Raw genomic sequence first — 115,343 nt, 5'->3', positions numbered from 1 at the left:
TGCTGTTTTGGCAACGGTCTCCAGAAAAATCTTAACAGCTATGTTTCCTTTGGAGGCCGAATATTTGAAAGAGCTAGAAGAGCAACATTTGGAAAGCTTAATTTTAGCAGGAGAGAATGTCCCTAGCGATCTGGACGCAGGGAAAAAGATTGGTGAAGAAATCGCCAGCATTGCATTGTCAAGAGCTGCAAATGACAGGATGAAATATGCGCAGTCTCCTAAAGCAGTCTCGGATTCTTTAAGAAAAGCAGCTTTTGAAAGGTTTGGCTGGCAGTGGGAAAATCTGGAAAGCCCTGCTCGTCCTGTTGGATTGACGCCTCTTTTTGGCAAGGTGAAAATGTGGAATGTTCAAAATGTAGAAGACACCAGACCACCACTTCCACCGACTCCAGGATCAGAAGCGTTTGAAAAGGATGTTAGGATTTTGAAGGATTATGCTGAAAATGTAACCCACGAGCGTAGGAGAATAGCTAACTTTTGGCAAGATGGATTAGGGACATATACTCCTCCTGGGCACTGGAACGATATCGCAGGAGAATATATCCTAAAATATAAGTTAAACTCGATCCGCACAGCACGCGCTTTTGCCTACATGAATATGGCAATTATGGATGGAGGAATCAGCTGCTGGGATACAAAATATTACTATTACTACCCGCGACCTATTCAGATGATTAAGGATTTCGAGACCATTGCGGGTACACCTAATTTTCCAAGTTATACATCTGGACATTCAGTATTCTCTGCTGCAGCCGCGGAAGTATTGACTTATTTATTCCCCAGCGAAGGAAATATTTTCCAAGAATGGGCTGAAGAAGCAGCTATTTCAAGAGTATACGGAGGCATTCATTGGACCTTCGATGCTACTGCAGGAACTGCTCAAGGAAGAAATGTAGCCCAGTACACCATTGACGTGGCCAAAACTGACGGTGCCGATAATTAACAATTAGAAAATAAACTCATGAAAATATATATCAAAATACTTCTCGCTACTGTCGTATTGACTTTAGCCTATTTCAATTCCTATTCTCAAGGTTGCGTAGCCATCAGACAGTTTTCAGGCCTTGGCAATGCTGTCGGTCAAGGAAACATGCTCAATAAAGGAGAATGGAATGTAAGCGCCAATTACCGCTATTTTAAATCATTTAGACATTTTCGAGGCACTGAGCAGGAGCACAATCGCTTGACAGATCACACCGAAGTGATCAATAAACAACATGGTCTGGATATCAATATCAGCTATGCTTTCACCGAACGGCTTTATGGCATCGTTTCACTCCCAATGCAGTACAACGAAAGAAGCTCGCTCTATGAACATAATAGGACAGAAAGGCACACATCGTATTCCAAAGGTTTCGGCGACATGAGAATCGGTGCGGGATACTGGTTGCTTTCCGGTGAAAAAGCCAAAAAAGGAAATACAGCAATCGGACTTGGGATCAAATTCCCAACTGGCGATTATGCAGCGACAAGTACGTTCTATAAAGGAGATGAGGCTACACCTACTGAATTGACTGTCGATCAATCCATTCAATTAGGTGATGGTGGGACTGGTCTAATCGTGGATTTTCAGGGACTTTGGAATATTGGCAGTACTAACTTCTGGTATTACGATGGTTTTTATATGTTCAATCCTAAAGAAACAAATGGAACTCCTACAAATAGGAGCAGACCTAATGAAGCAATCATGAGTGTGCCGGATCAGTTTGCTGTCAGAACTGGTGTATTCCATTCCTTTGAAAAAATCCATGGACTTGGAGCATCTTTAGGAGGACGAATTGAAGGTATTCCTGTGCATGACGCCTTTGGTGGAAGTGAAGGTTTTAGAAGACCTGGCTATATTATTTCAGTAGAGCCTGGAGTTAGTTATATGCGTGGTAATGTGACAGGAACGCTGAACGTTCCGATTGCTTTATTCAGAAATAGAACTCAAAGTGTGACGGACATTGAGAATTCAACTCCGGACAATGTTGTTCATGGAGATGCTGCATTTGCAGACTATCTAATCAATTTCACAGTTGCTTTAAGAATTCCTAAGAAAGCAAAAGACGTTTTTAATTCACTTTAAATAGAATAAGTCAAAGAGCTTTTGCGGGTTCTTTGACTTCTTTTTTCAAACTTTTTGTAGCCAAAACCATTAAGGAAATGGCTAATACAAACAGCAGCGCAGCGATGATGGAGAGTACATAAACTTCATCTTTAAAGTTTTTCCAAGCAAAAAGACCTAAGGAAGAAAGTGTAACCGTAAACATGAAAAACATAGGGATGGTCACAAAAAGTGCATTGATATTTTTCTTAATCAGCCAAACAGCTATGGTCAACAACGCAAGAGCAGCAAGAAGTTGATTTGCAGAGCCGAAAATCGGCCAAAGTGTAGTGAACTCTCCAGACAATAATAATAGTATCGAGAAAAGGACCACAATACCTGTAGATACATACCTGTTTTTTGCCAAATACTGACCTGCTGCCTGGGGCACATCTTCGAAGTATTCCTGCAAAGTAAATCGTGCCAATCTAGTACAAGTATCCAGTGTAGTCAATGCAAATGCGGAAACGGTAAGTGCTACAAATCCCACAGCGAATTCTTCAGAAATTCCCAACGAGGCTATCATGCCTCCGAGTCCCGTGGAAAATAGTGCCACTGGACCTTCGCCGGAAAGGCGGGATATATACTCTGATCTGGACAAAATCACAACCGCACCCACAGAAATAATAGCCAAGAAAGACTCAATTAACATTCCTCCAAATCCTACCAACTTCGCATCAGACTCCCTATCCAATTGCTTGGAAGTAGTGCCTGAAGCTACAAGCGAGTGAAAACCACTAATTGCTCCACAGGCAATGGTTACAAAAAGAACAGGGAAAATATATCCGAGATTTTCATCGGTAACATGGATCTCATTACTCATTTCGATAGCAGGATTGGCAATAAAGACACCAAGCACTGCGGCGATAATTAATCCATAAAGTAAGAAGCTATTGAGGTAATCGCGTGGCTGAAGCAGCATGCCTACAGGAGTCACTGAAGCAAGAAAAGCATACGCCAAAAGCGCTAAAACCCAGATTTTATAGTCTAAAGCAAATGGAAGTTTCATTCCCAAAAACACAAAGAAATACATCAAGATCACACCTATTATAGTAATGACTATAAAGGCGGTCTTTCGCTCACCCACCATTTTATTAACTATTCCGAAAACAACGGCTAGTAAAATAAAAAGAATAGATGCCGAAGCTACACCTGGATTGGTAACGAAAGTCTTAGCAATAATATCCGCAAAAACGCCTATTACAAGAATTAGTGTAGAAAAACTAAAGATAACGAAGAGTTGCTTACCCTTCATTCCAATTTGATTTCGGATGATTACACCGATTGATTTGCCGTCAGTTTTCAGCGAAGTGGCCATGCTTCCTAAATCATGCACAGCGCCGAAGAAAATTCCACCAACCAAAATCCAAATCACCGCAGGAATCCAACCAAAAGTCACTGCAATGATCGGCCCTACAATTGGGCCCGCACCGGCAATAGAAGCAAAATGATGTCCCAAGACCACGATTGGCTTACTTGGTTCATAATCCACTCCGTCCCTATGTGTATGAGATGGAGCTGGATTTTTGTCATTTAATCCAAATTTTCGGTATACGTACCTCCCATAAACCTTATAAGCTAAAAATAATATTAAAGCGGAAATGAGGAGAAGAACGGCAAGATTCATGTGATGTTATTTGGGTAATTGTATGTTTATCAACGAAAAACATACTCATTAGTATTTGAAATCAAAATAAGTTAAATATTAATCATTCAAAAAGCGATTTTAAATAAACACATGTGACCTATTTAAAATTGATTTGTCAGTCGATTGCAGACTTGGTTTTATTTAATGGATTTAACGACTAAATTTGTAACCTTTGATTCGTCAAAAACAACCTAAAAACTCAATATGGCTTGGTTTAAAAGAACTGACAAAGGCATCAAAACATCTACAGCTGAAAAGAAAGATGCACCTGATGGCCTTTGGTTTAAGACCCCAAACGGAAATATCATTCATACCAGAGAGCTAAAAAACAACGCTTATGTATGCCCAGATGATGATTTTCATGTAAAAATTGGTTCGAAGGAATATTTCGAAATTCTTTTTGACAACAATAAATTCAAGGAGCTTGATGCCAACATGACATCGGGTGATCCTTTGAAATTTGTGGATACCAAACCCTACCTTTCCCGCATAGAAGCTACGATCAAGAAAACAGAGTTGAATGACGCTGTGAGATCTGCTGTGGGTAAAATGAATGGATTGGACATCGTCATTGCATGTATGGATTTTAATTTCATTGGCGGATCCATGGGGTCTGTAGTAGGTGAAAAAATTGCCAGAGCAATAGATCATTCTCTGAAAAACAAAATCCCTTTCTTGATGATTTCCAAGTCTGGCGGTGCACGAATGATGGAAGCTGGATTTTCTTTGATGCAAATGGCCAAAACATCTGCTAAGCTTGCCTTGTTAGATCAAGCAGGGATTCCTTACATTTCTATGCTCACGGATCCGACTACAGGCGGAGTAACTGCATCTTATGCAATGTTGGGTGATTTTAACATCGCCGAACCTGAAGCATTGATTGGGTTTGCTGGTCCAAGAGTGATTCGTGAGACGATAGGTAAAGATTTGCCTAAAGGATTCCAAAGTTCCGAGTTCGTTTTGGAGCATGGATTTCTTGATTTTATCGTAGATCGTCGTCAGTTGAAAGGCCGATTGACCACCTTGCTAAACCTTTTAAATAACTAAAAGAGTTACTTCTAAAAGGATTTGATTATTCAGGCCAAATTTGAACTGCGATTTGGTCTCTTTTAGTGATTAATAAATATATTTGTGCTCCCGTATTGGGCCAATCCATAAGAAAAATTAAACCAAAATTTCATGGGTTCAGTAATTATCACATCCATCGTAGCTTTTACAGTAATTATACTGCTACTGGTATTTATTCTCCTCTTTGCTCAGTCTAAACTGGTCAATTCAGGTGATGTCAACATTGTAATCAATGGTGACACTAGTTCCCCAATCGTGACAGCAGCTGGTACAACCCTGCTTTCTACACTTGGGGGCCAAAAAATCTTCCTTCCATCCGCATGCGGTGGTGGCGGAACTTGCGCTATGTGTAAATGTGTGGTCGAAGAAGGTGGAGGAGAGGTTCTCCCTACCGAAGTAGGTCACTTGAGCAGAGCAGAGCAGCAAAGTAACGTTCGTCTAGCCTGTCAGGTGAAGGTGAAAAATGACATGAAGATCAGAGTACCAGAAGAGATCTTTGGTATTAAGAAGTGGGAGTGTGAGGTTATCTCCAACTACAACGTTTCTACTTTCATCAAGGAATTCAAAGTGAAACTTCCTGAAGGTGAAACTCTTGAGTTTGAAGCTGGTGGATATATTCAAATTGATGTTCCAATTATCACGGTGAACTTTAAAGGAATGGATATTACTCCTCATCCTGATTTAGGTCACCCAGCAGACGTTTACCAAAGTGATTGGGATAAGTTCGGACTTTGGGATTTGACCATGAAAAATGACGAGGAGCTTTTCAGAGCTTACTCCATGGCTAATCACCCAGCTGAAGGTAACATTGTGATGCTTACTATACGTATTGCAACTCCACCTTGGGACAGAGCGAACAACAAATGGATGGATGTGAATCCTGGCGTTTGTTCTTCGTATGTATTCTCTAGAGTTCCTGGTGATAAGGTCACTATTTCTGGTCCTTACGGAGAATTCCATATCAATCCAACACAACGTGAGATGATATACATCGGTGGTGGTGCAGGTATGGCTCCATTGAGAGCGCAGATTTTCCACCTTTTCCATACTGAGAAGACTAGCAGAAAAGTATCTTACTGGTACGGTGGTAGATCTAAGAAAGAGCTTTTCTATGTTCCTCAATTTAGAGATATAGAGAAAGACTTCCCGAACTTCCAATTTAACATCGGTCTATCTGAGCCTCTTCCAGAAGACAATTGGAAAATTAAGAAAACTCCGGAAGATGAAGGCGACGGTTACGTAGGTTTCATCCACCAAGTACTATATGATAATTATCTGAAGAATCACCCTGAGCCAGATGAGGTAGAATACTACCTATGTGGACCTCCTTTGATGAACTCAGCAGTATTGAAGTTGCTAGATGATCTGGGAATTCCTCAGGAAAACATCCGATTTGATGACTTCGGAGGTTAATCAAAAACAAAAGATCCCGCTTCTGCGGGATTTTTTATTTAAGAGCCTTTTTTGATTATTTTTACTTTAGACTATCACCCTTTATGAATATCCAATCTTATTTTGACCCAGTAGCCGAATACCTTTGGCAGAAAAAATATCAAAACAATTCATTTTTTAAACAAATCCACTTTTTCGGAGAGGAATTTCCGGACCTCAAAGGAGTACAAATTGCTTTGGTTGGGATCAAAGAAAATCGCGGACTTGCCAAAATTGAAAGTGCTGATAGAGGGAGTAGTGAGATTCGGGAGAAGCTGTATGAATTGAAAAAAGGATTTGGAGCTTACAGAGTAGCTGATCTGGGAGATTTGATTTCTGGAGAGAAATTAAGTGACACCTATCAAAGAATGCAGGAAGTAGGAGACTACCTAATGAAGCATCAGATTCTACCAATCTACTTTGGAGGTTCGCACGATTTGGATTATGGGCAGTATTTATCCTACCAGAGAATGAAAAAGCTGGTTAGTCTATTAACTGTGGATGCCAAATTGGACATGGAAGAAGATGGACCTCTAGCAGATCAGCATACACAGGAAATCATTCTCCACCAGCCTAATTTTCTGTTTTCATCTGCTCATTTAGCGTATCAAAGTTTCTTAGTAGATCCATCTTTGATCAATGTAGTGGAAAAGCTTTATTTCGAGCATGTCCGTCTGGGCGAATTGAGAAGCGAATTCAAGGAAGTAGAACCTTTGATCCGAAATGCTGATTTATTGAGTTTTGACTTGTGTGCAATCCAGTCCGCCGATGCTCCGGGAGCTGTAAATGCTGAGCCATTTGGTTTGACAGCAGAGGAAGCTTGCCAGATTTGCTGGTTTGCTGGGACAAATGAGAAGTTGAGTTCAATCGGAATTTATGGCTACGAACCGTATTATGATGATGCTGCAAACAAGACTGCCAAAGTAGTTTCGGTGATGATTTGGTATTTTCTGGAAGGGTTTTATTCCCGTAAGGACAGCCTTTCATTCAAAAGCAGTGATTATACTAAATACACGGTTTCTTTGGATACAAAGCCAAGTACCTTGGTTTTCTATAAAAGTAAAAGAAGTGGAAAATGGTGGATGGAGATTCCACATAATGAAACAGAGAAGTTTGATAGAGTGAGCACCGTTCCTTGTAGCTATGCGGACTATCAGATGGCTCAAAAGGGAGAAATACCTGAGCGTTGGATCAATGCTCAAATCAAGTTGCTGTGATGAAGATCTACACCAAGCAACAATTGGCACTTCGAAATGGACAGGATAAACCTGAAATTTGGGTGGCGTTCCAAGGAGTGATTTATGATGTAAGTAGTTCTAGACTTTGGAAAAAAGGAATGCATTACGAGCATTGGGCTGGTCAGGATTTGACAGAGGAATTGCCAGACGCACCACATACGGAAAAAGTATTTGAGAAATTTCAAGCCATTGGGCAATTAGCATAAATGATTTTAATCGCAGATAGTGGATCCAGCAAAACGGACTGGAGGGTAATTTATTCTGACCGTCGAATTAGTCAGCATCGGGGAATAGGGTTTAATCCTTATTATCAAACCTCCGAAGAAATGGCTATTCAAATGAAAGATGACTTTCTGATTAATCTGGAACCTGAAATAGAAGAAATATATTTCTATGGCGCAGGTTGCTCGAGTCCTGACAGAAAAAATGAAGTATCATCAGCTTTAAGGACAGTATTTCCAAGAGCTAAAATTACGATTGATCATGATCTGGCCGCTGCTGCAAAGGCCACTTGTGGCCACCAACCTGGGATAGCTTGTATTTTAGGTACTGGTTCGAATAGTTGCGATTATGACGGGGTTCAGATCATAGATTCACGTCCTGCGCCAGGTTATATATTTGGTGACGAAGGTGGGGGAGGATATGTAGGGAGAAAGCTTTTGAAGGATTTTATAAATGATGAAATGCCAGCTGAGATCAAAAGAGAGCTCATCGATAACTTTCATCTTACAAATACGGTGATCCAAGAACATGTCTACCAGAAGCCCTTTCCTAACCGGTACATGGCCAGTTTTTGTAGGTTTATTACAGAACATAAGTCTACCCCGTATTGCTATATGCTTTATTACAATTCCTTTCAGGATTTCTTCAAGCAACATGTAGTGAAGTATGCAGATTATACGAACAAACCTGCGAATTTCGTAGGATCAATTGCTTATTACAACTCTGATATTCTTCGTAAAGCTGCTTCAGATATGCAGATCAAGGTAAATTTAATCATTGAAAGCCCTATCGCTGGCTTGACACTTTACCATCAAGAGAGCTTATGAAATCCAGCTTTAATCATACTTAATATATCAAAGTAATGCCTAAATGCATGATTCGTATAGCCTCTGAAAGCCAAATTATAAACTTATGAAAGTAACTGAAAGCACATCTCTGTATGACAATCTGGAACAGATGGATGTACTATCCCTTCTTCAGAATATTAACAAAGAAGATAAAAAAGTAGCTGAGGCAGTGGAAAAAGTAATACCCCAAATTAGTGCTTTGGTGGATGACATTGTCCCTAGAATGCAAAAGGGTGGTCGATTGATTTACATCGGTGCTGGAACTAGTGGCAGACTTGGCGTATTGGATGCTTCCGAATGTCCGCCTACCTATGGAGTGCCATTCGATATGGTATTAGGGATAATTGCTGGTGGTGATAAAGCCATTCGAAAGGCTGTTGAGAATGCAGAAGATGATCCTGAACAAGCTTGGAATGATATATTAGGATATGGATTTAATGTCAATGATACTGTGATCGGAATTGCGGCGTCTGGAACTACTCCTTATGTTATTGGTGGAGTTAAAACTGCGCGAAGCAAAGGACTTTTAACTGGGAGCATTACTTGTAATCCGGATTCTCCACTTTCAAAAGAAGTCAATTACCCGATAGAAGCAGTGGTGGGCCCGGAATTTATCACAGGAAGTACGCGAATGAAATCCGGTACGGCTCAGAAGCTTATTCTTAATATGATCTCCACCACGGTGATGATCAAGCTGGGGAAAGTGAAAGGCAATAAAATGGTGGATATGCAGCTTTCCAATACGAAGTTAGTGCAGCGTGGCACCAAAATGATCATGGAAGCTACAGGAGTAGATGAGGAGAAAGCGAAAGAGTTATTGCTCAGTGAGGGCTCTGTGCGAAAGGCCACGGAGTATTTCTACCAACAGCTGAAGAACTAGCCATCTATAATTTTTTGAAGAGATGGTTAGAAATGTCTAGATAGATCGTATCTTTGCAGCCCGATTAAGCGATTGGTTTCCAGGTGCTTAATTTTCACAATCAATCCAGCAGTGATGCTGCAATTCTATGAAAGATAATAATTCAAAAAAGCCATTTTTTGGCGAAGGGAAAAAAGATTCCAACTCTTCAAACTCAGGGCAACGAGCAGGTTATAAAGGAAAATCTGAAGGATTTAAAAAATCCAAGGATTCAGGATTTTCAAAGGAAGGCTCAGGAAAGAAGCCATTTAGCAAAAGTGAAGATGACTTTTCTGATTTCAACAAAAAGCCAAGAACAAATAAAAAATCAGGCTTCAAAACTCTAGGAGAGAAGAAATTTGGGTCTAAATCTAATTTTGGTACAAAAAAAGATCGAGGATCTGACTTCTCTGAAAAGAAAGAATTTGGGGCAGGTAAGAAGCAGTTTTTTGCAAAAAAAGAAGATTCAGAAGCTCCAAAACCTTACAATAGAGATTCTAAACCTGGTAAACCAGACAGCTCTCAAAAACCTGGAGGGCTTATTTATAAAGGCAGAGGTAAAGATCAAAAGCCAGTTTTTGCCGAAGGCAGACCGACGTACAAATCAGATAAAAAAGATTCTAAAGGTTTTGGTAAGAAGCGATTTGTAGATCAAGATACTAATGTAGATCGTCCAGATTACAACTTTGACTCCCTTCCTCAGAAAAAGAAGAAGATGGAGAGTGAAGATAATCTCATTCGTCTGAATAAGTACATTGCCAATTCCGGAATCTGTAGCCGAAGAGAAGCTGATTCATTGATTAGCCAGGGCTTGGTAACTTTGAACGGTGAGGTTTGTACTGAGCTAGGTCGGAAAGTAAAGAAGACGGATCGCGTAGTATATCAGGGGAGAAAGATCAATCCAGAAAAGCCCGTTTATGTGCTTTTGAACAAACCTAAGGACTTTATAACGACAACTGATGATCCAATGGATCGCAAGACAGTGATGAACCTCGTAGGAAATGCATGCGAAGAGCGAATTTTCCCTGTAGGTCGATTGGATAGAAATACCACAGGACTTCTTTTATTTACCAATGACGGTGAATTGGCTGCTAAGCTTTCTCATCCTTCCAATGAGATAAAAAAGATTTACCAAGTAACCTTGGATAAGCCTCTTACGAAAAAAGACGAGGAAGCGATCATTGAAGGTTTGACGCTGGAAGATGGTAAAGCTAATGTCGATGATATGCAGGTGCTTTCTTTGGATAGAACCATTCTGGGTTTGGAGATTCACATAGGAAGAAACAGAATCGTCCGTAGAATCTTTGCCCATCTCGGATATGAAGTCACTGCGCTAGATCGTGTGGTCTATGCAGGATTGGATAAAAAAGATTTGAAGCGGGGACACTATCGTTTCCTTTCTGAGCAGGAAGTGATTCGACTGAAGTTCTTTATATAAAAGTAAAAAGCTCCCGAATGGGAGCTTTTTTTATGTTTATCTCTTAAGTTGAAAGCACTATGATAGGTAACTAATTTGAAGATTGGTTATCTCTGTTTTTAAAACTTCTGAGGATAATTAGACATTCACATGTCTCTCTGCGTGATAAGATGATCTCACCAGAGGTCCTGATTCTACATATTTCAATCCTCTTGCCAATCCTTCTTCTCTATACTCGGCGAAAAGGTCAGGATGTATAAATTCAGCAACTTCGATATGCATCTTAGTTGGTTGAAGGTATTGTCCTAGTGTTAGGATATCGCAACCGTGCTCTGCTAGATCGTCCATGGCTTTGAACACTTCCTCTTTTTTCTCTCCCAAGCCTAACATGATACCGGTTTTAGTCCTTTTACCATACTCTTTGGTCAATTTAGTTTGCTCGAGAGAGCGAGCGTATTTTGCCTGAGGGCGAACTCTCCTATAGAGACTCTCCACTGTTTCCATATTATGAGAAACAACTTCCTGGCCACCAGAAATCATTCTATACAACGCATCCCAGTTTGATTTTACGTCTGGTATAAGAGTTTCAATTGTAGTGGATGGTGAAAGCTCTTTCGTCTGAATCACTGTCTGATACCAGATTTCGGCTCCCTTGTCTTTTAATTCATCACGGTTCACAGAAGTCAAAACAGCATGCTTTACGCCCATTAGCTTGATCGCTTCCGCTACTCGTCTAGGTTCGTCTGTATCATATTCCGGCGGTCTGCCAGTTGCTACAGCGCAAAATGAACACGAGCGTGTACACACATTTCCTAAAATCATAAAGGTAGCGGTACCGGCTCCCCAGCATTCGCCCATGTTTGGGCAATTGCCGCTTTCGCAGATAGTATGGAGCTTATGCTCATCTACTAGCTTACGTACTTTGGCATATTCTTTTCCTACAGGAAGTTTTACTCTAAGCCAATCTGGCTTCTTTCTTCGGGTTGCCTCTTCGGAAATGACAGGTAATTCGATCATTGGTTTCTGATTTGATACAAAGGTACGTCAGGCTAGGGCAAAACCCAAGTTGACTTATTTTCTGAACCCGTAGAAAAAAGTGAAGTATGCTGATTGGAACAACTGACGATTTTCTGTAGTGGGTATCAGAGGAATTTCTTTGGTAAAACCCTCCAGCATATATCCAAGTTCCAAACCTGTAGCATTTGAGCGAAAAACTCCAAATTCAAATGATAGTGCAGCTTTTAAATTCCCCCCAAATGCAAACTCTGATTGTCCAATACCTTCAAAAAGACGACCAGTTCCCAAGATATTAAATCTGCTTTGGTGAATTTCCGGATCATATTGCTCTCGTACTGTTTCGACCCGGTTGAGCGCATACTCTATATAATATGGAGCGATTAATCCAAAGGAAGGTCCAATAGCAGCTAAGGCAGAAACCTGAACTCCTTGGTTTGGAGCTTTTTTGAAAAGTATAATTTCTCTACCGTATTGCGGTCTGATAGAATAGAGGTAGTTAGACTTTCCAAAGATGTAGCTGTTACCCAAAACGGTATTATAACGGGTCTCTTTCGGGTTTTTTACATTGGAAAACTCCAGAGCCCAAAAACTAAACTGGGTTTCGTCAATCCGAGTACCGGCTTTAAAAGCAAAACCACCAATCAATCCCCCATTCGTGTTTTTATTTAAGCCAAACATATATTCCTTATCGTATTCGTAGTTACCCATGTCTTCTCTTTGAGCAAAAGAATCAATGGAAAAGGAAAGTAAAAGAAGAGGTAAGATGAATTTCAGCTTGTTCATTCGAGTTGGTCGAAAATATAGCCCTATTTTTGGGTATTAGTATTTTAACTGATTTTAAATTTAAGAGTTTATGCCCACTATAAAAAGTTCATATTTAGGGAATTTGAGAACAGAATCTGAGCATCTTCAATCAGGAGTACAAATCCTGACTGATGCCCCAGTTGATAATAATGGTAAAGGTGAAGCTTTCTCTCCGACAGATCTGGTATCTAGCGCTTTAGGAAGTTGCATGATCACTATCATGGGAATAGTAGCTAATCGTGATTCTGTTTCTCTGGAAGGACTAACGTGGGAGGTGACCAAAATTATGCAGGCTTCCCCTCGGAAAATTAGTGAAATCATAGTCGATTTCCATTGGGAAAATCCCATAGCTGATGCCACTATGATTCAAAAACTCAAAAATGCAGCTAAGACTTGTCCGGTTGCCTTGAGCCTTGATCCGGAGATTAAGCAAACCTTAACATTTAATTTTTAATTGAAACGCAAGAATCAACAATGCTATAGGATATGCTAAACTATTAAAAGAAGATAGTCTGACTCCTTGCTAGCATTCAAACTTAATAATCATTAGAAATAAGGTGTTCAACCATAATTTTCAATGCCATTTACGAATATAAACCTACCCAAATCATGAGCTATTTATTTGAATCTTTCAAGGACTGGAAAAGTTACTGCGAAGAAAAGAACTTAACATTGCCAGAATCTGTGATTGAGTATGAAGTTGATCAGAAAAATGGTGAAGCAAATAAGATAAAAGCTGGGCTTCTCCAAGCTTATGCTGTGATGAAGGACGCTGTCAAAACTGGTTTGGAAGAAGAAATGACTTCCAGATCCGGAATGATAAATAACGGCGCCAAAAAAGTTTTCAATAACCCTTTATCAGTTCTATCTCCAGAGTTTCAAAAGTTGATTTCAAGAGCACTAGCTGCAAAAGAGGTTAATTCCTGTATGGGTAGAGTAGTGGCTGCTCCGACTGCAGGAGCAAGTGGAATCTTACCGGGAACCTTGGTAACTCTTCAGGAAATTCATGGCATGAGTGATGAACAGATCGTGGAAGGACTCTTAGTGGGAGCCGGGATCGCGTTGATTATTGAAGAGAAAGCAAGTTTGGCCGGAGCAGTTGGCGGCTGTCAGGCAGAAACAGGTTCTGCGGCAGCAATGGCTGCTGGTGCAATCGTTTATTGTCTGGGTGGAAATACAGATCAAATTTTCAATGCAGTGGCAGTCACCATTCAATGCATGTTGGGCTTGGTCTGTGATCCTGTGGCAGGATTAGTAGAAGTTCCTTGTGTGGTACGAAATGCCAGTGCAGCGGCAATTTCTTTTAGTTCGGCTCAAATAGCTCTTTCAAATGTAAGTGGAGTGATTCCAGTAGATGAATGCGTTGAGGCAATGGGGGAAGTAGGAGCTTCTATGGAAAGCAGATATAAAGAGACTGCTATGGGGGGATTAGCTGCTACTTTGACTGGTCAGGCGATAGCCGAGCGGGTTCTTATTAAGGATATTGAAATCCTTCCTGATGAGGAGCTAGATGAATAAATTCTGAACAAATGGCACCTCTAAAATCTGATCAATACTTAAGCTTAACACTACAGCCCAAAGGCAGGCACTCCAAAACATGTGCAAATAAATGTGTCTTTTTTTGACACCAAAAGAAACCATTATCAATGTGCCTCCTATTGGAGTAAGTAAAAGAGGAGTAATAAAAGCGATGCCTATTTCTCCATATCTTTTCCAAAGGTGTACTATTTTTCTGTTCTTTTTTGAGAAAATAAGTTTGGGTTTGGAAGCAAAATTTCCCTGAAAAAGCTCTTTAATCTTTGTTCCTAAAAGGGTGAAAATCAAAACGCTGGTCATCATACCCGCTATAGTCACCAACACATTTTCCAGTACGCTATATCCTGCAGCAGAGCCTAAGACGGGACCAGCAAGAAATTTGAACCAACATAGAAAATAAATTCCCAGGAAGGTTAGAATATTTTCCATCATAGCAGAAAGTACAAATAAGCGAAGTAGCTCAACAAAAGTAGAGAACCTTCAACTTTTGAAACTCTCATCTTCGTACGCATCAACACGAATAAGAACAGCGTAATTCCAATCATCCATAAGAAATCAGAATTAATAAATTCCTGAGATACCCCAATCGGCATAATTATGGCTGTGAGCCCAATTATGGAAAGGATATTCATAATATTACTTCCAAGAATATTTCCTAGCGCCAAATCTGTACGCTTGGATAGGGCTGCTATAATTGAAGTGATTAATTCTGGCAGACTAGTGCCAATAGCTATTATAGTCACACCGATTATTCTCTCAGAAACTCCAAACTCTCTCGAGATTTTCACAGCATTTGTCACTAATAGTTCGGATCCGAAATATAGTCCCAATACTCCTCCCAGAAATAATCCGATAGCTGCAAACCAAGAATAATTCTTCACCTGCTCGATTTCCTCTTCTACTTCTGTATTATCGACTAAGTCGGATGAAGGGCTTTTGAAAAGATAGATGTTGAATCCAATGAACAGTGTAAACAGCAAGATTCCTTCCCAAAACCCGATGAGACCATTATAGCTCAAGCCATAAAAAAGTACAGATACTAGAAGAGTGACCAGATAGTCAAATCGAATGTGACTTTTCTTAATCAGGATTGGATAAAAAATGCCACTGATTCCAAGAACAAGACCAATATTGGCAATATTGGAACCGATGACATTTCCGATAGATATGTCGCTGTTTCCTTTTAAAGCTGCATTTACGCTCACTAGTAATTCCGGAGCTGAGGTACCAAAAGCCACTACAGTCATACCGATCAGTCCTGCACTCATTCCCAGCTTTACAGCCATTGCAGATGCGCCATCTACCAGAATTTTCCCTCCGTAAAGGAGAATGATCAAACCAAGAAATAATAGAAAATATGGCAGCATGTATGGATTAGAGTTTTGAACCAAATGCAAGATCCCCAGCATCACCTAGTCCTGGAACGATGTAGGATTGGTCATTTAATTTATCATCTATGGCTCCCAGCCAGAGTGAATAGGAAAAAGAGATACTGTCTTTTAGATTTTGAATACCCTCGGGTGCTGCGATCACGGCAGCAATATGAATGTGTTTTGGGGTGCCATGTAAAAGTATTGTCTGAATTGATTCTACAAGTGATTTACCGGTAGCCAACATAGGGTCAGCCAAAATAATTACTCTTCCTTCCACGCTGGGACTAGCATGATAACCGAGCTGCACTGAGATTTCACCTGATTCACTTTCATCCCGAAAAGCACCAATAAAGCCACTTTCAGCCTGATCAAAATAATTCAACATACCCGTGTAAAAAGGCAACGAAGCCCGCATTACTGAGATGATTACCGGCTGCTCAGTTTGAGTTAAAGTTGATGTGGAAGTAAGCGGGGTTTCTATTACCTCTAAGGAATATTGAAAAGATTTGGAAATTTCATAGGCCATTATTTCACCCATGCGTTCCAAATTTCTTCTAAAGCGCATTCTATCATTCTGAATACGGATGTCTCTCATTTCTCTGAGAAAGCGGTTGGCTAGAGAAGGTGTATCAGATAAAACAAACATGTTGCGAAGATAAAATAAAAACCCGGCTCTTTGGAACCGGGTCTGAAGTGTGATGTAAAAGTTTACTCTTTTCCTGCCGCTGGGCTATCTTTAGTTTTAGTGGGTTCAATTAAATCCTCTCCTTTCAAATATGTGGGAAGGTTCAAGCCAGCCATGTTAAACAGTTCATTTAGTGGTGGAACAGTCTTCATCATTCCTGAAACAAAATTAGCTGTGGAGCCATTGCCATTTTCGCCTTGGCCAGAATCCCAAACAGTAATCTTATCGATTTTGATGTTTTTCACCGCCTCCACTTGAGTTTTAACTAATTCCGGCAATTTCTCAATTAAGAGCAATTGGAACGCTTTGGTAGGGTCTCCTCCGGCAGCGCTTACTACTTCCCGATAACCTTCTGCCTGCTTTGTCAAAATTTCGTAAAGGCCTCTAGCTTCTGCATCCATTTTTGCAAAAATGGCATCTGCTTCACCTTTTGCCTGTTCCCTGATTCGTTCAGCCTCTGCTTGGGCTTCGATGATTGCTCGTTGTTTAGCTATTTCTGCAGGTATGACAATGTTCGCATTTTGAGTGGAGCGTTCTCTATCTGCTCTGGCTGTCTCAGCTTTTTGCTCAGCTAAATATGCTTCTTCCAGTGCTCTTGCACTCTGGACTTTTTCAGATGCCAATGCTATTCTTAAGGCCTCGGCTTCTTTTTCTCTTCTTTGCGCATCAGACTGCGCAATGGAAATTTTAGCTTCGTTTTCACCTTTGATTGCGATAGCGTTTGCTTCGGAGGTTTTCACACGTGTGTCCCGTTGTGCTTCTGCCTTTCCAATGCTCTCATCTTTAAGTGCTGAGGCAATACTAACTTCCCGGTCTTTATTGGTGACAGCGATTTTTACGTCACGGTCCCGATGCGTCTCAGCTATCTGAACATCTTTTTCCCTATCTGCGAGCGCCTTTCCGGTTTCTCCTATTTTTTCTTGCTCAGCTACAGATATTTTTGCCTCGTTGATCGCTTTTGCAGCAGCTTCTTTCCCTAGTGCTTCAATATATCCTGATTCATCCTTGATATCCGTTACGTTAACATTTATCAGTTTAAGGCCTATTTTTTTCAGTTCACTATCTACGTTCTTAGAAATGCTTTCCAGAAATTTATCCCGATCAGAGTTGATCTCCTCTATAGTCATAGTGGCAATCACTAAACGCAACTGACCAAAAAGTATGTCTTTCGAAAGCTCCTGAATCTGCTCGTGTGCCAAGCCCAGCAAACGTTCGGCGGCAGTATTCATCGTGTCCGTATCAGTGGAAATAGCAATTGTAAAGCGACATGGAACGTCAACACGAATGTTTTGACGGCTTAGTGCATTTGTGAGATTTGTTTCAATAGATATTGGTTTCAGGTCCAAGTAAGCATAATCCTGAATTACCGGCCAGATAAAAGCTCCTCCGCCATGAATACATCGAGCAGATGTGCCACCTGTTTTACCGTACACGACTAGAATTTTATCAGATGGGCAACGCTTGTATCGAGAGACAAGTGCCAGAATGGTTACAAAAGTGACAATCGTCGCGACGACGATGAGAATTAAAGGATCCATAAAAGAATTAGGTTAAAGCTTTTCTACGATGAGGATATTGCCACTTTCTACACGCTTAATTTTTACGGTGGCGTTTGTTTCAATTTTGTCTTGCTCGGTCATCGCGTCAATTTCCCGTACAGAACCGTTCAGGCTTACCATGATTTTTCCTTTGCCCTGCATTCTGCCAGGGATAGCAAGGTAAACATCTGCTATCTTGTCCAGTGTTTTTTCTAGGCGAAACGTATTATCTTCTCCAAGTTTTTGGATCTGCCTGATGATGAGAAAAAAGGAATATACAAAGGCAAAGCCTACAGCTAAGCTGACGAATATAAGTAAAGTGGTGTTTGAAATGATATTGTAGAAAGAAATTCCGGTCCAACTAAAACCAAGTAAGAAATTGATAAGATTTCTTAGTGAAAACATCTGGAACGGAGCATCTCCTCCGTCCAAGTCTCCATCGAAATCAGCTTCCAACCCATCCGAGCCTCCAGATCCCACAAAAGTGAGAATTGTCTGAAGCAAAAAAATCAGTGACACTGGTACGGCGATGTACCAGAAAAGTTTGAGTTGTGGATCCAGTCCATCTAAAAATTCCATGTTATTTCGAGTTATAGCCCACTTTGGCTGGCTCAAAATATCTAAAAAACTTCAATTACTATATTTTTATTTTGAAATAAATATGCTGTTTGATCTTCAATCATTGGCGACAAACCTCATAGTATGTAGCTATAATTTATAAATAGCTTAAAGTGAAAAATCCCAAGAGCATGAATCTTGGGATTTCTTATTGTTTACTCTTCGTATTGCAGAGTTTTCTCGAGCTTGCTAATGTCAAATCCCTTTTCGGCTACTCTTTCCAAAATCTGATTGTAAAGATTTTCATCCATCTTTGGATTTCGGGAGAGAATCCACAGATATTTCCGATTTGGATGGCCTACTACAGAATAAGAATAGTCTTTAGCCAGGTCTATGATCCAATATTTTCCTTTAAAAGGCCAGAAGAATTGTACATTAAGCTTGGCATTTCCAGATCCATCTTCAACAAATGCCTTAGCAGTTGACGTCTTAATTTTTCCTTTTTCTGGGAGATTGCAACTGTTAACCACCTTGATTGTACCATCTTCATTCGCGGAATAAGTAGCTTTTGTAGCAGTACATCCTTTCTGGAATGATTGTGGAAATGATGCTATTTCATACCATTCACCGGCATATTTTTCGAGATCAACATAGTGAACCGTCTCCAGCTCTTTTGCTTCTGAACTATGTGATAATAAAACTAGCCCAGCTGCCGCCAAAATGGGTATGGCTATGGCGATTTTCTCAGATTTATTAAGCGTTCTCATGATAGTTGGTTTAGTTAAATTTAAATGGAGCTGTTGCCCGATTTTTATATGCATGTGCACTTACGGCAATGAAAAGCACTATCGCTCCGAAGAGTGCTGTCCATTGCAGATTTGGGATATTGCCCCAATGCCTTATGGAAATTGCAATCAATGCCCAAACTCCCACTGAAGCAAATTCTCTCAAGTTTCTAGTGACTATCATAAATAGGTTAAGGATAACGGCTATTATGATCATGGCTATTGCCCAAGTTTCTTCAGGAATACCTCCAGTCCAGGCAGATTTAGCCAGGTAAGCGGCTACATTTGCTATCGTAGCCACAGCGATCCAACCGCTGTAGAGTGCAATTGGCCACCAAAGCCAGAAAATGATTGGGCGAGGGGCATCCCACTTTTCCATATTTGTATTAAGGATGGTGATGACCAAGCTGGCTAATATTCCTAACATTACGATGACACTGATGCCAGTATGCTCCATTAGCCACATATAGACCCATACCCCATTTCCGATATTTGCCATGATTAGATAAGGCCCGACTTGAGAAAGAAAATCTGAATCTTTCTCCAGGCTGAATGCCCGTGAAATGAAGAAAATTGCCTGAGCAAAAAGAGCCAGGAAAATCATACCCCAGATCGAAAATGCATATCCGGCTGGTGTAAATAAGTTTTCGTATTCGGCACTTAGTGAACTCATAGTATTGCCATTGAGACCTTTTGCATTGACCCAATAATTCCAAAAAATGATCGCGATAAGAACGATCATATTCAGTATAGCATAAATTTTATGTGACTTTTGCATGGATCAGTCTTCGACAGGTTTCAATTGCTGCAGCAGTGTGGGTATGAGTTCAGTCACCGTAGGATGAGTCTGTACAGATTTCATCAATTTTTTATAACTCAATTTAGCGTACATAGCAGTTAGAAATGTTCCTATGATTTCATCGCCACCTGTGCCCAAAACAGCAGCTCCGAGAATTTGATCTGAATCTGCGTCCACGATAACTTCCATCTTTCCCTGTGTTTCTCCTTTTTCTTTAGCTCGGGAAATTTCACTCATAGGCATTCTGGCAAACATTAATTTCTTTCCACTTTTCTTTGCTTGTGCCAGTGTCATACCTGCCCGTCCCAGTGGTGGGTCTATGTACAAAGCATAGTTGATAATTCTATCATCCAGCGTTCTCTTTTTTTCTCCGAATAATTGATCCTCCATGATTTCATAATCATTGTAGGAAGTATGGGTAAAAGCTCCTTTACCGTTACAGTCACCTAGAGCATATATTCCTTCGATGTTCGTTTCCAATTTGGAATTCACTTCTATGTAGCCCTTTTCATTTATTTCTAAATTGGCTTTTCCCACCTTTAAGAGGTCAGAATTTGGGATTCTACCTGTTGCGATTAGCAAATGAGATCCGCTGACTTGTTTGTCGTTATCATCTTTGTGAAAAGTAACAGTAACACCGCCAGACTTCTTGTTTTTTCCCTTCAGGCACTTTGCCCCGCAGATAATTTTTATCCCTTCATTTTCGAGAATTGCCCTGACGATTTCTGAGGTATCCTTATCTTCTTTGGAAATCAAATTAGCACCCATTTCTAAAATCGTCACTTTTGAACCTAAGCGCTTGAATATTTGTGCAAACTCCAAACCAATGTAACTTCCTCCCACGATCACCAAATGATCAGGAATTTTGTCCAATTGAAGTATTGAGCTATTGGTAAGATAGTCTACTTCCTCAAACCCCTCGGGAACTCCGGCTCTGGCACCCACATTTAAGAAAATCTTATAAGATTTTAGAATTCTCGAACCTACTTTAAGTCGGGTTTTGTCCAAGAAAGTTGCAGTGCCTCTTATCATAGAAACTTGAGGAGAATCTGCCAGCGATTTCCTTAATCCTAATCTAGACTCATTGACGAGTTTGTCTTTTCTTTTTTTGATAGCTTTTAAACTTACTTTGGGCGATTTGGGAACATCAATTCCCAGATTAGGAGCGTTTGAAATTGCCCAAGCTGCCCTTGCACTTGCTACATAAGCCTTTGTAGGAGTACAGCCTGTATTTACGCATGTCCCACCCAAGGCCCCTTTTTCTACTATTGCTACTTTCCATTTTTGCTTAGCGAGGGCTAATGCAAGAGGATTTCCAGCTTGACCAGATCCAACTATTATCGCATCAAAAGTTTCTACTCTGTCTTCTAACATGTTCAAAAAAATTTTGGTGGATGAACTTCATTTCTTTAAAAGTTACAAACAGAAAGCCAAAGAAAAAAGTAGTCTGACCAATCAAAAATCCATCGCTAAAAGTAAATAAAACTTTGAATTTAAATTCTTGAAATTACCCAATTGCGCACGTTGCTATGGAATTCATTTATTGCTTTGGTGTGGAAATAAGGATAGATAATTTTGTCTCTAAACCATGAGCCGCTGCGGTAGAATGTTTTGTGGGAAACTTCTGTTTTTCCATTCGGAAGAGAAGTGAAACGGATAAATTGGGAACCTTCAGACTTAGAGTTTTCGAGATAACAGATTCTTATCAGCTTTTTCTTTTTGTCAATTTCCATGACTTCATGGCCGACTTGGAGTTTTATGGCTCCATTAAAGACATGTAAATTCAAAATTAGAACTTGTCCTTCACCCATTCCGCCTGTGTAGACTTGACCTGGAAAAACCTCTTCACCAGTTTGTCTGGAGTACAATTGATGAAAATGAATCATTCTTCCACTCCAAGCCTTTTCAGGTGAAATATTCACATAACTATCCCAGACCGTATCGAAATCCTGGTCATAGATATAAGTCTCCAGATGCTCATGATAATTGGGGTCTGTGTCTTGATAGCAGATGGAGTTTAGCTTCGCAAAATCAAATTCTGAGTTGATGCTCTTTTCTTTGGTGGATTCTTGCATGGGTCCTTTAGGGTCGCTAGTGCGAATGGAGCTTTAAAGAAAGGGAAAGTGAAATGATTCCCCAACCTTTTGATGATAAGAGTGGGTTTTGTAGGGATGGCCAGTGAGTTGAAAAAAAGAGGAGCTTTTTATAGCTCCTCTCAAATTAAAATGCTCTCTCTTTCAAATGTTCGTCCAGATCGATTTTATCAATTCCTTTGGACATCCATTCCGGGGCTTCTGCTCCTTTTAGATGATGGTCGAAAAATTCCATCATACGCACTGAATAATCTTTTCTATTCTCAAGTTTGCCCAACCCGTGATTTTCTCCTTTGTATTGAACCAAAATAACTGGCTTTTTCAATCTTCTTAAAGCAGAGTAATACTCAATTCCCTGAGTGAAATCCACTGCGCCATCTTTATCATTGTGAAGCATCAAAAGTGGCGTAGTTACATTCTTCACATGATATACTGGACTATTTCTCTCGTATGCCTCCCAATTTTCCCAAGGCCCTCCGGTAAATCTTCCTTGTGAGGCTTCGAAGATCGACATATTTCCTCCACCGGAATTCCAGTAGATGAGATCGTACATGGAAATCATATTTGTCAGTGGAGCACCAGCTGCTGCTGCTTTAAACATATTCGTCTGGGTAATCAGGAATGCCGTCTGATAGCCACCCCATGAGTGACCATGAATACCGATGTTGTCTTCATCAATCACACCAGTTTCAATGGCAGCTTTCACTCCTGGAATCACACACCAAACCGCAGACATTCCTGGATCATCCATTGTGTAAACGATGTCTGGGATAAATACGGCAAAGCCATTACTGGTGTACACATTCGGATTCCAGCCAGTTCCGCTGTACCCAGGATTTACCCAATTGTGCCTCGTTTGGGATAGTTTTTCGTAGTAATAAACTAGGGTAGGGTATTTTTGACCCTCCACATAATTCGCTGGAAGGAAAAGTGCTCCCTGAAGCGTATCTCCTTTATCAGATACATAATCAACCAGCCTTGTTCCAGCTGACCAAGCATAATTCCCTGCATCAGGAGCGTTTTCAGTGATCTTTGTTGGAGAAGAAAGCGAAGCGTCAGTCACATAAATCTGATCTGGCTCATTGAACTTTTCTTTGTTGAAGAAGTAAACTTCAGCTAGCTCTGCTTTTTGCAAAGACCCTACGCTAGCATCTTCCCAGATTAAGACTTTTGCTCCTGGTACAAGCCCTTTTTTCGAAGGGTTAATTACAGAAATACCACTTTTTTTAGTCCACTCACCGTAGGCATGGACGTACAATGGCTTATTTAGATCTATACCTTTTTCATCTGGGTCTAGAGAAAAACGGTATTGATATCTGATCTTTTCTTGTCTTCCGTTTTGGGTTAAATTAACGGCTTTACCTTTACCATTTACAGGTACTTGCCAAATATCCCAACCGTCGTTGAGCAATACATATTGACTATCGCTACTCCAACCAAGTGACCCATTTAGAGGCTTTTTAACATTGTGATCATCTTCGACATCTACAAAGTTCACAGGCAAACTTTCCGTCAAGTTCATTTCCTCACCTGATGCAATATCATAGCTGTAAAAGTGGCCATCGTTGCCATATATCAACTTTGTGCCATCTGGGGAACTGCGAGGGTAAGAGGAATAGCCAGGTAAGTAAAAGTTGCTAAACAGCGTCTTTTTCTCACCAGTCTTTAGATCCACAATGTAGAAGTCACGATAATTCTGGCCATCCAGATTGCTTTGCAATTCATAGGACTGATTGTCAGAACCAATCGCATATTTCTGTTTATCAAGAATACTTAAATCCCGCATGGTGCTATCCTGAAGCTGAATGTGCTTTCCTGTAGCCACATCGTACATAGCGTAGAGGCTGTAGTTCTTATCCTGGTTTTCCAATACTTGTTGACGGGATTGAAGGCGGCTATCATTCCAGTGCCAAATAGTCATATCCGGTTTGTCAGCATCTTTTTCCTTTGGACTTACCTTTCCAGAGTCCAACTTCGAAAGAGCTTTCTTCAAATCAGCAATTGAGTTCATGGAGGTATCAGCCATGATTCTTTTCATAGCTTCAGACTCTGCCAGCTTCACTGAGTCTTTATCCAATTCCTTTTTTACTTCCTCTTTCTTTGCTAACACCAAGGGGTGAATGCCATAGAAAATTCTGGTCAAATCCTCTGACCACATTGGACGGCGGTTTGGGCTGATGGTATTATATTTTGAAAATCCAATCGAGTCTTTAACAGGATCATATACTGTCACTTGAGGACTGCTTAGGTTTTTTACGCCCACTAATTTTCCCTGGTCTTGCTTATACTTTTTGTCTTTGACCATTTTTAGCGCTGCAAAAGCATCGCCTTTCTCTGTCCAATTCAGGGATTTGTAAGAAGCAGCATCCGAATCAAGTACAGTGGTGCTGTTATTAGACATATTTAGCAAGTAAATACCATTGCCGGATTGGTTGGCTGCATCTACCGTATAGGCTAGGTAGTTTCCACTTATGTTGAATGAGAATTCAGCTACATTTCCCAGATTTTGGGATTTTTTGCTGTTTAGATGGTAAATCAAAAGATCTGAGCCTTTTGCGTCTCCGCCACCATCTTTGGTCAAATTCACAACCAAGTGAGTGGCAGCTTCTCCATTGAACGAGAAATTACTTACGTTTTCAAAAGTCTTCTTGTCTTCCTTATCAGTTGAACCCAGCTTCATTAAGGTAAGCTTGTCATGAAGTGGCTTTCCCTTAGATTTTTTATTGGCTTCCTTTTCCTTGAAAGTCGGGTATTCTTTAAACGCGATCCACTTGCTGTCCTCACTAAATTCAATGGAAGGGTAGGTGGTAAATCCGATTTTAAATGTCTGAGTTGAGTCTGGATCATTCACATATTGAAGTATCACTTCTCCGTCAGCTTCCAGTGCAGTCATTCCATAGGCCACCCATTTTCCGTCAGGAGATATTTTGAAGGTTCCGCTATTCATGTATTTCCAGATAGGAATATCCTTCCAAGTCATTGGTTTTGAAGCGGTATCCTGCGCAATGGATAAGCTACATGTTAGGCAAAAAAGCCAGAAAAAGGTAAAGAGTTTTTGCATAGTGAATTCTGTTTAGGGGTGTAAAATAAGTTTTTTTGAAAGAACGAGGTGGTAGAATTGATGGAATGCTTTAAAAAACTGTCCAGAAAACCAGGTATGAGTTTCTGGAAAAGCAAAAAGTCCCAAATCTTCCGATGTGAGACTTTTTGAAAATCATAATTAGGTAAATCTCAATTACGTATTTTCTTAACTGACAACTGACAACTGACAACTGACAACTGACAACTGTGTTCTATTTCTTATATACCACTTTACCTCCAACAACTGTCATAGCTACTTTAGCTTCCAAAATTTCATCCTCTGGCACTTCCATAATGTTTTTATCGAAAACAGTAAAATCAGCAACTTTACCTACTTCAATTGAACCTTTAAAATCTTCTTCGAATTCGGCGAAAGCTCCATCCAACGTGTAAGCTTTCAACGCTTGTTGGCGAGTCATCTTTTGATCTCCTTCATATCCACCTTCTGGCAATCCCTGCAAAGTCTTCCTAGTAACAGAAGCATAAAAAGAAGGAATAGGATCTACTGGTTCCACGGGAGCATCAGTTCCATTAGTGACCACCGCTCCAGATTGCATTAGTTTTTGCCAAACATACGCGCCGTCGATAATGCGCTTTTCGCCTAAGCGGTCAATTGCCCAAGGGCGATCCGAACTGAGATGAATTGCCTGCATGGCGGCAATTACACCTAACTCGCCGAATCTTGGGATGTCATCCGGATGTATATGCTGGGCATGTTCTATGCGGAATCTAAGCTTTTTGGAATCAGGATGGTTAGCAAAAGCAGCTTCATAACGATCAAGAATTTCCTGATTTGCCCGGTCGCCGATGGCATGTGAACAAACTTGGAACCCTGCTGGAATTGCTTTTTCAGAAACTTCGGAGACTACTGACATCGGTAATGTCTCATGGCCACGATGTCCCGGGCGATCGGCATAATCTTCCAACAGCCACGCTCCGCGGGATCCTAAAGCGCCATCACAATTCAATTTGATAGATCGAACCGTTAACATATGATCTGAACTATCGATCATGGGACCTTTTTTGTACCATTCATCCAAAAGCGCAGGCTGGGTACCAGTTAGCATTACATACTGACGGACGGTAAGTTTGCCTTCGTTTTTGAATTTTTGTATTAGGTCAATGACGTTTTGTCCGCTTCCAGCATCATGGAAGCTGGTGATTCCTTTTTCATTCAATTCTTTCAACGCCAAAGTCAAAGCTTGTTCAGCTCTTTCGGGAGTTTCAGCAGGTATCAGCCTCGAGACTAATCCTGCGGCTTTTTCAGCTAGAATTCCGGTGGGATTTCCGAGCTCATCTAGAATAACTTCCCCACCTTCAATTTCTCCGGGTCTTTCTCCACTAAGGTTGCTGATCCCAGCTAGCTCAAGCGCTTTGCCATTTGCAAAAGCTGCGTGTCCACTTGCATGAGAAAGGTAGACGGGATTGTCAGGAGAAACTTCGTTCAACTGATCGTTGGTCTGGAAACCTTTGACCATTTTTTCTGGCTTCTCGATCCATTTGTCCTGATGCCAGCCACGGCCGGTGATCCAGTCTCCTGGTTTGGCTTTGGCGACAGCTTCAGCCACTTTTTCGACTAGCTCGTCGTATGTTTTAACGTACATAAGATCCAGTTCCAGCTTATTATAGCCGATTCCCATCAAGTGTGCGTGGGATTCGATGATGCCAGGAGTCATGGTTTCTCCCTGAAGATCGATCACTTCTGTATTGTCAGACTTGTGCTTTTCTATTTCTTCGACTGATCCCACGGCCAGTATCATCCCGTCTTTTACGGCCACCGCTTCTGCTGTGGGTTGAGATTCATTGACTGTGTAAATGATACCGTTTGTAAAAATCAGATCGGCTGGTTCAGCCTTTTCGGGGGAGCACGAAATGAGGAATATCCCTAGGATTGCGAGTATGTAGATGTTTTTCATTGAATTGAAGTTCAATTCGAAACTACCTTATTTCAAACAATCCAAAAAGCCAATCCTGTAATTAGCGTATCCAGATTTTGCGGGATTCTCTGAATTTGCCTTCAGATTCAAGGATCAGAATATATAGTCCAGGAGTTAAAAAACTTGCTTGGATTTCCACTTCAGTGTTGGCTGGAATAGTGATCTCACTAAGTAACTCTTGTCCAAGTGAATTGATCAAAGTACCTGTGGAATTCTTATTCGTTATTACTTTGATTGGCCCATCACTTGGATTGGGGTAAACTATGATTTGATACTCGTCTTCGTTAGGATTGGATTCTGCTGTGGAAGTTAGGTAGATCAAACCCCCAGCCCGAGTCCCCAAAATCAAATCGGTGGTACCCTTGAAAGTTTCTGCAACAGTGGTAATCCAAGTATTTCTTCCCAAGCGAGTAGGGAAATAATGATCTCCGATTTGGATTAAAACTTCCGAAACGGTAGCGGATTGCATAAAGTCCTCGATTTTGCTCATTACCCCATTTTGATCTACAGCATAGAGGTCAGGATTTGTTTTTTGCACTACGGCAACACTTAGATTTCTATTGGCGGGATTGTCAGCAAATCCTAAGAAATCTGACTCCAAGAGGATTGCAGTATTATTGGAAAAATCAACAGTATACAAATCCAAGCTCCCATTTTGCGAAGCTACAAGCATGTGATCTTCATTATCGTAATAGAAGAACTGCAGATAATCTCCCCGTTGTGGTTGATATCCATCTAGTGTAATAGGCTGATATTCCAAGTTTTCTATCTCAAAAAGTAGTTGGATAGGGATGCTCCCTTGTCTTGATATTCCTGTGATCAGCTGGTGAACTCTGTTTTCTTTATCCCTGTAATAAAGTTTTTGGGCATCAACGAGTTTTAGGTTTTCAAGCGACTCATTGAAAATATCAACATAGATAAACTTTTCGCTTTCCAGAGAAAACATGGATTCTGTGGCAATAACTTCCCCGTTTTTCATCCTATTTGAAATGATTACTAAGTTGCCGTTTGCACTGGATCCAATATGAAAAGGCTTGGTATTTTCTCCCAAGTCAATCATCTGATTTTGCAAGAACTCAAAGTCAGCATTTCCCTGTGAGTCAATTTTTACGATAGAATTAGCAAAATCAATCCCGAAATTGGAGGATGCTTCACTTGTATTGAGACTGACGATTATATCTTCTTCGATTAGCTGGCCAATATGGAAAAGTGGGAATTCAGGAAAGTCCCCATAGCCAGGAAGGCTGTTCGTGAAACTGGAGAAAATAGGTTCGGAAGACGTTCCGGAATTTGGAAGGAAATAAAGGGTGCTACACTCATCACGTCCCAAGACTAGATCATCGATTCCGTCTCCATCAAAATCCTGATACAAAATAGAATGTCCCCCAGCGTGAAGGATTTTACTGTTTTCATCAGAAAGTATCCGAGAATTCAAATCTTGTCCTTCACAAGTCTTTCCGAAAGAAATATCCCCACAACCGCAAAATTCAAAATTTCCCCAGTGAGTAAGCGGAAATTCGAAGCCATCAATGTCAGCTGATTGTTTTCGCTCGACACTGGTATTTTTGTAAAACTCCATGTAATCGCCACCGGCAAAATTGAAAATCACCAAGTCCAAATCTCCGTCCCCATCCAAATCTTGAATCAGTGGAGTGTCTAGATTATTGGTTTGTATGTTGCCTGAGCCATCCAGTTTCAGGAAGTTTTGAGCAACATCCCAAGAAATCTGGCTGCCGTTGGAAGTGTTTTTATAGGCTTTTATTCCAAAAGCAGTTGAGGTAAATAGATCCTTTTTACCATCTCCATCAAAATCTGCCAGTATTAGAAATCCACTGATATTAGTTGGGAATGCATAAGTCAATTCAGGCAGGTGAAAGAATTTTTCACCCTCTTTTCGGAATACTAATAGTTGTCGGGAATTGATGTCCCAGGTAACCCATTCTTCGATTCCATCACCAGTAAGATCAATGGTTTCTATTTGAGCGGAATTGATTCCTCCTGTAAAGGGCGAGGTTAATAAAACATCATTGACTTCAACTTCAGCCTGCTTATCTATTCTAAAAATTTCCTGTGCATTTAGATGAATACTGCTAAGCAAAAAAATAAAAATACAGATTTGGCGCATAGAATGGTGATAGCTAAGACAAATTAATACGTGAGTCTCTCTTCAAAGATGTAAATGATTCCTTTATTTTGGGAATTAATTCCTTCGAAAACGATGAATATTTCCATTTTATATACCCTCTTCAAAAAAAGTACTGGAGTCAGTACGGACACCCGAAAGATCGAAAAAGGCAACATATTTTTTGCACTCAAGGGGCCAAATTTCGATGCAAATGCTTTTGCTCCGAAGGCTTTGGAAATGGGTGCTTCGGTAGTTGTGATTGATGATGTGAAGCATTTTGTGGAGGATGACGAGCGATACTTTTTGGCAGAAGACGGATTACAGATGTTGCAGAATTTGGCAAACTATCATCGCAAGCAATTAGATATTCCAATCATCGGATTGACTGGCTCAAATGGGAAAACGACTAGCAAGGAACTAATGAAGGCGGTTTTGAGCAGAAAGTTTAAAACGGCTGCAACGGTTGGGAATCTGAATAATCATATTGGAGTGCCTTTGACTTTGCTGGCTATTGATGAAGAAGATAAAATTGCGATCGTGGAAATGGGCGCAAACAAACCGGGTGATATTGCGGAGCTTTGTGAAATAGCTGAGCCAACCCACGGAGTGATTACCAATATTGGTCGTGCTCATCTCGAAGGAATGGGTGGCCCGGAAGGAGTGCTCAAGACGAAGACGGAATTGTTCCAGTTTTTGAGAGCAAATGACGGAGAGGTATTCATCAATTCTCAGGATCCAATTTTGTCCAATTTTTCGAAAAGATTTGAGAACCCAATTCTTTATCCTGCGAAAGGTGATTTCTGTGAAGTGACTTTCCATGAGGCAAATCCTTTTGTGAAGTTTTCAGTTGAAGGTTCGGAAGAGGTTTACCTTAGTTCGCTAATCGGGGCATATAATTTTGGGAATATCGCAACTGCGCTGACTGTAGGGAAGTTTTTCGGAGTTGAGATGGAAAAAGCAGTTCAAGGGATAGTGGAATATAAGCCATCGAATATGCGTTCCCAATTGATTGAGAAGCGCAGCAATTTGATCATACTTGATGCCTACAATGCTAATCCATCAAGCATGGAAGTAGCAATTCGCACGTTCGGTGAAATGACCGGTAAAAAGCATAAAATGCTAATCCTCGGCGACATGTTTGAATTGGGAGAGCATGCCGAATCTGAACATGCTCGACTAGGTGAAATCATTAGTGAATATGAAATTGAAAAGGTCTGCTTTACAGGTCAGCTGATAGTTTCAGCGTTGGGTAAGTATCCAAAAGCATTGTACTTCCCAGATCCTTTTTCATTTAGAAACTGGCTTCAGGATAGCAAATTGGAAGATTATCTAATTTTAATTAAGGGAAGCCGCGGGATGAAGTTGGAGGGATTAGTGGATTTTATTTGATGGGGTTTGAGAAGCTTAATTTTTCTTTTTCAATCATTTTGAAATCAATTTTGCCTCATTAAAGTTTACTTCAGTATCTAAACTCCGACAATTTTCAGATTTCATTAGTTACAAAAAACAAAAGAATGCGCCCTTACTTACCTTTTCTTGCTGCCCTCGCAGAACATAACTCAAAAGAATGGATGGATGCCAACAAAAATTGGTATCAGGAAACCAGAGCTGAATTTTTGGAAGATGTGGCAGTTTTGCTCAAAGGAATTGGGGAGTGGGAGCCAGAACTTTTGGTGTTCAAACCTAAGGATTGTGTCTTCAGACAAAATCGGGACATACGCTTTTCTGCCAATAAGATGCCGTACAAAACTAATTTTGGTGCCTATTTTTCTCCAAAAGGAAAGAAGTCAGAAGGTCCAGGATATTACCTTCAGATTCAACCAGACAATTCCTTTATGGCAGGGGGAATATGGATGCCTCAAGCCGAGACATTGAAAAAGATCAGAAAGGAAATCGATTATTCAGGGTCAGAATTAACCAAAATCGAAAATAATGCTGATTTCAAATCACTTTTTGGCCAGATCGAAGGTGAAAAACTCAAAACCAGCCCACGCGACTACGAGGCTGATCATGAGTTTATAGAATACTTAAGATTGAAGAGTTTTACTGTTTCTTCTAAAATCTCAGATCGGGATATTGAGTCTGGTAACTTCATCAATATCGCTCTGGATGGTTTTCAGATAATGAGACCGCTTCAGGAGTTTTTAGCTCAAGCGATCGAGGATATAGAAGATGGATCTGGAATTTTATAGAGCCTAGAGTTTGGAGTCAAGAATTAAGATCCTACTTCAAATTTCAGATCCCGAATTTTCTCTAGCGTAGCCGCTACTCCATCTTCCTTGTTGTTATAGGTAATTTCTTTTGCAACAGCCTTGACCTCCATTCGGGCATTGTCCACCGCCACTCCCCAGCCCACAGATTGAATTAGGTCGATGTCGTTGTAATTATCACCAAAAGCGACAACTGATTCCATTCCAAAATCATACGAATGCTCAAGAATTTTTCGAAGTCCAGTTGCCTTGGAAATGGCTCTGGGAGCAATTTCCAAATACGTTTCACTGGATCTATACAAATGTAAATCGAGAGCATGTTCCGAGTGCAATTCTCCAAAAAGCCAAGCCATCTCATTGGATTCTCCCATGCACATCACCTTGTGGGCACCTAAGCTATTTTTTGTCCAAAGATCCATCACTTCTTTACTTGAAAGCCAAGTATACTGAACTTTAGTATTACGAGCCTCTCGTTGGGACCAGTAATCGTCTTTTTCCTCATACCAGTTTTCACCCTGGTACAAACTCACGTGAATGTCAGTTTTTTGAGTTAAACGAAGGATTTTAGTAACTAAATCAATTGAAATGCTGACATCTTCTAGCACTTCTCCATCTGCACTGAGCACATATCCTCCGTTGTAACTAATCAAAGGTTGGGGAAATCGATTCATGTCATGAAGCAAATGACGCATAGCATCTGGCATCCTAGAACTAGCTAAAATGACAGGGAAATCCACAGGTAAGTCGGCCACCACGGATTTAAGACGAGGGGATAAATCGCGCGCCGCATTGAGTAGTGTGCCGTCAATATCGGAGCAAAAAGCTTTTATTTCCATTAATCGAAATCGGACCAGTTCACGTCTTCGGCAAAGTTGGCAAATACACCAAAGCCAATAACAGCTATAAAAATTATTATTGAAGCGAAAATAATGAGCTTCACTATCAGTTCAGCCTTGGCCCAAGTCGCTTTTTCTGGGTCGGTATTTTTGTCTGTCGCCCATACAATAAGCATGATTAGGCCGATCAGAGGTAGACGCTTTACAAGAACTGCAATAACCCACTCTCCCAGCGAGGTAGGTGGTTTTTTGTATTCGTGAGGTAATTCCATGAATAAATAGGTTTAGTTAAAAATCTTTCGTGTCAAATAGGTACTCCTGCATGGCAACGTTCTCAGGATTTGAGGGGTCTGTTTGAAGAAACTGTACTGTAATTTGTTGATAATCTTCAGCTTTTTCAAAATCTCTTAGATAAAGTTCAGCACATTTTCTAGCCAATACTTCAGGCTGATTTCCTAAAATGAGGGGATCACCGTTTTCTAATTTTAGATAAATGGTCGAAACAGTGGAGTCATTTGAAGTCGATTTGCTGAGATTAACATTCATTCCTTGGAATTTGCCAAGCATTCGGATTTCTTCAGATGGCATAAATCCCTCACCCATCATCGCTTCCATACCTTTAAATGCAAACTTCGCAATATTCTCAGGATTGCAGGAGCAAGAACTGAGACTGGCGAGAAAAAGTAGAAAGATAAAAATTTGACTTCGCATGTTGATTTCCAATTAGGAATAAGATCATGCGAATTTAAACAATCTTAAGTAGATCTTTTTGTAACGATTAAAATGGCTCGTTTATCCTCAGGCTTGGAAGGATTGTTAATATCTGGATAAGGAATGGCGTCGATTAATTTTACGGTATACTCGGATGTAGAAAACTCATCAGGGAATCCACTTGCATTTTCATTGTTGCTCAATTGCAAATCAAGATCCTTTCCATCAATAGTGACAGCGGCTTCTACGACAATCATTCCTGCCCATATGCATTGTGCTCCATCTGGGCAACGAGAGTCTTGAATATCAATAAGTGTAATGGAAATGTTTTTTGGACAGTTTCGCAACGTTTCATTGATGCCTATTTCAAACTCTTTGCCTACATCAAATCCCTCACAATCATTTTTATTATCGCATGAAAACAAAATTGAGACGGACAAGAATAGAATCAACAGGTTGCGCATTGCCATTAAATTTATACAGGTTTTTAAAGTATAGCATATACGGAGTTATTTAAGGGGTCGCTACAAAATGGCCGGCCGAATAAAGGTGAAAACACAAAAAGCTTCACATTTCTGCGAAGCTTTTAGAAGTGGAGGATAACGATCCCTATAGCTATCGGGAGAACCGATGACCTTCCCGAACGCTTTCGGGACGCTCTAATCAGAGGGGCTAGTGGATATAAAAACAAAAAAGCCTCACATTTCTGCGAAGCTTTTGAAGTGGAGGATAACGGAGTCGAACCGATGACCTCTACACTGCCAGTGTAGCGCTCTAGCCAGCTGAGCTAATCCCCCATTTATTTTAATAATTCGAACCAAAAACCTTCCCGACCTTTGTCGGGACGCTTGGTAGAGCGGCCGAAGCTAATCCCCCTTTTGGGTTTGCAAATATATACCTAGGTTTTTCCTGTGCAAAGGAAATTTTACTCGGTAGCGTAATTAATTCGGGTCATGATACTTCGGCCAAGCGTCACTTCATCAGTGAATTCTAACTCTCCCCCTACAGGTATTCCCCGTGCTATGGAACTTACCTGAATGCCTTTTTCCTTCAGCTTTTTTGCAAGGTAAAAAGAAGTTGTATCTCCTTCCATGGTTGCGCTCAGAGCTAAAATCACTTCTTTGATTGGTTCAGTTTGCGCAGCTGCTTCTACTCTCGCAAGCAAAGATTCTATTTTTAGTTCTTCCGGGCCTATACCTTGTATGGGCGAAATTACTCCGCCGAGCACATGATATTTCCCCTGAAACTGATTCGTATTCTCTATAGCAAGTACATCGCGGATATCCTCGACCACACAAAGAATGGATCCATCACGGCGGTGGCTCATGCATATACTGCATTCTTCTGCATCGGAGATGTTATGGCAGGTTTTGCAATACTGAATCTCAGTACGCATGCGGGTGATCGCCAACGCCAAAGCCTCGGTATTGGCTTCGTGCTGCTTGAGAAGGTGAAGTGCCAGTCGAAGGGCTGTTTTCTTGCCGATACCCGGAAGTCGGGAAATCTCGGTGACAGCATCTTCTATTAGTTTGGAAGGAAAATTCAATTCTGGGTAGATTTAAACGATTGCGGCTTGGATTCCGGCATCTAATATAGCTTCGCACATAGGTTTTAGCTCAGTAATGCTGCCTTTTTTTACCGCACATTTTCCTCTGTAGTGAATAGTGATTGTGCATTGTTCTGCTTGCTCCATACTGTGCTTGCAGACTCTCATCAATACCTTAATCACATGATCGAATGTGTTAAATTCGTCATTGTACACAATCAAGTCATTGGATTCAATATCTATCAAATCCTCCACCAGAACTTCTGATTCCTCGATATATGGAAGTGGGTCGTTTGAATGATTCATTTTGCAAAATTAAGAATATTGAACAACTTAGCGAACCCACTTCAATACGATTTATGAATTCCCAACTAGTCCTACTGGTAATCTGTTGCTATTTTTTACTGCTATATCTCATTTCCTACTTCACTTCCCGCAAAATTTCTGCCGATACCTTCTTCACTGGAGATCGTCAATCGCCTTGGTTTTTGGTTGCTTTTGGGATGATAGGAGCATCTCTTTCAGGAGTTACTTTCATTTCTGTTCCCGGAGAAGTCGGCAATACTAACTTCTTTTACTTCCAAGTTGTTTTAGGATATACGCTGGGATATTTCACCATTGCCAAGGTGCTGCTTCCTCTTTATTACAGATTGAATCTTGTTTCTATCTATTCTTATTTGGACGATCGGTTTGGATTTTGGTCTTATAAAACTGGAGCTTTTTTCTTTATTCTTTCCAGAACTTTGGGGTCATCCATTAGGGTTTTTCTGGTGGCTAGCGTCCTCCAACTGATCCTTTTCGATTCTTTAGGTATTCCTTTTTGGGTTTCGGTATTGATTACAGTCGGTTTGATCTGGCTTTATACCCATCGTGGTGGGATTAAAACAGTCGTTTGGACAGATACGCTTCAGACATTTTTCATGCTTGCTGCAGTGGTAGTCTGTGTAATTATGGTAGGAAATGAGTTGAACTTCGAAGGGGTTAGTGATTATTTCAAAGCTGTTTCTAATGATCCGCGATCCAAAATATTTAACTGGGACTGGAAAGCTGGTACCAATTTCTTTAAGCAATTTATCTCTGGTGCATTTATAACCATAGTGATGACAGGTCTGGATCAGGATATGATGCAAAAGAATTTGACCTGTAAAAACATAGGGGAAGCACAGAAAAACATGTTCTGGTTTACCACGATTCTAGTGTTTGTCAACTTGCTTTTCTTAGCGCTAGGTGTTTTACTTTTTCTGTATGCGGAGACTCAGGGAGTTCAGATTCCTGCCAAAACTGATGAGCTGTTCCCGCTACTTGCTACAGAATATTTTTCTCCTTTTGCCGGGATAATCTTTGTCCTAGGAATCACAGCTGCAGCTTATTCCAGTGCGGATTCTACGCTGACTGCATTGACAACGTCTTTTTGCATAGATTTTCTAGAAATCGAAAAAAGGTATCCAGCAGAAAAGCGAATTTCTGTCCGTAAGAAAGTTCACATTGCCTTCACCTTTGTGATGTTCTTAGTGATTATGGCTTTTCACTGGCTCAATAATCAGAGTGTAATTAATTCTGTCTTTGTAATCGCGGGATATACATATGGGCCTTTGCTTGGTTTGTATTCCTTTGGGCTTTTTACCAAGTGGAAAGTGAAAGATAAATTTGTGCCTTACCTAGCTGTTTTTGCTCCTGTTTTGACTTTTGCGATCGCATCCAACTCTGAGAAATTATTCTGGGGTTACAAATTCGGTTTCGAAGCGCTGATCCTAAATGGTCTGATTATGTATGCTGGGTTGTATTTGTTGCGGATTAAAAGATCATAAGGCCAACTCCACATCCGGATTCCAAAACACCTTGTCAAAATTCTGGACTTTGTCTTTTACTACTTTGACTCCTTCTTTTTCCAGCAATTCCTGCATTTCATTTGGAGTAGAAAAATGTCCTTTTCCAGTTAATAATCCCTGACTATTGACTACCCGGTGAGCAGGAACGTCTGCCATAGTGTTTGCAGCATTCATTGCATAGCCTACCATTCTGGCACCGCTTTTTATACCCAAATAATGTGCGATTGCACCATAATTGGTTACTCTTCCGCTCGGAATCAAACGAACTACTTGATATACGAGATCGAAGTAATTAGGCTTTTCGGTTTTCATATGACCAGTTGATAAGTTCTTGGTTGATTGCTTTTTTTACGCTGATTTCTGTTGCCTTTAGACCAGACTTGATGGGAAATTGATAGCGGATGATCATGCTTTCAGTTTTTCGCTCGATCACATTGAGTTGTGTTCCTTCCACAAAAACCAGGTCTGAAAATGGGGCCAAGACTTTATTGAGCTTCTGCTCTAGGTCATTCAATTGCACTTTGGAAAAGAAAGGTATTTCAGAATCGAATATTACTTGATGCGCGTTGTTCTTGGAATAATTAACCACCTCAGAGGTCAAAGCAAGTGTATTTGGGACGATAATAATTTCTCCAGTTTCACTCTTCAGCACCATATTAATAAGCGTGATATCTCGTATAAACCCAATATTTTTCCCAATCAGGATTTTATCTCCGATTTCTAACTGATCTGAAAACATCATGATCAGCCCATTCACAATATTCGTGATGTAATCCTTGGTAAGTAATGCAATAGCTGCTGCAACAATTGTAATACTGGTGAGAAATTTCAATGGTTCGACTCCGAAAAGCAGCATCAATGTCACCAAAATGACCATCACATTTAATAAGGATGAAAGTCTATCAATGCCGATCACAAAATTGGGTTGCACTTTAGATTCCTCAGTCCTCTTTAAGTAAAATTGAAGAGTGATAATTCTTGCCAGCGAGATAATTAGATTACCACTGATAAGAAAAATTAATGCACGGACCATATTCGCTAAAAGTACATAGCGCTCGAAGAAAGGTGTCAACAGCGAATTTGACTCAAAACCTACAATCAAAATGAGGAGTAAAATCAACTTTAACAGGAAGTTTCTCCTGCGTTTGTTTTCCTGATTCTTGATAATGCTTTTAAGTTGATTCATGCCTTTTTGAAAAATTAAGCCTAATTTTAACAAATATCAGAAAGAATTTTGGAGTAGTATGAGCAGAAATATCATTATCACAGGAGCAGGAGGAAATTTAGGTTCGGCAGTAGTCGAGAAGTTCAAGCGTGAAGGGTATCACATTATAGCACTATTGCATCCAGGCAAAAATCACGAGGTAGAAGAAGCTGATGACTGGTATGAAGTGGATGTAACTGATGAAAAATCTGTTGCGGGATTTATTAAAGAGTATTACCTGCAATACGGTGAAGTAGATGCATTGGCGTTTCTGGTAGGTGGATTTGCGATGGGTGGAATATCGGATACAAGTCATTCGGATTTGGAGAAGATGTTTATTCTTAATTTTTTCTCTGCTTTTCACTTAGTAAAAGGCTTTTTACCACATATGAAGAAGCAGGATAAAGGCACATTTCTTTTTGTAGGAGCAAGACCTGCCCTACAGCTGGAGGATGCGGGCAGCACTTTGGCTTATTCCTTGAGTAAGAAATTAGTGATTACCCTTGCGGAAATAGTTGGCGAGGAAACGAAAAACACGCCGATTAGATCGCATGTTTTTGTTCCAAGTATAATTGACACTCCTCCTAATCGAGAGTCTATGCCCGACGCTGATTTTAGTAAGTGGGTCCGTGCAGATGAAATTGCGGAAGCTATGCATTACGCAGTCAATACGCATGCATTGAGAAATATGACATTTAAGCTTTATGGTGAAGTTTAATTTAAGTTAATAGGTATGAAATATCTTTTAATCACATTGCTCGTAGTTATGGTTGTCCTTCCAGCTTATTCCCAGTCTGAAGAGGCAGCTGTGAAAGCTGTAATTGAAAGTCTTTTTGATGCGATGCGTGCTAAAAATGCGGACCAGATTGGGGCGGTTTTTTCCGAAAATGCAATCATGCAGACCATAGAAACCACCGGAGAAACGGGTGTAGTAAAGGCTGGATCTGTGGCAGACTTTGTGAAGGGGATCAGTAGTCTGCCTTTGGAGGCAAAGTTAGATGAAAGGATTACCGACTACCAAATCAATATAGATGGTCCAATGGCGACAGCATGGACTCCCTATGAATTTTATTTCAATGACAAATTCAGCCATTGTGGCGTGAATTCTTTTCAATTAGTTAAAATGGCCGCCGGCTGGAAAATAGTTTACATCATCGATACTCGCCGGAAAGACGGCTGCTCTTGATATTTTATGAATACGTTTAAAGAAAAAATTTACCAAACTGCCATCGCGCAGGTTAAGGAGAAAATCAACCTATTGAAAACTGAGCGCAAGGCGATCAATGATGGGATTTTGGAAGATACCAAAAGTAGCGCTGGAGATAAATTCGAAACAGGCCGAGAGACTATGTCCCGAGACCTCATGACTGTAGAGAATCAGCTCAAGCAGGCTAATTATGAATTTGATGAATTATGCAGATTCCAGGCCATTAAAGAGGCATCAGCAACCGTCCAGGAAGGAAGCCTGGTCCAGGTTGGAACAGATACTTATTTGATTTCTGTCAGCCTCGGACAATTGGTTGTGGATGGTAAGAAGTTGTTTCTACTAAGTAAAAATTCACCACTTGGTGAAATTTTGATAGGTAAGAAAAAAAATGATCAGGTCGAATTCCGGGGGAAATCAATTTTGATCAGCGAATTGGACTAATAATCTATTATTCTTTCTTTGGGACAAAACTCATCAACTCCGTTGATCCGTCGAGCAGGATGAGTTTGTCTTTGCTTATTTTCAGATCTTTTACCTTGTTCATTGCTGAAATAAACTCTTTTTCTCCGCTTCCGGGGCACATTTTTTTTGTCATCGCACCAGGATCAATTAGCAGTCCATTGCCTTCCAGCATAAAGTTTCCGGAGAAATTATTACATCCAGAAAATCCAGCAAGTTTACTATCATCAAGAAAATTTAAAGAGGGAAGTCCCCCACTAAACTGATTTAAATCCAGACTTTGTCCCATTAGAGAAGAGAGTGCCCAGGTGTTCCCGGTCAAAAGATTGAGAGGATTGATTGGTTTTGTACTGCCACAGCTTACAAATAACAGGAATATTAATCCAAACGATAGGGTTTTTAAAGCTTTCATAAAGGCAGGGATTTATTGCTCATTCAATTTAAGAAATTTGATTCCAAATTCAATTTTGTTATATAGGTAGTATAAAGGCGATTATTTTATATTTTCTGTTTTTGGGGAAATTCTTATATTATTTCTAATAGTCATTCAGTTTTTTTTGAAAATCTCCAATGGATTGTTTGGGTAATAAAAATTTTGGCAGTAAGATTGTCCTGTCAATTGTCCAGTTATGGTATTTGCAGAAAAAATCTCTTTAGACCTTGATCTACTTCCAGCTATGGATGCGAGAGCCTGCACCACTTTTTCTATGACGACATGGATTGGTACCATGATTACGGGTTAATCCCGTCAAAATTTATAAAGTACCCGCCCCCGAGGCCTTATATAGGTCTATTTTAATTTCCCAGTAATTAATTCTCAGTAAAATTTTATGAAATCGAGCATAGCCGTAGGTTCACACCACTTGTACCGAACTTCGTGCGGGAAAGGTATGGTGATTACATATGCGAGATTCCATGTGATCAATACTATCAACTTATAACACATGAAAATCATCAAGTTCGGTGGCTCATCCGTAGCGAACCCAGAAAATATACAGCGAGTTTTTTCCATCATTAAGGAAACGCTCAAAGAACATGAAACAGCCATTGTTTTTTCTGCTTTTGGAGGAGTTACGGAAAGCTTATTGAAGATAGCCCAATTGGCTAGAGAAGGAGATGAGGCATATCGCGAAGTCCTACAATCTTTGGAAGAAAAGCATCTGACCATCGTGCGTCAGCTGATCTCTGTACAGAGCCAGTCTACGGTCATGACTTTTGTGAAAGTACGGTTTAAAGAACTGGAAGATCTTTTTCATGGTATTTATCTTATCAAGGAAAATTCTGCGCGCACACTTGATTATGTGGCGAGTTTTGGAGAAAGGCTGGCTGCTTTTATCCTTGCGGAATCAATGCAGGGACATGGTCTGAAAACACAGTTTCTCGATGCTAGAGAAGTTATCCGGACCAATGATCGATTTGGTCAGGCAAAAGTTGATTTTGATATCACCAATGCTGCGATCAAAAACTATTTTGCGAAGCATGATGGAATCAAAGTCATAACTGGTTTCATCGCCTCAACAGAAAAAGGTGAAACTACAACGCTGGGTAGATCAGGCTCAGATTATACAGCAGCTATTTTTGCCGCAGCTTTGAATGCTGATTGTCTTGAAATCTGGACAGATGTTTCGGGAGTGTTGACTTCAGATCCTAAGTTGGTCTATACTGCGTTTACTATTCCTCAGCTGAGTTATAATGAGGCGATGGAGCTTTCGCATTTTGGTGCCAAGGTTATTTTCCCGGCGACCATGCAGCCAGCGATGCGAAATAGCATCCCTATTTATATTAAAAACACTTTTGAGCCTGAAAATCCAGGTACGCTGATCAACGGGGAGGTCAGCCCTGGAGCATTGATCAAAGGGATTAGCTCTATTCCAAATGTATCAATCGTGACTGTGCAAGGTGCTGGAATGCTGGATTCTGCGGTTGGGACTAGTCGGGTCTTCAAAGCTTTGGCAGAAGCAAGAGTGAATATTTTGCTGATCTCACAGGCTTCATCTGAGCATAGTATCTGTTTGGCGATCAAGACTCAAGAATCATATTTAGCGAAGGAGGCGGTTGAAAAAGAGTTTTTCTATGAAATCAAATCCGGAGAAATGGATGAGGTTATACTGCTACATGACTTGGCGACTGTAGCCGTTGTTGGCGAAAATATGAAGCATAACCCAGGTGCGTCGGGACGCATGTTCCGGGCTTTGGGTAGAAATAACATTAACGTAGGTGCAATTGCGCAGGGAAGTTCCGAGTTGAATATTTCTGCAGTGATTCCTCAGCCTGATTTGCAAAAGGCGCTGAACGCGCTGCACGAGGCATTTTTCCTTTCTGAGAATAAAGTGCTGCACGTGTTTTTAGTTGGGACAGGACTGATCGGTCAGGCTTTGATCAAGATGATTACTACCCAACAACAAAAGCTTCGAGGAGATAATGAATTGGATATTCAGATCCACGGTCTTGCGAACAGTCGGTATATGGCTTTCCATGAGGACGGGTTCGATCTTTCTAATCCATATGAATTGAGTGATTCTGATGAGAAAACTGATTTAAGCAAGTTCATCAGAACTATGGAAGAGATGAACTTCTCCAATTCTGTATTTGTGGATTGTACCGCAAGCCAAGATGTGGCAGAGCTTTATTCTCAGGTTTTAGAAGCAAAAGTTGCTATTGTCACGCCTAACAAAAAGGCCAATTCTGGCTCCATGGAGCAGTATAAAAACCTGAAAAGAATTGCTAAAAAACGCGGGGTGAAATTCCTGTATGAAACCAACGTGGCAGCAGGACTTCCTGTCATCAATACGCTACAAGATTTGATGCTGAGTGGAGATAAAGTGATTCGCATTGAAGCGGTGCTCTCTGGGTCTATGAATTATATTTTCTCCGAATTAGAAAAAGGTGATCCTTTCTCAGAAGTAGTGAAGAAAGCTAAAGAATTAGGCTTTACTGAGCCTGATCCTAGGGATGATCTGAGTGGAATGGATGTGGCTCGTAAGATCTTGATTTTAGGTCGTGAAGCAGAGCAAAATCTGGAGTTTGACTCTATCGACATTCAAAGCATGGTGCCTGAAGATTGTCAGAATTTAGGTACTGTTCCAGAGTTTTTTGAAGTGTTGAAAACACATGATAAAGACTTTGCGGAAATGCTAAAAACGGCTGAAGCAAAAGGTGAAAAACTTCGCTTTATGGCCACTTTGGAGAATGGTAAAGCCAAAGTTGGATTGAATTCGCTTCCACTTTCACATCCATTTAGTGGACTTGGAGGAAGCGATAATATGATTCTATTGACTACAGATAGATATCATGATAGACCAATGATCATCAGAGGTCCGGGTGCAGGTGCAGATGTCACTGCTGCGGGTGTATTTGCAGATGTGATTCGTATAGGTAACTACACTAGAGAATAATGCGCTCTGTTAAAGCTTTTGCCCCAGCGACTGTCGCAAATGTTTCCTGTGGATTTGACATCCTTGGATTCGCGATTGATGCGATGGGCGATACTGTGGAGCTGGTTCTGAAGGATGAGCCAGGGCTAGTTGTTGTTTCTATTGATGGAGACGGCGGGAAGCTCCCTCTTGAAGCCGAGAAAAACACCTGTGCTGTGGCTATTCAAGCCATGTTGGATGAATTGGATTCCAAAGTTGGGATGAATATATACTTGGCCAAAGGGTTGCCTTTGGGATCAGGAATGGGGTCAAGTGCGGCAAGTGCTGTTGCTGCATTAGCAGCTGCCAACAGGCTTTTGGGCGATCCTTTTGAGAAGAAAGATTTATTGCCTTTTGCGATAGCAGCGGAGAAAGTGGCTTGTGGAGCTGGGCACGCAGATAATGTTGCCCCAAGTTTATTGGGAGGCTTTGTGTTGGTCAGAGATTACCATCCGCTGGATGTGATCAAACTTCCGGTACCTAATGGTCTTTATTGCACCTTGTTGCATCCACATTATGAGCTGAAAACTGCGGATTCCAGATCTGTGCTGAGAGATCAAATTCCTATGAAGCATGCAACAATACAGTCTGGAAATGTGGCTGGGCTAATAGCAGGCTTGTATGAAAGTGATTTTCAATTGATTTCCAGATCTCTTCGGGATGTGATCGCAGAACCTTATCGAGCGGTTTTGCTTCCTGGGTTTTATGAAGTAAGAGAAGCCTTGAAGGCTGCCGGTGCTTTAGGAATGGGTATCTCAGGGTCTGGTCCTACACTTTTCGCCCTTTCTCTGGGGAAAGAAATTGCTGAAGCAGTAGGTGCAGCAGGTAAAGAAATATTTTCAAAAATTGGGTTGGATGTGGATGTGTATTTCTCAGAAATTAACACAAGAGGCGCCTACGTTATCGAAGAAAAATAAGAGCATGAAGTTTTATAGCACAAATAATTCTGCACATCAGGTAAATCTAGCTGAAGCGGTGATCAAAGGATTGGCGCCAGATCAAGGTTTATATATGCCAACGGAAATTCCTGTTTTATCAAAAGAACTTTTGCAAAAGTTTCCAGAGATGACTTTTCAGGAAATCGGATACAAGGTCATAGGAGCGTTGTTTTCTTCGGCTTTAAGTCAGGAGCAGATCAAAGAATTGGTAGATCATACTCTGACTTTCGATGCACCACTGGTGAAAGTGGAAGAAGATATCTACAGCTTGGAGCTTTTTCATGGTCCTACATTAGCATTCAAAGATTTTGGAGCTCGTTTCTGTTCCAAATTAATGAGCATGCTAATGGAAAAATCTGATCGGAAAGTCCGGTTGCTGGTAGCGACTTCAGGTGATACTGGGAGTGCTGTTGCCAATGGGTTCTTGGGTGTGGATGGTGTGGATGTGATTATCCTTTTTCCAAAAGGAAAAGTAAGTGAGCTTCAGGAAAAGCAGTTTACTACGCTAGGGCAGAACATCACTGCGCTGGAAGTTGATGGGGTATTTGACGATTGCCAGAAGATGGTGAAGCAAGCTTTTTTGGATGCAGAGTTGAATGAAAAGTTATTGCTTACTTCTGCAAATTCTATCAACGTTGCTCGTTGGATTCCACAATGTCTGTATTATTTCTATGCTTTTTCTAGACTTCCGCAAAATGGTAAAAAAGTAGCTTTTGCTGTTCCTTCTGGGAATTTTGGAAATATAGCTGCTGGAATATTAGCCCAAAGAATGGGCTTGCCTATAGATCAATTTGTAGCTGCGACGAATGTGAATAAGGTAGTTCCGGACTATTTGAACGGAGCTGATTTCCTAGCGATGCCTTCGATAGCAACAATCAGTAATAGTATGGATGTAGGTAATCCAAATAATTTCCCTCGTTTGCTGGCTCTTTATGGGAATGATGAGCAGGTGCTAAAGGAAAATGTAAAGGGATATTTTTATACCGATTCCGAAACAGTTGAAGTGATGAAGGAAGTAAAAAAGTCTGGCTATACGCTTGATCCTCATGGAGCTGTTGGGTATAAAGGCTTAAAGGATTTTATGGCTGAAAATGATGATTTCCAAGGTGTGTTTTTGGAAACGGCTCACCCGGGTAAATTCAGGGAAACTGTAGAAAAAGCATTGAACTTGAAGCTTGAGCTTCCAGAGAGATTAGCTGCTTTTATGGATGGAGAGAAGAAAGTGGAGGCTTTGGAGAATGATTTTGAAAAATTCAAGGAATACTTGGAGCAACTCTAAACTATTGGAAACATAAAAAGAGGCTCTTGATAGTATCATTCGATACTATCAAGAGCCTCTTTATAAGAAAACCTTCAACATACTGCGAGTGTTAATGCCAAAAAAGTAATTATTCCGCTTCGGTCCTCTGTCTTCCGACTTCCTGCTTACCCTCTATTTCTTCCTTTCAATAGTATAACTTACCAGCCCCTCAAGTGAGCTTTTATATTCCGATTCAGGAAAGGTTTTTAGAATATCTAATGCTTCCTGGTAAAACCTGTCCATGATGGTTTTGGCGTATTCCAGTCCACCGCTTTTCTTCACGAAATCGATTACCTGATTTACCGCTTTCTTATCTTCACTCCGATTACGGATTAAGTTGATAATTTTCTTTTTTTCCAGCCAGTCCGCCTTTTGCAAAGCAAAAATAAGAGGCAGCGTCATCTTCTTTTCTTTTATGTCAATTCCAACTGGCTTGCCGATTTCATCTTCGCCGTAATCAAAAAGATCGTCTTTGATCTGAAAAGCCATCCCAACTTTTTCGCCGAAAATTCTCATTTTCGAAATAGTCTCATCACTACTATCGGTACTTGAAGCACCGACTGCACAGCAGGAAGCCAAGAGACTAGCAGTCTTCTGACGGATGATTTCGTAATAAACTTCCTCGGTGATATCGAGTTTTCTGGCTTTGGCGATTTGGAGCAACTCACCTTCAGACATTTCTTTTACGGCATTGGAAACAATTTTCAGTAGTTTGAAATCATTGTTTTCTACACTCAAAAGCAAGCCTCGGGAAAGTAAGTAATCACCGACCAGAACAGAGATTTTGTTTTTCCAAAGTGCATTTACCGAGAAAAATCCACGACGGTAATTTGCATCATCTACCACATCGTCATGCACCAAAGTTGCAGTATGTAGTAGTTCTATCAGCGCTGCCCCTCTATGAGTGGAGTCGTTTATTCCTCCACAAACTCCTGCGGTCAAAAAAACAAACATGGGACGCATCTGTTTGCCTTTGCGCTTGACAATGTAATTTGTTATGTGGTCGAGAAGCTTGACCTTACTTTTCATAGAAGCCCGAAACTTCAGCTCAAACTGAGCCATTTCGTTCTCTATTGGTACTTGTATTTGTTTAAGGTCTAATTTCATCCTGTCTTTGATGCCGTAAAAATAATACCCTTTCGCTCATGGGCAAGGTTTTGATTGGCTAGGACTACCAATCCATTGAAAATGATATTGATTTTAATAAATTATGTATTTTGTATAAACGTATTTGAACTCGAAATCACTACGGCCATGAAAAATATTAAGATTGAAATAAAGTGGGCGGCGATCTTTGTATTTATGATGCTCGCATGGATGGTTTTAGAAAAGTCTCTAGGTTATCACGAAGAAAAAATAGGAGATCATCCCACCTTCACCAATTTTGTTGCGATTCCTGCCATTGCGATTTACATTTTTGCTTTGCTTGATAAGCGAAGGAATTTCTACCATGGTGTGATGAGCTACTATCAGGGATTTATGGCTGGATTAGTGATGACTCTTATTGTAGCGATTTTGAGCCCACTGTCACAATACATCACCAGCGAATTTATCACTCCTGAGTACTTCCCCAATGTGATTAAATACACTGTATATAAAGGCGAAATGACCCAAGAAGAAGCAGAATCGTACTTCAATATAAAAAGCTACATGCTTCAATCTGCGGTAGGAGCATTAATTATGGGTGTTGCTACATCAGCAGTGGTAGCTGTTTTGCTGAAATCAAAGTCCCGAAGATGATACTTTTCTTCACGCTGATCATTCAAAGAAGAAAGCGCTTTTCACTATCTTTGACTTGATTTTTAATTAAAACCAGCCACTTGGAGGAGAAATACATCAAACATAAGTACGAGCCGATTCACCCCAGCAAAGACGAATGGCCGGTGGTGAAACTGGCTAGAGAGCGTAAAGAGTTTGTGAAAAAGGTGGCTGATCTGTCAGAAGAACGAATTCTTAAGCTCACTGGTAACAATTCGGAAATCCTTAAGGAAGAACTTGAAACCACCCTATACCGTGAGAAGCTCAGAATCAAACAAAATCCATGGGTAGTAGATCCTGATGATGATGGCTCATTTTGGAGCGGCGTAAAATCCTCATTAGTCCAGATCAGCACGGAGACGGCGAGAAGTAAGGTTAAAAGATTTCAGGAGTATAAGTCTGTTCTCAATAGCATCACCTCCCGCTATGCCGAGGAGATTGCAAGTAATTTCAAAACCACACACTACAAATTTACACGTTCCGTAGTTACATATGGCTTTTCGCGGCTACTGAATGCTGCCCGTGTGAAAGGCTTCAAATCGATATTTAGCAATCAGTACACCCTTCAGGATAAGATACAGATCACGGGTGAAACTGATCAATTAAGGGACCTTGCTACTAAAGGAACGGTGATAATGGTGCCTACACATTTTAGCAACCTGGATAGTATTTTGATTGGATGGGTTATTTCAGTTTTGGGATTGCCACCTTTTATTTACGGAGCAGGTCTAAACCTATTTAATATTTCGATTTTTGCCTATTTCATGAATTCTCTTGGAGCGTACAAAGTGGATAGAAGGAAGAAAAACCTTATGTATCTGGAGACGCTGAAGACTTATTCTAAGGAAGCTATCCAGTTTGGTTGTCACTCCTTATTTTTTCCGGGAGGTACAAGATCCCGAAGTGGAATGATTGAATCAAAGCTCAAACTTGGGCTCCTCAGTACCGCTATCGAAGCTCAGAGGGCAAATTTTGAAAGTGGATTGAATGATATTTCTGGAAAGGTTTTTATAGTTCCCGTGACGATCAATTATCATTTTGTGCTGGAAGCACCCAGCTTAATACGTGATCATTTGAGTATTACAGGGCAGGAGCGATATTATCAGGAGAATGACGAGTTCTCGAATTCCTACAAAATCTCCAGATTTCTGATTAAGTTCTTTACCAAAGGCTCCGATATTTCCGTGTCAGTGGGCAAAGCTATGGATGTGCTGGGTAACTATGTGGATGTTGATGGTCAGAGTTTGGATAAACATGGCCGTGTGATTGACACGAGAGATTATTTTATTTCCGATGGAAAAGTTTCTGTAGACAATCAGCGGGAGGAAGAATACACCAATATGCTCGGAAAGAGGATCGTTGAAGAATTTCACAAAATAAATCGTGTATTTAATTCGCATTTGGTAGCCTTTGTAGCCTTTGAACTCATCAAGAAGCAAAATCGCAAACTGGATTTATTTGATTTGCTGAGGTTACCGGAGGAAGATATTTCTATTAATTACGAGGAATTCAAAGCTAGTTGCCAGCTTGTTTTGAATAGAATTATTGATTTGAAGTCTCAAAAACTAATCAATACAGCACCTCATCTTTCTCGACCAATGGATGAAATCATTAAGAGAGGGATAGAAAACGTAGGGATGTACCATTCCAAAAGACCGATTCTTCAGGACAAGAATGGCAGTATAGGAACGGATGATATGAGTCTGCTTTATTTTTATCACAACAGGTTAACAGGTTATGGACTCGAAAAACTCTTCTAAACCAAAATACATCGGCGTAATCGGAGTGGGAAGTTTTGGTGCAGCAATCGCCAATATCCTCGCAGCCAAAAATCCAGTGATGGTATACGCAAGAAAGCAAGAAGTAGTAGATGAGATCAATGAAAATCATACTGCCCAAGGCAAATTGCTGAGCGAAAATATAATTGCGTCCAATGATCCAAAGGAACTCTGCAAAAGATGCGATGTGCTCTTTTTTATGATATCATCATCTGGTTTTCAGGAGGTTGTAAGAACTTTCTCGCCTTTTCTTTTTCCTTATCACCTGATAATTCATGGTACTAAAGGTTTGTGCCTGAATCTCGATGCCGGAGAGACGCTCGGAACAGTAAAGAAAATAAAGCGAAGTCAAATCCTGACAATGAGTGAGGTCATTCTTCAGGAAACTGTAGCCGTACGTGTAGGATGCTTAGCTGGACCCAATCTCTCCAAAGAATTGGCGCAGGGTCAACCGGCGGCCACAGTCATTGCAAGTAAATACAATGAAGTCATCCTGGAAGGCCAGACACTATTGAGATCAGAAAAATTCCAGGTATATGGTAATTCTGATATTATCGGAGTAGAAATAAGTGGAGTACTAAAAAATATTATTGCAATAGCTGCTGGAGCTCTCGCCGGACTTGGGCTGGGAGAAAATGCTAAAGGTCTCCTGATAAGCCGCGGTATGGTAGAAATGATACACTTGGGTAATGCCCTCGGCGGAAGTATTAAATCAGTAATGGGTTTGGCGGGAATAGGTGATTTGGTCACTACTTGTAATTCCATTCACTCCCGGAATTTTACTGTTGGCTACAGGCTTGCCAAAGGTGAAACCCTCGATTCAATCCTTGCAGATATGGAGGAAGTGGCAGAAGGAATAAATACGGTAAGGATAATCAAGGCATTTTTGGAAACTGCTGATTTAAGGGCGCCGATCACTGAGAATTTGTATCGTGTACTGTTTGAAGACTTGGAAATAGAAGAAGCACTACAGTTTCTTATGAAATATCCTTTCAATGTCGATGTGGACTTTGTATAGTCTTTGTTACCGCAAAGCATCCGAAGAAATCGCAAGAAGCGCAGTAGAGTGATACAAACTCATTTTGCTTAAGACTAATTAGAAGAAAAAGTATCCCTGATTAGAAACTATCTCAACGCGATCTTAAGGATGGGTCCTGCTTTTACTTTGTTCTCCTTTTGCTTAATCTGAATTCCGGTAAATATTAATGATATTTTTATACAGTTATAAAGAAGAAAAGCCTCCTTTGATGATTCAAAAGAGGCTTTTCTAATTCTTTAAGTATTGCTTATCTAATAGGAATCAACTTCACCATTAAGCCAGTACCTTCAGTAATAGCATAAATATAACCGTCTGGGCTTTGAGATACCTGACGAACACGCCCGATATCCTGTAGCATTATTTCCTGCTGACCTGCAGATGAACCGTCCATATCTACCCGGTTGATATGCGTCTTCACTAAAGCACCGATCAATACATCTCCTTTCCAAGCTGGATATTTATCAGAAGTCACCATGGTCATTCCGGCAGTGGCAATAGATGGAACGTAATATGTCAAGGGTTGCTCCATTCCTTCTTTTTCCTGAATGTCAGAGACGGGTTTGTCGTCATAACCAATGCCCCAAGTAATCACTGGCCAGCCATAATTCTTACCTTTTTCCAGCAAATTCAACTCATCACCGCCCTGAGGACCATGTTCCGTTTCATACAATCTGTTATTTTCTTTATCAAAATAAAGACCTTGAGGATTTCTGTTTCCATAAGTCCAGATAGAAGCGACAGCTCCTTCAGTATCTACAAATGGGTTGTCCGTAGGAATTTTTCCATCGTCATGGATTCGGTGGATTTTCCCGTGGGAATTGGTCAAATCCTGAGCGTTGGTAGGTGTATCAGCACGCTCTCCGCTAGAATAGTAAAGGTATCCATCGTTGTCAAATACAATTCGACTTCCGTAGTGAGCATTACTTTTCCAAGCTGGAAGTGACTGTATGAGTTCTTCTTGATTTACTGCATTATTGCCCTCTAGTTTGAACCTTGTGATCGTAGTAGCAGATGTGCTATCTGGCATTTGTTTTCCGTAAGAAATATAGATCCAGCCGTTCTCACTAAATTTTGGATGAGCTGCTATATCCAAAAGGCCTGATTGCCCTTTTGTCCAAAATTCGGGAAGACCTTGGATTTTCTCACCAGTGAACTTATCGTCTTTGAAAATAAGGATTTCACCTTTCTTTTCAGTGACAAGCATTCTGCCATCGGATAGCCAAGTCATGCCCCAAGGATTTTCAAATTCTGTATAAAGGGTGTCTACATTGATCAACATCTGTTCTGTTTGAACAGCGTAAGTCTCATCGATAGGTTCAACTGTGACTTTTTCTTCTTTGGGAGAGCAAGAAGTTCCTAAGGCTATACCTGAAGCAATTAGTGCAATAGGTAGATATAGTTTGTTTTTTTTCATGTAATAATTATTGATTGCAACGGTTGCAAGGAATCTAGTATCTATAAAGTCAACCCTCTATGAGAGGTGTTTTCATGATGCTCGATTTCATAGCAAAGTAAATGTAAGTGCAAGATAAAGTACATCTTTTTAATCTGATACTTTATTTACATGACCTGCTTAAGAAAAAGTCTTTTCTATGGGGAAATTTATGAATGATTCTGCTTCCTTTACCATATCTGCCGAGCCTATCAAAAGTGGTGTTCTTTGGTGAAGAGAAGTAGGTTGGATTTCTAAAATTCTTTGAAATCCATCAGTAGCCATGGCTCCTGCTTGTTCTGCTAATAAGGCTAAGGCATTTGCCTCGTATAATAAGCGAAGTTTCCCAGATGGATTTTTTTTCGTAGCTGGATATAGATAAATCCCTCCTTTCAGCAAATTTCTATGAAAATCTGCCACCAGTGACCCGATGTATCTGGCCGAATATCTTCTGTCCTTACATTGATCTACGTAGGCTTTCATTCCCTCTTCCCATTCTTTTTGGGAGCCTTCATTTACTGAATAGATTTCCCCGTTTTTTGGGGCTTGTATAGCTGGATGTGAAAGGAAAAATTCTCCCAAGGATTGTTCGTACGTAAACCCATTAACTCCGCATCCAGTAGTATATACCAGCATGGTGGAGGAGCCATATAGCACATAGCCAGCAGCTACTTGCTCAGTTCCAGCTTGCATAATGTCTTCTTTTTGAATGGGGCTACCCGCGGGAGTTTTTCTGCGGTATATCGAGAATATAGTCCCGATACTAATATTCACATCAATATTTGAGCTACCATCCAATGGATCTATGGCGACCACATATTTACCGGAGCTATTTTGTAAATCAATCACAGAATCCTCCTCTTCGGAAACTATGGCACAAACTTCGCCACCCTTGCTAAGGGCACGCATAAATCTGATATTGGCAATGACATCGAGCTTCTGTTGTTCTTCGCCTTGTACATTAACTTGCCCAAAAGCTCCACCTATATTGGATAGACCGGCTCGGGTAGTTTCACGATTAACTATCTTAGCGGCAAGTGCAATGTCTCGTAGTAGCTGCGAAAGCTCTCCTGATGCAAATGGAAAATCGCTTTGTTTAAGTTTAATAAATCGGTCAAGTGTGGTGCCGACAGAATAGGCTAGTCCACTTTGATCCGGCTGATAAGGTAAAATTTTCATGTTGGAATAGTTCAATTGGTGGTTAGATTGTTTAGAAAATTAATCAAAAATTTTAATGGGAAAAATTCAAATCCATAAATTTGGTGGAGCCTCTGTTAAAGATTCCTCTGCTGTAAGAAACCTTGCTATTATTCTTCGTAATCGATTGCGAAATAATTGTGTCATTGTAGTTTCTGCCATGGGGAAAACTACGAACGAGCTCGAGACTATGCTCTCGCTTAGAATGGAAGACAAAGATTATTCAGGGAATAGTACAATATTAAAAGAGTATCATTTAGCTATTTGCAAAGAACTTTTTCCTGAGGATCATGTAATATTCCCAAAAATTGAAAACTATTTTATCCTGCTGCATCATGAATTCAATAAGCAGGTTTCAAAAGAAAATTATGATGAGTATTATGATCGGATCATAGGCTTTGGAGAACTCCTTTCTTCGCGAATTGTAATGGAGTACCTCTGTTTAGAAAATTTACTTGTGCTTTGGCAAGACGCGCGGGAGCTGATCCGAACGGATAGCGATTTTAGATTTGCTAAAATAGATTGGGAGAAGACCCGTCTGAATTGTCAGTCTCAACTAAAACCAAAACTTGATCAATTTCCTGTTCTGACCCAAGGATTTATAGGTGCTGATTCTAAAGGAAGGCCAACTACTTTGGGTAGGGAAGGTTCTGATTTTACTGCAGCGATATTGGCGGCAAGTCTTGATGCAGCCTCAGTGACTATCTGGAAAGATGTACCGGGTGTGCTCAATGCTGACCCTAAGTTGTTTGCCGATACTACACTTTTTGAAGAGCTGGATTATCAGCAAGCAGCACAAATGACGTTTTATGGCGCTTCAGTTATTCATCCCAAAACAATAAAACCGCTTGCAAACGCATCAATTCCACTTTTTGTAAAGTCATTTCTCAATCCTGATGAAGCTGGGACCAAAATCCATTCGACAGCACAATCGGTCTCTATTCCTACATTTATTTTGAAAAAAGATCAGATTTTGGTCAGCTTGAAAGTCACCGATTTTACTTTTATCGAAGAGAAGCACATTCATCAGATCTATGAAAAATTGAAGGTATTGAAGCTTCGTGTGAACATGCTGCAGACCTCAGCAATAACCATTTCCATCGTAATCGATTCGCAGTTGTTTAAATTGGAGAAGCTTCTTGAGCAACTCAATCAGGACTTTGAAATCAGATATAATGAAGGATTGGAATTATTGACAGTGCTTCATCCTGACATGGAAGCTATGCCTAGTTTACTCAACGGATATCAAGTGTTGCTGGAGCAAAGCACTAGAAATACAATTCAGGTTGTTAGGAGGAGAAATTAAAAGTTATTAGCAAAGTCCTTTGTCCAGAATAAGAGTATTTGGTTTAAAATCAATATTTTCAGGATATCTAAACTCAAACCTGACCTAAACTATGAAAACCAGAAGAGTATTTTTACAAAAAGCCAGCCTTTCCGCTATGGCTTTGACTGTTCCAACTTTAAATCCCTTTACCGCTATGGCAGATTCTATTTCTGAATTTACTCGAGACGAAAAAACTTTACGAGTTGCCATCATGGGATTAGGAAGTTATGGAACAAGAGTAGCTGAAGCTATTCAGACTTGTAAAAGAGTTAAGTTGGTTGGCGTGATCAGCGGTACTCCATCGAAAGTTGTAGCATGGCAGGAGAAATATGGTATTCCTGAGAAAAACTGCTACAACTACGAAAACTTTGATGCGATCAAAGATAATCCAGACATCGATGCGGTATATGTGATCACTCCCAATGCGCTACATAAGGATCAAGTGATCCGGGTCGCAAAGGCCGGAAAACATGCCATCTGCGAAAAACCAATGGCGGTCAACGCAGCTGATGGTCAAGCGATGGTAGATGCATGTAAAGCTGCAGGTGTACACTTGTTGATCGGGTATAGGATGCACTTCGAGCCGAATACGCTGGAAGTAATCAGAATGCGCAAAGACGGGGAGCTGGGTGACATTAGGTTTTTTCAAGGCTTGTGTGGTTTTGTAATCGGTGATCCTAACCAGTGGAGATTAGATCCCGCACTTTCAGGTGGAGGTGCTATGATGGATATTGGGATTTATGCAGTCAATGGCGCAAGATATATGGTGGGTGAAGAGCCGATCTGGGTCACTGCGCAAGAGACAAAAAGTAATCCTGAGAAATTCAAAGAAGGAATAGATGAGACCATTACCTTTCAGTTTGGCTTCCCAAGTGGGGCTACGGCTTCCTGTCTTTCTACCTATTACATGAACGATTTGGATCGTTTTTACTTAAATGGAAGTAAAGGTTGGGTGGAAATGCAACCTTCTACCGGCTACGGACCAATTAAGGGAATGACGCACAAAGGCCCGCTAAATGAGCCAATTGTGACTCATCAAACCGTTCAAATGGATGAGATGGCTGCTATAATTTTCGATGGGAAAAAACCTGAAGTCCCGGTAAATGGTGAAGAGGGAGTTAAGGATATGAAGATTATAGATACGATTTTTAAAGCAGTAAAGAGTGGTGGTAAGGAGAAACTGGATCTTTCCTGATTGGTAATTTAGTCTCGGCCTACCTTATGAATTTGGTGATTGTTCTCTCAATTCCCGGAAGGTAGGCCGTACCAAAAAGAATCAAATGCACTAAAAGGGGATATAGATTATAAATGGATATTCTATTATCAAATCCTGGTTCGAGTGGTAAAATAGATTCATAAGCTTGGTAAAATCTGGAATCAAAACCTCCGAATAAGCGACTGAAAGCAATATCCATTTCCCTGTGGCCAAAATATATTGCTGGATCGATCAGGCATGGCTGGCCATTTGAAGTAGTTAGTATGTTTCCTGACCATAAATCGCCATGTAGCAGAGATGGTTTTTCAGATGGAAAAATAGATTCAAGCTTAGGATAGATTTCCTGAAACTTTTTGAAAAATCCCAAAGTAATAAGCTTGTCAAAATAGGCTTTTCCCAGCAAGGGATCCAGACGCTGCTCAATAAAGAATTCAGTCCAGTTTTGAGTCGGACAGTTTTTTTGAGGTATAGATGCAATGTAATTGTTGTTGTTTAGCCCGAATTTCTCCTGATGAGTCAGGTGTAGATGAGCAAGACCTAATCCTAGATTTTCCCAATAATCAGCGCTATTCCTATCAGCTTGGATAAATTCAGTCAATAAAAAATTATAATCTCCGATTCTACCGTACCCATGAATTTGGGGTATTTTTAAAAAGGTTGATTTGCGGAGCGCTTCCAGACCTTCAGCTTCTCTTTGAAGTACATCCTTTTCGTGATCGAAGTTTAATTTTAGAAAGAATACACCCTTATTAGTCTCAACTCGAATGCCCTGATTGTGATTCCCTGCAGCGATCTTCGACGCATATTTTAGCTCAGTTTCAGAGCCGATTTTTTCAACAAGTATTCGTTTGTAGATCTCTTGCTGATCAGGCATAGAGATGATGTGTCGCTTTTACCTGTGCCAAAAAACTGTCAAGTGCCTGATCTAAAATCCGGTATATTTCCTCAAAACCTTCTTGCCCGCCATAGTAAGGGTCAGGAACAGGCATTCCTTTGGTTTCAGCAATAAAATCCCTCATCAAATGGATCTGTTTATCGGCAAAGCCATATCTGACTTTTAAATTATTCAGGTTCCGTAAATTATGGTCATCCATGGCCAGGATGTATTCGAAGTCCCTAAAATCGGTACGATTAACTTGTCTTCCTCTGTGATTTAACGGCAAGTTGTATTTAGCCGCACATTTTATGGTCCGCTCATCTGGTAATTCTCCAATATGGAAATCCGATGTGCCGGCACTATCACTTTTAAATTGTGTCTCCATTCCTGCCTCTTTTACCTTTTTGATAAAAATAGCTTCTGCTAAAGGTGAGCGGCAGATATTACCAAGACAAACAAATAAAACTCTAATCATATTACTTTAACTCTGGACTTGATATGCGGTTAAAAAAGACAAAGGCTATGAATGTAATTATTTTTAAGGGGGAATGCACGGCTCTGTTTGTGTTTTTTAGAGTAAATCTTAAAATTTATCAATCAGTGTATTCCGACGGAATTAGGAGTGAGTAAAACTATTTCCACTCAAATGGCTATTTTTGATAAATGAAATGGATTTACAGAATAGGAATATTTTTAGCCAGAATACTTTTACTTTTAGGTGGGCTCTTCATCCCCAAAATTAAACATTTCTCTTCTGGGAGAAAAAATCTATTCCAAAGACTTACTGATTTCAGGTCTGAGAATGTCGGTCCATTAGCATGGTTTCATGTGGCCTCGCTAGGAGAATATGAACAAGCAAGACCAGTTATAGCTGAGTTGAAGCGGGTACGTCCTGACCAATTAATTGCCGTAAGTTTTTTTAGCCCATCTGGATACGATAATGCAATCAAGAAGGATCAACTGAATGTGGATTTTATCACATATTTACCTCTTGACAGTAAAACTTTGGCGAAGAAGTTTGTGAAAAATCTGAAACCTGATGTAGCATTTTTTGTCAAATATGATCTTTGGTATCATCATATCGAGGCTATTAAATCCAGAGAGATTCCTATGGTTCTTTTTTCTGCAGCCTTTAGGCCTGACCAGATCTATTTTAAACGAAATGGGTTTTTCAGAAAAATATTATTTCAGTTCGACTATATCTTCACCCAAAATCAAAGCACACTGGAATTGCTTAAGTCAATTGACTATCAGGATGCCAACCTTACTGGTGACACCAGATTTGATAGAGTATCGGAGACGGCAAAGAATTTCAAAGAATTTCCTGAACTCGCTAAATGGATCGGAGCAAGGCAGGCAATTGTTGCTGGTTCTGTCTGGCAGGAAGATATGGATTTACTGATTCCTTTGATGAATGCGAATCCTGAATATCGATGGATAGTAGCGCCGCACGATTTAAATCCTGAACCTATGAATCGCTGGTCAGCTCAATTGTCCTTATCTGCCACTAGGTATTCTCAGTGGGACTCTGATCTTTCTCCTGAGGTGATATTTATAGATAATATTGGAATGTTAAGTTCATTGTATCAGTTTGCTAAAGTAGCCTACGTAGGAGGTGCCTTTGGGAAGGGGCTTCACAATATTTTGGAGCCTTTGGGTTTCGGGATTCCGGTGATTTTTGGCAAGGTAAAAAAGGCTGCAAAATTTCCTGAAGGAGGAGAGAGTGAGAAGTATGGATGCGGGTTTGAAGTTAGTGATGAGGAAAGTTTGAAATCAGTTTTTGCAAAACTTGAGCAACCTGAATTTTATCAGCAAAGTGCTGATTCAGCAAAAAAATGGGTACAAATGAATAGTGGTGCAGCTGACAAAATTATAGCAAAAGTGGAGGATCTAATTACAAAAGCATAAAGTCCGGAACAAATCAATTAACTAGGGTTGATTAATTATCGACAATGAGAATTGCTTTTGCAAGAATGATTATAGCCAACGATATCCTATATGACTGCTGAAAAATATATAATCCTATGAAAGGAAGAGTGATAAAGTCCACAGGAAGCTGGTATCTGGTGCAGACAGAAGGGGAAGTCATTGCTTCCAGACTGAAGGGCAAATTTAAGCAGGATGACATGAAGCTGACTAATCCTATAGCTGTGGGAGATTGGGTGGAACTAGCTAAGGAAGATAATCAGGAGACTGCCGTAATTTCAGATATTCTTCCTAGGGACAACTACGTGATCAGAAAATCAACCAGAAAGCAGCATTTCTCGCATATCATAGCCAGCAATCTAGATCAGGCAATCCTAGTCATCACCATGAAAAGCCCGAGAACTTCTTTGGGTTTTATTGACAGATTTTTAGTAAGTACAGAGAGTTTTCGGATCCCCTCAATTTTGGTAGTCAATAAGATGGATCTGCTGTCAGGGGACAACGCGGAAGATTGGATACTTGACATCCATGAAATTTACGAGCCGCTGGGCTATCCAGTAATGGAAGTTTCTGCGCTAAAGGAGGAGAATTTGAAAGAAAAATTTGACTCAGTGCTTTCAGGGAAATCTACTTTGATCTCAGGTCACTCAGGAGTAGGCAAATCTACCTTGCTCAATGCCTTGGTTCCCGATGCCGCGCAACATACCAAAGAAGTGTCAGGATTTACATCCAAAGGTGTTCATACTACAACTTTTGCGGAGCTTTTTGCTTTGGAAAATGGCGGTGATTTGATCGATACTCCGGGTATTAAAGAGTTTGGGATTTTGGATATAGATGACAATGAACTATCTCATTATTTTCCTGAAATGCGGAAATATCTGGGACAGTGTAAATACAATAATTGCAGGCACGTAAACGAACCAGGATGTGTAGTGCTCGAAAAAGTAGAAGCCGGATATATCCACCCCTACCGCTATGAGAGTTATTTGAACATTCTCAATGAAGAAGATGACTACAGATAAGCTGCTAGCTTGATTTTGAATCCAAGTAGAATTGGCCTAATTTTCATTTTTGAAAAACAACATGAGCGAAGTACTCAACCACGAACAGATAAAGAAGAAAATCACCCGGATGGCATATGAGATTTATGAAAGAAATCTTAATTCAAAAGCCGTTGTATTTGCAGGTATTTCCGGAATGGGGGAAACTCTAGCAGATCTGCTAGCTACAGAACTTAGAGCCATTTCCCCTCTTACTATCGAGCAAACAGAAATTATTTTGGATAAGGCTCACATCGCCACTGAAGAAGTCAGGCTTTCCCACGAAATAGATTTGCAGGGTAAGACCTTGATTTTAGTCGATGATGTCCTTAATACGGGAAAGACTTTGGTCTATGCCATGAAGCCATTTTTGGATGAGGAACTTTATAAAATGGAAATCGCTGTTTTAGTTAACCGCAGTCATGGATTATTTCCTATCCGGCCTGATTATACAGGTTTTGAACTTTCTACTACACTCAATGAACATATTAAAGTAGATTTCTCAGGAGATAACTACTTCGTTTATCTACATTAAAATCATGTCAGTACACTCTTCTGCAAACGTAAAAAGAATCACTACGCACATTCTCCAAGAGATGAAAGATCGTGGTGAGAAAATCTCCATGCTTACAGCCTACGATTATTCTATGGCAAAAATCGTGGATGCCGCGGGAATTGATATTATCCTGGTTGGTGATTCAGCTTCAAATGTCATGGCTGGCCATGAGACTACTTTGCCTATTACCTTGGATCAAATGATCTATCACGCTTCTTCAGTGGTAAGAGCTGTGAGCAGATCTTTTGTGGTGGTGGATATTCCTTTTGGAAGCTATCAGGGAAATAGCTCTGAGGCATTGCGATCTACAATTCGTATCATGAAAGAATCCGGTGCACATGCTGTGAAAGTCGAAGGTGGATCTGAAATCAAAGAATCCGTTGCCAGAATATTAAGTGCAGGAGTTCCAGTGATGGGGCATTTGGGCCTGACTCCGCAGTCTATTTATAAATTTGGAACTTACACTGTTCGTGCGAAAGAAGATGCTGAAGCGAACAAACTTCTAGAAGATGCGAAGCTTTTGGAAGAACTGGGTTGCTTTGCTATAGTCGTAGAGAAAATCCCTGCCGAACTTGCCAAAAAAGTAGCTGAGTCAGTTTCTATTCCAATTATAGGCATTGGTGCCGGTGGAGGGGTAGATGGGCAAGTTCTAGTGGTGCATGATATGCTGGGGATCACCCAGGAGTTCAAGCCAAGGTTTTTGCGGCAATACGCTGATTTGGAAGGAATAATGATGAATGCATTTGGCCAATACATCAAAGATGTAAAGAGTAAGGATTTTCCGAATGAGGGAGAGAGTTATTAATCTGTAAGGAAAATATTTGAATCCAAAGAAATTTATAAAGCAAAAAGACCGATGATCGTCGGTCTTTTTGCTTTATAAAAATACTTGAGTTATTGCTGCGAAAGTGCATCCTTTTCCTTAAGACGAATCATGAAGTCACTCAGCACATTCATGAAATTGATGAATGCATCGTAAGGAGAATCATAGGGACTGAAATAGGAGTGAATATCTCCATCAGAAAAGAATTTTGTACACATGTAATAAAAGTGATCCGAAGTCTGTAGGTATCTCCAATCCCGCTGAATTTCCTCATCATCAATCGTTTTGACTAGTTTCTCCAAGTCGTAAAGTCGGTCAAAAGCTTCATCTTGCAGATCATTTCCCAACCATGCTGTTAAGTCTCTTTCCTCATCTGCCCACGAAATAGGAATTGGAACATGTATTTTTCCGACCGGTGCAATTTTCGAAGCCACTTCAGAAGGAGTTGAAAACCCGAAATTTGTTTTCGAAAATACTTCTTCAGGAAGATGTTTCATGAATTCAAAAATCCCAGTCTCAGCCCACTGATGCTCCCCGAATGTCTCATAATCCATAAATAGATTGAGAGTTTCTTCTTCATTCGGAATAGCATTGATCCAGTTGATAAACTTATCTGTGGTTAATGGATAATCATTCCATGACTTATTCCCAAATCTAAAAGCAATGTCATCGCTTAGCTGAAAGTTTTTCAGCAAAATTTTCAATTTTGGTTCAATGCTATTTACATAAACATAGTTTGGGCTTTTCCACCCCAGAATATGCTTGGCTCCTTCCGTTAGCATCGCTTCGTAGCCCATCTCCGCAACCAATGCACCTATCTGATCAGAATAAATCAATTCTGTGTTTCTGAATACTTTTGGTTTATATCCGTTAAAAAGCTCTTTGATTTTAGCCTGATGCTTATACACCAGGTCTTTGAATTCATCCTTGCTTTTAAGTGAGGCTAGTGAGTGGGAAAAAGTTTCACTCATGAGTTCTACATGACCGGTAGCTACCAATTTCTGGAAACTTTCCAGTACATCAGGAGCATACACCTGCATTTGGTCCATAAATGTTCCCGAAATCGAAAAACTAACTTTAAATGCTCCATTGTACTTATTGATAAGCTCAAGCAGGAGCGCATTCATGGGCAAGTAACATTTCTGCGCCACCTTTCTCATGATACTTCGATTGGAGAAATCGTCCCAGTAGTGATGATCCTCTCCTATGTCAAAAAATCTATAAGGTTTCAGACGGTAAGGCTGATGAACCTGGAAATAAAAGCATATCGTTCTCATGGTATCTGGTGTAATGTTTTCCGGTAAACTGTGACAAGTTTTTCAGCCACATGCTCCCATTTTAATTTTTTCAATTCTTCTGTTCCCAGCTCTTTGAACATTCTGGAAATACCATCATAGTGCAGCAGCGCAAAGATTGCATCTGCCATGGAGTCAATATCCCAAAAATCGATTTTAATGGCATTGTTCAGTACTTCCGCTACGCCGGATTGTTTTGAAATAATAACAGGCGTATTATGCCTTACAGCTTCCAAAGGGGATATTCCAAATGGTTCGGAAACGGATGGCATCACATACACATCTGAAATAGCATACATGTGGTCGACATCTTCTCCTTTAAGAAATCCTGTGAAATGAAACTTGGTTCCCATTCTTAATTCAGCTACCCGATCAACCATTCGATTGAGTAAATCTCCGCTTCCAGCCATGACAAACCGGACGTTAGGGTCTCGCTCGATCACTTTTTTTGCAGCTTCCACGAAATATTCAGGACCTTTCTGAAAAGTAATTCTTCCTAAGAAAGTCACGATTTTTTCGGGCACCTTTTTCTGATAGCTGGATTTAATAATACTTGCATCGAGCACTGCATTGTGTAGCACTGTTACTTTCTCTGCAGGTATTCCATATTTTTTAATGATTATGTTTTTGGTCAATTGGCTTACTGCGACCACATGGTCGGCAGCCTCCATACCGGCTCTTTCGATGTCATAAACCACTTGGTTTACAGATTCACCTGACCGATCAAATTCAGTAGCGTGAACATGTGCAATCATGGGTTTGCCGCTTATTTCTTTTGCTGCAATTCCCGCTGGGAAGGATAGCCAATCATGGGCATGGATGATATCGTGCTCTTTGTTTTTTGCAATATTAGCAGCAACCAACGCATAGCGGGACACTTCCATCATCAGGTCTTTGCCGTATTTACCGCTGAACTGAAATTTATTTGAAAATACACTTTCATCCACATCCGTCCTGTCATGGATGGAGTAGTCAGTGTATTTCTTGAATTCATCAGGCCCCAGATAAGGTACCAAGAAACTGCTCACTTCCAGATAGGTGAGGTTTTTCCAAAACTTTTTAAATCTTTTCTCACGATAATCAATCGTGACATCACTTGCATTGACAAAGTCAGCAAGTGGTTCTTCGTCACCCCAGAGCTTTGGCACCACAAATATGATGTCTTGGTTATGATGAGCCATCCCTTTGACCAAGCCATAACACGCTGTCCCCAGACCTCCTGAAATATGTGGTGGGAATTCCCACCCAAACATTAGCACCTTCATAAAAAGTCTTTTATATCTTCTTGACCAAATCCATCATTCTAAGTAATTCAGAAACGCTCCAAGCCTGCGAAATAGCCCCTTTGGGTCGGTGAGGGGGATCTCCATCATAAATCTCTGCCACTGTGCCTACTCCATATTGGGTCATTACACCATCAAATCCTTTAACAATTTTTTGGATAAAATTAGCTCCCGATTTCCCATGAAGCTTTATATACCCTTCAACAAAATGTCCTAAAGGCCAAACCCAGACCGTCCCGTTATGATATGCTTCGTCTCTGCTGACCTGATCTCCGAAATAATATCCTTTATATGCTGGGTCATCTGGTGAAAGTGAGCGCATCCCACGTGTAGTAAGAAGTTTTGATTTTGAAGTTTCAAGTACCTGATCACATTTGTCTTCACTTAGCATAATATATGGTAAAGAAGTGGCAAAAATCATATTTGGCCGGATTGACCAATCTTTTTCTTCACCATTAATGCAATCAGCTAAGTGACCATGTTCATCAGACCAAAATTCTTTTTCAAAAGTACCTTTTATTTTCTCTGAATATTCTGCTGCTTCTGAATCTCCAGTTAATTCATGATAAAAGCAAAGGGCATTATACCAAAGTGCCTGGATTTCTACAGGGCACCCATTTCGCTGTGTGACCGGTCCATCAGGAGTCACGGCATCCATCCAGGTAAGGGCTTTTCCATCCTCTCCTCCGTAAACAAGACCATTTTCCAGAATATGGATGTTAAATTCTGTCCCATTGATATATCCATCAATAATCCCTTTCATTTTTCCGAGATATCGATCTTTGATTGTCTTGCTGTCCTTAGTATATATTACGTATTGTTGCAATGCCCAGAAATACCATAGTGGAGCATCAATTGAATTCATATTGGTAGTCACTCCGCTTCCTACGTTAGGAAAAAGAGGTCCTTTCAGATCACGGGACATTGTGTCCATGATTTCAAGGAAAGTTTTCGAATCTCCTGTTGCGAGGGTTAGACCTGGTGCAGCCACAAATGTGTCTCTGCCCCACCATCCAAACCATGGATATCCTGCAATAACCCGAGTGTCTCCATCCCGTTGTCTTATAAATTGTCCTGCTGCATTTTTAAGACAATTAATGAAATTGCTTCTAGGAATTCTTCTCGCTATTTCTTTCTCAAAGGCATTTTGACGTGTCTTCGGATCGGCTTCAGTCAGTCCTGCGGAAAAAATGACAGATTCTCCTTTTTCAATATCAAACTCAAAATAGCCTGGTACATATAGATCTTCTTGGTAATCATATCCACGTTCCCGCTCCAGAATGTATTCGACATTGTAATACCAATCCGGTGCCGGTACAAATTCCATTTTCTTGGAAACTTGCAGATAAAGTGGATCATACTCTTTATAGAGATGAAAAACAGCTCCATTTGGAGTTTTTTTATACTTCTTGTTGATGTGAGTGTTGGCTTTGGAAAGATTATGATAAGGTCTAAAAGCCAAAAAAGGTTGGATGCGAATTTTTGTAGGTGAATGAGCATCCAATAACGTGTATCGGATCATCAAACGATCTCTGTTTGTGTCCAGGATGAGTTCCTTTTGCAAAAGAACTCCACCTACGCGGTAAGTTAATTTAGGAATTGGTTCTGAATCAAAATCCTCTAGGTATTTATGTCCCCTTGGAGAATAGTTTCCCGGAAATTTACTGATCCCCAGATTGAAACTTGCACCACGTTGAATAACTGTTTCATGAACAGTAGACAGCATAACGTGACTTTGGGAGTCAATTTGTGGCTGAGGGACGACTAACAATCCATGGTATTTGCGCGTGTTGCAGCAAATAATTGAAGTGCTTGTGTAGGCACCTGAACGGTTAGATCTGATGATCTCTCGTTCAAGAGAATAGTTCAGATTAATTAGTTGTGTTTTATCGAAATGGATATAACTCATGAGGGCAAAATTCTATGTCGTTAAAAATAGAGTTTTGCACCGACAAGAAAAATCAAATGACAAAAAATAAAGGTTATGTTTCCATAACCTTTGTTTTTTACTGAAATAATTAGGAATGAATCGCTTCTTTTTGGAGTTCTTCGAAATTTCTAAGCGATTCCTCAAATTTCATTAAGTAACTTTTTGCCATGCTAATGTTGATGGGTTTTACTTGAGGAAATTTTGGCGAAGTTTTGAACAAAGTAAACATCTGAAGTTGGTTTAGTTCTGGCACGTTTTATCAAATGCTGTGCCAACACAAGCCTTTAAAATAAGAAAGCCCCTCAGCATGAGGGGCTTTTGGGTGAAAGACCGGGTTCGAACCGGCGACCTCTGGATCCACAAACCAGCGCTCTAACCAGCTGAGCTACAATCACCATTTATACATCTGGACTGGTTTCTTCCAAACGGTCTGCAAAAGTAATGATTAAGGTGAATCAGCGCAACAGGATTGTTAAAAATTTATTGAAAAATTAAGACGCATTCCATTCTTCTCTTCATGGAATGTTCCGTTTTCGTACGCCAAATGTCCAGAAACGACTGTGTGTGTGACTTTTGACTGAAATGTGTAACCTTCGAAAGGCGACCAGCCGCATTTGGATAAAATATTATCCTTTGCTACTTCCCATGGATTATTCAAGTCTACCAATACCAAATCGGCATAATATCCTTCTCTGATAAATCCTCTATCCTTGATGCTAAATAGTGTAGCTACATTGTGCGACATCTTCATGGCAATTTTCTCCAGGCTGATTTTGCCTTGGTGGTAGAAATCAAGCATCGCAACTAAGCTATGCTGGTTAAGCGGTCCTCCCGAAGGAGCTTTGGTATACACCTGCGCTTTTTCTTCCAAAGTATGCGGAGCATGATCTGTGGCTACTACATCAATGGTTCCGTCTAGCATTGCATTGAATATTGCCTCCCTATCTTTTGCTGTCTTTATGGCTGGGTTCCATTTGATAAGGTTTCCTTTAGTGGCATAATCTTCTTCAGCAAACCACATGTGGTGAATGCATGCTTCAGCAGTCACCATTTTCTCTTCAAGGGGAATTTTATTGGTAAAAAGCTCTAATTCCTTAGCTGTACTGATATGCAGAATATGAAGACGGGTTCCGTGTTTTTTTGCCATAGCTACCGCTCTGCTTGAAGCATCGTAACACGCTTCCTCGGATCTTATTTTTGGGTGAAATTTAACAGGAATATCATCTCCATAGATAGCTTTATATTCGTCCAAGTTGGCTTTAATGATGTCATCGTTTTCGCTGTGAATAGCGATAATTGCTTTACACTCCTTAAATATTCCTTCTAGGGATTCAATATTATCCACGACCATATTTCCGGTTGAAGAACCTTGGAAAATCTTTAATCCACAGACTTTTTCAAAATCCACTTTCATGATCTCATCCAAGTTGCTGTTAGTAGCTCCCATGAAGAAGGAGTAGTTCGCAAGCGAAACTTCTGAAGCTCTAGTGTATTTCTGCTCGAGCAATTCCACTGTTGTGGCTTGTGGAATAGTGTTTGGCATTTCCATATAAGAAGTGGTGCCACCTGCGACTCCAGCTTTTGCTTCGGTATAGATCTCAGCTTTGTGAGTGAGTCCTGGCTCTCTGAAGTGTACCTGATCGTCGATTAGACCTGGGAAAAGATGTTTTCCAGTCCCATCAATATGAATTTCAGCCACCTCCGAACTGAGGTCATCACCCAGCTTTGAAATTCTTCCATTTTCTACTAACACATCGCCAAGACTTATCCGGCCTTCATTGACTATATTTGCACCGGTGATCAGAATACTTTTCATCTTTACTCCTTTTAGGATTTTACTATTTCAACCAAAATTAACGAATCATGAGCAATGAGGCCTCAACTTTTGAAGCATTTAAGCTAAATCGACAGCTATTAAATGCCGTGGCGGATGCCGGATATGTTCATCCTACCCCAATTCAGGAGAAGGCCATTCCGCTAGCTCTTGCAGGACATGATGTGCTGGGTATAGCTCAGACAGGTACGGGTAAGACTGCTGCGTATGTGTTGCCGGTTCTTATGAAGGTGAAGTATGCACAAGGAGATCATGCCAGAGCTGTGATTATGGCGCCAACTCGCGAGTTGGTGATGCAGATCGAAGAAGTGGTTTTGCAAATGGCAAAATATACAGATCTGAGAATGGTAGCGCTCTATGGAGGGTTGGGTCCAAAAACTCAGATAGAAGTACTGGAAAAGGGAGTTGATATCATTGTAACTACTCCGGGAAGATTTCTGGATATATATAGAAAAGGAAAGATTCTGACCAAGGAAATCAAAACCTTCGTCCTAGACGAAGCAGATAAAATGATGGATATGGGATTTATGCCTCAGATCAGATCGATTTTGGAGGTTATTCCTCGAAAGAGACAGAACTTACTTTTCTCCGCAACTTTTGGAGAACGGATCGATCGCTTTGCAGCGGAGTTTTTGGAATTTCCGGAAGGAGTAGAAGTGACTCCTCAGGCTACTACAGCTGAGACAATTGGTCAAGTGAAATACTTTGTTCCAAATATTAAGACCAAACTTAGTCTTCTTGCTCATCTCTTTAAAAATGAAGAAATCAACAGAGCTATCATTTTTACCAGATCAAGAAGAAATGCAGAAGAGGTTTTCGCCTTTCTGAGTCATAGAAGTTATGGAGAAGTTCGCGTGATTCATGCCAATAAAGGACAGAATACAAGAATCAATTCCATTGAGGATTTTAAAGGTGGGGACGTTCGGATTTTGGTGGCGACAGATGTTGCTTCCCGAGGGCTTGATGTAACAATGGTTTCTCATGTGGTCAATTTTGATGTGCCATTGATTTATGAGGATTATGTGCATAGAATCGGGAGAACAGGCCGAGCGACGAATGAGGGCAAGGCAATCAGCTTTGTGAACCCAGCAGAAGAATATCACTTCGATAAAATCGAAGAAATCATACGCATGAAGGTGGAGGAAGCGGAAATCCCTTCTGAAGTAGACATTACGCCAACTCCCTATGAGGAAAAGCAAGCCTACGCTCGGGAGCTTGATCGCTTACTCCAGCGTGATAATCCTGATTACAAAGGAGCTTTTCACGAGAAAAAGGAGCATAAAAAACCAAATGCACACTTAGAGGCGCAGGAGAAAGAGAAAAAGCGTGGAAATAAGAACTCTAAAGCCAAGACCAATAGAAATCAGCTGAAGACTAAGCATCAAAAAAATAAAGGGAAATAGTCTATAATGGGAAAGGTTAATTTTCTCTAAAACTAATCTCCATCTGTTTGAAGTTTTATTTGCAATGATAAAATTTGAGATGTGAGATTAGTTTTATTTTTTGTTTTTGTCAGTGCATCCCTTCAGGCACAATCTTTTTTGGTTCCATACAACCACCTATTACCCGATTCAAGGAAAATCGAAATTCAAGTTGAGTTCTTAAATAATTTTGATTCGGAAAAGGAAACCGTGTTTCTCTTAGAGGATGCATTTGATGAACTTTATTTGCCTTTCTATGAATTGCTGGATTTCTCTGAGTCCAGCAATTTTGTTTTGATCAAAGGCAGAAAGGATAATGAAGAGTTAAAGAGGGGAGTGGTGCTTTCCGGAAGTCCAGATTATCAATTGGCGTACAAGCTTTACAATCAAGATCAAGTAGCCCGCGATATAGAAGTGATCCGGCAAGAACTAATCGGGGATAAGCATGTGATTTTGCTTGGGTATTCCTCGGCTGCGATGGTTTTGCAACATTATCTTTCCATATATCCTCAGAATGTTAGCAGAATGATCAGCGTCAATCCTTTGGTTTTTGATATTCAGAAGAACTTGAGTTTTCCTTCCTCAGGATTGTCGTTCTCGGATTTGAAGCTTAGTGATGAGCAGAAGGTGGATTTTAGTTATTATGCAAATTTCGATAGAGAGAATCAGGCCGGGAAGTCCTTATCCAAAGAGAACCTGATTGGTTTTTTGACTTTTCAGCATGTATTGACTGGGCTAGCTACAAATCAGGATATAGCACGCAACATCCCTTTAATGGTGAGGGTGTTTGAACATGCAATCGCTCTCTCAGGATTTCAGGATTCTGAACAGAAAATCAACCCAAGTTTAGAAGTTTTGAAAAAAATGAGCGGTCCACTATGGAGTGCTTATCAAAGTGACAACTTTGATTTCTATGGCACCAACTACGATGGGCTGCTGGAATTTGAGGGTAAAATGACTTTGATCGGAGGCGCCTTTGATCAATTGATCTTCTCCAAGTCATATGATGTGCTCGCCGAGTACTATTCCAATTGCACGTTACTGCTGATCAAAGACGGTCATGCCCTGCAGCAAGCGCTGAGTTTTCCTGCTTTCAAGGAGTTGTTAAATGCCTTCATTACTAATAACACGGCTGGGAAGATCGCTGCCTACAAAAAAATGTCTGATGAGAACTTCATCTTCGAAAAATATAATGAGGGTGACTTTAAAGTTCCTCCTCTTTTTTGATTCAAAGTTAAATAGAAACAAAAAACCCGATTCATCACGAATCGGGTTTTTTTACTGTTTAGATACTTGTGTATAAACACTTTCTACTTATTCTGTTCAATATAATCTACTACAAAATAACTCAAGGTTCGCACTCCTAATACAAACCCACCTTCGTCGATATAGAATCCCGGTGTGTGGTGTGAAGGTGTGGTCAAGGGATCACCGCCCTTTTTCATCCCTCCTAGATTAATGAACAACCCTGGCTTTTCTCTTTGAAAAAAACTGAAATCCTCAGCTCCGGTAATCGGAGGCATACTTATGACATTTTCATCTCCTGCAGCAGCTTTTATTGTTGTAAGCATATCAGCAGTAAGCTCTGGGTTATTTACTGTAGAAGGATAGAGTTTCTCGATTTTTAAGTCAGCAGTGGCTCCTGCACTCTCTGCTATATTGGTCACAATCTCAGTGATTCTTTTATGTACCAATTCTTGTTGCTCATCTCCAAAAGTCCTGATTGTTCCGATCATTTCGACTTTTTCTGGAATGATATTATGACGGATTCCACCATGAATCGCCCCTATAGTGACTACTGCAGGGTCCTGTGTGATATTTACACTTCTGGAAAGAATTGTTTGTAGCCCCATTACGATCTGTGAACTTGTCACAATCGGATCAATTCCTGACCAAGGGGAGGCTCCATGAGCCTGGCGGCCATTAATAGTGATTTCCAGATTGTCAACTGCAGCCATGGCTGGACCGGATCTGTAACCGATTTTCCCAACTTCCATCTGTGAAGCGATATGAAGACCAAAAACTGCGTCCACATCTTCCATCACTCCTTCTTTTACCATTAATTCTGCACCGGCAATTTCTGCGTCATAAACTCCTTCTTCAGCTGGTTGAAATAGGAATTTTACATTCCCTTCGAGATCATCTTTCATGCTGGCCAGCACTTCTGCCACTCCCATAAGAATGGCTACGTGCGAATCGTGACCACAGGCATGCATCACGCCGGTTTCCTGACTATTGTAAGTTGCGGTATTTACAGATTTGAATGGTAAATCATTTCGCTCGGTGACAGGAAGAGCATCCATGTCGGCTCTGAGAGCGACGGTTGGGCCTGGTTTTCCTCCCTTTAATACGCCTACAACTCCAGTTACTGCTACATTTTCGGTTACCTCAATTCCCAATGATCGAAGATGATCTGCAATTTTCTTTGCTGTTCGCACTTCCTGATTTCCCAATTCCGGGTGCATGTGGATATCCCGTCGCCATTCTATGACTTTAGATTCGATAGCATTTGCCTTTGTATCTATAGCAGGTCTTAAACTTGATTGCGCCAAAGCTGTTCCGGATATTAGAATTGGAGCCAGCAATATGGCTAGTGATAATCTCTTCATAGTTGATGGTTTGGTGTATGTATATCCAAAAATAGAAATTTACATCAAAGCTCAAGCATGAATGACACAGATCGTAAAATCTGTTTTCGGGAAAGAACTATTTTTCAATAAATGCCTTTGTAGGATAAATAACTTGTTTAATAACTATGGAAATCAATAATCAAATCGCTGTAGTCACAGGCGTCAGCAAAGGAATAGGTTTGGAAGTAGTCAAATTGTTAATTGAAAAAGGAGCTGTGGTTGCCGGATGGGGGAGAAATGCTCCAGACTTTCAGCACGATAATTTTCATTTTTTCAGCTGTGATGTATCTGATGAAGATTCTGTGGAAGATGCATTTCAGCAGACCAAGAGTAAGTTGAGTTCTGATATTCGAATTCTTATCAACAACGCAGGTTATGGTGTTGCGGGTAAATTTGAAGAAATGTCATCTAAAGATTGGAAGTCCATGTTTGATACTAACGTTCACGGAATCTTCTATGTAAGTAAACGATTGGTGCCGGCAATGAAAGTCGCTGATGAAGGGCATATTATAAATATTGCCTCTATTGCAGGATTAAATGGAGTAGCAAACTTTGCAGGATATGTTGGGACAAAGCATGCGGTTCGGGGCATTTCACATTCTATGTATATGGAGCTTCGGGATTTTGGTATTAAAGTATCCACTATCTATCCAGGATCTACGCAAACCAATTTCTTTGATGAGATAGAAGGTACTATAGCGAATGAAAATATGATGCGTCCTCAGGATGTAGCTCTTACTATTGTGCAGACTTTGGAAACGCATCCAAATTACTTCGTGGCTGATATAGAGTGCAGACCGTTGAGACCAAAAGGGAAGAAGTAAATCAGTAACGTGGGATTTAATTCTTACCCGTGATGTTTATTCCATTTTATACCTTATACGCAAAACAAAAAATGACCTTTAGGCAACTTTAAAATTGTAATAAGGGAGCTATGTGTTTATTTTGAAAGATATCTTTTACAGATCTAAGCGATGAAAAAAACAAATCTGATTATTCTTATAGTAGTCCTATTAGGTGGCGCTACTTACTTGGGTTACATTTCTCAAATAGGAACTACCGTAGAAGCTGCTGAGCTTACTGCCCCGAAGACACTTCCGGATTTTACGTTGAATGATATAAATGGGAAGCCATTTTCCATCCATCAGTTGGCGGCAGATAAGCCAACGCTTTTTATCTATTTCAGCTCCACTTGTCATCTTTGCCAGGAAGAACTCGGTACTCTTTCAAAGAGAATAGATGAGTTTAAGGATTACAATCTGATTTTGACTACAGTGCAGCCTGTCGAGGAGATAATAGAATTTGCAAATGGATTGAATATCAAGAATAAGCCTTTTGTTCACTTTCTTCTCGATGCGGATATGAATGTGGCTACCTTCTATCAAATACGAAGTGTACCTTCAATCTATGTATATGATTCAAAAAAGCAGCTGGTAGCTGAATATGTGGGGATTACAGAAATAGATCTACTACTCGAAAAGTTGGATTCGGGTAAGTGATTTGAAAAATAATTTTGACTTATTTCAAAACTTCATTTGCAAATAGGAGGATCTCTTGGTTTCATACTAAAGTAATAAGAAAGTTAGCCTAAACTGCTTACTATTAAACATCTAATAAAGCCTACATTCGGAATACTAATAACTTGTATTTGGGGTGTAGGCTTTTTCGAATCAGCGCGAATGGGAGTATTTAATAGACTAAGGATTCGAACATCCAAATCCGTATCCGCCTTAAGAAACTCTATTTTTTCCTTACTTTTGACTGACTAAAAAAGCTACATGTCACTCGAAGTATCCCAATTAACCAAACTATACGGAAGTCAAAAGGCTCTTGATGGAGTCTCTTTTTCAGCTACGCCAGGAAGGATTTTAGGATTTTTAGGGCCAAATGGTGCGGGGAAATCTACTACCATGAAAATCATAACTGGCTTTTTGTCAGCGGAGTCTGGTAGTGTGAACATAATGGGAAAGAACGCGCTTCTCTCTCCTCAGGAAGTCAGCTCACTTATCGGATACCTGCCTGAGCATAATCCGCTATATCTGGATATGTTTGTCAGGGAATTTCTGGAATTTTCTGGTGGATTATACGGGCTTTCTGGCCAGTATTTACAGACAAGGGTGAGAGAAATGCTGCACCGCACCGGTCTTCAGCCAGAGCAACACAAGAAAATCGGTCAGCTTTCCAAAGGATACCGACAGCGAGTGGGTTTGGCAAGAGCATTGATTCATGATCCGCAGGTGATTATTCTGGATGAGCCTACGACTGGTCTCGATCCTAATCAGCTTGTCGAAATAAGAAATCTTATTCAAGAAGTATCTAAGGATAAGACCTTGATTCTTTCCACGCACATCATGCAGGAAGTGGAGGCGATTTGTCATGATGTAGTCATCATTAACAAAGGCAAAATCTTGGCTTCCGAATCACTGGAAAATCTAAAATCCAATTCTATGGAGACGATTCTCGTATTGGAAACTGAAGAAGAACTGGAAATAGAATGGTTTGAAGATTTGGGGAAAATTGATTTTGCATCAAAAGGAAAGAATGAATTGCTCATTTCCACCAAAGATCCTGCTTTTGCAAGAAAAGCAATAATGAACGTCATCCATGAGCGTTCATTAAATCTGATCAGTCTGAATCAAAGTAAAAAAACTCTGGAATTAATTTTTAGGGAAATCACCAATGCGTAGAATGATAAACTTTACGTGCGGGATGCTTTTTGTCTAAAAGAATAAATTAAAAGCACATGAAAAGCCTTTTTCTAAAAGAAATCAATTCCTTTTTTGGAAGCCTTTTGGGCTATCTGGTTCTGGCGTTGTTTCTAGTGGCGATTGGCCTGATCGTTTGGGTTTTTCCAGAAACCAGCGTGTTGGATTATGGTTTTGCAGACCTAGAGCCATTATTTACTTATACTCCTTATGTGTTTACTTTTCTGGTTCCGGCGCTGTCGATGCGGGCGATTGCTGATGAGCGCAAAACAGGCACCTGGGAATTGTTGAGGACTTCTCCACTTTCCTTGCTCCAGATCATTCTAGCCAAATACTTAGCCTTGATCTGTCTGGTAATGGTAGCCATTTTGCCTACTCTTCTATATCTATATAGTGTTATTCAGCTTGGGGATCCTATAGGGAATATTGATCAGGCGGGATTTTTTGGATCTTGGATAGGCTTGGTTATGATCGGAGCTGTATTTGCAGCTGTTGGCTTATTCGCAAGTTCACTGACTTCTCAGCAGGTGGTAGCTTTTGTTTTGGGAGTCTTTTTATGCTTTGTGCTTTACTTTGGTTTCTCCGCAGTTGCGGAAATGCAACTTGGTAATTTTGGTTATTGGATAGAGGAAATGAGTTTGAGTTATCATTACATCAGTCTCAGTAGGGGTGTGGTGAGTTCAGGAGATTTGTTCTTTATGTTTGGAATGATCTGGTCATTTTTGGGTGCTTCAGTTTTGATTTTGAGGAATAAATGAAAAACTCTGCTACACATATTACCAAACCATGGATCATTCTTTCTGCAGGAATTATATTGTTTTTTTTACTTGCGCAATTTCTTTATTTCAGAATAGATCTGACTGAGGAAAAGAGGTTTACTATTCACCCCGCTACAGAAGAAGTGCTTTCACAAATCACAGAGCCACTTCACGTGGATATTCTTTTGGTAGGAGAGAATCTGCCAGGTGGGATGAGAAGATTGCAAAAATCCGTAGAGGAAACTATTAGGACTTTCAATGCCTACAGTCCTGAAAAAATCACCTTTTCATATTTTGATCAACTCAGTATAGATTCTAAAGAGCAAGAGGACTTTGTCCTTTCTCTAACTCAGTATGGCATCAATCCCACCAACCTTTCTGTAAACCAACCTACTGGGTTACAGACTCAGCTTATTTTCCCTGGCATACTGGTTAGCAATGAGGAATTCGAAACTGGAGCCTTGATTCTAAAAGGAGAACGGGGGATGAGCCCTGATCAAATCCTAAATCAGTCCATCGAAAATCTGGAATTTGAATTGAGTAATGCCATCCGTAAGTTGATTTCACCGGAATCTTCTGCGATAGCCATGATTATGGGGCACGGCGAGATGAATTCTGATGAAGGATTTGGGATGGTGGAAGCCCTTGACGGAGAATTTGAGCTATTCAAAGTACCATTGGAGCAGGCAGAAAAACCAGCTGATCTGGCTCATTTTGCTGTGATATTTATCCAAGGTCCCAGAGAAAGTTACACGGAGCGTGAGCTTTATCTTTTAGATCAATATGTAATGAACGGCGGGAATCTAGTAGTCTCACTAGACGGCGTGGCTGTGGATATAGAAAATGCAGGTGGTGAAGGTACGTTGGCGATGCCGTTAGATCTGGGGCTGGATAACTTGCTTTTCCGCTATGGAATTAGGGTGAACAAGAATTTGATTCAGGATTTGAACTTCGGATACTTTCCCGTGATGGCTGGTAATTTCGGCAATCAGCAGCAGATGGTTCCACTCCCTTGGCCATTCTTCATCAATGCTGGCCGAATGCAATCTCACGCTATCACTAAGGGTTTGGACGTTGTAAATTTCCGATTTGCAAGTAGTATGGATACAGTAAAAGCTGATGGAGTTGTAAAGACACCTTTAGTTTTTACTTCTGATTTTTCCAGGATTTTGCCTGCACCGGTCAGAGTAGCCTTCAGTGACATGGAGCAAGAACCCGATGTAGATCTTTATGGGCTCAAAAATTTGCCACTGGTTTACTTGCTTGAAGGCAATTTTACTTCTTTGTATAAAAATCGTTTCCTTCCGGATGGATTTGCCAAAGCAGACTTTAAAGAAAACGGCAGTGGGAAAGTAGTTGTGATTGGCGACGGCGATGTATTTCAGTCTCAAACCAATCTCGAGGATGGAGCTCCACTCGCGTTGGGGGAAGATCCGTTTAGCCAAACTACCTATGCAAATAAGCTTTTCCTAAAAAATCTGGCGCAGTACCTAACCGATCCAGACGGAATCATTGACTCGCGGACGCGTACTTTTCAGATTCGTCCTTTGAATAAAGTCAAAGTGAAGCAAGAAAAGGTGTTTTGGCAAACTATCAATGTATTAGCTCCAGTGATGGTCTTATTATCATTTGGAGGAATAGTATGGTGGATTAGGAGAAATAAATTCAGCAGAAAAGTAAACTAGAGATTTATTGCCTCTCTTATTCATTAATTTTCCAGAGAATCATTTATACGGAGGTTCGAATTAGAATTTATTTATAAATTTACCCCCATTCAAAAGTAAAAATAAAATAAGCCCTACGATATGAAATCGAGCATGACTAAACTTCTCACTTTGGGATAGTAATAATGTATGCAAGATTCCATATGGCCTTCAAAAGAAAAATTTAAATCATATGAAATTTATTGTTTCCTCTTCTGCCTTATTAAAGCAGCTTTCGGCTATCAACGGTGTGGTGACAACCAATCCCGTAGTGCCAATTTTGGAAAATTTTCTTTTTGAAATCAAAGAGAGTCTTTTGACCATCACTGCATCTGATCTGCAGACTTCGATGATTACAGAAATAAGCGTGGAGGCCAAAGAAGATGGAAATATCGCCGTGCCAGCCAAGATTTTGATTGAAACCCTGAAGAATCTACCTGAGCAACCGGTAACTTTTAGCATTGACCATGATACTTATGCGGTTGAAATCAGTTCTGATAATGGTCGGTACCGTCTTGCTGGTGAGAATGCCACTGATTTCCCAAAAATCCCCACGGTAAACAATGCGACTTCTGTGGATATGTCCACCGAGGTTCTTTCATCTGCAGTTTCCAATACGATTTTTGCCACCAGTTCTGACGAGCTACGTCCCGCAATGACTGGTGTATACATCAATTTGAGCCCGACAAATACAACATTTGTTGCAACTGACGGACATAGATTAGTAAGATATAGAAGAGTGGATATCGCTTCACAGGAAGCAGCTACGTTGATCATTCCACGTAAAGCCTTGAACTTGTTAAAGTCAACTTTGCCATCTGAAAATCTTCCCGTGACAGTAGAGTTCAATCAGTCCAATGCTTATTTCAATTTCAATCACATAAAAATGATCTGCCGTCTGATTGACGAGCGTTTCCCTGACTACGAAAACGTAATCCCTTCGGAAAACCCAAATGTGATGACTATTGATCGTTCGGAGTTGTTGAGCTCTCTCCGTCGTATCGCGATTTATGCGAATAAGACTACACATCAAGTGAGATTGAAATTGACTGGTAGCGAATTGATGATTTCTGCAGAAGATCTTGATTTCTCAAACGAGGCTAACGAGAGACTTTCCTGCGAGCATGATGGAGAAGATATCGAAATCGGGTTTAATGCGAAGTTCCTTGTAGAAATGTTGAATAACCTTTCGTGTAAAGAAGTTAGCTTAAAGTTCTCAGCTCCTAACCGTGCGGGCTTGATACTTCCAGCTGAACAAGACGAAAACGAAGACATCTTAATGCTGGTAATGCCAGTGATGCTAAATAATTACGTATAAATAATCACAACCCGTAGAACGAAAAGCCCGAAGATTCCTTCGGGTTTTTTTGTTGTATAATGGTGAGTAGCGAACAGATTTGTTCTAAGCTATATTTTCGTTGAATAATTTTTGCAGCGTTTTTTCCAGATCTTCTGCATATCCTGAGTGCGGCCGCGAAGTTTGTATAATAGAGCTTCTGACCGCGGTAAGCCAGCGAAATCTGGAAGCCAAATCCATTGCAGCTATATTTCCTCCATTTGCTGTGCCGGCACATATTTTTTCGAATGAAGCCAAGTTTAACTGAATCATTTCTACATCTGCCTTAGGATCCAACATCAGCAATTTATTAGAATCTAGCTGAATCTTGCATCCTAGAAAACCTCTTTTCCAATGACAAATTACCACACCGACGTTGATGAATTCTTCTCTTTCCACCCGCGGAACTACGCGGATGATGGCATATTCATATAAGTGCTGTTCTTGCATCTTGAGCTTCTTTTATGAATTGATCAGAATAGGAAAGTCGGAGGTTGAGGAAGTTTTCGTACACTTGCCTACTTTCTTCGGCGTCTTCAGAGTCGCCTCCGGCAAGCAGCCACTCCTGTGGTATGGTATTTACTATTGTCTTGATTTTATCCAGTGTCAATATCTTTTTAGATGCTTCATTGACTTTTTCCAGCTCTGAAGCCATAGGAAGGAGTACATGATTTTTAACAATTGGAAATGGACCTTCAGCATTTTTCTTCCAATTGACCCAAGCATGCTGAAACAAAAATGAAGCACCATGATCTATCAGCCAAAGCTCTCGATTCCAGATAAGCATATTCGTGTTTCTAAAAGTTCGATCTACGTTCGTTATCAACATATCCAGCCAGACTATTTGCGAAGCTAAATACGGATCTGTAGTCATGGCTACGGGATCGTAGTTGATTGCCCCAGATAGAAAATGAAGGGCAAGATTGAGTCCTTGGCTTCCTTTGAGTAAGTCCTGAATTTCCTCGTCTCCCTCAGATCTGCCAAAAGCAGGATCTAAATTTGCAAAGACCAGCTCGGGAACTTTCAATCCCAAAGCTCGGGCAATTTCTCCCCCTAATAATTCAGCAATAAGAGCTTTCTCCCGCTGACCCGCGCCCCGGAATTTCAACACATATTTAAAACCATCATCAGCATCTGCAAGTGCAGGTAACGAACCTCCCTCTCGAAGAGGCAAGATATATCGGGTCACGCTTACGGTGCGCAGATTTAATTTGTTATCCATTTGTTGCTTTTTGATAAAGCTTATTACAAAGTTAAAGAATCTGACTAGATCAATTCTTCCACGTGTTTTTGGATATTGGAAGACAATTTACCCATAGGCAGATCATTGGCATCTGTTCCAAAAGGCTCTTCTATCTCTTCCGCAATTAATTCCAAACTCGCTAAAACATAAAATATAAAGGTAACGATGGGTGCAGCATAATAACCCAGCGAAAAAACATAACCGAGGGGCAAGGTAACAACATATGCCAAGATGAATTTCTTGATAAATGAACTGTAGGAATAGGGTATGGGTGTGTTTTTAATTCGCTCGCACGCACCACAAATATCTGTGAATGACATCAACTCTAGGTTCAGGACAATTAGTTGATCACCTGTAATCTTTTTTGAGATGTACAGATCGTTAACCTTGGCAAACATTAATTTTGCCACCTGATTAGGCACATGCTTTTCTGGATCTATTTCAGGTTTTATGTATTTGTCTTCCTTATCGTCCAACATGTACAAAGTCACTTTGGACTGAAGATGTTCTTTAAGTGAAAAAGCATAAATCGGGATAGTTCTTCGGAAAAATTTTCTGGATTCTTCATCAGAATTATCCAGTATCCCAGCGAGTTTTAGTGCGAGGTTTCTACTATTGTTTACCAGTTGTCCCCAAAGCTTCCTTCCTTCCCACCACCTATCGTAAGCAGTATTAGTGCGAAAGACGAGGAGCATTGAGATTACAAAGCTCAACAAGCTATGCATAATGGGGATATTCTGTACCCAGCTATTTTCGCCTATTTTGAGATAATCCATTTCAAGCCAAGCTATACCTAGTGAGTAGATAAAAATGATGACCAAGAACGGCCCAAGCTTGATCAGAGTATCAGATTTTTGAATAAAAAATATTACCTGAAGCCATTCCTTAGGGTTGTATCCTCTCATCTGTTTATGTTTTGTTTTTTATTATCACACCAATTTGATTGTTGGTTTGATAGTTTGAAAAGTGTATTACTTTTTAAGGAGGGAAAATAATTATTATGACTTTTTTTTACTGAAAAAAAATTCTATTTCTTTAAAATAAGTTGCTGATGAATCTTCAAAACCTGTGGAATCAAGAGCTTATTATCTGTATTCTTAATTACGAAATCCGCTAATTCATTTTTCTGCTCGTCAGGAAGTTGCTGGTTGATAATTTGATTTATTTGCTCCTCAGAGCGAAAAGGATCTCTTAACATTGTCCTGGCAATCCGGACCTTAAGCGGGGAGCTTACATTAATCACAAAATCTAATGTTTTTTCACCACCTGTCTCAAAGATCAAAGCGGCTTCTTTGAGCACATAGGGTGAATCCTGAGATGAAGCCCATTCTAAAAAATCCCTTCCCACCACTGGGTGAACAAGAGAATTGATCACCTTGACTTTTTCGGGATCAGAGAAAACTGTTTTAGCTAAGAAGGATCGATCTAGCTTTCCATCAGCCTGGTACGCTTGTTCGCCAAAAGCTTCTATAAGTTGGGTTTTAAGGAGTTCATTATTTCCCATCAACCACTTGGCACGATCATCAGCTGAATAAATTGGAATTCCCAAGATTGAAAAAATCTTTGCCACAGTGGATTTTCCAGAGCCGATTCCACCCGTTATACCTACTAAAATAGGGGCAAAGTTACTCATAGTTGAGCTTTAGTATTTCAGGTGAAATAACGACCTTGTCCAGGTAATCCGGCATCGGTTTCACTTGAACTTTAATCGTGCTGTCTTCTTTATTTCGCTTGTAATAATCCAGGACTGCTTCAAATTCTAACTCTTTTAACTCACCAACTTTTCTCTCGTCGACTAAGTAAGAAATCATTATTACTATATCTTCATTTTCAAGAGTGACTGATTTAGGGAAATTTATTTTGTTGATTTTTAAGCGCTTATTTCCTTCTAAAAAAGCAATGACATTAAATTTAACGCGTATGTCCTCTTCTTCTATTTGTAGTAATTCACTTAATGAGTCTGGCACATCTAAGGAAATTACCTTATCAATGGGTTTGTTAATCCGACCCTCGTCCAGTAGAATCGGAAAATATTCAGGCAAACTGTCTACAATTGAACTTGGGCCTTTGATAGTAAGCGTTTCGGGGCTAAAAGAGATCTCATCAATGATTCGATAATTTTTAGCCATTGCAAAGCTTAATGAATCCAGGACCGGCTTTACTTTGATTGTTTTGATTCTATCAATATCAAACTTCAGGGAATCTTGAAGGACTGATATTAACTGAGTGGGTGAAAGAAATTCTCCTAGAGATCGTTTCAGATCAGCAGTGAGAATGTAATTTTTTGCGGCCGGACTACTGAGTTCTACAGGGTAGGAATCGTTGTTAAAATTGAAATACTTTCTGAGTAAGTCCCATCCATTTCCTGATATTTCTATTTCCAATGTCTTTGGTAAACCCGAAACCGCAACGAACTCGCTTTGATCATAAATCAACTCTACCGGAAAATCAACCACAGTATTGTAGTCGTCCTTATTGAGGGCGTTTAAAATCCAAAAAGTGGTAGCTGCTGCTATGCAGAGGACTACCACTTTTAGATTAGAGAGTTTCTTGGGAGAAATCCTATGGGAGGATTTTTTAGTTTCCGGCAAAATTCAATTTATTTTTTTGTTTCTGTTTTTTTAGAAAAGTCTAAAGAGATCGCGGATTTTTCCACTTTGACTTTCAGTCCTCGATCAAGCTCAAGCATCACGGCATCACTTTCAACTGAAAATACTTTGCCATGAAGGCCACCAATGGTAACTACTTCATCTCCTTTTTTAATTTCTTCAATAAATTTCTTGCTTTCCTTTTGCTTCTTTTGCTGTGGTCTGATCATAAAGAAATACATGATCAGGATGATAGAGCCAAATAAGAAAACCTGTCCTAAAATCCCACTACCCCCTGCGGCAGCTTGAGCTAATACTGTAGAAATCATAATTATCTTTTAATCGGGCCCACTGGTGTAGCAGCGCCTGCAATTTTTGGAGTTACTGTACCTTTCAGTCTTAAACGGGTCACAGTAGGGTTGGTATTAGCCTGGATGCTTACGGTAGGAGCTTGTGCGCCTGACTTTGAGCTGGAGTTGAAGACTACTTTCACAAATCCCTCTTCTCCTGGTTTCACTGGTGCTTTAGACCAGTCAGGGCTTGTACATCCGCAGGAAGCAGTGATGTTAGAGATTACTAATGGAGCTTGTCCATTATTAGTAAATTTAAACAAGTGCTCTACTACTTGACCTTCGTTGATGTTTCCAAAGTCATATTCCATTTCTGGGAACTCAAACTGACCCAATGTAGCTGGATCGGCTGTCTGGGTAGCTTGCGCATTGACAGGAGTCACTGCAGTGTTATTTGTTTCTAATTGCGCAATTTTATCCTCCAGCGCTTGGATCTTAGCATCCTGGTCACTCTTTTGATTACATGAGGTTGCCAATGCAAGTGCAACGGAAAGTACCGCTACATTCATTACGTTGATTTTCATAACGATTAATTATTTCCTTGATTGATTTGATCTATTAATTTATTTACATCGCTGAGCAAATTCTCAGCCTTGTTTTTTGCTTCGGAGATTACACGCTTGCCTTCAGTCTTTGCTTCATTAAGGTGCATTTCTTTTCCATCGACCAAGTCGTCAATCAACTCTTCCAATTCTTTCTTGTATTTAGAAAGCTTAAAAGATAGTCGATCACGGGTGTTTTCTCCAGTGTCAGGTGCAAAAAGTACTCCTATTGCTGCGCCTGCACTTGCTCCTATTAGAAATGCGATGAGTGAATTACTGCTCTTGCTCATAGTTTTATTATTTATTGTCCAAAAGTCCTCTACCACTCTTACGGATTTCTCCGTTATCGGTTAACTCTTTTGCCATGACATCCAGCAAACCGTTGACAAATTGCTTGCTCTTTGGTGTACTATAGGTCTTAGAGATATCGATGTACTCGTTTATACTTACTTTAACTGGAATGCTTGGGAAATTTTTCATTTCCGCAATAGCCATAGAGATGATTACTTTATCTGTAAAAGCAAGTCTGTCAATATCCCAATTTTTGGTCTTTTGAGTGATCAATGCTTTACTTTCAGCATCATTTTCAATGGTGAAGTTAAAGATATTTTGAAAAAACTCCTTATCCTCGTCCCAGTTCATTGCAATCTCTGGCATTTGACTTTCATTTTCCTCATGAAGGTTAGCCGCATTTTTCAAAACCTTCGAAGCTAAGCTTCTGACTACAGATTTATCCTCAGTCCAGTTTAAATCTTTTTCTGAGAAGAAATTCAGGATTACCTCATTTTTAAAAAGAACTTTTTTCAGTAAATCATCTGCTAATTCAAAATCCTGCTCTATCGTAGGTTTTTCAAGTTGGAGATATGTCTGATAGTATTCAGAAGGCTTTACATAATCTCTAAACCACTCCCTGATTTCCAATTCCACATCGTCCAGGTTTACATTGTGCCTTGCGATAGCCGCTCTGTAGGAATCAGAATCCCGTAGAGCTGCCAAAACTTGGTTATTCGGAAGATTTAGTTCATTGCCAAATGCAACTGGGTTATTTCCTGAGAATTTCTTCTTCTTTTCGATCTCTTTTTCTACATGTTTTGCAAATGCCTGTAAAAGCTCAACAGCTAATAAATATAACTGAGGAATTCGCTCAGCTGAAACCACCATGTTCTTTAACAGAAACTGATGATCCTTTTCATTTGAATCATGGAATTGTTTCAAAGCATCCAATACAGCTTGTTTTACTTTGCGGCTAGCCTCACTGGATTTAAGCAAATCTTTTGAAGTAAGGTTTTGATCAAAAAGCTTGATTGCTTCTTCTGCCTCTTTGTTAAGTGCCGTTTTATCCTGCACCTCCATACTGTTCAAATCAGGCAAAAAAGATGTTCGGATAAAATCTTTTGCAATGTTCAGGTTTGATCCTTTACACTGTTCATATGCATATAGGTTTTGAAAAGCCTTTACTCTGAGAATTCTTCTGTTTAGCATGTCTTAGAAATGAGTTGCAAATATAGGTAATTTGAGGTGGCTATCACCTAGATATAAGGGACAAAAAAACCACCGGAAGCTATTCCCGGTGGTTCTGTTAAAGAAGTTATAACGCTTAAAAAGAAAGCTTCACTCTTCCTATAGCTTCTATTCTTGCTTTTGCAGTCTCGATAGCCGCTTGCTGAGCAGGGATATTTTCCTTTTCTGATTTATTCAAAATTCCTAAACAGGTATCGAATATTTTTTCTGTTTGCTTGTAAACAGTTTCTCTGTTATAACTGCCAAAGTATTCAGCACCAACATTGATAACACCGCCCGCATTGATCAAAAAGTCCGGAGCATACACGATACCTTTTTCGACCAGCATTCTACCATGCTTAGCCTCATCTTTCAATTGATTGTTAGCTCCTCCGGCAATTACAGCGCATTTTAAACGGTCAATAGTTTGGTCATTGATAGTTGCGCCAAGCGCACAAGGTGAATAGATATCCATTTCCAAATCATAAATCACGCTTGGGTGAACCACCTGAGCTCCTGTATCTTTTGCGACTTTCTGTAGTTTGTCTTCGAAGATGTCAGTTACTAGCACATTGGCTCCCTCTTTTACCAAATGCTCGATTAGGTATTTGCCAACTTGTCCTACACCTTGAACTCCGATTCTCTTACCTTCCAAAGAGTCTGATCCAAATGCTTTTTTTGCGGCAGCCTTCATTCCCATGTATACACCATAGGCAGTGACAGGCGAAGGATCGCCACCTCCTCCTTTGATCTCTGGAAGTCCGGTAACATGCCGGGTTTCCAATCCTATGTGTTCCATGTCAGACGTGTTCATGTTCACATCCTCAGCAGTCACATATCTACCACCAAGGCTCTGTACAAATCTGCCAAAACGCCTAAGGAAAGCTTCGTTCTTTAATTTGGGATCACCCAAAATCACTGCTTTACCCCCTCCAAGATTGAGCCCGGCAAGGGCATTTTTAAATGTCATCCCTCTGGAAAGGCGGAGTACATCAGTAATCGCTTCTTCTTCTGAGGAATAGGGCCACATACGGGTTCCGCCTAGCGCAGGGCCCAAAGTGGTGTTGTGAATTCCGATCAATGCCTTAAGGCCGGTTGCTTCATCATTACAGATCACTAATTGTTCGTGATCCATCGTGGTGATTTGGCCAAAGATTGAACCTTCACTTACTGTTTCGGTAGCTTTAATCTCTAACATGTGAACTTAGCTTTTTAGAATGTGTTATATTTGGGGTACTCCTTGCGTATATAGCCAATACAAAATTAAATACTTTTATTGGCCTTCAAAGGATTAATATACCCAGTTTTCCTAATCTAATTCCTTCATTTTAAAATTTTTATTTGGTGAAACCACTTTGGCGACTTAATAAGTATTTGTACAAATACAAGGGCTTAATCCTTTTGGGGATAGTTTTTACGGTGATATCTAACATTTTCGTAATTATTCCTGCCCAACTGGTCAGACTAGCAATAGATTATGTGGTTGAAAGTTTTTCTATTTATCGCCCTTTAGAGCAGGGTGGAATGGGTGAACAGGCAAAGGATATTTTCCTAAAATTCGTTCTGGTCTTTGGAGTTTTGATTTTAGTGATGGCATTGCTGAGAGGTGTGTTTTTGTTTTTTATCCGTCAGACGCTCATAATCATGTCCAGAAAAGTAGAATACGACATGAAGAATGAGATTTATGAGCATTATCAAAATCTCCCACTTAGTTTTTACAGGAAGAATAGCACAGGAGATCTGATGGCTAGAATTACAGAGGATGTAAGTAGGGTAAGGATGTATCTTGGACCGGCTATAATGTACGGTTTAAACCTTTTAATTCTCTTTCCGCTAGTGATTACCTACATGGTCATGGTCAATCCAATGCTTACCCTGTATGCGCTATTGCCACTTCCGGTTCTTTCTCTGAGTATATATTATGTAAATAATATGATCAATGAGCGATCCGAGAAGATACAGCGTAGCTTAAGCGGACTGAGCACGTTTGTGCAAGAGGCATTTTCTGGAATCCGTGTATTAAAAGCTTTCGTCAGGGAAAGTGACAGCGCCAATGATTTTGCTATAGCAAGCGAAGATTATAAAGTTAAGTCAATACGACTCACTAGAGTAAATGCCTTATTTTTTCCCATTATAATGGCCTTGGTAGGCGTATCTACGATCACTACAGTGTATGTAGGAGGCCTGCAGGTTATCAGCGGGGAAATAGGTTATGGAGTAATTGCTGAATTTATCCTATATGTAAATATTCTGACTTGGCCTGTGACTTCCTTAGGCTGGGTGACGAGTATCGTGCAGCGTGCGGCAGCTTCCCAAACTCGTATTAATGAATTTTTGGATCAGAAAAATGATATTTTAAGTACTGACAATATTAAAGCAAATATCCATGGAACAGTGGAGGTGGAGAACGTTTCTTTTACCTATCCTGATTCGGGAATCCGCGCGCTTAAAGATGTGAGCTTCCAGATTAAAGAGGGACAGACGCTCGGAATTATTGGAACTACAGGCTCTGGAAAATCAACTATCGCAAATCTTCTGATGCGAATGTATGATCCTATTGGAGGTGTGATCAAGATCGACGGTAATCCAATTACAGGATATGATATTTCGGATCTTCGCAGGCAAATAGGCTATGTACCACAGGATGTTTTTCTGTTTTCAGATAGTATTGGGAATAATATCGCTTTTGGTATCGAAGAGTCTGATCCAGCTATTATCGAGCAAGCTGCTAAGGATGCGGACGTTTATCAAAATATTGTTGAGTTCCCTAAAGGATTTGAGACTATGCTGGGTGAACGTGGAATTACACTTTCCGGAGGACAAAAGCAGCGAGTATCTATTGCCAGAGCCATTGCTAAGGAACCAAAAATTCTTATTCTGGATGACTGCCTTTCTGCGGTGGATACCAAAACAGAAAATGTGATCTTAACAGCGCTTAAGAATATTATGCAAAACCGTACTTCCATAATAATTTCCCACCGGGTGTCCTCTGCTAAGCTAGCAGATCAGATTATTGTTTTGGATGATGGCAAAGTAATAGAGCGGGGAAATCATGATTCGTTGATGAGGCAAAAAGGAGTGTATGCGGAGCTTTACGAAAAGCAAACAAATGGTGAATCCGTTGATAATTAAGAATTTCAATTCATTTTCAGGCTAAGAAAGTGGCATTCAAGAAAAAGTATTTATCTTGAATGGTATCAGTTCAACTAACTAGCTGCCCTCATGGAAGAAAAGAAATCCCACACTCAAGACATTGAAAAAGTACTTAAGGAAATTGGTGATAAAATAGAAGAACTAGTCCAGAAAGGGGCAGATGCCGGTATGGACGCGAAAGAGGATATTGAAAGGAAGATCCAGGAATTGAAGGATAATAAGACTACCCTGGAGGCTGAATTCAAAAAAGGTAAGGAGATTTTGGAGCGGGAATTTAAGGAGCGAACTGATGATTTAAAGCCTAAGCTCGAGGAGTCTAAAGGATTCTTCAAAGAAGGATTAAAGCAAATGGGATTAGCGCTAAAAGCGCTACTTGGCAAGAAATAGAAAAGTATATTTAGATTAATCCAAAGTATTTAAGCAGACGTATTTTCTTGTATTAAGAAGTCAGACATCCTATAATTATCATCCCGTATTTGTGGTTTTAAAATCACTACTTACAATGAAGTAAAAAAAATGCCCGAGGTTCGTCTCGGGCATTTTCATTACTTCTCAGCGAGTGCATTACATCGATCGTAGGCAGGATCCAAGTCAATGAAAATATCCTCCTTAGCTGTAATAAACCATTTGCTAAGAAGATCATCTTCTTTTTTGCGAAGAGCCGCTGCTTTTAACTTTTCATAGTCATCTTCCATATTGGCACGATGAGCTGGATATTTTGCTTTATAATAAAGGATTCTCACTTTAGTACCTTCTCGAGGATCTTCGAATTGCATAGGCTCAGTAATATTGCCAACCTGCATGGTATCGATCATGAAGAAAAGTAAAGGGTCTTCCAATGTTCGTAAGGAAAGGCGATTGGAATTAGTAGCGGGATCGGTGAAAAAGCCACCGTTATCCGATGTAGTTCTGTCATCTGAAAAGTCTTTGGCAGCTTTGGCAAAATCCAATCTACCTTCTTCAATTTCGGTTTTAAGACTATCGAGATACCTTTCCGATTTTTCGATATCTTCTGCAGTTGCCTTTGGAATCCTTAAAATATGTCTCGTGTTGAACGATCCATCACGTCTTTCCAATAATTGGATCAAATGAATCCCAAATGCTGTCTCGACAGGATCACTTAATTCGCCTGGCTTAAGAGCTAATGCTGTTGCTTCAAATTCTGGAGCCAATTCTCCTCTTCTGAAAAAGCCCAAATCACCTCCTTGAGATCCAGATCCGGGATCTTCAGAATACTGCCTAGCAAGATCGGCAAAGTCAGCTTTTCCTTCTCCTATATCTTTTTTAAACTGATTTAATTGATTGAAGATATCGTCTTTGGTCTTAGGATTTACTTCAGGTTTTATTACAATTTGGCCCACTGTGGCTTCTGAAGTAAATAGAGGAAGTGAATCTTTCGCTATGCTGTTGAAAAACTGTCTTACATCATTAGGAGAAACTGTCAATCCTTCTGTGATCTGGCTACGCATACGCTGTACAATCAATTGCTCCCGAATCACATCCTCAATTTCAGCTTTAAGTTGATCAGAAGTCTTACCATAAGCTTCCACAAGTGTGTTTTCGTCTCCGCCAAACTGCTGCATTACCATGCTGAATCGTTGTTCTGTCTGAAGCATTACTTCTGCATCCGTGACGATGACAGAATCTACTTCCGCTTTTGCGACCATCAATTTATTGATCATCAGAGATTCAAAAACCTCGCACCTGGTTGGAGCTTCGCCACCCTGCTGATTTTGGGCTAATGCCTCCATATATGCTTTTTGCACGTCTGATTCCAGTAGGATATAATTATCCACTTTTGCCACAATTTTGTCAAGAACTTGTCCAGTGGGAGGTGCTTCTTGTGCAAATGATGCTGTAATCAGCAAGCTGGCAATTAGAGTGAAAGTAAGTCGATTTAGCAATTTCATTGGTATTTGGCCGCATTAATAAACTTATGCAGCGGTTTATTTTTTGTGATTATTACTGATTCAGAGCTATGAAAGTTTCCTCTTTAGCTTTTGGATTGACTTTGATCGGGTATTTCTTACGCAATGATTCAATGAGACTTTTATCCAAATATTCCTGATAGTCCCGTATCACCAATCCACGCGTTTCTTCGAATTTTTTTGCCCCAGCAGGAGTCTTTTCGCCAATAAGTACAATGTTTAAATGTCCATTAGCTTCAAGTTCCTGGTAGCTGGCATTCATATCAGCTTTAGACAATACAGGGTGTTCACGATATTCGATGTTTCCTTTTTCTGTTTGAAATGCCAATGGATTTGAGGCTTGAAAGTCACTTTCAAATGCAGTTATTAACTCATCTGTAAGTGGTTTGTCCTGAAGTAATTTCCGAGCTGCATCTAATTGAGTCATATCCAAAACTTTTACGATATACGCATTTGCTCGGGCTGCCCATTGATAATCCTCAATGTGTTTTTCGTAAAATTTTTTCTGAGCTAGAGAATCCAGGAGGCCTTTTTGCCAGACCTCATCGTTCATTAGAGAAAATAATAAAATTCCATCCTTGTATTCTTTCAGCAGCATACGATACTCCTTGTTATTCGTGGCCAAATCTGCTTCTTCGGCTTTATTCAGTTCCGATGCGGCGAAGCGTTCGTACCAAGCATCAAATAAACCCGTTTTACTTCTGAGAGTAATGTCTTCAGCATCCATAAAATCAGCCAGATCCTGAGCAGTATAACTTTTCCCTTGTAAAGAAAAAAGTAGGCTACTTGCCAAACCTTTTTCGGTTAAAGTTTGGTTAAATGCGCTTTTGGAAATATTGTTTAGTTCCGATCTTAGTTTGGATACATTGATTTCGTTTTCGTCGAAATTATATCTGGATTTCTGTATAGCCATTACCTGAGACTGAATCATCGTGGAGCGGGAGTCTCTTAAAATCCTCGAACGGATACTTTCTTCCATGGATTCAAAGCTTTCAACAGGCTTTTTATCCTCTAATCTTAAAATATGGTATCCATAACGAGTGAGTATAGGTGGGGAGACTTCACCAATCTCAGTTAAAGAAAAGGCAGCTATTTCAAACTCAGGAATCATCGATCCCACGCTAAACCAAGGTAACATTCCTCCTTTTTGGCTACTAGCAGGATCTTCAGAATAATTTTTAACGATATCTTCCCAAATAGTACTTTCCTTCTGAATCTCATTATATATGTCAGCGACTTTACGCTTTGCAAGATCCTGACTACCTGGCAAGTCCTCATCGATTCTCACCAATATATGCGAAACCCGAACCTGTCCAGGATTAGGCTGCCTATCTTGAACTTTTATAATATGATATCCAAAATTTGTCAATACTGGGCTAGAAACCTGTCCGGGTTGTAAATTATAGGATGCGTCTTCAAATGGTTGAACCATCTGCAAAGCTGTAAAATATCCGAGGTCTCCTTTGTTAACTTGGGCGGAAGGATCATCCGAATAATCTACCGCCAACTCTGTAATATTACCTCCATCTTTGATTTCCTCCTCCAGTTTCAAAGCCATACGCAATACAATCAGGCTGTCATCCTTTGTAGCATTAGGAGGAAACTGAAGTAGAATATGGCTTGCACGGATTATTTCCTGCATTCTGGAATAAGCTTTACGTAGCTCGCCTTCTTCCAAAGAGTTGCGAATAAGAAAAGGAGCTTTAAGATTTTCGCGGAAAGATTCAAACTCACGAAGAAATTCATCAGTCTGATCCAAACCTTTTGCTTCAGCCTCTCTCACTTTTAGCTTATAATTGATAAAGAGATCAAGATTTTCATCAAACTCATCTCTGGACATACCTGGAGTGCCAGGTTCAGACTTATTGCCCTTGGAGAGGAGGTAAATTAATTCATCTTTATCTACAGGTTTACCTCCTATGGTCAATAAGGGGTCATCTTGCCCAGTTGCCTGAACAAAAGCCATCGCGGTGACAGAGGATTCAAATGCTAAGAGGATGATGAGTATAAATGCCGAAACGGATCGGTTAGTCATGTGTGAAATAGCAGAATAAGAATGCAATTTTACAAATTTATTAGGATTTTAAGCCAAATGCCCCGAATACTAAGCATTTAACAAGAATTAGGACTGAAACCACTTGATTAGGCGGCAGATATTAGTACCCTTATTAGTCTCAAATTCGATTTCGTCCATGATCTTTCTGACCAAAATTATGCCTAAACCTCCCTTTCGCTTTTCTCCTTTTACTTTATTGAGATCTGGAGCTTCATAATCAAGCATGTTAAAGGCTTTACCTTCGTCTGTTATCTCGAAAATCAATTTGCCAGGATTTTGCTTGATATTTAGTTCTATGTAGTCCAGTGCATTACACTTATGGGAATGTATAATCAGATTAGCGCATACCTCTTCTACGGCCAGTGTGATCTGGTGCTGGTCAATGTCAGACATAGGTAACTCCCCTAAGGTCTTCTTTAAAAAGACCCTAAGCTCGGAGAGAGCGGTAGTTTGACAGGATATTCTCATCTGACGATTCATTTCAGGTACTGAGAGCTGTTATTTTGTCCGGATAGATAGGAATGAGTTGGTCCAAGCCTAAAATCCTAAACACTTCAAAGACGCGGTCGGAAAGAGAAAAGATTTTTAAATCAATTCCTTTTTCCTGAAAATCCTCCAAATAGGACATGAAGACACCAAGCCCAGCGGAAGATATATATTCCAACCCTGCACCATCTACCAATATAGAACTACTACCTTGAGCAACCAGGTTGGTAATTGCTTCATCCAGTATCACAGAGTTACTGGCATCCACTTCGCCCCGAAGGAGCAAAATATGATGTCCATGTTCTTGTTGGGTTTCTATGGTTAGCATTTTTTAGCTTTCATAATTTATTAATTGAATTTTACCACCATCATAGAATAATCATCATCTATCAACCCATCGCCACCTACAAAGGAGTGCAGGGAATCCATGATTTTCGTTTGAAGGTCTCGGGGGCTTAATTCGTGATTTACTTCTAATAGTGCTCTGATACGCTCATACCCAAATTGGTACGATTTATCATTTTTTGCTTCTACAATACCATCTGTAAACAGGACTAAAACATCTCCTGGGTCATAGGTAAATGTCTTTTCCACAACGTGTTTTTCGTACTGCATGTTTCTTAAAATCCCAAGTCCCAGGCCCTCAATCTCCAAATATTCTGATTTATTAAGGTTTTTCTGATGAAATAGAGTTGGCACATGTCCTGCACGTGAATGACAGATGGTTTGTTGTGCAGTATTAATGATAAAAATCGAAGCTGTGATGAAATGGTTCCTTTCCAGGCACTTACTCAAGGCAGCATTAGATTTTATCATAAAATCGCTGGGACTCAGATCCAACTGAATAAGACTTTGAAATATTCCTTTCATCTGTGACATGTGAAAGGCCGCGGAAGTTCCCTTACCAGATACGTCCCCGATAATCAACACATACCTTTCTTCATCCAGTTTATAAGTATCGTAATAATCTCCTCCAACTTCGTCCGCTGCATTGGAATAAGCACAAATATCAAACGAGTAATTATGATCCAATTTTGTTGGAAGAAGGGATTTTTGAACGCGCTGGGCAATTTTTAATTCCTCCTGATAGCGTTCGTTTTGAATAGCTTGATTGAGTAAACGGTGATTTTCTACTGCAATGCATGCCTGACTACCAAATGTGGTAATGATGTTCAACATTTCCTTATTGAATCCATCCCGTACTTCCTTGCAAAGTACGATTCTGCCAATAATGGACTTATTGATAATTAAGGGAAGTACGAGTACTGACTCGTACCTTGGATGACCTAACCTGAGGAAAATGGGAATAATATTTTCTTGGCGCTTATTCGATTGCCAATCTTGTTCAGGTTTTTGTTGCAGGATCAACTCTGAAATCTCTTCTCTAGTTTTTTTATCAATAAATTTCTCCTGAATAAAACCATCAGGATATTCTTTGCTGGTCATTTCCAGCCAGGCTGCGTCTGCATATGCAGCGCTCATACACGAATCCATCAGAATATCCAATACTTGCTCCTCGTTTTCTTCCGGTTGAATGGACTGACTTAGGCGTTGAAAATTAATCGCTTCAGTCAATTTTTGTTCGAAAACTGAGGAGGTAGGAAGATTAAAAAGGGTGACCAGAAAGCTTAGAACGGCATATACTAATACAAACCAAAATAAAGAAATCAGAAATAAATTTCCTGTCAAATTAACCGGATAAGAGCTTTCTGATTCACGTGAAAAAGTATACCAAAGAAGAAATCCAAGAGCAACGATGATGATAGAGAGGAAAAGTAAAGATTTCCACTTCTCTTTAAAGGTGAGGTATGGGATCCATTTTAAATTAGTTGAAAGAATGACTGCCAATACGCCTAAAAGAGCAAGCCCGAAAAAGAAGCTATATTCATATGCTTCCCGATCAAAAAAGACAAGAAACATGGATACAAGTAGCGCTATTTCATAGGCCTGCCACTGGTTTACTACACGCTTGGTTTTTTGGTATAGTATCAAGTGCTGCCAAAGCAATGAGGTGGAAATAAGAAAAATGGTCAGCAACCCAAAGCGGACATGGTAAAAGAATGATTTTAAGAATGGGTCTTTACTTAAGTTACTTTCACCCAGTGAGGTAAAAAACAGTTCAATAATTAGCACAATAGCTATCGCAAAAATTCCCGTGGAAGCACCTCTCCAAATGAGATTTAGGAAATCACTTTGAGCGTTTTTAGTGATTGAATATTTATAAAAACTGTAGACAGTTATAAAAAATAAGATCTGTAATATCCAAGTGAATTCTATAGCGATACCAGAATCCAGTTGATTGATAATCCCAACAAGTCTCACCAAGTCCACAAATAGCAAAGCAAGCCAAACTAAAATGGCTAGCAGTAAGCTAAGCTTTCCTATATGGATTGTTGGTAGTTTGATCATGGATGCGGGTCCACAATAATACTCATTCGGAATGGAAAATAGTAAAAGGAGGTAATTTACCGATCTTTGTGAGATGTTAAAAAGTCTAAATCGGATAGATTAAAGATTAGGAGAACTTACCTACAAGCATATAAGATCTTCGATGACTCCATTTCCATATTTCTCATATATAAGTGTGAGGACTTTACTTTTATTCATCAATAATTCCTTCTTTATTGGCCCAGAGCTCAGCTTTACAAAAAGTTTTTTGTCACGAATAAAAACAGAGGTTGTCCTGTCTGCTATTGTTTTACCCACAAGGTCCACCCAGTCATGTACAAGTGATTTCTCTCTAAATTTACCCTCTAACCTATATGCTTTGAGAAGATCATTGAAGGCTGACTCAAGCGGTGCTACTTCCTTTTTTCTGCTGAAATACCCGTCTCTTTCCATAAATACTTTAACCTTAAACAAAAAGTGCTGCCGCAATACTATCCGCAAGCAGTTTGCCTCTTGAAGTCAAAGATAGGTTATTATCCTTCCACATAAGCCACCCTTCTGATTCCATTTGGGATAATATCTGTTTTTTGGATTTGAAAAGATCATAGCCGAAATCTTTGCGGATATAATTAAAATCTATGCCCCACAGCGTTCTAAGCCCGGTAAGGATGTATTCATTTAATCGCTCATCATCCGAAAGGTTATCCACAATAAATGGAATGCTATCACTCTCCAGGCTTTTCAAATATAAAGCGTTGTTAGCGGGATTTGAACCCCTATTTTTTCCGTCAAAAGAGTGAGCACTTGGCCCAACACCTAAATAAGGCACTCCTTTCCAATAATTTGTATTGTGGAGAGCAAATTGGTCTGGCTTTCCAAAGTTGGATACTTCATATTGAATGTAGCCAGCTTTGTCGGTTTTTTCTTGTAGTATTTCGAATTGCTCTACCACAAAATCTTCGTCAGCGGGTACAAAATTGCCAGTTTTAGCCCAATTGCCCAATGCAGTTTTGGGTTCAACGGTGAGTGCATAGCTAGAGATATGTCCTGGGTTTTGCTCAATCGCCTGAGATAAATCCCGCTTCCAGAGTTCGTGGTCAGACTGTGGATATCCGTAGATGAGGTCAAGGCTGAATTTTTCAAAACCAACTTTTCTGGCTTTGTCTATAGCAGATTTTGATTCGCTTGCAGAATGAGCTCGATTATAAAATCTGAGAACTTCATCGTCAAAACTTTGTATCCCCAGACTCAATCTATCTATTCCTAAGTTTTTCCAACTAGTGAGTTTATCCACATTCAGGTCATCTGGATTTGCTTCCAAGGTCACCTCCTTCCACCCTGAGTTATAAACTTTGGCAATACGGTCCAAGATCTGGCCTATCATTTTAGAATCAAGCAGGGAAGGAGTGCCCCCACCAAAATATACAGTCTCTAATGGTAGTTTATTTTGATACTCAACCCTCAATTCTAGTTCACGGCAAATCATTTCCACCATTTGATTCATTCTTTCCAGATTGGTACTGAAGTGGAAATCGCAATAATGGCAAGCCTGCCTGCAAAAAGGAATGTGGATGTATATGCCCGCCAATGTGAATTCTATTATTTTGCAAATATAACCAATCCTCACCAGTCCTTTGAAAAACCTCATCTTGGCTTGCTTCCTGCTCATTCTTCCTGGGGCAACGCTGTGTCACGCTCAAAGTGGATATTGGTTGAGTTGGAAGAGTGATGACTCTCCAAATTTTTCTGACTGGAAGAGCTTTAACACAAAAGCTGAGAGGATAAGTTGCCAAGATTCAATCAGATTTTCTTTTCAAAATGAGGGATATATAGAGGCTTTTACCAAAGAAATCGAGGTTACGAAGGATTCTCTACAGGTGGTATTTGACCTTGGAGAAAGATACTTTTGGAAGAATGTTGCCAACGGAAACGTGCCAAGGGAGATATCTGAAAAAATTATTCCCGTATCGAGAGACTATAGGTCAGCATCATTATCGATGCGACAAGTGATCGAACAAGCAGAAAACAAGGGGTATCCTTTTGCTCAAATAAAACTTGATAGCATTCAGAGGAGTGGCCGTGAGCTCTCGGCAGTTTTCAACTATGATTCGGGTCCTCTAATTCTTTGGGATAGCTTAAAGGTAGCTGGGGACACAAAAACGAAAGATAAGTTTATTCAAAATATTACTGGGATTCGACCTGGATTACCTTTTTCACAAAAGCGATTGGATGAAGCAAGTCAGGCAATTAGTCGCTCCCCTTATTTTGTACTGATAAAATCTCCAGAATTGGCTTTAAGGATTCAAAGAGCACAACCTACTTTTACGCTAAGAGATAGAAATGCAAATGTGCTGGATGGGATAATAGGCTTGCTGCCGAATGAAAATGAGCCGGGCAAAATGCTTGTAACTGGGCAGTTGGATTTAGAATTGTACCATTTGGGTGGCAAGGGAAGAGATATTGCTGTTCATTGGCAGCGACTCAATATTGCAACTCAATCATTGGGTATTTCTGCGAAAGAGTCATATCTGTTTAATTCTCCTTTGGATGTCAGTTTGGGCTTCGATCTACTAAAGCAGGATTCCACTTTTTTGAACAGAAATTTCAATTTGAATTTCGGTTATCATCTCACAACCTTTAATTATTTGAGTTTCTTTACCCGTAGGCAATCTAGCGATATACTCAATACAGATGTATATGGTGAAATAACGGAATTACCCGAATTAGCAGATTACAGATGGAATCAATATGGTGTAGGATGGATTTGGAACAAAGTGGACGCCCCCTATTTTCCAAGAAGGGGATTTTTGATAAGCTCTGAATTTGCTTTGGGGAATAAGCGTATTTTAAGAAACACTGGATTCCCTGAGGAAGTGTATGATGGCTTAGATCTAAATAGTCCTCAGTATGTGGGTGAAATTGATTTTGAACAACATATTTTTTTCAGGCCAACATGGGGAATGTGGATTAAAGGAAGTGGCGGATTAATCCAAAACCAAAACTTATTGTTGAATGATTTATTTCGCTTAGGTGGATTAAAAAGCATTCGGGGCTTTAATGAGAATTTCTTTTTTGCCCGATCGTATGGTTACATGAATCTAGAGCAACGACTTTTTTTTGGGGAAAACTCATTTCTCATGGTTTTTGCTGACCTAGGGATTCTGGAAAACCCGTACTTTGCACCTTCGATAGATAAACCGATTTCTTTTGGTACAGGAATAAATCTTGATACGGGGTCAGGTGTTTTTCGCTTTATCTATGGAGTCGGCAAATCAAATTTACAACCCTTACAATTCTCCTATTCTAGGATACACTTTGGCTATTTAGCCAGATTTTGAGCATGAAAAAATTGATTAGCAAGGTAATTCTGGTCTTCACACTCTTTATAGTTATTGGAGGGCAGGCATTTTCCCAGGTCTTGGAAGATTATAGTCAAAAGTGGGAGGAGGGAGAGCGCGAGACTTGGTTTAGTTCAAATGATAGGCTGATAGTAAATTTAAATGTGGAGACTTTTCCGCTATCCTACTTTTCTTTCAAATTTCCAGAGCATTCAGTAGTTTTTGTAGGCGAAAAACTTTGGTTTTTTACTGATCAGGATACTGCATTCACTACTAAAGTAGAAGAAATAAAAAAGGAGTTTTCGAGTGATCACATAGATCTTACCGTTTTTAAAGATGGGATTTCTCCAGAGCAGGCAAGTATCAAGAAGATTTTGAAATCGGAACTTCCGGAATCATTTAAAAAAGAAGCAGGAATTTTTACAGAGAAGAGAAATTTTGATAGACAGAGTTTACGTGACTTTTTTATCACTGGATTGCTGGTCTGCTTACTGATGATTGCCTTATATAAGTTGGCCTATCCATTTATATTTGAAATGATGGTCAGACCTATATCTTTATTGAACGCAGAAGATTTTTCTGAAAGTGGAAGTCTTCAAAAGTTTTTCTCTTTAGATATTCTGTTTTATGTATTTATAGTGAATATGCTTTTGTCTCTCGTGATGGTGACTGGGTTTGTAATTTTTCGCCACGAATGGCTAGAAGCTAGGCTGGAATTAAATTTCAACGCTCTTATTTTACTTTGGACAGCAGGTGCGTTTACGCTATTATTACTTACAATTCTCAAGTTCACTGCCATTAAAATTTTATCTTATTTATTCGATTTAGGCAAATTGGAATTCTCCCATTTCTTTTACCTGCTTCGTCTTGTAGTAATATCCACCATCAGCCTAATAGCAGTTTGCTCTTTTTATTTATTTAATGCATTCTACACTATCCAAACGGCTTTGGAACTTGCCTATACTGGATTTTTTTGGATATATATTTTAGGAATTATAGGATTGTTCTTAATAATGGTGAATAGACTGGGCTTTAAGAAATATCATTTATTTACTTACCTTTGCATCGCAGAATTAGTGCCCTTTTTAATCTTGGCCAAATTGGTTCTTGATTTAGGGTATTAGTCTCTTAAATCACCAAAAGGAATAAAATAAGCATGAGCGCAGTTACCAAAGACAGGTTCAGACCAGTAAAAAGTATTCTAGTATCTCAACCGGCCCCAGCAGGCGCAAATTCTCCCTACGTTCAGTTGGCAGAGAAGTATAATCTAAAGATTGATTTCCGTCAATTCATAAAGGTTGAGCCTGTTGTGCCAAAGGAATTCCGCAAGCAGAAAATTGATATTTTAAAGCATACAGCGGTGATTTTCACAAGTCGTAATGCTATTGATCATTTCTTTGCGATTTGCAAAGATTTCAAAATAGAAATGCCTGCCGACATGAAGTACTTCTGTATTTCTGATCAAACGGCTCATTATCTGCAAAAGTATATCGTAATCCGAAAACGAAAATTATTCGTAGGTCAAAAAACAGCGCAGGATTTATTTGATTACTTTAAAAAACATAAATCTGAAAAATACCTGTTTCCGTGCTCAGATATTCGTAAGGATGATATCCCGGAATATATGGAAAAGAATGGTATTGCTTTTACTGAGGCGATTATATATCATACCATTGCGGCGGATTTATCGGATTTAGCTGATGTAAAGTATGATATCCTCGCCTTTTTCAGCCCATCGGGTATAAAGTCATTGAAAGTTAATTTTCCTGATTTTGAGCAAGGAAATACCAGAATAGCTGCATTTGGACCCACCACGGCACAAGCTGTAAGAGATTTGGATTTGTTTTTAGATATCGAAGCACCAATGCCCAATGCCCCAAGTATGACTGGAGCTCTTGAGCTTTATATCAAAAAGGCAAATAATTTGTAAATCACACAACCTAACTCTGTGGTTTTTCAGTTTAAATTCTTACAATAGTCATTATGTTAGACGAAACCACATTACGATGATTCAAAGAGGCCATGGAAAAAACTTTTTGAGATTTTCAGTTATCCTATTCTTCTTTTTTGAGATTTCTTCACTGATGGCCCAGCAAGATCCTCAGTTCACGCAGTATATGTATAATGGCATGTACTACAATCCGGCATTTGCAGGAAAAGAAGGAGGGTTTAGATTTTCAGCATTGCATCGCTCTCAATGGCTAAATTATACCACAAATTCAGGTCAAGGTGGGGCGCCTGTAACGCAGTTAGTTACTGCCCAAGGAAGACTTGAAGGTAAAAATATAGGTTATGGTCTGACTTTAATCAATGATCAAGTGGGGGCTACTGGAAATTTGGAAATCAATCTCCAAGGTGCTTACCATAAAAAGTTAAATAGATCCACATTAAGTGTAGGTGCGTATGTAGGGATGTATTCTAGTTCTTTGGATTATGGTGAACTTATCGTAGTTAATCCTGAACCTAATCTTCCTCTTTCAGGTAAAGAGAGCCAATTGAATGTGAATTTTGGTGCCGGATTATTATTAGATGGGAGAAATTTCTATGTTGGACTTAGTAGTAGGCATATTAACGAACCTAACTTTGATTTTGGGGATGCATCTTATGCAAATCAATTAAGAAACCATACTTATTTATTATTAGGATATAGATTTAGACCTGTTGGTCAATTATCAATTGAGCCAAGCTTTCTATTAAAATCAGTATCGTTTAATAATTTTTCTTATGAAGTGAGCGTTATTGCTACTCATCAGAATAAGATAAGTGGAGGTATAGGTTTTAGAGGAGATGAATCAGTTTCCCTTATACTGGGCTACAGCTTGTTAAAAGATAATTCACTTAAATTAGGTTATGCATTTGATTTAGTTTATAGTGGTGTAGAAGCAAAAACTCCAACGAGTCACGAATTAATGCTTCGATATGCACTTTCAAATGTTAGTAAGGAAGTTCAGAGAGTTATACAAAGAACACCAAGATTTAGGTTCTGAAATTATCCAACAAATCGAATTTCTGGCTGATATATAATTAAATAAGGTAATTATCTCATTCTTTATTTTGGCAAGTTATTTGCGTTATTGTGCCAAATTCAGCTAAATTTCGAATCTTGACAACAGTTTACATAGCATAATTATTTGATGCACGAAAAAACGTCATTTATGTATAGAAAAATTAATGTTCGCTTATTGCCCGTTACTTTGGGTTTGGCAATAGTGACTCTTTTACCAGGTTGTGGCCTTTTTAGTAAGAAAGGTTCGGCTAGTGAAAAGATGAATAGACGAGGAGAAGTGACGGGTGTTCCTAAGCGTACAAACTGGCAACAGAATCTTCCTTATGATATGGTTCCTGTTAAAGCTGGTACCTTCTGGATGGGACAGGCGGATGAAGACATCGCATACACCCAATCCGCTTTAAATAAGCAAATTACCATATCGGAGTTTTTTATGGACAAATATGAAGTGTCCAATAATAAATACCGTCAATTCTTGGAGTCTGTTAAAAGTGGAACCTATGAGACAGGTACGCCAACTACACTAAAAGATCCTCCTCAATTGAATTATGATGAGTTAAGACCTGATACCACCGTTTGGTCTACTAGCTTTGCTTATCATTATGGAGATCCATTAATGGAGTTTTACTTCGATCACCCTGCTTTCGATAATTATCCTGTTGTAGGTGTTACATGGGACCAGGCTAAAAAGTACTGTGAGTGGAAGACTTATCATATGAGGGCAAATGATGACGTTGAGTTTGACGTTCCGGCATTTCAACTTCCATCAGAAGCTGAATGGGAATATGCTGCTAAAGGTGGTAAAGAGGTAGCAAAATATCCTTGGGGTGGCCCATACTTGAAAAATAAAAGAGGTTGCCTAATGGCTAACTTTAAGCCAGGAAGAGGTAATTATATTGACGATGGTTTTGCATATACAGCACCAGTTGATGTTTTTGCTCCAAATGGTTATGGCTTGTACAACATGTCCGGTAATGTGGCAGAATGGGTACTTGATGCATATGCAACTACGTCCAGTTCTATTACATGGGATATGAACCCTATTTACGAAGATCCTAATGAGCCTAGAAAAGTGGTAAGAGGTGGTAGCTGGAAAGATATCGCTCATTTCCTTGAGACAAGCACTAGATCTTATGAGTACGAAGATGTTGCTCAGGCACACATCGGGTTTAGAACAAAAATGACATTTATTGGACGATCAGGTTCTATGGATATTAATAGTTCCTCAAGAAGAAGAAGATAAGTAATCAACCCACCCAAACATAAATCACCCATAAAACTTTAATTACACTATTCAAATGGCTAGCAACAGTAACTCCTTCTCAGCTAAATTTTATTCCAGCATTATGCCAAAAATATATGGCATTGGTGCTGCTGTCGTTATTCTAGGCGCGATGTTCAAAATATTGGATTGGTCTGGCGCCAATTTAATGATTGGGGTAGGGCTTAGTACTGAGGCTTTGATATTTTTTCTTTCAGCGTTTGAACCTACTCATAGTGAAGTTGACTGGTCAAAAGTATATCCAGAACTTGCCGGGGACGCTCCAGCAGCTCCAAGAGCTCAGCGTGTAGTAGCTGGAGGAGATCAGGTTTCTCAAAAGCTGGATGAAATGTTAGCTAACGCTAAAGTAGGTCCAGAGTTAATTGAAAGCTTGGGAAAAGGAATGCAAAACCTTGCCACTTCTGCGCAAAAAATGGGTAATCTTTCAGATGCAGCTGTAGCTACTAATGAATATGCTACCAACGTAAAGTCTGCAGCTAAAACTTTGGTTGACATGAATGCTTCTTACAGCAAAACCGCAGCTGCTCTTACCGAGATGTCATCTGCTTCTCAGGACGCAAAAGCTTACCATTCTCAGGTTGTCACAGTTACTAAAAATCTTTCTGCATTGAATTCTGTTTATGAAATGGAACTTCAGGATGCTAACAGCCATGTGAAGACATTGAATAAATTCTATGCTAACATGACCGCAGCTATGGAAGGTTTGACAGAAGCAGGTAAAGAAACACAAGCCTTCAAAACTGAATTATCAAAATTGAATCAGAACGTAAGTTCATTGAATAAAATCTATGGTGGAATGCTATCCGCTATGAAAGGTTAATTTCTCTTCAATTCATTTTAAAAAATCCATTAAAAATTAAAAATGGCAGGAGCTAAAGAGACCCCTAGACAGCGGATGATCGGTATGATGTACTTGGTTTTGACGGCCCTTTTGGCCCTCCAAGTAAGTAATAAGATCCTCCAGAAATTTGTATTGATTAATGACGGAATGGAAAGAACCTCCCGAAATTTTATCAATAAAAACGAGAAAACAGTTGAATCCATTGCATATACAGTAGAGCAGCAGGGAAATAAGGAAGTAGATGTTCCTAAAGTAGCTGCAGCACAACAAATCAGAACTGCAACTGCCGAGATCACTGATTACTTAGAAGGGATTAAGCAGGATTTGATTACTCAATCAAATGCAAAGAATGACGAAGGTAACTTTGTCAATGCTAACCTTAAGAATACAGAAATCACAGGTAATATATTTGTCAACAATGGTAAAGGTGAAGAGATGAAGAACAGGCTAAATGCTTATCCTACTGAAATTACTGAAATATTATCTGGTGTTGGTCTTGGTGATTTGACGTTTGAGCCTATTGCAAAAGATGCTAAAGATATTGAGCTATTTAACAATGATAGAGAGGCACAAAGTTTAAGTTTTGAAAAATTGAACTTCGTGAAGTCTCCAGTTGGAGCTGTTATCGCTTTGATATCTCAATACCAAAATGAGGTATTGAATATTGAAAGTGAGTCTTTGACTGCAGTGCAGAATACGATTGGCTCGTTCTTTTTCAAGGCGGATGTTACTGAGGCTAGAATTGCAGCTTTATCAAATGTAGTTGCCGCTGGTACTAAATTTGAAGCTGACATGTTTATTGCTTCCAGTTCGACCACTGCTGCCCCAACGATGACTGTTGATGGTCGTGCAGTAACTGTGGATCCAAAGGGATTTGGTAAAATTGAATTTACAGTGACTCCAGCAGGTCAATATGATGAGCGTGGATTGGCTAAGAGAACTCTTAATGGTGAAATTATCACCAATATTGGGGGCGAAGATAAAGTTCTTCCTGTAGCGTATGATTACTTTGTAGCTCAGCCGGTTATTAAAGTGTCTTCTGAAGTTGTACAACAACTTTATGCTGACTGTGCCAATGAGCTATTAATTGAAGTGCCTGCTTTGGGTAACACTTACTCTCCGGAATTTTCCGTGAGCAATGGTCAATCTATCAAAGGGAGTAAGCCTGGCCAATTGACAGTGATTCCTGCAGCTTCTGGAAAAGTAAATATTGGAGTTAGCAGCGGAGGAAATAAGATTGGTACTGTCGATTATGATATCAAACCTGTTCCTGCTCCTACCTTAGTTCCTGCTACTTCAAATGGTGCAGAACTAGACTTGAGCCAAGCTCAGGCAATTAGTTCTCTAATGGGTCTAAAGATGCTTGCGAAGGCTGAACCAACTTTCGCTCGAACTATGGCTAAAGACGCCAGTTTCGAAGTAACTGGTGGCGAAATGAGATTGTTGAGAAACGAAGTTCCAAGACAGACCGCTCAAATCACTAATGGTAATAGTTTAGCGATGCGTTCGTTATTAGAAAGTGCGAAAGCCGGTGACGTTGTGGTATTTGAAATCAGACAAGTAACTAGAACAAATTTCAGAGGGAATAAAATTCCTTCAGAATTAAGACAAGTTGTCCCTATTCGTGTCAAGTAAAAACATGACCTTGGGATTAAGATAAACGAATGATTATGAAAGCAATTCTGACAAAATTAGTCCTATCCCTGCTCATTGTGGCGGGGTTTGCTCCATTCACAAGTGAGGCACAGATCTTAGCTACGAGTGTGAGCCCATCGGGATATGGAGATCGCCAATTTGATATGGATACAATTTACTCTGTCAAAAGAATCAGAGAAGATGATAAAATGTACCAAATCGGAGTTTGGAGAAGAATAGATCTTCGAGAAAAATACAATAAGCCATTATATGGTGCAGGTGATACAAAGTCTAATGGTATCATAAATCAAATTTATAAGGCAGTAGTTGAGGAGAATGCTCTAGAAGTCTTTGCAGATGATGAGTTTACACAGCCTTTATCAATTGCCGAGTTTCAGGAGAACTTCTGGCTGAATGCAACTGGTGATAGTATCTTCACCAAGCAGCTTTATTATTTAGACTTTAAAGAAGATTTCGTTTTTGATAAGCATCATTCAGAAATGGTATTTGATATCAAATATCTTGAGTTGGTAATGCCTTCAGAAACTAATTCAAATGCCGGACAGAAGACGATTGCTTTTATACGATATAAAGATTTCTATAATCACTTTAAAAATCATCCTGAAGCGCGTTGGATTAATTTTCAGAATAATTCAAAAAGTCTGACTTATGATGAGGCTTTTGAAACTAGATTGTTTAGATCTGTAGTAAGAAGGTTTACTAACGCTGAAGATGCGTTGATTGCGGATCTAGTCTCAGCTGAAAATCCTAATCCCGAGATGCAAGCATATTTTGATGCACTTGCATTTGAATACAAACTATTAGAATACGAAAATTCCCTGTGGGAGTGGTAATATAAAAGGGGCTTTAAGCCCCTTTATTTTTTTCTATCCATTCCATCAAATGCCTGGCTCGGCTGCTTCCGATTATTTCAGCTATTTGTTCTTCGCTAGCTTCACTTATTTTCTTTACAGATTTAAAATGGCTTAGTAGCTTATCTGCCGTATTATCTCCTATGCCTGGAATTGCAGTCAGCTTAGTCCCAAAGGCATTTTTACTTCTTACATTTCTATGAAATGTAATTGCAAATCTATGGGCTTCATCACGTATTCTTTGTAATAATCGCAGACTTTCAGATTTTTTATCAATATGAATGGGGTAGGAATCTCCCGGAAAATAGATTTCTTCTAACCGTTTTGCAATACCTATAATTGGCATTTGCCCATAAATTCCTAAATCTTTTAGGGCTTCCACTGCTGACGATAACTGCCCTTTTCCACCATCTATTACCACTAGTTTAGGCATAGACTTACCTTCATCCAGTAAGCGTTTATATCTTCTGCCCACGATCTCTTTCATACTCGCAAAGTCATCTGGGCCAACCACAGTTTTTACATGGTAGTGACGATATTCTTTGATAGCAGGTTTACCGTTTAGAAAACATACCATACTAGCTACCGGATTTGTCCCTTGAATATTTGAGTTGTCAAAGCATTCAATGTGATCAGGGATTTCCGGTAAGCTTAGGTCTTGTTGAAGCTGCCTTATGACTCTATCCTTCTTATCCTGATTAAGCCCTATGAGAAGTGCTTTTTCTTTTTTGTAATAAAGTGCATTTTTCAGCGATAGCTCAATTAACTTTTTCTTATCTCCGATTTTTGGCATAAACACATTCAAGCCTTCAATTGGATCAGATAATTCAATATTTAGCAAAACTTCCTCTGCATCGCTTTGAAACTGGTCCTGAAGTCTGATCAGTGCAGTCAGCAATAATTCCTCATCTGATTCATCCAATTTCTTTTTGAGCTCCACATTCTTTGAGGTGATCATTGCGCCATTTTTAACCCTCATAAAATTCACATAGGCATTTTTCTCATCGGACACAATGGTACAAACATCCAGGTTATTTATCGAAGGGCTAGCAATGAGTGACTTTGCTTGATATTTTTCCAATAGCTCAAACTTTTCCTTCAGTTTGTGTGCTCTTTCAAATTCCAAGTTCTCTGCGTGAATTTGCATTTCCTGTTTGAAATAACTTTTAGCCAATCCCAAGTTTCCTTTTAGGATATGTTTAGCATGCTCCAGATCTTTATTATAATCAGATTCATTTTGCAATCCCACACACGGACCTTGACAGTTTCCGATATGGTATTCCAGGCAAACTTTATATTTGCCTTCAGCAATTTTATAGGGTGATAAATCAAGTTTGCAAGTTCGGATAGTGAATAGCTCACGTATTAAGTCAAGTACATTATTCATTGCTTTGACGCTTGCAAATGGGCCATAGTATGTTCCTCTTCTAGGAATCATTTTCCTGGTTGGGAAGATCTGAGGAAAATTCTCTTTGGTTAGCAGTAAGTAGGGATATGTCTTATCATCCCGGAGAAGGATATTGTACTTAGGCTGGGACTTTTTGATGAGGTTATTTTCAAGTAACAGTGCATCAAACTCGCTATTTACAAGAGTAATTTCTATTCTTCTAATCTCTTTCACCATCTTTCTGGTTTTGAGATTTACCCCCGCATTTTTATTGAAATAGCTGCCTACACGCTTCCTTAAGCTTTTGGCTTTCCCTACATAGATTAATTCATTTTCCTCATTAAAGTACTTATACACTCCAGGATGATCAGGAAGCGTAAGATGATCTGTTGGTAGAAAAGAAGACGACTGCATGGTCTAAAATTAAAAAAACAGCCTTGGATTTAGGCTGTTTTTGAAGTTGGATTTATCTTTTTCTAGAAATCGTTTTTCTTAGCATCATAATCGAAATCAGCAAAGCGTTGACTTTCCGTTTCGTATACATCACAATCTATCTCGATACTCAAAGGGCGATCAGGTCTAGGGAAGGGACCTTTGGTGTAGCCTAAGCTTTTATCTGCATATACTTTGGTCATGTATTCTACCCAAATCGGTCTGGCAGTTCTACCACCTTGACCTGAAGTCCAGCTTCTAAAATGTATAGCTCTATCATCACCACCTACCCAAACACCGCTCACCAAATCCTTACTTATTCCCATGTACCATCCGTCCGATGCGTTCTGGGTTGTTCCTGTTTTGCCACCCAATTCATTACCTTCACGAAGCGAATACGGGACACCTTGGCTTGTTCCTCCACCTTCTTCAAACCCACCTCGTAACATGTATGTCATCAAATACGCATGTTCTTCACTCATTGCTGGGCGTTTTTTGGCTGTAAACTGCTGTATTACATTCCCGTTTTTATCCTCAATCCTGTCAATATAAAAAGGCGTGGTATGCTCTCCCTTGTTGACAAAAGTCCCAAACGCGCCTACCATTTCGAAGATAGACACATCATTAACGCCAAGTGCCAATGCAGGTACTTCTTCCAAATCGCTGGAGACTCCCAATCTACGAGCAGTTTCCACAACGATTTTTGGACTTAACTTTTTCATCATATAGGCTGTAACCGAATTTACAGATTGGGCCATTGCCTGACGAATAGTCATTTTCTGATAAGTAAATTTGCCATCCGCATTTGAAGGACTCCAAGCAGGTTGACCAGGAATATATACTTCTACCGGCTGATCAATGACACTATAGCAAGGACTGTAACCATTTTCAATAGCTGCTGCGTAAACAAATGGTTTGAAGGTCGAGCCTGGCTGCCTTTTACCTCTCAACACATGGTCAAACTTGAAGTACTTATGATCTAGACCGCCTACCCAAGCTTTTATCTGACCTGATTGTGGATCCATACTCATAAAACCTGTTTGAAGGAATTTTTTGTAATATCTGAGAGAATCCATGGAGCTCATCAAAGTGTCGATTTCTCCATTCTCCCATGAGAATACCTTCATTTTCTTTTTCTCATTCAATTTCATGTTAATGGAATCTGTATCATCACCATACCTTATTTTCAGTAGTCTATATGCTTCAGTTCTTCTTATAGCTTCTTCTATGAAATTTGGAATGATATTATTATTTCCATCTACCCAAGGTTCCCGATTGCCCATTTCTTTATAAAAAGCAACTTGAAGTTTTTCCATATGATCAGCTACCGCTTCTTCGGCGTAGCGCTGCATGCGGCTGTCAATAGTCGCATATATTCTCAAGCCATCACCATACAGGTCATAAGCAGTACCATCAGACTTTAAGTTTTCCTTAGTCCATTTAATCAAATCAGCTTTTACAATCTCACGGAAATAGGTGGCTAATCCTTTATTTTGATTTGCAACACTGTAGTTGAGTTCTATAGGCAAGCTGGATAAGGAGTCAAACTCTTCTCTGGAAAGGTAATCATTCCTCATCATCTGGGCTAAAACGGTGTTTCTCCTGCGTAAGGAATTATCCGGATTATACACTGGACTGTAATACGTGGGTGCTTTAAAAAGACCAACTAGCACCGCAGCTTCCTGCGTTGACAAAGATGCCGGAGTTTTATTGAAAAAAGTTTCTGAGGCGGTCTTGATGCCAAATGCATTGGAACCAAAGTCAGAAGTATTTAGATAAAGTGTTAGAATTTCATTTTTAGTGTATGCCTTCTCTAACTGAGTGGCAACTATCCATTCTTTGGTTTTGATGATAAGCATTCTCAGCCCAGGAATAGAGCTAAGCAATCCATTGCTTGCATCAGTCCTGGTTTTGAAAAGGTTTTTCGCTGTCTGTTGACTAAGAGTAGATCCCCCGCCAGCATCTTGACCGAGCAGAATTGACTTTACGAAAACCCTCATCATAGCCTTCATGTCAATACCAGAATGATCTGCAAATCTCACGTCTTCGGTTGCTATTAATGCTTCAACTAGCTTGGGAGACAATTCTTCATAAGACACTGGACTTCTGTTTTCGCGAATGTACCTTCCCAAAAGCATCCCGTCAGAAGAATATAGCTCCGAGGCAATCTGCGAATCGGGATTTTCGAGCGCCTTAAAATTAGGAAGTGAACCAAATAGGCCAAGAAAATTTATACTGATCATCCAGACGAAAAGTATGAAACCAAAAAAACCTGCCACAAAGGCAATCCAAAGGAATTTTATCGTCTTAGGTACCCAAGTGGAAGATTGGGATTTTGCTTTATTACTCATAGTTTACTTATAAGCGGACTTAAAGAAAGTCCTGTATTCTTCTAATTCTTCTAAATTTTTGCTTTTACTCATGACTTGAAAGTTATCTACAGAAATTACAAATGAGTTAGCTTTTATCTCATCAGTAAGTCCTTCCGACTTGAATTCATTTTGGAATTTACTGTAGTACTCTTTTGCTTTCTCAGCATTTGAAAATGGGCTGATGATGAAAACTGTATTCTCCCACTTATTCATATTCCCTATCCTAAGTCTTTCCTTCGGAAAAGCAGCCAGATGAAAATTCTCCAAATCAGCTAAAATATTTTTAACTTCTTCTTCCTGCCCTGGCTCCATCGCCATCAAAAAGATGTGCGTTGCTGTTTCACTGTATGTGAATGGAGACTCCGGAAAATCCGCATTTTCTTCATTTTCAGTCAGTGATTTATTATCAACTTGTATGGAATCAGCTTCATCTAATTCTTTTGGATTTAGTTCTGCTAGCTCAGCCTGTGATAGCAAAGGTTTCAGCATATTCCTTGCCAATTCTACCAGATCTTCATCCTTGGAGTTTTGAATATATGCTTCCAGTCTTTCTTTATATCTAGCGCGACTTTCAGTTTTCCCGCTTACCATGATATCCAGAAGTAGCAATCGCTCAGTATTTCTAGTGAGAGGATATTCTTCCAACGCTGATTTTATGATGATTTTACTGGATTCATATTCGCCATCGTAATAGGCATTATACGCCTGTTCATATCTTTTGGAAGATTCTACATAAGCTAAATTGCCAGATTCCGCATCCGGATTGTTTACTGAGAAAGTATATTGTGATTCAGGAAATTCCCTATTTAGGCGACTAACATATTGCTGGGAATTGCCTTGCTTTTCTTTCTGAGCTAGGTATAACAAATAGTAAGCCTCCGGTTTTCTCAATGAGTTCGGATATTCCCTCACTAGAGTTTCCAAATTGTCTATGCTTTTCTCTGTTTCTTTTAAATCGAAGTAAAGTAATTTGCCCAGCTCAAAATAAGATTCCTCGAGTTCTAGATTTAGGGTATCTATTTGCTCAGGAGAGTTTGGAATTTGGGCTAATAGCCCTTCCAAACTTGGTAATTCATTTATAAGGTTTTCGGCCTCAGTGGCAGTAGAATCGCCTTCTACTTTTTCATCAACAGGCTGATTGGTAGTCTGGAAACTTACAGCACTTCTTCTCCAATTATCCTGTAAGGGACGGTTTCCCCAAGTTCTTCTGAAATCAATAGCGCCTTGCTGCATAGCTACACTATTGTCAAAATAGAATGATGACGAACCCGAGCCCCGGTCACTGAACGCTAGTAGATTGTCAAATATGCTTTCAGTTTCCGGTTTTTGGAGAGCAGCAGCTTGGCGCATTAATCGTTCTTCTTCTGATTTGATATAATTCTCTGCCTTTAGCTTTTGCTCTTCTGGAGACAATTTGGCTAAGGTTAGTAAGCTATCATTCCCTTTGATTCTTTCAAAATGCAATACATACTGATCTAAGGATTCTTTCTGACTGCTTATTTCGATCGCAACCGGATCAGTTTCACTTATATGACTGAGTGCAGAATCCAGGTAATATTTTGTGGCACGATAGTCCTTGTAATTCTCCAGGTTTATTGCCGCTAGCTTCTGGTAGATATAGCCTTTTACTCTTGGGTTACTGCCAGGTTCTTTAGCCGCCTGATGCAATAAATCTAGAGTTAACTGAGTGTCACCTTGCTTTTCTTCAAAAAGGGCCATTTCATAAATCACCACATCTTTCAAATCCTTGTTTTTTGGATCTTCATAGAGGTCATTATAATATTTACGGACTTTCCTGAGATCTTTGGAAGCGTTCAACTCGGCAACTTGCTGGGCATAAAGTTGTGCATAAAAGCTACGCTCATAGGGCGGATTCCCGGCAAGGGATTTTTCATAATATTCATGAGCTAGTGCATCAAAACCCTCTTTTTGATAGCGCTGCGCTAGGATAAAATTAATCCTAGACTCCTCTTTATTGTTTTGGGAGTACTCAATAGCCTTATCCAATGCGCCTATGACCCCACTTTTATCACCTCTTTTCTCATAGTAGTAGGCAAGCGTTCTATACAGTTCATACCGATTTGCATCCGAAATTTCCTTCTCTTTAGAGAGGTAGTCTATCGTGAAATTGGCATTTTCAAATTCTCCCTGGTCTACGTAAAGTCGTAATAAAGTGATTAGTGTCAAATGCCTCACATCATCACTTTTAGAATTTACATTAACGTATTTAAACGTGTTTTGCGCATCGTCAAAGTGGGATTGATAATAATCCAACTTACCTAGTATATAATAACTATCGTCAACCCAATTGCTTATTTTGTGCCATTCGATTGCTTTCGAAGCTAGTTCTCTGGAGGATTGGAGCTTTTCTGCATTTGCCTGAATAGTTGCAGAGTCCATGGGAATAAAGACTGGGAGTATCTGGGTATAATCTTCTTTGTAATTTTGAAAAACCTCAGTTTCAACTTCCTTCAATCTTTCCTCAGCTAAATAATAGGCATTAAAATGCGCAGTAACATTGTGAAATGTCCTGTTGGTAAAGGTGTTGCGTTCTGAAGAGCACGCTCCACACAAAATCAAAATAACTATTGTAAATCTGGAAAAGGTCCTCATGTGTTGTTCTACCCGATTCAGGTAGCAAAATAGGTTTTTTGGTTTACTTAGTGAACGAATTCGATGGTCTATTATTTGCAAGGTATTAATAGAGTATATTAACTAAATCCAACACGTTTGTAAATAAACGTGAAACACATAACAAACTGCCATGAGTCAAGCACCCAAAGATACAAAATCAAAAAGTACCCCGGTTTATGTAAAATACATTGGTCTGTCTTTCCAGTTATTTGGAATAATAGGAGCCGGCACTTGGTTTGGATGGTGGCTTCAGCAACGTAGCGAAATGAAGTTCCCGCTATGGCTATTATTATTTTGTTTTTTGTCTGTTGTGATTGCTTTCTATCAGCTTTGGATGTCTATGAAGCAGGATAATAAATAAGTTTAAAAAATTGAAGTAATTTTGCGGGCAAATGTCCCAAACTATGCGCTTGCCTAAAAACATGCACGTTCAATTTGTCCTATTATCAGCTGCAGTTGCAGGGTTGATCGGTTTATTTTGTGTTTTACTGCCGGATATAGTACATGAAAAAATCTGGAGTATTTATTTTTTTATGGCAATTCTCTCTTTTTTGATCAGCTTATTAAACGCGTTTTTGCTGAAATCATTTGCTGAAAATTTCTTTAATATTATGGTTTTAGCGATGATTCTGAGATTTATAGCGACAATAGTATTTATTGGATTTGCCGTTTGGCCCGGAATGCAGAATGTTATTCTGTTTATTGCGGATTTCTTCGTAGTTTTTTTGTTCTACTTAGTTTTTGATATCTACGCCTTTCTGTCTAACTTGCGGCCGATTTCAAAGTAGCCCTCAAAAAAAAGAGTTAATGAAGCGTAAAATACTGGCCCTAAGTCTTTTAATTTCTGCATTTCTGCTGGTTTTTAATAGCAACACTTTTGCCGCGGGGCAAGAAGAAGATAAGACTAGCTTCATCATGCATCACGTGAAGGATTCGCATGAATGGCATTTGGTTACTTTGGGACATACTCATGTAACGCTTCCTCTTCCTGTAATAGTTTATTCTGGTGACCGTGGATTAGAGTTTTTTACATCAACGGATTTTCAAAACCATGAGACCCATCAGTTCGGTGAGGAATATGCACACGAAGGGTATTACATTGATGAGCACGATCATTTGGGAAGAGTAGATCATGCGAGCTTTGTAGAGTTCTCCATCACAAAAAATGTGGTAATGCTGTTTATCGTGCTGATTGTTGTTGCTTGGTTAGCTCTTTCTGCAGCTTCATTCTATAAGAAGAACGGTGCTGTCGCTCCAAGAGGCGCCGCTGCTATCATCGAGCCGATTGTTATTTTTGTAAGAGATGATATCGCAAAAGAAGCAATTGGGCCGCAATACAAGCGTTTTGTCCCCTATCTGATTACACTATTCTTGTTTGTTTGGTTTGGTAACTTGCTTGGACTTATTCCAGGTGCAGCCAACATGACGGGAAACATTGCGGTGACTTTGGTTTTGGCAGTGTTGACATTCATTATTACTAATGTGAATGGTAATAAGGATTACTGGAAGCACGTATTTAAGACGCCGGGTGTACCGCCTTTGATGCTGTTGATTATCGTGCCAGTGGAAATTATCGGTTTGTTTACCAAACCTTTCGCTTTGATGGTTCGACTTTTTGTAGCGATCACAGCAGGACACATTGTAATCCTTGGCTTTATAGCTTTAGCTTTTATCTTCGAATCATATACTATCGGTGTGGCAAGTACGCTGATGGTTACCTTTATAAATCTTATTGAGTTATTAGTGGCTACTATTCAAGCTTATGTATTCACGTTGTTCTCAGCGATGTACATCGGTTCGGCGGTAGCTGAGCACGCTCATGAGGATCATTAATTATAGTAATTTCTTTGTTCAATTTATAAATCTAAGTTTATGTTAACTATTATCTTGTTGACTGCTGGTTACGCTCTAATGGGAGCTGGTATCGGTGCAGGTATTGTTGCGATTGGCGCAGGCCTTGGTATCGGTCGTATTGGTGGACAGGCAATGGAAGCTATTGCTCGTCAGCCAGAAGCTGCTGGTAAAATCCAGGGTGCAATGTTGATTATTGCAGCCTTGATCGAGGTGGTTTCCCTGTTCGCAGCGGTAATCTGTTTGTTGATCGCGCTAAACATCGCGGGTATCGCATAATTTACTTTGAAAAGGGATTGGCGCTAGGCCTTTCCCTTTTCTTAATTCTATTGAACAATCTGAAATAATACATATCCATGGATTTAATCACACCAGGCACCGGTCTTATTTTCTGGCAATTATTTGGCTTTTTAGGCCTACTCTTCATTCTAATCAAGTTTGCATGGAAGCCTATGCTAGCAGCCTTGGACGAAAGAGAAGGTAGCATCAACAATGCATTGAAAGCTGCAGAAACTGCCAGAAATGAAATGGCAAATTTGAAAGCTGAGAATGAAAAACTTCTTGCTGATGCCAGATTGGAAAGAGATACTATTTTGAAGAAAGCTCAGGACGCTTCTGTGAAAATGATCGATGATGCAAAAGCTGAAGCTGTAAAAGCTGGTGCTTTGATGATCGAAAATGCAAAGGCTGTCATTGAGACTGAGAAAAAAGCTGCTTTGGCAGATGTTAAATCTCAGGTTGCTACCCTTTCACTTCAAGTTACTGAGAAGCTCTTGAGAGCAAATCTATCTGATAACAAATCTCAAAAGGAATTGGTAGAAGGATTCATCAAAGAACTTAAGCTTAACTAATACCTCGATGTCCAACCAGAGAGTAGCATCCCGCTATGCCAAGTCAATCATGGAACTTTCTTTGGAAAAAGGAAGACTAGAGGAGGTGCATACAGATTTCAAAAGGCTGACTGCTTTGGCAGACAGCAACCGTGAATTTTCAATAGTCCTTAATAATCCTATTGTTAATTCTGATAAAAAATTGAACGTGCTTAAAGCACTTTTCGCCAAAAGTATAGATCCGCTTACGATGACATTCTTCGAGATAGTTTCTCGTAAGAATAGAGAAGAGATTCTTCTTGACGTAGCAAAGGAATTTGAAAACCAGTACAATCTTCATAAGTCAATTCAGGTAGCTGAGGTGACCACAACTTTCCCTCTTGATGATACCCTTCGCAGGGAGTTTTCTGAAGTAGTGAAAGAGATTTCTGGAAAGCAGACAGTACAATTGGTGGAGAAAATAAATCCAGACTTGATTGGTGGATATATTTTGAAAGTAAATGATCGTCAGCTTGACGAGTCATTGAGTAGCAAACTGAGACAGTTAAAGACTCAGTTTATCACAAATCATTACGAAAGTAAAATCTAACAAAAAAGCATTAATCTATATATCATGGCAGAAGTAAGACCTGATGAAGTTTCGGCAATTTTAAGAGAACAACTCTCTGGTGCAAGGACCGAAGCTGAACTCGAAGAAGTGGGTACAGTCCTTCAAGTGGGGGATGGTGTAGCTCGTATCTATGGACTTTCTAAGGCTCAGTCTGGTGAATTGCTGGAATTTGACAATGGTCTGAAAGCAATGGTACTGAACCTGGAAGAAGACAATGTCGGAGCAGTACTTTTCGGTGATTCCAAATCTGTAAAAGAAGGTGATACCGTAAAAAGAACTAAAAGAATTGCTTCTATCCAAGTAGGTGAAGGAATGCTAGGTCGAGTTGTGGATACATTAGGTAACCCAATTGACGGCAAAGGACCTATCACTGGTGACTTGTATGAAATGCCTTTGGAACGTAAAGCGCCAGGTGTAATCTACCGTCAGCCAGTTACTGAGCCACTTCAGACAGGTATCAAATCTATCGATGCGATGATTCCAATCGGTAGAGGACAAAGAGAATTGGTAATTGGTGATCGTCAGACTGGTAAAACAGCTGTGGTGATCGATGCTATCTTGAACCAAAAAGAATTTTACGATAAAGGTGAGCCAGTATTTTGTATCTACGTTGCAATCGGTCAGAAAGCTTCTACCGTTGCAGGTGTAGTTGCAGCCCTTGAAAAAGGTGGCGCACTTCCATATACAGTTGTAGTAGCAGCTCCTGCTTCTGATCCAGCTCCTATGCAGTTCTTTGCTCCATTCACTGGTGCATCGATTGGCGAGTTTTTCAGAGATACAGGTCGTCCTGCTTTGGTTGTTTACGATGATCTTTCTAAGCAAGCAGTAGCTTACCGTGAAGTTTCTCTACTATTGAGAAGACCTCCGGGACGTGAAGCATATCCAGGTGACGTATTCTACCTTCACTCAAGATTGCTTGAGAGAGCTGCGAAAATCAACAAGTCTGATAAAATCGCTCAGGAAATGAACGATTTGCCGGATTCTATCAAGCATTTGGTAAAAGGTGGTGGGTCGTTGACTGCGCTTCCGATTATCGAAACTCAAGCTGGTGACGTTTCTGCATATATCCCGACTAACGTTATCTCGATTACCGATGGTCAGATCTTCTTGGAGACTAACCTTTTCAACTCTGGTATCCGTCCTGCGATCAACGTGGGTATCTCTGTATCCCGAGTAGGTGGTAATGCACAGATTAAAGCGATGAAGAAAATTGCCGGTACCTTGAAATTGGATCAGGCAGCTTTCCGTGAATTGGAAGCTTTCTCTAAGTTTGGTTCTGATCTGGATGCAACTACCAAGCGTACGATCGAAAGA

At 39.9% G+C, this 115,343-nt stretch carries 109 protein-coding genes and 2 tRNA genes (2 of these 111 cut by a window edge); 54 read left to right on the top strand and 57 right to left on the bottom strand.

Annotation, left to right across the window (positions count from 1 at the left end; translation table 11 throughout):
- Nucleotides 1-943, top strand: the 3' portion of a protein-coding gene (locus AACZ73_RS01120) for a phosphatase PAP2 family protein (protein ID WP_339874647.1). 536 nt of this gene lie to the left of the window's left edge; 943 of the gene's 1,479 nt are visible here — the last part of the coding sequence; the start codon falls outside the window, past its left edge; the stop codon is at nt 941-943.
- A gap of 18 nt (nt 944-961) precedes the next feature.
- On the top strand, nt 962-2,068 hold the full coding sequence (locus AACZ73_RS01115; RefSeq protein ID WP_339874645.1) for a hypothetical protein: 1,107 nt from the start codon (nt 962-964) through the stop codon (nt 2,066-2,068).
- Nucleotides 2,069-2,078: 10 nt separating this feature from the next.
- Here the strand turns inward: AACZ73_RS01115 and AACZ73_RS01110 are convergent, their stop codons facing one another.
- Nucleotides 2,079-3,713 carry a carbon starvation protein A gene (locus AACZ73_RS01110; RefSeq protein ID WP_339874643.1) on the bottom strand — a complete coding sequence of 545 codons (1,635 nt, stop codon included), beginning with the start codon at nt 3,711-3,713 and terminating at the stop codon, nt 2,079-2,081.
- A 225-nt stretch (nt 3,714-3,938) separates the two neighbouring features.
- Here AACZ73_RS01110 and accD point away from each other — a divergent pair, with 225 nt between their 5' ends.
- The 7 genes from accD to AACZ73_RS01075 all read left to right on the top strand — a co-directional run bounded on the left by accD (nt 3,939) and on the right by AACZ73_RS01075 (nt 10,877).
- Nucleotides 3,939-4,781 (top strand): acetyl-CoA carboxylase, carboxyltransferase subunit beta, encoded by an 843-nt coding sequence (accD, locus tag AACZ73_RS01105; RefSeq protein WP_339874641.1) that lies wholly within the window; start codon nt 3,939-3,941, stop codon nt 4,779-4,781.
- A gap of 132 nt (nt 4,782-4,913) precedes the next feature.
- The gene (nqrF, locus tag AACZ73_RS01100) at nt 4,914-6,215 is read left to right on the top strand and encodes an NADH:ubiquinone reductase (Na(+)-transporting) subunit F (RefSeq protein ID WP_339874640.1); all 1,302 of its coding nucleotides are present in this window, start codon (nt 4,914-4,916) and stop codon (nt 6,213-6,215) included.
- Nucleotides 6,216-6,298: 83 nt separating this feature from the next.
- A complete protein-coding gene (locus tag AACZ73_RS01095) occupies nt 6,299-7,450 on the top strand; it encodes a formimidoylglutamase (protein WP_339874638.1) in 1,152 nt (383 codons plus the stop codon).
- Nucleotides 7,450-7,677: a cytochrome b5 domain-containing protein gene (locus AACZ73_RS01090; RefSeq protein WP_111613414.1), complete on the top strand. Its 228-nt coding sequence runs from the start codon at nt 7,450-7,452 to the stop codon at nt 7,675-7,677. Before AACZ73_RS01095 ends, AACZ73_RS01090 begins: the two co-directional genes overlap by 1 nt.
- Entirely contained in the window at nt 7,678-8,520 is an 843-nt protein-coding gene (locus AACZ73_RS01085) for an ROK family protein (protein WP_339874637.1), read from the top strand. It abuts the gene before it with no gap.
- An 85-nt stretch (nt 8,521-8,605) separates the two neighbouring features.
- Nucleotides 8,606-9,421: an N-acetylmuramic acid 6-phosphate etherase gene (murQ, locus tag AACZ73_RS01080; protein ID WP_339874636.1), complete on the top strand. Its 816-nt coding sequence runs from the start codon at nt 8,606-8,608 to the stop codon at nt 9,419-9,421.
- A gap of 127 nt (nt 9,422-9,548) precedes the next feature.
- On the top strand, nt 9,549-10,877 hold the full coding sequence (locus AACZ73_RS01075; protein WP_339874634.1) for a pseudouridine synthase: 1,329 nt from the start codon (nt 9,549-9,551) through the stop codon (nt 10,875-10,877).
- A gap of 117 nt (nt 10,878-10,994) precedes the next feature.
- On the opposite strand, the gene lipA is transcribed toward AACZ73_RS01075, so the two are convergent.
- Both lipA and AACZ73_RS01065 read right to left on the bottom strand, forming a co-directional pair.
- Nucleotides 10,995-11,873 carry a lipoyl synthase gene (gene lipA / locus AACZ73_RS01070; RefSeq protein ID WP_057938449.1) on the bottom strand — a complete coding sequence of 293 codons (879 nt, stop codon included), beginning with the start codon at nt 11,871-11,873 and terminating at the stop codon, nt 10,995-10,997.
- A 54-nt stretch (nt 11,874-11,927) separates the two neighbouring features.
- Nucleotides 11,928-12,656 carry a hypothetical protein gene (locus AACZ73_RS01065; RefSeq protein ID WP_339874633.1) on the bottom strand — a complete coding sequence of 243 codons (729 nt, stop codon included), beginning with the start codon at nt 12,654-12,656 and terminating at the stop codon, nt 11,928-11,930.
- A 70-nt stretch (nt 12,657-12,726) separates the two neighbouring features.
- Here AACZ73_RS01065 and AACZ73_RS01060 point away from each other — a divergent pair, with 70 nt between their 5' ends.
- Both AACZ73_RS01060 and sdaAA read left to right on the top strand, forming a co-directional pair.
- A complete protein-coding gene (locus tag AACZ73_RS01060) occupies nt 12,727-13,131 on the top strand; it encodes an OsmC family protein (protein ID WP_339874632.1) in 405 nt (134 codons plus the stop codon).
- Nucleotides 13,132-13,286: 155 nt separating this feature from the next.
- Complete coding sequence (gene sdaAA / locus AACZ73_RS01055) at nt 13,287-14,195, top strand: L-serine ammonia-lyase, iron-sulfur-dependent, subunit alpha (protein WP_339874630.1); 909 nt, start codon at nt 13,287-13,289, stop codon at nt 14,193-14,195.
- On the opposite strand, the gene AACZ73_RS01050 is transcribed toward sdaAA, so the two are convergent.
- The 12 genes from AACZ73_RS01050 to AACZ73_RS00995 all read right to left on the bottom strand — a co-directional run bounded on the left by AACZ73_RS01050 (nt 14,184) and on the right by AACZ73_RS00995 (nt 29,187).
- The gene (locus tag AACZ73_RS01050; RefSeq protein WP_339874629.1) at nt 14,184-14,642 is read right to left on the bottom strand and encodes a hypothetical protein; all 459 of its coding nucleotides are present in this window, start codon (nt 14,640-14,642) and stop codon (nt 14,184-14,186) included. The two genes, sdaAA and AACZ73_RS01050, sit on opposite strands and share 12 nt — an antisense overlap.
- Nucleotides 14,642-15,580 carry a calcium/sodium antiporter gene (locus AACZ73_RS01045; protein WP_339874628.1) on the bottom strand — a complete coding sequence of 313 codons (939 nt, stop codon included), beginning with the start codon at nt 15,578-15,580 and terminating at the stop codon, nt 14,642-14,644. The genes AACZ73_RS01050 and AACZ73_RS01045 overlap by 1 nt, the downstream gene beginning before the upstream one ends.
- 7 nt (nt 15,581-15,587) lie before the next feature.
- Complete coding sequence (gene upp / locus AACZ73_RS01040; RefSeq protein ID WP_339874627.1) at nt 15,588-16,232, bottom strand: uracil phosphoribosyltransferase; 645 nt, start codon at nt 16,230-16,232, stop codon at nt 15,588-15,590.
- A 62-nt stretch (nt 16,233-16,294) separates the two neighbouring features.
- Nucleotides 16,295-17,809 (bottom strand): SPFH domain-containing protein, encoded by a 1,515-nt coding sequence (locus AACZ73_RS01035; RefSeq protein WP_339874625.1) that lies wholly within the window; start codon nt 17,807-17,809, stop codon nt 16,295-16,297.
- 12 nt (nt 17,810-17,821) lie between these two features.
- Nucleotides 17,822-18,388: an NfeD family protein gene (locus tag AACZ73_RS01030; RefSeq protein WP_339874623.1), complete on the bottom strand. Its 567-nt coding sequence runs from the start codon at nt 18,386-18,388 to the stop codon at nt 17,822-17,824.
- 194 nt (nt 18,389-18,582) lie between these two features.
- Nucleotides 18,583-19,134: a lipocalin family protein gene (locus tag AACZ73_RS01025; RefSeq protein WP_339874621.1), complete on the bottom strand. Its 552-nt coding sequence runs from the start codon at nt 19,132-19,134 to the stop codon at nt 18,583-18,585.
- A 10-nt stretch (nt 19,135-19,144) separates the two neighbouring features.
- Nucleotides 19,145-19,930, bottom strand: coding sequence for a hypothetical protein (locus AACZ73_RS01020; protein WP_339874619.1), 786 nt, complete (start codon nt 19,928-19,930; stop codon nt 19,145-19,147).
- A gap of 3 nt (nt 19,931-19,933) precedes the next feature.
- The gene (locus AACZ73_RS01015; protein WP_339874617.1) at nt 19,934-21,325 is read right to left on the bottom strand and encodes a mercuric reductase; all 1,392 of its coding nucleotides are present in this window, start codon (nt 21,323-21,325) and stop codon (nt 19,934-19,936) included.
- 119 nt (nt 21,326-21,444) lie between these two features.
- Nucleotides 21,445-22,026 (bottom strand): hypothetical protein, encoded by a 582-nt coding sequence (locus AACZ73_RS01010; RefSeq protein WP_339874615.1) that lies wholly within the window; start codon nt 22,024-22,026, stop codon nt 21,445-21,447.
- 145 nt (nt 22,027-22,171) lie between these two features.
- A complete protein-coding gene (locus tag AACZ73_RS01005) occupies nt 22,172-25,105 on the bottom strand; it encodes a prolyl oligopeptidase family serine peptidase (protein WP_339874613.1) in 2,934 nt (977 codons plus the stop codon).
- 232 nt (nt 25,106-25,337) lie between these two features.
- Nucleotides 25,338-27,041: an amidohydrolase gene (locus tag AACZ73_RS01000; protein ID WP_339874611.1), complete on the bottom strand. Its 1,704-nt coding sequence runs from the start codon at nt 27,039-27,041 to the stop codon at nt 25,338-25,340.
- A 61-nt stretch (nt 27,042-27,102) separates the two neighbouring features.
- Complete coding sequence (locus AACZ73_RS00995; RefSeq protein WP_339874609.1) at nt 27,103-29,187, bottom strand: FG-GAP-like repeat-containing protein; 2,085 nt, start codon at nt 29,185-29,187, stop codon at nt 27,103-27,105.
- Nucleotides 29,188-29,280: 93 nt separating this feature from the next.
- Here AACZ73_RS00995 and murF point away from each other — a divergent pair, with 93 nt between their 5' ends.
- Both murF and AACZ73_RS00985 read left to right on the top strand, forming a co-directional pair.
- The gene (gene murF / locus AACZ73_RS00990; protein WP_339876321.1) at nt 29,281-30,576 is read left to right on the top strand and encodes a UDP-N-acetylmuramoyl-tripeptide--D-alanyl-D-alanine ligase; all 1,296 of its coding nucleotides are present in this window, start codon (nt 29,281-29,283) and stop codon (nt 30,574-30,576) included.
- Nucleotides 30,577-30,701: 125 nt separating this feature from the next.
- Complete coding sequence (locus AACZ73_RS00985) at nt 30,702-31,379, top strand: DUF2461 domain-containing protein (protein ID WP_339874607.1); 678 nt, start codon at nt 30,702-30,704, stop codon at nt 31,377-31,379.
- A 23-nt stretch (nt 31,380-31,402) separates the two neighbouring features.
- Here the strand turns inward: AACZ73_RS00985 and AACZ73_RS00980 are convergent, their stop codons facing one another.
- From AACZ73_RS00980 to AACZ73_RS00950, 7 genes are all read right to left on the bottom strand, one after another.
- Complete coding sequence (locus AACZ73_RS00980) at nt 31,403-32,233, bottom strand: Cof-type HAD-IIB family hydrolase (protein ID WP_339874605.1); 831 nt, start codon at nt 32,231-32,233, stop codon at nt 31,403-31,405.
- Nucleotides 32,233-32,505, bottom strand: coding sequence for a hypothetical protein (locus tag AACZ73_RS00975; RefSeq protein WP_339874603.1), 273 nt, complete (start codon nt 32,503-32,505; stop codon nt 32,233-32,235). The genes AACZ73_RS00980 and AACZ73_RS00975 overlap by 1 nt, the downstream gene beginning before the upstream one ends.
- Nucleotides 32,506-32,521: 16 nt before the next feature.
- On the bottom strand, nt 32,522-32,944 hold the full coding sequence (locus AACZ73_RS00970) for a hypothetical protein (protein WP_339874601.1): 423 nt from the start codon (nt 32,942-32,944) through the stop codon (nt 32,522-32,524).
- A 44-nt stretch (nt 32,945-32,988) separates the two neighbouring features.
- Nucleotides 32,989-33,408, bottom strand: a complete 420-nt coding sequence (locus AACZ73_RS00965) for a hypothetical protein (protein ID WP_339874600.1) — start codon at nt 33,406-33,408, stop codon at nt 32,989-32,991.
- A 259-nt stretch (nt 33,409-33,667) separates the two neighbouring features.
- Nucleotides 33,668-33,741: transfer RNA gene (locus AACZ73_RS00960), tRNA-Ala, on the bottom strand.
- Nucleotides 33,742-33,869: 128 nt separating this feature from the next.
- Nucleotides 33,870-34,490: a recombination mediator RecR gene (gene recR / locus AACZ73_RS00955; protein WP_339874598.1), complete on the bottom strand. Its 621-nt coding sequence runs from the start codon at nt 34,488-34,490 to the stop codon at nt 33,870-33,872.
- A 12-nt stretch (nt 34,491-34,502) separates the two neighbouring features.
- Nucleotides 34,503-34,796 carry an ATP-dependent Clp protease adaptor ClpS gene (locus AACZ73_RS00950; protein WP_339874597.1) on the bottom strand — a complete coding sequence of 98 codons (294 nt, stop codon included), beginning with the start codon at nt 34,794-34,796 and terminating at the stop codon, nt 34,503-34,505.
- A gap of 53 nt (nt 34,797-34,849) precedes the next feature.
- Between AACZ73_RS00950 and AACZ73_RS00945 the strand changes: the two genes are divergently transcribed.
- Nucleotides 34,850-36,298 (top strand): sodium:solute symporter, encoded by a 1,449-nt coding sequence (locus AACZ73_RS00945; RefSeq protein ID WP_339874594.1) that lies wholly within the window; start codon nt 34,850-34,852, stop codon nt 36,296-36,298.
- Here the strand turns inward: AACZ73_RS00945 and AACZ73_RS00940 are convergent.
- Both AACZ73_RS00940 and AACZ73_RS00935 read right to left on the bottom strand, forming a co-directional pair.
- Nucleotides 36,293-36,631, bottom strand: coding sequence for an MGMT family protein (locus AACZ73_RS00940; protein ID WP_339874592.1), 339 nt, complete (start codon nt 36,629-36,631; stop codon nt 36,293-36,295). The two genes, AACZ73_RS00945 and AACZ73_RS00940, sit on opposite strands and share 6 nt — an antisense overlap.
- Nucleotides 36,612-37,505, bottom strand: coding sequence for a mechanosensitive ion channel domain-containing protein (locus tag AACZ73_RS00935; RefSeq protein WP_339874590.1), 894 nt, complete (start codon nt 37,503-37,505; stop codon nt 36,612-36,614). The genes AACZ73_RS00940 and AACZ73_RS00935 overlap by 20 nt, the downstream gene beginning before the upstream one ends.
- Before the next feature lie 58 nt (nt 37,506-37,563).
- On the opposite strand from AACZ73_RS00935, the gene AACZ73_RS00930 reads away from it, so the two are divergent.
- The 3 genes from AACZ73_RS00930 to AACZ73_RS00920 are packed head-to-tail and all read left to right on the top strand — an operon-like array spanning nt 37,564 to nt 39,171.
- Entirely contained in the window at nt 37,564-38,241 is a 678-nt protein-coding gene (locus AACZ73_RS00930) for an SDR family NAD(P)-dependent oxidoreductase (protein WP_339874588.1), read from the top strand.
- A gap of 15 nt (nt 38,242-38,256) precedes the next feature.
- The gene (locus AACZ73_RS00925) at nt 38,257-38,709 is read left to right on the top strand and encodes a nuclear transport factor 2 family protein (protein ID WP_339874586.1); all 453 of its coding nucleotides are present in this window, start codon (nt 38,257-38,259) and stop codon (nt 38,707-38,709) included.
- Nucleotides 38,710-38,715: 6 nt separating this feature from the next.
- Entirely contained in the window at nt 38,716-39,171 is a 456-nt protein-coding gene (locus AACZ73_RS00920) for a hypothetical protein (RefSeq protein ID WP_339874585.1), read from the top strand.
- Between the two features lie 7 nt (nt 39,172-39,178).
- Here AACZ73_RS00920 and AACZ73_RS00915 read toward each other — a convergent pair whose 3' ends face one another.
- Nucleotides 39,179-39,601, bottom strand: a complete 423-nt coding sequence (locus AACZ73_RS00915; RefSeq protein WP_339874583.1) for an META domain-containing protein — start codon at nt 39,599-39,601, stop codon at nt 39,179-39,181.
- A 135-nt stretch (nt 39,602-39,736) separates the two neighbouring features.
- A complete protein-coding gene (locus tag AACZ73_RS00910; protein ID WP_339874581.1) occupies nt 39,737-39,919 on the bottom strand; it encodes a hypothetical protein in 183 nt (60 codons plus the stop codon).
- Between the two features lie 214 nt (nt 39,920-40,133).
- Here AACZ73_RS00910 and thrA point away from each other — a divergent pair, with 214 nt between their 5' ends.
- Genes thrA through thrC form a run of 3 tightly spaced genes read left to right on the top strand, consistent with a single transcriptional unit; the run spans nt 40,134 to nt 44,819 of the window.
- Complete coding sequence (gene thrA / locus AACZ73_RS00905; RefSeq protein ID WP_339874579.1) at nt 40,134-42,584, top strand: bifunctional aspartate kinase/homoserine dehydrogenase I; 2,451 nt, start codon at nt 40,134-40,136, stop codon at nt 42,582-42,584.
- Entirely contained in the window at nt 42,584-43,519 is a 936-nt protein-coding gene (locus AACZ73_RS00900) for a homoserine kinase (RefSeq protein WP_339874578.1), read from the top strand. Before thrA ends, AACZ73_RS00900 begins: the two co-directional genes overlap by 1 nt.
- Before the next feature lie 4 nt (nt 43,520-43,523).
- Complete coding sequence (thrC, locus tag AACZ73_RS00895; protein WP_339874576.1) at nt 43,524-44,819, top strand: threonine synthase; 1,296 nt, start codon at nt 43,524-43,526, stop codon at nt 44,817-44,819.
- A 153-nt stretch (nt 44,820-44,972) separates the two neighbouring features.
- On the opposite strand, the gene AACZ73_RS00890 is transcribed toward thrC, so the two are convergent.
- Nucleotides 44,973-45,947: a polyprenyl synthetase family protein gene (locus AACZ73_RS00890; protein ID WP_339874573.1), complete on the bottom strand. Its 975-nt coding sequence runs from the start codon at nt 45,945-45,947 to the stop codon at nt 44,973-44,975.
- Nucleotides 45,948-46,094: 147 nt separating this feature from the next.
- On the opposite strand from AACZ73_RS00890, the gene AACZ73_RS00885 reads away from it, so the two are divergent.
- The 3 genes from AACZ73_RS00885 (at nt 46,095) to AACZ73_RS00875 (ending at nt 49,394) form a co-directional block, all read left to right on the top strand.
- Nucleotides 46,095-46,580 (top strand): DUF4199 domain-containing protein, encoded by a 486-nt coding sequence (locus AACZ73_RS00885; protein WP_339874571.1) that lies wholly within the window; start codon nt 46,095-46,097, stop codon nt 46,578-46,580.
- Between the two features lie 80 nt (nt 46,581-46,660).
- On the top strand, nt 46,661-48,358 hold the full coding sequence (locus AACZ73_RS00880; protein WP_339874570.1) for a 1-acyl-sn-glycerol-3-phosphate acyltransferase: 1,698 nt from the start codon (nt 46,661-46,663) through the stop codon (nt 48,356-48,358).
- A complete protein-coding gene (locus AACZ73_RS00875) occupies nt 48,336-49,394 on the top strand; it encodes an NAD(P)H-dependent glycerol-3-phosphate dehydrogenase (protein WP_339874569.1) in 1,059 nt (352 codons plus the stop codon). The genes AACZ73_RS00880 and AACZ73_RS00875 overlap by 23 nt, the downstream gene beginning before the upstream one ends.
- Nucleotides 49,395-49,662: 268 nt before the next feature.
- Here AACZ73_RS00875 and AACZ73_RS00870 read toward each other — a convergent pair whose 3' ends face one another.
- Together AACZ73_RS00870 and fbp are read right to left on the bottom strand one after the other, a co-directional pair.
- Nucleotides 49,663-50,829, bottom strand: coding sequence for a PQQ-dependent sugar dehydrogenase (locus AACZ73_RS00870; RefSeq protein WP_339874568.1), 1,167 nt, complete (start codon nt 50,827-50,829; stop codon nt 49,663-49,665).
- A gap of 159 nt (nt 50,830-50,988) precedes the next feature.
- The gene (fbp, locus tag AACZ73_RS00865; RefSeq protein ID WP_339874566.1) at nt 50,989-52,026 is read right to left on the bottom strand and encodes a class 1 fructose-bisphosphatase; all 1,038 of its coding nucleotides are present in this window, start codon (nt 52,024-52,026) and stop codon (nt 50,989-50,991) included.
- 55 nt (nt 52,027-52,081) lie between these two features.
- Here fbp and AACZ73_RS00860 point away from each other — a divergent pair, with 55 nt between their 5' ends.
- Together AACZ73_RS00860 and AACZ73_RS00855 are read left to right on the top strand one after the other, a co-directional pair.
- Nucleotides 52,082-53,350, top strand: coding sequence for an aspartate kinase (locus AACZ73_RS00860; protein ID WP_339874565.1), 1,269 nt, complete (start codon nt 52,082-52,084; stop codon nt 53,348-53,350).
- Between the two features lie 91 nt (nt 53,351-53,441).
- Entirely contained in the window at nt 53,442-54,566 is a 1,125-nt protein-coding gene (locus tag AACZ73_RS00855; RefSeq protein WP_339874563.1) for a Gfo/Idh/MocA family oxidoreductase, read from the top strand.
- Between the two features lie 19 nt (nt 54,567-54,585).
- Here the strand turns inward: AACZ73_RS00855 and AACZ73_RS00850 are convergent, their stop codons facing one another.
- Nucleotides 54,586-55,461 carry a fructosamine kinase family protein gene (locus AACZ73_RS00850; protein ID WP_339874562.1) on the bottom strand — a complete coding sequence of 292 codons (876 nt, stop codon included), beginning with the start codon at nt 55,459-55,461 and terminating at the stop codon, nt 54,586-54,588.
- Complete coding sequence (locus AACZ73_RS00845) at nt 55,454-55,939, bottom strand: low molecular weight protein-tyrosine-phosphatase (RefSeq protein WP_339874561.1); 486 nt, start codon at nt 55,937-55,939, stop codon at nt 55,454-55,456. Before AACZ73_RS00845 ends, AACZ73_RS00850 begins: the two co-directional genes overlap by 8 nt.
- Nucleotides 55,940-56,127: 188 nt before the next feature.
- Here AACZ73_RS00845 and AACZ73_RS00840 point away from each other — a divergent pair, with 188 nt between their 5' ends.
- The 4 genes from AACZ73_RS00840 (at nt 56,128) to panB (ending at nt 59,791) form a co-directional block, all read left to right on the top strand.
- Nucleotides 56,128-57,372 (top strand): glycosyltransferase N-terminal domain-containing protein, encoded by a 1,245-nt coding sequence (locus tag AACZ73_RS00840; RefSeq protein ID WP_339874559.1) that lies wholly within the window; start codon nt 56,128-56,130, stop codon nt 57,370-57,372.
- 116 nt (nt 57,373-57,488) lie between these two features.
- Entirely contained in the window at nt 57,489-58,412 is a 924-nt protein-coding gene (gene rsgA / locus AACZ73_RS00835; protein ID WP_339874558.1) for a ribosome small subunit-dependent GTPase A, read from the top strand.
- A 61-nt stretch (nt 58,413-58,473) separates the two neighbouring features.
- Nucleotides 58,474-58,965 (top strand): phosphoribosyltransferase family protein, encoded by a 492-nt coding sequence (locus AACZ73_RS00830; RefSeq protein ID WP_339874557.1) that lies wholly within the window; start codon nt 58,474-58,476, stop codon nt 58,963-58,965.
- 4 nt (nt 58,966-58,969) lie between these two features.
- Nucleotides 58,970-59,791, top strand: coding sequence for a 3-methyl-2-oxobutanoate hydroxymethyltransferase (panB, locus tag AACZ73_RS00825; protein WP_339874555.1), 822 nt, complete (start codon nt 58,970-58,972; stop codon nt 59,789-59,791).
- 89 nt (nt 59,792-59,880) lie between these two features.
- On the opposite strand, the gene AACZ73_RS00820 is transcribed toward panB, so the two are convergent.
- The 5 genes from AACZ73_RS00820 to AACZ73_RS00800 form a co-directional block, all read right to left on the bottom strand.
- Nucleotides 59,881-61,086: a glycoside hydrolase family 57 protein gene (locus tag AACZ73_RS00820; RefSeq protein WP_339874554.1), complete on the bottom strand. Its 1,206-nt coding sequence runs from the start codon at nt 61,084-61,086 to the stop codon at nt 59,881-59,883.
- Entirely contained in the window at nt 61,083-62,369 is a 1,287-nt protein-coding gene (locus tag AACZ73_RS00815; RefSeq protein ID WP_339874553.1) for a glycosyltransferase family 4 protein, read from the bottom strand. Before AACZ73_RS00815 ends, AACZ73_RS00820 begins: the two co-directional genes overlap by 4 nt.
- Before the next feature lie 10 nt (nt 62,370-62,379).
- Nucleotides 62,380-64,296: an amylo-alpha-1,6-glucosidase gene (locus tag AACZ73_RS00810; protein ID WP_339874551.1), complete on the bottom strand. Its 1,917-nt coding sequence runs from the start codon at nt 64,294-64,296 to the stop codon at nt 62,380-62,382.
- A 341-nt stretch (nt 64,297-64,637) separates the two neighbouring features.
- Nucleotides 64,638-64,713: transfer RNA gene (locus tag AACZ73_RS00805), tRNA-His, on the bottom strand.
- A gap of 76 nt (nt 64,714-64,789) precedes the next feature.
- On the bottom strand, nt 64,790-66,133 hold the full coding sequence (locus AACZ73_RS00800) for a dihydroorotase (RefSeq protein ID WP_339874549.1): 1,344 nt from the start codon (nt 66,131-66,133) through the stop codon (nt 64,790-64,792).
- A gap of 47 nt (nt 66,134-66,180) precedes the next feature.
- On the opposite strand from AACZ73_RS00800, the gene AACZ73_RS00795 reads away from it, so the two are divergent.
- Both AACZ73_RS00795 and AACZ73_RS00790 read left to right on the top strand, forming a co-directional pair.
- Nucleotides 66,181-67,554, top strand: a complete 1,374-nt coding sequence (locus tag AACZ73_RS00795; protein ID WP_339874548.1) for a DEAD/DEAH box helicase — start codon at nt 66,181-66,183, stop codon at nt 67,552-67,554.
- 81 nt (nt 67,555-67,635) lie between these two features.
- Entirely contained in the window at nt 67,636-68,799 is a 1,164-nt protein-coding gene (locus tag AACZ73_RS00790) for an alpha/beta fold hydrolase (RefSeq protein ID WP_339874547.1), read from the top strand.
- Nucleotides 68,800-68,882: 83 nt separating this feature from the next.
- Here AACZ73_RS00790 and AACZ73_RS00785 read toward each other — a convergent pair whose 3' ends face one another.
- The gene (locus AACZ73_RS00785) at nt 68,883-70,181 is read right to left on the bottom strand and encodes an amidohydrolase (protein WP_339874546.1); all 1,299 of its coding nucleotides are present in this window, start codon (nt 70,179-70,181) and stop codon (nt 68,883-68,885) included.
- Nucleotides 70,182-70,327: 146 nt separating this feature from the next.
- Here AACZ73_RS00785 and AACZ73_RS00780 point away from each other — a divergent pair, with 146 nt between their 5' ends.
- The 6 genes from AACZ73_RS00780 (at nt 70,328) to dnaN (ending at nt 76,686) form a co-directional block, all read left to right on the top strand.
- Entirely contained in the window at nt 70,328-71,026 is a 699-nt protein-coding gene (locus AACZ73_RS00780; protein ID WP_339874545.1) for an SDR family oxidoreductase, read from the top strand.
- Nucleotides 71,027-71,176: 150 nt separating this feature from the next.
- On the top strand, nt 71,177-71,701 hold the full coding sequence (locus AACZ73_RS00775; protein ID WP_339874543.1) for a TlpA disulfide reductase family protein: 525 nt from the start codon (nt 71,177-71,179) through the stop codon (nt 71,699-71,701).
- A 279-nt stretch (nt 71,702-71,980) separates the two neighbouring features.
- Nucleotides 71,981-72,889: a gliding motility-associated ABC transporter ATP-binding subunit GldA gene (gene gldA / locus AACZ73_RS00770; protein WP_339874541.1), complete on the top strand. Its 909-nt coding sequence runs from the start codon at nt 71,981-71,983 to the stop codon at nt 72,887-72,889.
- 56 nt (nt 72,890-72,945) lie between these two features.
- Complete coding sequence (gldF, locus tag AACZ73_RS00765; protein ID WP_339874539.1) at nt 72,946-73,665, top strand: gliding motility-associated ABC transporter permease subunit GldF; 720 nt, start codon at nt 72,946-72,948, stop codon at nt 73,663-73,665.
- Complete coding sequence (gene gldG, locus AACZ73_RS00760) at nt 73,662-75,350, top strand: gliding motility-associated ABC transporter substrate-binding protein GldG (protein ID WP_339874538.1); 1,689 nt, start codon at nt 73,662-73,664, stop codon at nt 75,348-75,350. Before gldF ends, gldG begins: the two co-directional genes overlap by 4 nt.
- A 211-nt stretch (nt 75,351-75,561) precedes the next feature.
- Nucleotides 75,562-76,686 carry a DNA polymerase III subunit beta gene (gene dnaN / locus AACZ73_RS00755; protein WP_339874537.1) on the top strand — a complete coding sequence of 375 codons (1,125 nt, stop codon included), beginning with the start codon at nt 75,562-75,564 and terminating at the stop codon, nt 76,684-76,686.
- Nucleotides 76,687-76,770: 84 nt separating this feature from the next.
- Here dnaN and AACZ73_RS00750 read toward each other — a convergent pair whose 3' ends face one another.
- From AACZ73_RS00750 to AACZ73_RS00705, 10 genes are all read right to left on the bottom strand, one after another.
- Complete coding sequence (locus AACZ73_RS00750) at nt 76,771-77,154, bottom strand: DUF3037 domain-containing protein (protein WP_339874535.1); 384 nt, start codon at nt 77,152-77,154, stop codon at nt 76,771-76,773.
- A complete protein-coding gene (locus AACZ73_RS00745; RefSeq protein WP_339874533.1) occupies nt 77,132-77,926 on the bottom strand; it encodes a HipA family kinase in 795 nt (264 codons plus the stop codon). The genes AACZ73_RS00750 and AACZ73_RS00745 overlap by 23 nt, the downstream gene beginning before the upstream one ends.
- A gap of 44 nt (nt 77,927-77,970) precedes the next feature.
- Nucleotides 77,971-78,852 (bottom strand): bestrophin family ion channel, encoded by an 882-nt coding sequence (locus AACZ73_RS00740; RefSeq protein WP_339874532.1) that lies wholly within the window; start codon nt 78,850-78,852, stop codon nt 77,971-77,973.
- Between the two features lie 122 nt (nt 78,853-78,974).
- Nucleotides 78,975-79,580: a dephospho-CoA kinase gene (gene coaE, locus AACZ73_RS00735; protein WP_339874531.1), complete on the bottom strand. Its 606-nt coding sequence runs from the start codon at nt 79,578-79,580 to the stop codon at nt 78,975-78,977.
- A complete protein-coding gene (locus AACZ73_RS00730; RefSeq protein WP_339874530.1) occupies nt 79,573-80,538 on the bottom strand; it encodes a YbbR-like domain-containing protein in 966 nt (321 codons plus the stop codon). Before AACZ73_RS00730 ends, coaE begins: the two co-directional genes overlap by 8 nt.
- Nucleotides 80,539-80,546: 8 nt before the next feature.
- Nucleotides 80,547-80,864 (bottom strand): preprotein translocase subunit YajC, encoded by a 318-nt coding sequence (gene yajC, locus AACZ73_RS00725; RefSeq protein WP_339874528.1) that lies wholly within the window; start codon nt 80,862-80,864, stop codon nt 80,547-80,549.
- Nucleotides 80,865-80,866: 2 nt separating this feature from the next.
- Nucleotides 80,867-81,409 carry a DUF1573 domain-containing protein gene (locus AACZ73_RS00720; RefSeq protein ID WP_339874526.1) on the bottom strand — a complete coding sequence of 181 codons (543 nt, stop codon included), beginning with the start codon at nt 81,407-81,409 and terminating at the stop codon, nt 80,867-80,869.
- Between the two features lie 5 nt (nt 81,410-81,414).
- Complete coding sequence (locus AACZ73_RS00715) at nt 81,415-81,717, bottom strand: YtxH domain-containing protein (RefSeq protein ID WP_339874525.1); 303 nt, start codon at nt 81,715-81,717, stop codon at nt 81,415-81,417.
- 7 nt (nt 81,718-81,724) lie between these two features.
- Nucleotides 81,725-82,909 (bottom strand): transcription antitermination factor NusB, encoded by a 1,185-nt coding sequence (nusB, locus tag AACZ73_RS00710; RefSeq protein WP_339874524.1) that lies wholly within the window; start codon nt 82,907-82,909, stop codon nt 81,725-81,727.
- A gap of 115 nt (nt 82,910-83,024) precedes the next feature.
- Complete coding sequence (locus AACZ73_RS00705) at nt 83,025-84,125, bottom strand: Glu/Leu/Phe/Val dehydrogenase dimerization domain-containing protein (RefSeq protein WP_339874523.1); 1,101 nt, start codon at nt 84,123-84,125, stop codon at nt 83,025-83,027.
- 146 nt (nt 84,126-84,271) lie between these two features.
- Between AACZ73_RS00705 and AACZ73_RS00700 the strand changes: the two genes are divergently transcribed.
- Together AACZ73_RS00700 and AACZ73_RS00695 are read left to right on the top strand one after the other, a co-directional pair.
- Complete coding sequence (locus tag AACZ73_RS00700; RefSeq protein ID WP_339874521.1) at nt 84,272-86,059, top strand: ABC transporter ATP-binding protein; 1,788 nt, start codon at nt 84,272-84,274, stop codon at nt 86,057-86,059.
- A gap of 90 nt (nt 86,060-86,149) precedes the next feature.
- Nucleotides 86,150-86,467 (top strand): hypothetical protein, encoded by a 318-nt coding sequence (locus AACZ73_RS00695; RefSeq protein ID WP_339874520.1) that lies wholly within the window; start codon nt 86,150-86,152, stop codon nt 86,465-86,467.
- A 158-nt stretch (nt 86,468-86,625) separates the two neighbouring features.
- Here AACZ73_RS00695 and AACZ73_RS00690 read toward each other — a convergent pair whose 3' ends face one another.
- From AACZ73_RS00690 to hemW, 7 genes are all read right to left on the bottom strand, one after another.
- The gene (locus AACZ73_RS00690) at nt 86,626-87,990 is read right to left on the bottom strand and encodes a peptidylprolyl isomerase (protein WP_339874518.1); all 1,365 of its coding nucleotides are present in this window, start codon (nt 87,988-87,990) and stop codon (nt 86,626-86,628) included.
- 52 nt (nt 87,991-88,042) lie between these two features.
- Nucleotides 88,043-90,043, bottom strand: coding sequence for a peptidylprolyl isomerase (locus AACZ73_RS00685; protein ID WP_339874516.1), 2,001 nt, complete (start codon nt 90,041-90,043; stop codon nt 88,043-88,045).
- Between the two features lie 87 nt (nt 90,044-90,130).
- Complete coding sequence (locus AACZ73_RS00680) at nt 90,131-90,532, bottom strand: ATP-binding protein (RefSeq protein WP_339874514.1); 402 nt, start codon at nt 90,530-90,532, stop codon at nt 90,131-90,133.
- Nucleotides 90,533-90,545: 13 nt separating this feature from the next.
- Complete coding sequence (locus tag AACZ73_RS00675) at nt 90,546-90,878, bottom strand: STAS domain-containing protein (RefSeq protein WP_339874512.1); 333 nt, start codon at nt 90,876-90,878, stop codon at nt 90,546-90,548.
- A 20-nt stretch (nt 90,879-90,898) separates the two neighbouring features.
- Nucleotides 90,899-92,959, bottom strand: coding sequence for a SpoIIE family protein phosphatase (locus tag AACZ73_RS00670; protein ID WP_339874510.1), 2,061 nt, complete (start codon nt 92,957-92,959; stop codon nt 90,899-90,901).
- A 120-nt stretch (nt 92,960-93,079) separates the two neighbouring features.
- Complete coding sequence (locus AACZ73_RS00665; RefSeq protein WP_339874508.1) at nt 93,080-93,391, bottom strand: DUF721 domain-containing protein; 312 nt, start codon at nt 93,389-93,391, stop codon at nt 93,080-93,082.
- A gap of 13 nt (nt 93,392-93,404) precedes the next feature.
- A complete protein-coding gene (gene hemW, locus AACZ73_RS00660) occupies nt 93,405-94,586 on the bottom strand; it encodes a radical SAM family heme chaperone HemW (protein WP_339874506.1) in 1,182 nt (393 codons plus the stop codon).
- Between hemW and AACZ73_RS00655 the strand changes: the two genes are divergently transcribed.
- The 8 genes from AACZ73_RS00655 to gldN all read left to right on the top strand — a co-directional run bounded on the left by AACZ73_RS00655 (nt 94,573) and on the right by gldN (nt 103,895).
- On the top strand, nt 94,573-96,276 hold the full coding sequence (locus AACZ73_RS00655) for a BamA/TamA family outer membrane protein (protein ID WP_339874504.1): 1,704 nt from the start codon (nt 94,573-94,575) through the stop codon (nt 96,274-96,276). The two genes, hemW and AACZ73_RS00655, sit on opposite strands and share 14 nt — an antisense overlap.
- A 2-nt stretch (nt 96,277-96,278) precedes the next feature.
- Complete coding sequence (locus AACZ73_RS00650) at nt 96,279-97,400, top strand: DUF4271 domain-containing protein (protein WP_339874503.1); 1,122 nt, start codon at nt 96,279-96,281, stop codon at nt 97,398-97,400.
- Nucleotides 97,401-97,432: 32 nt separating this feature from the next.
- Nucleotides 97,433-98,206: a uroporphyrinogen-III synthase gene (locus AACZ73_RS00645; protein WP_339874502.1), complete on the top strand. Its 774-nt coding sequence runs from the start codon at nt 97,433-97,435 to the stop codon at nt 98,204-98,206.
- A 76-nt stretch (nt 98,207-98,282) separates the two neighbouring features.
- Nucleotides 98,283-99,263 carry a type IX secretion system membrane protein PorP/SprF gene (locus AACZ73_RS00640; RefSeq protein WP_339874501.1) on the top strand — a complete coding sequence of 327 codons (981 nt, stop codon included), beginning with the start codon at nt 98,283-98,285 and terminating at the stop codon, nt 99,261-99,263.
- Between the two features lie 168 nt (nt 99,264-99,431).
- Complete coding sequence (gene gldK, locus AACZ73_RS00635) at nt 99,432-100,526, top strand: gliding motility lipoprotein GldK (protein ID WP_339874499.1); 1,095 nt, start codon at nt 99,432-99,434, stop codon at nt 100,524-100,526.
- Nucleotides 100,527-100,629: 103 nt separating this feature from the next.
- Complete coding sequence (gldL, locus tag AACZ73_RS00630) at nt 100,630-101,385, top strand: gliding motility protein GldL (protein WP_339874497.1); 756 nt, start codon at nt 100,630-100,632, stop codon at nt 101,383-101,385.
- Nucleotides 101,386-101,427: 42 nt separating this feature from the next.
- Nucleotides 101,428-103,041: a gliding motility protein GldM gene (gene gldM / locus AACZ73_RS00625; RefSeq protein ID WP_339874495.1), complete on the top strand. Its 1,614-nt coding sequence runs from the start codon at nt 101,428-101,430 to the stop codon at nt 103,039-103,041.
- Nucleotides 103,042-103,076: 35 nt separating this feature from the next.
- Complete coding sequence (gene gldN / locus AACZ73_RS00620; RefSeq protein ID WP_339874494.1) at nt 103,077-103,895, top strand: gliding motility protein GldN; 819 nt, start codon at nt 103,077-103,079, stop codon at nt 103,893-103,895.
- 13 nt (nt 103,896-103,908) lie between these two features.
- Here the strand turns inward: gldN and uvrC are convergent, their stop codons facing one another.
- From uvrC to AACZ73_RS00605, 3 genes are all read right to left on the bottom strand, one after another.
- Nucleotides 103,909-105,714 (bottom strand): excinuclease ABC subunit UvrC, encoded by a 1,806-nt coding sequence (gene uvrC / locus AACZ73_RS00615; protein ID WP_339874492.1) that lies wholly within the window; start codon nt 105,712-105,714, stop codon nt 103,909-103,911.
- Nucleotides 105,715-105,776: 62 nt separating this feature from the next.
- Nucleotides 105,777-108,083, bottom strand: a complete 2,307-nt coding sequence (locus AACZ73_RS00610) for a transglycosylase domain-containing protein (protein WP_339874490.1) — start codon at nt 108,081-108,083, stop codon at nt 105,777-105,779.
- A 3-nt stretch (nt 108,084-108,086) separates the two neighbouring features.
- On the bottom strand, nt 108,087-110,717 hold the full coding sequence (locus AACZ73_RS00605) for a gliding motility protein (RefSeq protein ID WP_339874489.1): 2,631 nt from the start codon (nt 110,715-110,717) through the stop codon (nt 108,087-108,089).
- A gap of 151 nt (nt 110,718-110,868) precedes the next feature.
- Here AACZ73_RS00605 and AACZ73_RS00600 point away from each other — a divergent pair, with 151 nt between their 5' ends.
- From AACZ73_RS00600 to atpA, 7 genes are all read left to right on the top strand, one after another.
- The gene (locus AACZ73_RS00600) at nt 110,869-111,099 is read left to right on the top strand and encodes an AtpZ/AtpI family protein (protein ID WP_339874488.1); all 231 of its coding nucleotides are present in this window, start codon (nt 110,869-110,871) and stop codon (nt 111,097-111,099) included.
- 49 nt (nt 111,100-111,148) lie between these two features.
- On the top strand, nt 111,149-111,526 hold the full coding sequence (locus AACZ73_RS00595; RefSeq protein WP_339874487.1) for a hypothetical protein: 378 nt from the start codon (nt 111,149-111,151) through the stop codon (nt 111,524-111,526).
- Between the two features lie 19 nt (nt 111,527-111,545).
- On the top strand, nt 111,546-112,571 hold the full coding sequence (gene atpB / locus AACZ73_RS00590; RefSeq protein WP_339874485.1) for a F0F1 ATP synthase subunit A: 1,026 nt from the start codon (nt 111,546-111,548) through the stop codon (nt 112,569-112,571).
- Between the two features lie 39 nt (nt 112,572-112,610).
- The gene (atpE, locus tag AACZ73_RS00585; RefSeq protein WP_075349084.1) at nt 112,611-112,868 is read left to right on the top strand and encodes an ATP synthase F0 subunit C; all 258 of its coding nucleotides are present in this window, start codon (nt 112,611-112,613) and stop codon (nt 112,866-112,868) included.
- A gap of 77 nt (nt 112,869-112,945) precedes the next feature.
- The gene (locus AACZ73_RS00580) at nt 112,946-113,440 is read left to right on the top strand and encodes a F0F1 ATP synthase subunit B (protein WP_339874483.1); all 495 of its coding nucleotides are present in this window, start codon (nt 112,946-112,948) and stop codon (nt 113,438-113,440) included.
- 7 nt (nt 113,441-113,447) lie between these two features.
- Nucleotides 113,448-114,008 carry an ATP synthase F1 subunit delta gene (atpH, locus tag AACZ73_RS00575; RefSeq protein WP_339874482.1) on the top strand — a complete coding sequence of 187 codons (561 nt, stop codon included), beginning with the start codon at nt 113,448-113,450 and terminating at the stop codon, nt 114,006-114,008.
- A 24-nt stretch (nt 114,009-114,032) separates the two neighbouring features.
- On the top strand, nt 114,033-115,343 hold the 5' portion of the coding sequence (gene atpA, locus AACZ73_RS00570) for a F0F1 ATP synthase subunit alpha (RefSeq protein WP_339874480.1). 267 nt of this gene lie beyond the right edge of the window; only the first 1,311 of its 1,578 coding nucleotides appear in the window; the start codon lies at nt 114,033-114,035; its stop codon lies beyond the right edge, outside the window.

It is taken from the genome of uncultured Algoriphagus sp., from assembly GCF_963974835.1.
Lineage (GTDB): Bacteria > Bacteroidota > Bacteroidia > Cytophagales > Cyclobacteriaceae > Algoriphagus.
Note: the sequence above shows the minus strand (reverse complement) of the source record. Positions and strands in the feature narration are given on the sequence as shown.

Bases quoted from the DNA above. Each gene is read 5' to 3' on its own strand.
- AACZ73_RS00950 (WP_339874597.1), bottom strand. From the start codon at position 34,796: ATGAATCATTCAAACGACCCACTTCCATATATCGAGGAATCAGAAGTT.
- AACZ73_RS01095 (WP_339874638.1), top strand. From the start codon at position 6,299: ATGAATATCCAATCTTATTTTGACCCAGTAGCCGAATACCTTTGGCAG.
- AACZ73_RS01090 (WP_111613414.1), top strand. From the start codon at position 7,450: ATGAAGATCTACACCAAGCAACAATTGGCACTTCGAAATGGACAGGAT.
- lipA (WP_057938449.1), bottom strand. From the start codon at position 11,873: ATGATCGAATTACCTGTCATTTCCGAAGAGGCAACCCGAAGAAAGAAG.
- AACZ73_RS00930 (WP_339874588.1), top strand. From the start codon at position 37,564: ATGAGCAGAAATATCATTATCACAGGAGCAGGAGGAAATTTAGGTTCG.
- AACZ73_RS00975 (WP_339874603.1), bottom strand. From the start codon at position 32,505: ATGGAATTACCTCACGAATACAAAAAACCACCTACCTCGCTGGGAGAG.
- AACZ73_RS00605 (WP_339874489.1), bottom strand. From the start codon at position 110,717: ATGAGGACCTTTTCCAGATTTACAATAGTTATTTTGATTTTGTGTGGA.
- AACZ73_RS00935 (WP_339874590.1), bottom strand. From the start codon at position 37,505: ATGAATCAACTTAAAAGCATTATCAAGAATCAGGAAAACAAACGCAGG.
- AACZ73_RS00915 (WP_339874583.1), bottom strand. From the start codon at position 39,601: ATGAAAGCTTTAAAAACCCTATCGTTTGGATTAATATTCCTGTTATTT.
- gldL (WP_339874497.1), top strand. From the start codon at position 100,630: ATGCCAAAAATATATGGCATTGGTGCTGCTGTCGTTATTCTAGGCGCG.
- AACZ73_RS01065 (WP_339874633.1), bottom strand. From the start codon at position 12,656: ATGAACAAGCTGAAATTCATCTTACCTCTTCTTTTACTTTCCTTTTCC.
- AACZ73_RS00830 (WP_339874557.1), top strand. From the start codon at position 58,474: ATGAGCGAAGTACTCAACCACGAACAGATAAAGAAGAAAATCACCCGG.
- AACZ73_RS01000 (WP_339874611.1), bottom strand. From the start codon at position 27,041: ATGAAAAACATCTACATACTCGCAATCCTAGGGATATTCCTCATTTCG.
- AACZ73_RS00850 (WP_339874562.1), bottom strand. From the start codon at position 55,461: ATGCCTGATCAGCAAGAGATCTACAAACGAATACTTGTTGAAAAAATC.
- AACZ73_RS01075 (WP_339874634.1), top strand. From the start codon at position 9,549: ATGAAAGATAATAATTCAAAAAAGCCATTTTTTGGCGAAGGGAAAAAA.
- AACZ73_RS01015 (WP_339874617.1), bottom strand. From the start codon at position 21,325: ATGTTAGAAGACAGAGTAGAAACTTTTGATGCGATAATAGTTGGATCT.
- AACZ73_RS01020 (WP_339874619.1), bottom strand. From the start codon at position 19,930: ATGCAAAAGTCACATAAAATTTATGCTATACTGAATATGATCGTTCTT.
- AACZ73_RS00840 (WP_339874559.1), top strand. From the start codon at position 56,128: ATGAAATGGATTTACAGAATAGGAATATTTTTAGCCAGAATACTTTTA.
- AACZ73_RS01010 (WP_339874615.1), bottom strand. From the start codon at position 22,026: ATGCAAGAATCCACCAAAGAAAAGAGCATCAACTCAGAATTTGATTTT.
- dnaN (WP_339874537.1), top strand. From the start codon at position 75,562: ATGAAATTTATTGTTTCCTCTTCTGCCTTATTAAAGCAGCTTTCGGCT.
- AACZ73_RS00675 (WP_339874512.1), bottom strand. From the start codon at position 90,878: ATGCTAACCATAGAAACCCAACAAGAACATGGACATCATATTTTGCTC.
- uvrC (WP_339874492.1), bottom strand. From the start codon at position 105,714: ATGCAGTCGTCTTCTTTTCTACCAACAGATCATCTTACGCTTCCTGAT.
- sdaAA (WP_339874630.1), top strand. From the start codon at position 13,287: ATGAGCTATTTATTTGAATCTTTCAAGGACTGGAAAAGTTACTGCGAA.
- AACZ73_RS00800 (WP_339874549.1), bottom strand. From the start codon at position 66,133: ATGAAAAGTATTCTGATCACCGGTGCAAATATAGTCAATGAAGGCCGG.
- AACZ73_RS00650 (WP_339874503.1), top strand. From the start codon at position 96,279: ATGAAAAAATTGATTAGCAAGGTAATTCTGGTCTTCACACTCTTTATA.
- gldA (WP_339874541.1), top strand. From the start codon at position 71,981: ATGTCACTCGAAGTATCCCAATTAACCAAACTATACGGAAGTCAAAAG.
- murF (WP_339876321.1), top strand. From the start codon at position 29,281: ATGAATATTTCCATTTTATATACCCTCTTCAAAAAAAGTACTGGAGTC.
- AACZ73_RS00780 (WP_339874545.1), top strand. From the start codon at position 70,328: ATGGAAATCAATAATCAAATCGCTGTAGTCACAGGCGTCAGCAAAGGA.
- AACZ73_RS01115 (WP_339874645.1), top strand. From the start codon at position 962: ATGAAAATATATATCAAAATACTTCTCGCTACTGTCGTATTGACTTTA.
- AACZ73_RS00885 (WP_339874571.1), top strand. From the start codon at position 46,095: ATGAAAAATATTAAGATTGAAATAAAGTGGGCGGCGATCTTTGTATTT.
- AACZ73_RS00640 (WP_339874501.1), top strand. From the start codon at position 98,283: ATGATTCAAAGAGGCCATGGAAAAAACTTTTTGAGATTTTCAGTTATC.
- AACZ73_RS01085 (WP_339874637.1), top strand. From the start codon at position 7,678: ATGATTTTAATCGCAGATAGTGGATCCAGCAAAACGGACTGGAGGGTA.
- AACZ73_RS00685 (WP_339874516.1), bottom strand. From the start codon at position 90,043: ATGACTAACCGATCCGTTTCGGCATTTATACTCATCATCCTCTTAGCA.
- nusB (WP_339874524.1), bottom strand. From the start codon at position 82,909: ATGCTAAACAGAAGAATTCTCAGAGTAAAGGCTTTTCAAAACCTATAT.
- gldG (WP_339874538.1), top strand. From the start codon at position 73,662: ATGAAAAACTCTGCTACACATATTACCAAACCATGGATCATTCTTTCT.
- yajC (WP_339874528.1), bottom strand. From the start codon at position 80,864: ATGATTTCTACAGTATTAGCTCAAGCTGCCGCAGGGGGTAGTGGGATT.
- thrC (WP_339874576.1), top strand. From the start codon at position 43,524: ATGAAGTTTTATAGCACAAATAATTCTGCACATCAGGTAAATCTAGCT.
- AACZ73_RS00980 (WP_339874605.1), bottom strand. From the start codon at position 32,233: ATGGAAATAAAAGCTTTTTGCTCCGATATTGACGGCACACTACTCAAT.
- panB (WP_339874555.1), top strand. From the start codon at position 58,970: ATGTCAGTACACTCTTCTGCAAACGTAAAAAGAATCACTACGCACATT.
- AACZ73_RS00965 (WP_339874600.1), bottom strand. From the start codon at position 33,408: ATGCGCAACCTGTTGATTCTATTCTTGTCCGTCTCAATTTTGTTTTCA.
- hemW (WP_339874506.1), bottom strand. From the start codon at position 94,586: ATGAGGTTTTTCAAAGGACTGGTGAGGATTGGTTATATTTGCAAAATA.
- AACZ73_RS00610 (WP_339874490.1), bottom strand. From the start codon at position 108,083: ATGAGTAATAAAGCAAAATCCCAATCTTCCACTTGGGTACCTAAGACG.
- AACZ73_RS00925 (WP_339874586.1), top strand. From the start codon at position 38,257: ATGAAATATCTTTTAATCACATTGCTCGTAGTTATGGTTGTCCTTCCA.
- AACZ73_RS00690 (WP_339874518.1), bottom strand. From the start codon at position 87,990: ATGAAATTGCTAAATCGACTTACTTTCACTCTAATTGCCAGCTTGCTG.
- AACZ73_RS00680 (WP_339874514.1), bottom strand. From the start codon at position 90,532: ATGAGAATATCCTGTCAAACTACCGCTCTCTCCGAGCTTAGGGTCTTT.
- AACZ73_RS00810 (WP_339874551.1), bottom strand. From the start codon at position 64,296: ATGAGTTATATCCATTTCGATAAAACACAACTAATTAATCTGAACTAT.
- AACZ73_RS00670 (WP_339874510.1), bottom strand. From the start codon at position 92,959: ATGATCAAACTACCAACAATCCATATAGGAAAGCTTAGCTTACTGCTA.
- AACZ73_RS00920 (WP_339874585.1), top strand. From the start codon at position 38,716: ATGAATACGTTTAAAGAAAAAATTTACCAAACTGCCATCGCGCAGGTT.
- AACZ73_RS00900 (WP_339874578.1), top strand. From the start codon at position 42,584: ATGCGCTCTGTTAAAGCTTTTGCCCCAGCGACTGTCGCAAATGTTTCC.
- gldM (WP_339874495.1), top strand. From the start codon at position 101,428: ATGGCAGGAGCTAAAGAGACCCCTAGACAGCGGATGATCGGTATGATG.
- AACZ73_RS01030 (WP_339874623.1), bottom strand. From the start codon at position 18,388: ATGGAATTTTTAGATGGACTGGATCCACAACTCAAACTTTTCTGGTAC.
- AACZ73_RS00580 (WP_339874483.1), top strand. From the start codon at position 112,946: ATGGATTTAATCACACCAGGCACCGGTCTTATTTTCTGGCAATTATTT.
- AACZ73_RS01025 (WP_339874621.1), bottom strand. From the start codon at position 19,134: ATGAGAACGCTTAATAAATCTGAGAAAATCGCCATAGCCATACCCATT.
- AACZ73_RS01005 (WP_339874613.1), bottom strand. From the start codon at position 25,105: ATGCAAAAACTCTTTACCTTTTTCTGGCTTTTTTGCCTAACATGTAGC.
- coaE (WP_339874531.1), bottom strand. From the start codon at position 79,580: ATGAGTAACTTTGCCCCTATTTTAGTAGGTATAACGGGTGGAATCGGC.
- AACZ73_RS01050 (WP_339874629.1), bottom strand. From the start codon at position 14,642: ATGGAAAATATTCTAACCTTCCTGGGAATTTATTTTCTATGTTGGTTC.
- AACZ73_RS00600 (WP_339874488.1), top strand. From the start codon at position 110,869: ATGAGTCAAGCACCCAAAGATACAAAATCAAAAAGTACCCCGGTTTAT.
- AACZ73_RS00695 (WP_339874520.1), top strand. From the start codon at position 86,150: ATGGAAGAAAAGAAATCCCACACTCAAGACATTGAAAAAGTACTTAAG.
- AACZ73_RS00820 (WP_339874554.1), bottom strand. From the start codon at position 61,086: ATGAGAACGATATGCTTTTATTTCCAGGTTCATCAGCCTTACCGTCTG.
- gldF (WP_339874539.1), top strand. From the start codon at position 72,946: ATGAAAAGCCTTTTTCTAAAAGAAATCAATTCCTTTTTTGGAAGCCTT.
- AACZ73_RS00785 (WP_339874546.1), bottom strand. From the start codon at position 70,181: ATGAAGAGATTATCACTAGCCATATTGCTGGCTCCAATTCTAATATCC.
- upp (WP_339874627.1), bottom strand. From the start codon at position 16,232: ATGTTTGTTTTATCTGATACACCTTCTCTAGCCAACCGCTTTCTCAGA.
- AACZ73_RS00860 (WP_339874565.1), top strand. From the start codon at position 52,082: ATGGGAAAAATTCAAATCCATAAATTTGGTGGAGCCTCTGTTAAAGAT.
- AACZ73_RS00875 (WP_339874569.1), top strand. From the start codon at position 48,336: ATGGACTCGAAAAACTCTTCTAAACCAAAATACATCGGCGTAATCGGA.
- atpB (WP_339874485.1), top strand. From the start codon at position 111,546: ATGAAGCGTAAAATACTGGCCCTAAGTCTTTTAATTTCTGCATTTCTG.
- thrA (WP_339874579.1), top strand. From the start codon at position 40,134: ATGAAAATCATCAAGTTCGGTGGCTCATCCGTAGCGAACCCAGAAAAT.
- gldN (WP_339874494.1), top strand. From the start codon at position 103,077: ATGAAAGCAATTCTGACAAAATTAGTCCTATCCCTGCTCATTGTGGCG.
- AACZ73_RS00795 (WP_339874548.1), top strand. From the start codon at position 66,181: ATGAGCAATGAGGCCTCAACTTTTGAAGCATTTAAGCTAAATCGACAG.
- atpE (WP_075349084.1), top strand. From the start codon at position 112,611: ATGTTAACTATTATCTTGTTGACTGCTGGTTACGCTCTAATGGGAGCT.
- rsgA (WP_339874558.1), top strand. From the start codon at position 57,489: ATGAAAGGAAGAGTGATAAAGTCCACAGGAAGCTGGTATCTGGTGCAG.
- AACZ73_RS00745 (WP_339874533.1), bottom strand. From the start codon at position 77,926: ATGGATAACAAATTAAATCTGCGCACCGTAAGCGTGACCCGATATATC.
- murQ (WP_339874636.1), top strand. From the start codon at position 8,606: ATGAAAGTAACTGAAAGCACATCTCTGTATGACAATCTGGAACAGATG.
- AACZ73_RS00945 (WP_339874594.1), top strand. From the start codon at position 34,850: ATGAATTCCCAACTAGTCCTACTGGTAATCTGTTGCTATTTTTTACTG.
- AACZ73_RS00750 (WP_339874535.1), bottom strand. From the start codon at position 77,154: ATGCAAGAACAGCACTTATATGAATATGCCATCATCCGCGTAGTTCCG.
- AACZ73_RS00870 (WP_339874568.1), bottom strand. From the start codon at position 50,829: ATGAAAAAAAACAAACTATATCTACCTATTGCACTAATTGCTTCAGGT.
- AACZ73_RS00985 (WP_339874607.1), top strand. From the start codon at position 30,702: ATGCGCCCTTACTTACCTTTTCTTGCTGCCCTCGCAGAACATAACTCA.
- AACZ73_RS00970 (WP_339874601.1), bottom strand. From the start codon at position 32,944: ATGCGAAGTCAAATTTTTATCTTTCTACTTTTTCTCGCCAGTCTCAGT.
- AACZ73_RS00845 (WP_339874561.1), bottom strand. From the start codon at position 55,939: ATGATTAGAGTTTTATTTGTTTGTCTTGGTAATATCTGCCGCTCACCT.
- AACZ73_RS00910 (WP_339874581.1), bottom strand. From the start codon at position 39,919: ATGGTACCAATCCATGTCGTCATAGAAAAAGTGGTGCAGGCTCTCGCA.
- AACZ73_RS00940 (WP_339874592.1), bottom strand. From the start codon at position 36,631: ATGAAAACCGAAAAGCCTAATTACTTCGATCTCGTATATCAAGTAGTT.
- AACZ73_RS00705 (WP_339874523.1), bottom strand. From the start codon at position 84,125: ATGTTAGAGATTAAAGCTACCGAAACAGTAAGTGAAGGTTCAATCTTT.
- accD (WP_339874641.1), top strand. From the start codon at position 3,939: ATGGCTTGGTTTAAAAGAACTGACAAAGGCATCAAAACATCTACAGCT.
- nqrF (WP_339874640.1), top strand. From the start codon at position 4,914: ATGGGTTCAGTAATTATCACATCCATCGTAGCTTTTACAGTAATTATA.
- AACZ73_RS01035 (WP_339874625.1), bottom strand. From the start codon at position 17,809: ATGGATCCTTTAATTCTCATCGTCGTCGCGACGATTGTCACTTTTGTA.
- AACZ73_RS00890 (WP_339874573.1), bottom strand. From the start codon at position 45,947: ATGAAATTAGACCTTAAACAAATACAAGTACCAATAGAGAACGAAATG.
- AACZ73_RS01060 (WP_339874632.1), top strand. From the start codon at position 12,727: ATGCCCACTATAAAAAGTTCATATTTAGGGAATTTGAGAACAGAATCT.
- AACZ73_RS00995 (WP_339874609.1), bottom strand. From the start codon at position 29,187: ATGCGCCAAATCTGTATTTTTATTTTTTTGCTTAGCAGTATTCATCTA.
- AACZ73_RS00665 (WP_339874508.1), bottom strand. From the start codon at position 93,391: ATGGAAAGAGACGGGTATTTCAGCAGAAAAAAGGAAGTAGCACCGCTT.
- atpH (WP_339874482.1), top strand. From the start codon at position 113,448: ATGTCCAACCAGAGAGTAGCATCCCGCTATGCCAAGTCAATCATGGAA.
- AACZ73_RS01045 (WP_339874628.1), bottom strand. From the start codon at position 15,580: ATGCTGCCATATTTTCTATTATTTCTTGGTTTGATCATTCTCCTTTAC.
- gldK (WP_339874499.1), top strand. From the start codon at position 99,432: ATGTATAGAAAAATTAATGTTCGCTTATTGCCCGTTACTTTGGGTTTG.
- AACZ73_RS00645 (WP_339874502.1), top strand. From the start codon at position 97,433: ATGAGCGCAGTTACCAAAGACAGGTTCAGACCAGTAAAAAGTATTCTA.
- fbp (WP_339874566.1), bottom strand. From the start codon at position 52,026: ATGAAAATTTTACCTTATCAGCCGGATCAAAGTGGACTAGCCTATTCT.
- AACZ73_RS00720 (WP_339874526.1), bottom strand. From the start codon at position 81,409: ATGAAAATCAACGTAATGAATGTAGCGGTACTTTCCGTTGCACTTGCA.
- AACZ73_RS00715 (WP_339874525.1), bottom strand. From the start codon at position 81,717: ATGAGCAAGAGCAGTAATTCACTCATCGCATTTCTAATAGGAGCAAGT.
- AACZ73_RS00740 (WP_339874532.1), bottom strand. From the start codon at position 78,852: ATGAGAGGATACAACCCTAAGGAATGGCTTCAGGTAATATTTTTTATT.
- AACZ73_RS00815 (WP_339874553.1), bottom strand. From the start codon at position 62,369: ATGAAGGTGCTAATGTTTGGGTGGGAATTCCCACCACATATTTCAGGA.
- AACZ73_RS01110 (WP_339874643.1), bottom strand. From the start codon at position 3,713: ATGAATCTTGCCGTTCTTCTCCTCATTTCCGCTTTAATATTATTTTTA.
- AACZ73_RS00855 (WP_339874563.1), top strand. From the start codon at position 53,442: ATGAAAACCAGAAGAGTATTTTTACAAAAAGCCAGCCTTTCCGCTATG.
- AACZ73_RS00775 (WP_339874543.1), top strand. From the start codon at position 71,177: ATGAAAAAAACAAATCTGATTATTCTTATAGTAGTCCTATTAGGTGGC.